Consider the following 114,495-nt stretch of genomic DNA (forward strand, 5'->3'; position numbering starts at 1 on the left):
TCCGCTATCTCACGCGCCAGCACCCGCGCCGCTTCCATCAATTCGGTCGGCGCATGGACAGAGCGGACGAGGCCGCCATTCAACGCCTCGACGGCATCGAACACCCGGCCTGTCATGCACCATTCCAACGCCTGTTGCATGCCAACCAAGCGCGGCAGGAACCAGCTAGAGGCCGCCTCCGGCACAATCCCGCGCCGCGCAAAGACAAAGCCGAAGCGCGCAGTGTCGCTCGCCAAACGGAAATCCATCGGCAATTGCATCGTTGCGCCAATGCCCACCGCCGCGCCGTTGATTGCGCCAATGACCGGCTTTTTGCACTGGAATATCCGCAACGTTAGCCGACCGCCGGAATCGCGCACGCGTTCGTCCGAAAGCGATTCGACCTGTGATCGGCTGGCGAACACATCGCCGCCCGCGTCCGGTGTAAGGTCCGCGCCCGCACAAAAGGCACGTTCACCTGCCCCCGTTACAATGACCGCACGCACAGCATCATCAGCGTCCACCAAATCAAACGCCGCGCACATCTCGCGCATCATCACATTGGTGAATGCATTCATCTTTTCGGGACGATTCATGGCGATGGTCGCGATGCCGTCGGCGACAGCATATTGGATTTGGGTGAATTCGGTCATGGCAATTGGCCTCGCAACAAAAACGAAGCCCTGAGCAGCGGTCGCATAGCGGATGCGCCCGTCAAAAGGCATTGCGCTAACAACTCAGGGCTTGGGGTTATTTTTCATCGATAGGTTGCGTTTAGCGGGGCGCCATGCGGATCGCACCATCAACGCGCACATCTTCGCCGTTGAAATAGCCACATTCAATCATCGTCATCGCAACTTGCGCAAATTCATGCGGGTGGCCAAGGCGCTTGGGAAACGGCACCGATGCAGCAAGGGCGTCTTTGACGGTTTGCGGAGCACCATTCATCAACGGCGTGTTGAAAATACCCGGCAGGATGGTGTTGACGCGGATGCCTTCGCTCATCAAATCGCGCGCGATTGGCAAGGTCATGCCGACAACACCGCCCTTGGATGCGGAATAGGCCGCTTGCCCCATCTGGCCGTCCTCAGCCGCCACCGACGCGGTGTTGACCATCGCGCCACGTTCACCGTCTTCCATCGGCTCCAGTGTCAACATGCCCGCTGCCGACTTGGCGATGCAGCGGAACGTGCCAACAAGGTTGATCTGAATGATGCGGTCAAAAGCATCGAGCGGGAAATGCTTGATCGATCCGTCTTCCTTCGAACGGCTGGCGGTCTTAACCGCGTTGCCCGTTCCAGCGCAATTTACCAGGATACGTTCCTGACCATGCGCCGCGCGTGCCTTAGCAAAGCCAGCATCAACGCTTTCGTCGCTGGTGACATTTACGTTGCAAAACACGCCGCCAATTTCAGCGGCAAGCGCTTCGCCCTTGTCGGCTTGCAAGTCGAAAATCGCGACCCGCACACCCTTTGCCGCGAGCGCCCGTGCGGTTGCTTCGCCAAGTCCCGATGCGCCGCCAGTGACGACGGCTGCGACTGTTGAATCCAATTTCATGTAAATTCCTTTTCCAAATACCGTAGTGCTGAGCTGCGTCGAAGCGCGTTTAACCGATAAGCGCCCTTCGACAGGCTCAGGGCTACGGTGAAGTTTATCTGGTCGCGAGTTAAACCCGTTCAATAATCGTGACATTGGCCTGACCGCCGCCTTCGCACATCGTTTGCAGGCCATAGCGCCCGCCACGTGCTTCCAGCGCATTCAGTAATGTTGCCATCAACTTCGTTCCCGATGCACCAAGCGGATGGCCAAGTGCAATTGCGCCGCCATGAACATTTATCTTCGAACGATCGCCGCCTATGTGCTTGAGCCAAGCCAAAGGCACCGGTGCAAAGGCTTCATTGACCTCATATAAGTCAATGTCGGATATTTTCATGCCCGAACGCTGAAACGCGCGGTCGGTTGCGAACAATGGTTCTTCCAACATGATCACCGGGTCACCCGCCGTCACCGTCAGGTTGACGATCCGCGCGCGCGGGGTCAGGCCATGTTCTTTCAACGCCTTTTCCGATACGATCAGAACCGCAGATGCGCCGTCGCAGATCTGGCTGGCGTTGGCGGCGGTAATACTCCCGCCTTCCTGCAGCAGTTTTACGCCCGACAGGCTTTCAAAGGTCGCGTCATAGCGGATGCCTTCGTCGCTATTGTGGACGAACTTGCCCTCTGGCGTCTCGACTTCCACGCCGACGATTTCATTGGCAAATGCACCGCTTTGCGAGGCCGCAATCGCCTTTTGATGCGATTCCAACGCGAACTGGTCGAGGTCTTCGCGGGTAAAGCCATATTTTTTGACCAGCATTTCAGCGCCCATGAACTGGCTGAACATGATGCCGGGATAGGCTTCTTCCAAACGTGGGCTTTTGTAGGTGCCCATGCCTTCTTTTTTGAACAGCATAGATGTCGAACCCATTGGCACGCGCGTCATGCTTTCTATACCAGCGGCAAGCACAATGTCCTGCGTGCCTGACATGACGCCTTGGGCGGCAAACATCATCGACTGCTGTGATGATCCGCACTGGCGGTCAATGCTAACCGAAGGGATAGAATTTGGCAGGCGCGACGCAAGCACGATGTTGCGACCAACGTCGCCCGCTTGCTCGCCACCCTGCATGACGCATCCCATGATAACGTCTTCAATCGCCGCAGGGTCAAAATCATTCCGGTCTGCAATAGAATCAAGAACCGCAGCGCCCAAATCCACCGGATGCACACCGGCAAGCTTGCCGCCACGACGGCCACCTGCGGTTCGAACCGCATCCACAATATAGGCGTCTGCCATAGTCACTCTCCTGTTGTTCGAAATTTAATCAGACGATTAAACTTTGAAAGGGGAGAGTCAAGTTCGGATTATTCTCCCCATCGACTTGCGATGGGGAGGTGGCGCACTTACGCAAAGCCGAAGTTTGACGGAGGGGACTTTGGCGTTAACGGCCCCTCCACCACCCTTCGGGTGGTCCCCCTCCCCATCGCAAGTCGATGGAGAGGATTTGGGTTTAAGCCGCCTCGCGCGCTATCGTGATCACTTGTGGATAGGTGAACTCAAGCAAGCCTTCCTCACCCAATTCCGCACCAAAGCCTGACTGCTTATGCCCGGCGAAGGGCGCGTTGGGGGCGAGATGCATGGATTCGTTAATCCAGACAGTTCCTGTCTCCAATTGTTCGGCAACTTCGACCGCAGCCTCCGGGTTACTGGTCCAGATGGAACCGGCAAGTCCATAATCCGAGGCGTTGGCGCGGCTGATGACTTCATTAATCGTTGAAAATTTCATCAACGGCATCACGGGGCCGAATTGTTCCTCGGCCACAATCCGCGCATCTTCGGGCGGGTTATCAAGCACGGTGACAGGCACAAAATAGCCAGGGATAGATGGGTCATGATCGCCGCCGGCGAGGAATTTATAGCCCTTGTCCTTCGCGTCCTGAATAAGCTCCAAAACGCGCTTATATTGTGGCTTGTTCTGAATGGGGCCAATGGCGGTGCCCTGTTCGGCGCCATCGCCAACCTTGACTGCCTTGGCATAGGCCGCAATCGCGCCCGATAACTCGTCATAGATATCTTCATGAATGTAGATACGCTTGGCTGCGATGCAGACTTGGCCCGCATTGTAGAAGCTCGCCCAAAACAGCTTTTCCGCTACCTTGCCCACATCGGCATCAGGCAGAACGATTGCGGCGTCATTACCGCCCAATTCAAGCGTGATGCGCTTCAGATCCTTCGATGCCGATTCCATGACGCGTTTGCCCGTGGCGGTCGAGCCGGTGAAGGTGATCTTGTCAATGTCCGGGTGCGACGTCAGCAATGGTCCAAGCGCATCACCGCCCGTGATGATGTTGAGCACGCCCGGCGGGAATATGCCCGCCACCAGTTCCGCCAAACGCAAAGTCGCCAGCGGCGTGAAAGGCGATGGTTTTAGCACCATCGTGCAGCCCGACAATAACGCAGGCACAATCTTTTGAATCGCCATCAACACCGGGAAATTCCACGGCACGATGCCGCCAACCACGCCAACCGGAACGCGGCGGGTGCGACTGAGGCGCTTGTCGCTGTCTTCGGTAATTTTCTCTTCCAAATTCAGCATTGGCAAAGCGCGCGTCATGCCAACGCAGCCAGCGATTTCACTGCCCGCCTGCATATGCGGCTTGCCCTGTTCGGCGGTGAGCAGACGCATCAGCTCGTCGCTGTTCGTCTTGATCACGTCGGCCATTTTGGCGAACAAGGCGCGGCGCTCTTCTACGCTCGTTTTCTTCCAAGTCTGAAACGCAGCGCGCGCAGCGGCAACGGCCTTGTCGAGATCGGCCTGTCCGCAATCGGGCACTTGGCCAATAACCTGCTCCGTCGCTGGGTTTACAACATCAATCCACTGGCCATTATCCACCAGTTCGCCGTTGATCAGATTTTTATATTGGGTGGTCATTGTCTATCTCCTGATGAGTCTTTGGCGTTATAGCCTTAATCTGACGCTTTGTCCTGCTTCGCCCAATATTCATCGCGCAGCAGGCGTTTGTATAATTTTCCGGTATCATGGCGGGGAAGCTCTTCGCGAAAATCAATGCGGCGCGGGATCTTGATACCCGACAATTTTTCACGTGCGTAGGCGGTGAGTTCGTCGCGCAAATCATCTCCCGCGTCGGCCATATCGAGCGGCTGCACCACAGCAATCACCTCTTCCCCCATTTCGTCATGCGGGCCACCGATGACGGCGACGTCGCGCACGCGGGGATGCGTGACCAAATGGTTTTCGATCTCTTGCGGATAGATGTTCACCCCGCCCGAAATGATCATGAAGCTTTTGCGGTCGGTGAGGTATAAATAACCTTCCTCATCCAACCTGCCGACATCACCAAGCGTGGTCCAGCCATGTTTATTGGTCGCGCCCTTGGTTTTATCAGGATCATTATGGTAGCTGAACGACGCCGCGCTTTCGAAGAACACGGTTCCTTCCTGGCCCACGGGCACATCATCCCCGTCTTCGTCGCATATATGCATGACCGCGTTCAATGGCCGTCCAACCGAGCCCTTGTGTGTCAGCCACTCCTCGCTGGAGATGAAGGTTATTCCCTGCCCCTCGGTCCCGGCATAATATTCGCGCAATACCGGACCCCACCAGTCAATCATCGCCTCCTTAATGGGGATGGGGCATGGCGCGGCGGCATGGACCGCTGTTTCCAAGCTGGAAACATCATATTTGGCGCGCAGTTCTGCGGGTAGCTTCAGCATACGCGCAAAATGCGTTGGCACCCATTGGCTGGCGGTTATCTTGTATGTCTCGATGGCCGCGAGCGCCGCTTCGGGGTCGAATTTCTCCATCACCACCACTGTGCCGCCAAGGCGATGCACCGCCGTACACCAGCGCAACGGCGCAGCGTGGTAAAGCGGCGCTGGCGACAAATAGATGCTGTCGCCCGAAAATTTGAACGCCATCATGGCAAGGCCCGCCAACACATTGGGGGCCGCAATATCGGCGTTTTCGGGCAGCGGAAATCTAATACCCTTCGGTTGCCCCGTCGTGCCCGAACTGTACAACATGTCGGTGCCAGCGCGCTCATCGGCCACGGGCGTGATGGGCATCTTGGCTACCGCATCGGCGTAATTTTCCCAGCCGGCATGTGCGCCGCCCAGGATGAAACGCGTCACCGGGCTTTCAATCTGTTCCAGCACCGCGCCCAAATAAGGCGAGGCAAAAAGCGCCTTCGACCCGCTGTCCTTCAGGATATAATCGATTTCGGGGGCCGTAAGCCGACAACTAATGGCGACATAGATCAGCCCCGCCCGTTGCGCGCCCCAGACAAGATCGAAAAATTCGGCACGGTTTTCGAGGCAAAATGCCACCGTATCGCCATGCTGAAGCCCAAGCGACCGAAACAAATGGGCGCACTGGTTGGAACGTTCATCCAATTGCTTGTATGTAATGGTCTCGCCCGACCCCGCCATGATGACGGCTGGCTTGTCGGGGTTAGCTAAAGCGTGGACGACAGGATGGCCCATGTTATTCCCCCTGCCAATTTGGTTTACGTTTCTCGGCAAAGGCCAACGCGCCTTCGCGTGAATCTTTCGACGTAAAAACAGGCGCGCAAATCTCGTTCTGTTTCTTCCACATCTCCGTGGAGTTCCAGTCAGGTCGCTCATTGATGACACGCTTTGTCGCGATCAGTGCCAACGGTCCATTCGCGGCTACCTTAAAAGCAAGCTCAAGCGCGGCGTCAATGGCGGTGCCGTCGGTCACGCGGTTCACAAAGCCGACCTCATACGCCCGCTGCGCCGAGATAAAATCACCCGTCAGCGCAAGTTCCATCGCCATACGTTTACCGATAATCGACGGCAGCGTCAGCAAACCTCCTGCGGCCGCGACAAGGCTGCGCTTGACCTCGGGAATGCCGAACTGCGCCTTGTCATTGGCCACTAGCAAGTCGCAAGCAATCGCGATTTCCATGCCGCCTGCAAGGGCATAGCCCTCCACTGCGCCAATGAGCGGCTTGGCCGGTGGAGATTCGATAAAGCCCGCAAAACCCTTGCCCTTGATGCTGGGCAGCTCACCGCGCAGAAACGCCTTCAGGTCCATGCCAGAGCAGAAAGTCCCGCCCGCGCCATTGATAATGCCCGCGTTGAGGCTTTTGTCATTATCCAACTGCTCCATGGCCGCAGCGATACCTTGCGCGACCGCCTGGTTGACCGCGTTCTTCGCCTCGGGCCGGTTGATCGTGATGATCAGGACGCCATCTTGGGCTTGGGTAAGAACTTCAGACATAATCACTCCTTAACAACAACCGTAACCCTGATCCGTCAGCGCATAGCGCTGACGAAGGGTCGAAGGGCGCTTCACCGCATGTGCGGCGTTCGAACGACAGACACCCTTCGACGGACGCAGTGGCTTCGCAACTGCTGCTCAGGGTTTCGGTCCATAGTCACAGTCACCGTCCCTTGGGCAGGCCAAGCACATGTTCGCCGATGATATTCTTCTGAATCTGGCTCGTGCCGCCGCCAATCGTGGCGGAAAAGCTGTTCAAATAGGACCGGTGCCAATAGCCGTCATCGACCGCGTTTTCATCGCCAACATAATAGCCAGCGCGTGTGCCCTGAAACTGCAACGAGAACTCAGTCAATTCCCGCACCAATTCGGTCCGCGCCAGCTTGTTCATCAACGCAAGCCCCATCGGGCGATCACTGGTGAGCGGCGCCATGCGGCGGCGTTGGTTGTTCAGGTTCAGCGCCTGAATCTCGATCATATAATCGACCAGCCTGTCGCGCATGACGGGATCATCCAGCACTGGCTTGCCACCGCGCTTGGCCGAACGTGCCATATCGACGACGCCCATCACGTCCATTTCTTTGACGAAATAGCCGCCAACCGGATTAACCTTTGCACCACGTTCATATTCCAGCGTCTTCATCGCGACCATCCAGCCTTGTCCTTCTTCGCCGACAAGGCCCGATGCCGGAATGCGTGCATCGGTGAAAAAGCATTGGGTGAAGCCATATTCGCCAGTGAGTTTCTTCAACCGCCGCGTTTCAACACCAGGAATTTTCATAGGTGCAAGGAAGAAGGAAAGCCCGGCATATTTGCTTGGTCCGTCATTCGATGTCCGCGCGAGCAAGATCATATAATCTGCGCGATCACCCAAGGATGTCCAGATTTTGGAACCATTGATGACATATTCGTCGCCATCCCTGACCGCCTTCGTCTGCGCGCTGCCGAGGTCCGAACCATGCTCCGGCTCGGAAAAGCCCTGACACCAGATTTCTTCTGCGGACAGCATGGGCTTGATGAAGCGGCTTTTGTCCTCCTCACGGCCAATGTCGAGTAACAAGGGACCCGTCCAGCCATTGGCAATCGCGTTGATCATGATCGGCGCGTCATGGCTTTTCATGATCCGTGTGGCGATCCGCTGATATTCGGGATGCATGCCATAGCCGCCATATTCTGTGGGCCAAGACATGCCGAAATAGCCCGCCTCATACACCTTGCGCTGCCAATTGCGTAGGAAATCAAACTGCTGATCCGTCGACACTTCCATAAAGGTCAAAGGCAGCATGAAACCGGGGTCGCGCTCCGTGTTTTCGGCAAACCACGCATCACATTGCTTTTCGAAACGGCTCAGCTCTTCAGGGCTTGGTGTGCTCATGGGGCGATTCCTCTCTCCGCAATTAATTGCGCGATTAAATGGCGGATTGCAAGAGCCGTTTGACTGGCCTCAGCCCTTCTTAAATGGCACCATTTCGCTCAAAAATTCAATCTCGCGTTCCATGGCCGCTGTTTCGCGTTCCAGAAAATCGGCAACTGCGGCCCGGAACCCTGCATTGGCGATATAATGCGCCGAATAGGTCGGCACCGCTTCATAACCGCGCGCCAATTTATGTTCGCCTTGTGCGCCGGCCTCAACGCGGGCGAGGCGATGCGCTATGGCATAATCAATCGCCTGATAATAACATAGTTCAAAATGCAAAAATGGCACATCGCGGGTGCAACCCCAATAGCGGCCATAGAGGCAATCGGGTCCGATGAAATTCAGCGCGCCTGCAATCGGGCGGTCGTCGTCAAAAGCCACAAACAACACGATGCTGTCGCGCATGCTTGTCCCGATGATGTCGAAAAACGCGCGCGTCAAATATGGCGTCCCCCATTTGCGCGCGCCAGTATCCTGATAGAATATCCAGAACGCATCCCAATGTTCCGGCGTAATGTCCGCGCCCGAAATTTGTTGTATGCTCACCGCGTCTTGCGCGCCTGCACGTTCCTTGCGGATTGCCTTGCGCTTGCGTGAAGACAGCGCGCCCAGAAAGTCTTCAAAATCCGCATAATCGCGGTTCTGCCAATGAAATTGGGTGCCGACCCGCGTCAGCCATCCCGCCGCGCGAAATTGCGCCAGCTCGGCCTCCTCCACAAAGGTCGCGTGCGCGGAGGACAGGCCATTTTGGTCAACCACCGCTTCGGCGGCCCGCAATATGGGCAGCGCCATCGCTGGATCGCGCAATAACAATCGTGGTCCCGGCACGGGCGAGAATGGCGCGGCAATCTGCAACTTGGGATAATATTGCCCGCCCGCCCGATGAAATGCGTCGGCCCAATGATGGTCGAACACATATTCGCCTTGGCTATGTGTTTTGAGATAGGCCGGAAGCGCTGCCGCCGGAATATCATCCGCATCGCGCATGATGACGGGCGCAGGCGACCAACCTGTGCCCGGACCAACGCTCCCCGATTGTTCCAGCGCCGACAGGAACGCGTGGCCCACAAACGGATTGCCCCGAGGGTTCAGCGCATCCCATTGGTCCGCGGGAATGTCGCTGACCTTGGTTAGAAGTTCGGCGGTGACTTTAGTCATTGATATAGCCGTGAGCGGCTGCCGCATAGCCGCCACGTCCGTTGAAGAGCGGTTAAGGGTTTCGACTGCGACATCTTGCTAACTCCGATACACGATCCCAATCACCCCGTATTAACGCCTCTTTCTTCGCCCTGCTCCAGCCTTTAATCTGCTTTTCCGCAGCCTTTGCATCATCGCGGGTCTGGAACATGTCGCTCCATATCAACTCTACGGGTCGCCGTTTATAAGTGTAGCCGGGAAATACCCCCAACTGATGCTCCGCAAATCGCCTCTCCATGTTATCGGTATGGCCGACATAATAGGTTCCGTCAGCGCATTTGAGTATGTAACAATAAAACAACCAATCGCCCGTCATCGCTTCGGCCTCATCATTACCGTAGCCCTGAGCAGCGGTCGTGCAGCGACCGCGTCCGTCGAAGGGCGCTTATCCGCCCAATACGGCGCTATGACGAGAAGCGTCCTTCGACTTTCGTCAGCGCTTTTGCGCTGACGGCTCAGGACTACGGTTATTTTTCCACATCAGTGCTTAACTTCGAATTTTCACAACGCAGTCAATCTCCACCGTTGCATTGCGCGGCAAGACTGGGACCGACACCGCAGCGCGTGCATGCTTGCCTGCGTCGCCGAACACTGCTTCCATCAGGTCGGATGCGCCGTTGGCGGCTTCGGGTTGATCCGTGAAATCAGCGGTCGAGGCGACGAATACGCCAAGCTTTACGATCCGTTCGACGCGGTCAAGGTCTCCGCCCAACGCTGCCTTCATCTGCGCGATGAGCATGACTGCGCACGCTTTGGCCGCAGCCTTTCCGTCTTCAAGACTGCGGGTGTCGCCGACTTTGCCGGTGACAACCTTGCTATCGACAAAGGGCAACTGCCCCGAAATGAACAGCATGCCATTCGCTTCGACAGCGGGCACATAGGATGCGACCGGCGCAGCAGGTGCCGGAAGAGTAATGCCCAGTTCGGCCAATTTTGCTTCTATCATCATACTACCTTTTCCAACGCGGGCGCTGGTACGTTCGCCACCAGCTTATCCCTAATCCAAACTTCCGCATCCGCCCAGCGCTCCAAACGTGCATGCGCAGACTTCGACGGCTTTACGCTATCCCATAACATTGGTTCACCCACAAAATGCAGACGCCACACATCGGGATGTTGTTCGCCGACCGATTCATGCTGATGCCCCAGATCGTCGACGAAAACCGCTACACTCGGGCGATATTCTTCGAGAATCCGTCCAAGCGCCTCGCCCTTGCCGCCTTGATTGCAATAGACTGGCGCATCAATACCAACGGCCCGCAGTTGCTCTGTGCGCGGCCCCGCCCGGTGGTCGAGCAGGTTGGTCAGGATAACAACATCGGCATGTTCACGCAGGCGGTTGAGGCTGTCTACCGCGCCATGTATCGCCTGTTGCCGGTGCATTTCGGTATCGAAAAAGCCATTGAGCAAATCCCAAACCCGCCCGCGTTCAACGACCGTGCCGTCATGTTTGTGGCGCAGCGCCTCTCCCCAATCGCCATGGACAAGGTCGAAATGGATGTGGTGCGCCTCATCGAGCCAATCGCGAAAGGGCACAATCATATGAAGCAACACTTCGTCGCAATCTGAAATCAAAAGTGGCCGGGAACCGATGATACTCATGCTTCTAACGCCTGGCGCGCTTGCACCAATGAAGCGGGTGACACCCCGATGACCGCCGCACAGGCAATCAGGTCAGGCTCATAAGCCTCCAAAAACGAAAGGATAGCGGCCTGCGTGCTGCGTTCCATAACGCTGCTGCGCAAGCCCTCTGGCGTGAGACCAGTGAGCGACAATAATCGCTCCGCCCGTGATTCTTCCATCAACGCCCAAGCCAATGCCTGGAACGCCATAGCCGATGCGTCTAACTTGTCGTTTGTTTCATGCATGGCTTTCGCTTAAGCCATGCCCTGTGCGAACGCAAAGCGGGAAAAGGCCGGTATGAGTAAAAAGGTGATGATCGTTGAGGATAATGCACTCAACCTCAAGCTATTCACCGACCTTTTGCGCGCGCATCAGTTTACGGTTGAAGGCGTCCGCGATGGACGACTGGCGCTGGAACGCGCGCTAAGCTTTGCACCTGACCTTGTCATCATGGACATTCAATTGCCGCATGTCAGCGGCATCGACTTGATCGAAGCCATGCAAAAAGAAGCCGCGCTGTCGGCTATCCCCGTGCTAGCCGTCACCGCTTATGCAGGCAAAGGCGACGAAGAACGCATCATGGCCGCAGGTGCGCGCGGATATTTGTCGAAACCTGTATCGGTGATGAAGTTTTTGGAAGCGGTGCGGAGGATAATTGGGTAGTTATTGAATTTGCTCGCTATATTGCACCCAACAGCTTAACATTTATTATGGCGTTATCATATTATCCCAGTATCGGCGAAATCGTCCTGTGTGACTATCGCGGTTTTATTGAACCCGAAATGATCAAGACGCGATCCGTCGTCGTGGTCTCACCACGTCTTAGACGGCGCGGTAATTTAATCGGTGTTGTGCCATATAAGTACCACTGCCCCCAAGCACGCCGAAGCTTATCACTGCCTAATCCAATTGGACAATCCTCTTCCAGCGCCTTTCGACAACCCGATCATGTGGGCAAAATGCGACATGTACAGCGTTGTTGCTATGCAGCGGCTGGATAGCTTCAAGGAAGCAAAGCAGAGACATGGGGGCGCACGTCAGTGGCGTGTGGGCAAGGCCAATGCCCTGCAAATCGCCGCTTTGAAAAAGGGGATACTTTGTGGCCTAGGGTTTGATTCATTGACAATTCACCTTTAGTACCGTAATACATAAAAGTACCCGCTCTGCCTTGGCATCGGGCTTGGAGACTGCCGCAAGGCAGCCAGTTTCACAATGGCGATAACAAGCCGGGGCGATAACAAGCCGGTGAAACTGTAGCGTGTTCAGAAAAGCCGCCCAATGGGCGGCTTTTCTTGTTTAGACTACCAGACAAATCAAAAAGGGCGCCCGAAGCGCCCTGATCGATACCCTACTATTCAAGCAACCGCGTTGGCTTACTTGATTTTGGCTTCCTTGAACTCGACATGCTTGCGCACGACGGGGTCATATTTGCGGAACGTCATCTTTTCGGTGATGTTGCGCGGATTTTTCTTGGTCACGTAGAAAAAGCCAGTGTCAGCGGTGCTGAGCAGCTTGATCTTGATCGTGGCTGGCTTCGCCATGGCCCATTCCTTTTGTTCAAAAAATTTCGTAAAAAACTGCGCAGTAAAAAAGCCGCGCTGTTCACAGATGGGCGCCAATGCGGATTCGCGGGGCTAAAGTCAAGCCAATAAGCGGGCACTGGAGTCGCAGACCGACCAAATTTGCGCCAAAACGTGATGATTGCGCGCGATAGTTGCAACATTGCGGCATAGGGCACGCCCCACGCGCCCCTTAGGGTCAGGACCTAGGTTGGAAATCGGTCCCTTCGTTCCCATATCAAGCCTCCCCCCCAATAAAGGAGAACTGCAATGGCAGCTGGTGATAATAGCAAAAAGGCGTTGGCCGACGCGTTAAATGGCCTATTGGCCGATTATTACGCGTTATATTTGAAAACCAAGAATTTCCACTGGCATGTCACGGGTCCGCATTTCCGGGAATATCATCTGCTGTTTGACGAACAAGCAACAGAGCTGATCGCGACGACTGACCTTGTGGCCGAACGCGTGCGCAAATTGGGTCAGGATACGCTGACCTCAATCGGTTCTATCGCGGCAAAGCAGCGGATCACGGATCATGATTCGACGACAACCGATGCCGCCCAGATGCTGAAAGAGCTACACGCAGATAATGAGACGCTGATCACAGCGTTAAAGGACGCCAAGAACCTGGCCGACGAGGCGGGTGACAATGCGACCGACGGTTTGCTGGACGATTGGACCGACCAAGCCGAGCAACGCGCTTGGTTCTTAGCCGCGACCATCGGCAAGGCGTAAGGTCAGGATACAAAAAAGGCGGGCGAAGCCTATTGCTGCACCCGCCTTTTTGAACGTCAGAATCGCGCTTATTCGGAAAGCGTGCTCAGGTTTGTTGCCGAATATTTGCCGCGACGGTCGATTTCGATGTCGAAGGACAAACGGTCGCCTTGAGTCACTTGGCCCATGCCCGAACGCTCAAGCGCCGAAATGTGCACAAACACATCTTCGCCGCCATCATCACGCTGTACAAAACCAAAACCCTTCATGTCGTTGAAGAATTTCACGGTGCCATTGGCCCGTTCGCCAGTCGATTCGCGCTGCGGACCGCGTGGAGCCGAATCGCGATCGCCACCACGGAAGCCGCCACGATCATCGCCGCGCGGTGCACGGTCACGATCAAAAGCTGGACGGTCAGGACGCGGTGCGCGTTCACTGACGGCCATTGGCTCACCGTCGATCACGAGATCGGTTGCCGACACCTTGCCACCACGTTCCACAAGTTGAAACTCGAGCGGTTGGCCCTCGGCAAGGCCAGCCAGGCCAGCTTGCTCGACAGCGCTGATGTGAACGAAGACGTCGTCGGGACGACCATCTACCTGAATGAAGCCAAAACCTTTTTGGCCATTGAAAAATTTGACGATTCCTTTACCAGAGCCGATGACTTGAGCCGGCATTGGGGGGGCGCCGGGACCACGGCGCGGAGCACCAAAGCCACCTCCGCCGCCGCTGTTACTGCCGCCGCTATTACCGCCGCCGCCATATCCACCGCCGCCTGAACGACCGCCACCAAAGTCACTTTGATAGGGGGATGGCGCGCGATAGCCATCGTAGCTTTCATCACCGAAACCGTCTCTCTTGTCCCGGCCCTTGCCAGCACGCTTGCGATCAAAACCCATAACTTCTTGCTTGCCTTCTCATCGCCCCAAACCACTATGTTATGCAGTCGAGGGCGACTGTACTGCACGTCACAAGCGCAACCGTTGGTGATTACGCGACAAACATCTATATCGTAATAAAATGTGACGCGATAGCAAATATTGTGACAGAAATTCGCCATGCGATAGCCATACTTTCATTTGCCTTGGGCAGCACGGTCGGGCAAGGGGCAAGCATGAGCGTTTATTTGCATGAAGAAGACCTTCCCGCTGGCCTATTGGCCGAAGGTCCTGTCGCCGTTGACACCGAAACCATGGGGTTGATTACCGCACGTGACCGGCTCTGCCTGTTGCAGATTTCCGATGGTCGCGGGGACGAACATCTGGTTCGCTTTGGCCGGGACAGCGACTATACAGCGCCCAATTTGCGCGCCGTTCTTGCCGATCCTGCGCGCCTCAAGCTGTTTCATTATGCCCGATTCGATCTGGCCGCGATTTCGCATTATTTGAATGTTGTCGCGACACCATTATTCTGCACGAAAATCGCCTCACGCCTGACCCGGACATATACGGATCGCCATGGTTTGAAAGAATTGGTGAAGGAAATGCTGGCAACCGATATTTCGAAGCAGCAGCAATCCAGCGATTGGGGCGGCCCCATGTTGTCCGAAGCGCAAAAGGATTATGCCGCAAGCGACGTGCGCTATCTCCACCGCCTGCATGCCGAATTTGTTATCCGCCTTGAACGTGAAGGCCGCACCGCCTTGGCGCAGGCATGTTTTGACTTTCTGCCGCACCGTGCAGACCTCGATCTTGCAGGTTGGCTAGAAATCGACATATTCGGGCACAGTTAAGTTTCGATCTAGTTAGGCATCTATCATGTCAGCACAAGCCGATCTTGAACGCACACAAAGACAGCTTTGGGCAATGCCGGGCGGACGGCATGATCGCCTGATCCGCGCGCTGCGCGTTGTTTTGCCTATCATCATTGGCCTGTTGGTGGCTTTACTGGCATTCAGCCCCTTTACCGGCAAGCAGGAATTGAGCTTCGTGTTGAACAAGGACGAAGTAAGCCTATCGCGCGAGCGGTTGCGCGTTGTCGAGGCATTATACCGAGGCGATGACAGTAAAGGTCGGCCTTTTTCCTTGCGCGCAGGCAGCGCTGTGCAGAAAACATCCGCTGATCCTGTCTTGGACATGACATCCTTGTCGGGCCGGATAATGTTGGATGACGGGCCAGCGTCCATCGTCGCGCAGCGTGGTGTGTATGACCTTAACAAAGAAACGATGCGTGTGAACGGCCCCTTAGCTGTTGAATCGACCGGCTATGACATGGTCGCCAGCAATGTGGAGCTATCGTTGAAAGATCGTTCGATGCAAAGCTTTGGTCCTGTTAGCGGTCGGACGAAAGTTGGCACCTTCCACGCGGGGCGCCTGCGCGCTGACCTCGACACGCGTATTGTACGTCTGGATGGCGGCGTTCGTTTGCGTATCGACCAGAATGCGATTAAGTGAGCGCGCAATGACTATCCGTTCTCTCTCCTTTGGCTTGTGTGCAGCGATTGCTGGCATGAGTATGCTGTCCACGGCGTCGACGGCGCAAAGCATTCGTAATCATGATAGCAACGCCCCTATCAATGTTTCAGCGGCGAATTCGGAGTTGCAAGACCGCGCGGACCGCGTTGTTTTATCGGGTGGCGTGACCGTGATGCAAGCAGGGCTTACGCTGAAGGCAAATCGTCTTACCGCGGCTTACACGAGTGCGGGCGGCGTGGACGTAAACCGTCTCGATGCAACTGGCGGCGTGACCATCACCAAGGAAGACCTGCGCGCCACTAGCAATTCCGCCATTTACGATCTCGATTCGAGCCTGATCACGCTGATCGGAAACGTGACCCTCGTCCAAGGTAGCAACCGTCTCACCGGCGGCCGATTGGTCATTGACCTGAACTCAGGCCGCTCGACAATCAACGGCGGCGGGGCGCCCGGCGCAGCAAATTCTGGGGGCCGAGTCACTGGAACCTTCAGCGTACCAAAACGCAAAAATTAAGTGTTAACTGACGCGGCATCCAAAACGACGCATCATAAACCATGCCAATTGCAAAATGCTTCGCTATTCACTAGCTATCGTCCAGAATTTAAAAGCATCATGGCAGGCGACTATTGAATATGGAAAGCATGAAGGCCACCCGACCTGCTGCTGATGCAACTACCGATGCGGGTATGCAATCGGGGCTGGGTGTTGTGTCCATCGCCAAAAGCTATGACAAGCGCGCCGTTCTGACGGATGTTTCGCTGTCCGTGGCAAAGGGCGAAGTGGTTGGCCTGCTTGGACCCAATGGCGCGGGCAAGACGACCTGTTTTTACTCGATCATGGGACTTGTTAAACCCGATAGCGGTCGCATTACGCTCGACGGCGCGGATATTACCAAGCTGCCAATGTATCGCCGCGCCATTTTGGGGCTTGGCTATCTGCCGCAGGAAACCTCCATTTTTCGCGGGATGACGGTTGAACAGAATATCAGCGCGGTTCTCGAAATGTCGGAACCCGACGCAGAATCTCGCGGTGAGCGGCTGGAAAAACTGCTGGACGAATTTGGCCTTACCCGTTTGCGTAGCGCGCCTGCGATGGCCTTGTCCGGCGGAGAGCGTCGGCGGTGCGAGATCGCCCGCGCACTGGCCGCGAACCCCTCGATCATGCTGCTTGACGAACCTTTTGCCGGCATTGACCCGATTTCGATCTCTGACATTCGCGATCTTGTGAAGGAACTCAAGACACGAGGAATTGGCGTGCTCATCACTGACCATAATGTCCGTGAAACATTGGATATCGTGGACCGTGCCTGCATCATTTACGGCGGGCAGGTCCTGTTTGCAGGATCACCAGAGGCGCTGGTCGCTGATCCTAATGTCCGTCGCCTGTATCTGGGCGAAAGCTTTGCGATGTGATGTAGGGGAGATGGCGGAAAACTAACTTCATGGCATTAGCTCCGCGCCTCGACCTTCGCCAAAGCCAGTCGCTGGTCATGACGCCGCAGCTGCAGCAAGCGATCAAGCTGTTGGCGCTATCGTCGCTCGAAATCGAAGCCTTCATTGCCGAAGAGATCGAACGCAACCCGGTGCTTGATGCAGGCGGCGGCGATTCCAGTTCCGACACGCCGCTTAACGAATTGACGCAACCCACAATTGCCGAGAGCAACGAACGCGGCAGTGACGAGATATTAGGCAATGACAGCCACGCCGCCTCCGACGCGCTTGATGTCGATTTCGGTGCAGAGACCTTCCATCATGATGCGCCATCCGACAGCGTGGGGGGTGCGGACGGGATGCTTGGCCTGTCGGGTAGCGCGATGTCCAGTGGTAGTTTTGACGGCGACGGCCCTGATTTCGACAGCTTTGCCGCACGCGACGTTAATTTGCGCGAGCATTTAATGGCGCAGGCGGGTGCAAGCCTTTCGGGTCGTCCGCTTTTTCTGGTGCAGCAGATTATCGAGCACATTGAACCCACAGGTTATGTGGGTGAGGATTTGCTGGCAATGGCGCAAAGGCTTGGGGTGCCCCTTCCGCAAGTAGAAGCCGCGCTGACCGAGCTTCAACGCTTTGACCCGACGGGGGTTGGCGCACGCAATCTTGCCGAGTGCCTTGCGCTTCAGGCGAAGGATGCGGACCGATATGACCCATGCATGGCAAGGCTGATCGACAATCTCGATCTGGTGGCCAAGGGCGCGTTTGACCAATTGAAGCGCATGTGCCGAGTCGATGACGAAGATTTGAGCGATATGTTGATGGAACTGCGCGGCTATGATCCAAAGCCGGGGTGCCGTTTTGACAGCGAAGACGCCATGGCGGTGACGCCGGACATCTATGTGACACCACGTGGTGATGGTTGGTCGATTGAATTGAACAGCGCCAACTTACCGCGCTTGTTGATCAACCGAAGCTATGTGGCCGAGCTTGGCCAGGACAAAGCTACCAAGGCGTGGCTCAGCGATTGCATCGCGGATGCCAATTGGCTGATCAAGGCCATGGACCAACGGCAGCGCACGATCGTCAAAGTCGCGACCGAAATCGTGAAGCAGCAAGAAGGGTTTTTCCGGCGCGGTGTTGCGCATTTGCGGCCCTTGACGCTGCGCCAGGTCGCCGATGCTATTGAAATGCATGAATCTACCGTCAGCCGGGTGACGAGTAACAAATATCTGCACTGCGGACGCGGGCTGTTTGACCTCAAATATTTCTTTTCGTCAGGTGTTCAGTCGGCAGATGGCGAAGGCGCATCTGCCGAAGCGGTCAAAAGCCATATCAAATCGCTGATTGAGGCCGAAGGAGGTAAAATCCTATCGGACGATACGTTGGTCGAACTGCTGACGGCAAAGGGCTTTAACATTGCCCGCCGCACGGTCGCCAAATATCGTGAGGCCATGGGTATTGGTTCGTCGGTGCAGCGTCGTCGGCAAAAGAAAATGGGCCGTTAATCAGGCCGCATCGGTATCGCCGCGCCACGCTTCGCGTTCTGTCAGAATTTTTTCTGCAAGCATATGATCGCTCAGCTTATCGACATCGATGGCGGCAACGGGGTCGGACATGGGAACCAGCTTTGCGTCTAAACCAAGCCGCTTCCCAGCTCTCTCCATCGCCTGATGCAAGCCAATGGTGCGAGTCAGCGCACGCGTCGCCAAACGCAGGCCAAAATGCAAGAACAGCCGCCACGCCTTTTTGCGGTCCTGCTCGGCATCGGCCCATAAATCGAGCGCGAACGATGACTTCTGGGTCATCAGCGCAAACAGATTGGCCCCGGACCAAGCTCCGTCCGAAAAGCGAAGCCAGGTTCGCTGCGCATCCGGAAACTGCTTTAACATATTTTGGCGTTCAACCATCGCCACCGCAATATCCCCATCCGCATTGCGCACAAATTCGTCGATCATCTCCACAGTCAATAAGGGATGGTCCGCCGTGGTCACCAATAATGGCGCAGAAAACCCCAGAGTCTCGGCCTGCGCTTTAATGCTCCGTGAAATACTGTTCTGGCTTTCCACCAAAATGGCGCCGCCAGCCGCGTCAACGGCCGGGCGCAGATGCTCTATGTCTTGCGACAATATAACGATTTTGCCGATGTGCGGTGACAAATGCAGCGTGCGGACAACATGGCAAATCATCGGCTCGCCGCACACCGGAACTAAGGCCTTGCGTTCAAGGGCGAAATGCTGGGCAAGCATATCAGGGCCGGGCCGCTGTCCGGCAAGGACGATGCAGGTCCATTGCGCTTGCAAGTTGCTTCTCCTAAACGCGAAAAAATCAGAAGGTTTCGTCAGTCTGTCTGACAGCACCTTGCGGCGGGGCTTGGCCATCAAATATGAATATTGCAATATATGATCTCGACAAAACCATTACGCGCCGTCCGACCTTCACCCGTTTTCTGCTATATTACGCACGGCGGACAGTGCCCTTCCGGCTCGTCGGTCTACCCATATGGATCATGGCCTTAATAGGGTACCGCATTGGTCTATATGGCCGCAAGCCATTGAAGCAATTTGGCATAAGCATGTTCATGGGGCGAGAAATCTGCCCTGCGAGCTTGTCGGACATTACCGCCTCCTTTGCGGACGATGTAGTCAAAAATGGCCTTCAACCCGGGGCCATCGCGCGCCTGTGCGCCGATCGTGAGGACGGCGCCTTGCTTGTTTTGGCAACGGCCGCTCCGGGATTTTACGCCCAAATGATTGGCGACCTTGCGGGTTTTCACGCCGTCATTGCAACACGCCATATCCTGACAGCTGACGGCGCGCTCACGCACGAGATCATGGGCGAAAATTGCTACGCTGGCGAAAAATTACGCCGGATCGAAGATTGGCTTTCGCAGAAAGCTATTGACCGCAAGGACGCGCACATCGTCTTTTACTCCGACGATATCAGCGACAGCCCGACGCTGAACTTCGCGGATCAAGCCTATGCGGTAAACCCGTCGAAAAAATTTGCCAAAGCGGCATTAAAGGCGAAATGGGGCATATTGGATTTTCGCCTTGCAGACGGCGATCCCAAAAGGCCATAGGTTCCGTCCTACGCCGGAGTGATGGTGTTTAAGCCTTCGACAAAATGGCGAATGGCTTCAGCGCCCCGTTCCGACGCGGGTCGCGGGTCGCTTTGATCGGCGGTATAGGCCATTCTCTGTTCTTGAGCGGCGCGATATTGCGCTGCTACCGCCGCATATCCGGCGAGCATAGGTATCAATTCCTGCGCAGACGTGGCAACCGGACCATTATTCCAAAAATCATATTCTGCCGGGTCATCTGGTGCCGCTTTGCTGTGCGTGTCGATAAAGAAACAGGCGCGTGGGCGATGCAGGAACTCATAAACCTGGCTTGATACATCGCCAATATAGACGTCGGCTGACAGTGTGTAGCTCATGTCAAACAAGCGCGCGCTATCGACATCAATCCGGATATTGGGCGCACCATAATATTTCGGATCGATATCCGGCCTTTTGCGCGTCACGCGATATTCGGGCGAAATATGCACTTTTTTGAAGAATAACATGACATGCGGCGCAAAGATCAGGTTGAATCGGTCCGCGTTCTGGTAAAAATATTCCAATATGTCTGCGCCATAATCAAACCAGCTCGACATATGCGGGTCGAAATGCGGGTTATAGAGGAAAGTCGGATTATCGTTGGCAAAAAATGTTTCCGGCGTTCGCCCGCGCAAAATATCAAATTTGGCGTAACCGATGATTCGACATTGCTCGGGCTCGGCCAGCCCGGCTTCGACAAATTGGTCTTGCACTTTTTGGCCGCTCACCAACATCTGGTCAAAATCCTTGAGCGCGGGGTGAACAGTAACATTTCGATCACCCGAACCATGCGGAACAAAAACAAAAGCGGGGATGCGGTCCTTTGACGGGTATCGAGACCAATGTCGTTTGAGCGTTAGGCATGTACGTTCGGTCGAAACAATCGCCGCAGATTTCCGCAACTCTGCACGGTGATAATATAAGCGCAGAAGGCGCTGAATGGGCACTAGCTTGTTCAATCCTTGCGTCAGCAGCTTTAGCATTTTCGGAAGCGCCAACGACCGCCAATGCACTGCTGCAATTTGTTCCGCCGACAATAATTTCGCGACTTCTGCCCGCGTGGCTTCACTACCAAAAGCAACGACCACCTTGCGCGCGGTTTCCTGAAGCGCCAGTACCCCTGCAATCCCTGCCAGATGGGCGACTTGATGACCCGAATCATGGTTGAACAGAAAAACAATATCCGCCGCGACAGGCGTGTCGCATTGTTGAGGTTGTGCCTGCGTCATTGCGCCCGACCATTATCGCCTTCGGTCGATTTTTGCGATGCATTTGCGACATGCATCGCATATTTTAACAGGACATAGCGGACGAAACGCAACCGTTTCAGATATTCAATGGTCAGACGATCAAATGTGAACGGAGAGCATTTTTCGAAAAGATCCAAATAAAGTCGCAACGTTAATGATGGATCGACATCCGCAGCGCGCGCAAAGCGCAGTCCGATTTTGACAAATTCTTTCGCGCAAAAATCCGACACATAATAAGCATTGGACGGTTGCAATTGGCCAAGCTTCCCCTGCAATGCCTCCTTAAAACCGGTAAGCGCTTCGGCCAAATCGCGATTTTTTTGCGCGTTGAATGTTGCCGTTTCCTGCTTTAAACTATTCATGATGCTGCCTGCGCGTCGCCGGTAAAATATCCACGGCGATGGCACATAATAATAACTACGCGCCCTCAATAGTAACCAAGGGGTCGTGGCGATATCCTCAAAAATCCTGCCGACCGGAAACCGCAGCCCATCATCCCACATTGAACGGCGGCTAATTTTCATCGGGCTATACATTTTGCGGCTTTTAAACACACCGGTGACCAATTGGCCAATGTCGCAGGAAATTTGCCTGGTTGGTCCATAAAATGACCTCCGCTTCACAAAATGATTCCGGCGATAATCGCAAAGGATCAAATCCGGATTATGTTTCTCCAATATCGTGCGTAGCCCGCTTATCGCGCCCGGTAAGAGATAATCGTCAGAGTCGACAAACCAGATATATTCGCCCTCAGCCTCTGCAATCAGGCGGTTGCGCGCGGTACTTACGCCGTGATTTACGTCGAGGCCTATCAGCTTGACCCATTGCGGATATTGGTCACGTAATCGAGCGGCAACTGCCCATGAGCCATCACTAGAGGCATCATCCACAATGACAATCTGGACGCCTATATCATCCCCAACCTGCTGCATGATGGATGTGACACATTCGGCGAGATAGGCCTCGACATTGTAAACAGGTAATAAAATACTCAACCAGATGTGTGGGGACATGATAAGCATTGCCTAGCGTCGATGTGCACCCCGCTTAACGCGCGTCGATTTTTTTGCCAACACATAATCACGGTCCTTTGATTACGGGATAAAGTAGACTAGGCCCGCTTGTCTGGGGACATTAGCTGAATGGCAGAGCAAAAACAGGGGAGTGGGCGTCGCATATTGCGATCTGGCGCGTGGCTTTTTTTGCCAAAAACGGTGTCGGCTGTTCTCAGCCTCATTTACCTGGCCGTTTCCACGCAGACATTGGGTGCCGCAGATTTTGGCAAATTCATGCTGATCTTCAGCTTTGCCCAGCTAATCGCCGGTTTTACATCCTTCCAAACCTGGCAAATCCTTATCCGGTACGGCACAAATTTGGTGCATGACGGGGCGCATGAAAAATTGGCCGAATTGACGTGGTTTTGTATAATTCTTGATCTGATTGGTGCCGCACTGGCCCTACTCGTAGCTATGGTTGGCGCGTGGGTGCTTGCCGCCAATCAGGGCTGGGAAGATAAGGAGGCGGTCGCCGTTATCATTTTTACGACCTTGCTCGTGCTTTCGTCGCGTTCAACCCCAACGGGGCTATTGCGGATTAGCGACCGTTTCGGCGATGCGGCGGTGCCAGACATGCTTGTTCCTATCATCCGCCTTGTCGGTACCGGATTATTGGTGTTGACGCAGCCAACAGTGTGGGGGTTTTTGGCGATCTGGCTACTGTCGGAATTTGTTCCGACTATCTTCATTTGGATAAATGTATTGCGGCGGCTCAAACTGCCTTTGCGGCTGAACCATTTGCCTCGTTTGCGGAGTCTTCAGCAATGCTTCCCCGGCATCTTAAAATTCGCCTTATGGTCGAACGCCGGCTCGAGCTTTAAGCTGACCAGCCAGCAAATGGTTGCGGTCATTGTCGGCTTCTATGTCGGCGCCACCGCGGCAGGATTTTTCCGGCTGGGGTATCAATTGGGTCAGGTTTTTGCGCGTATTGGCGATGCCATTTCTCTGGCCTTATTTACCGAATATGCACGGGTCGCGCACATAGGCGGTTCAAAGGATGCAGGCATCCTGCTCAGCAAGATGATGAAGGTTTCCGGCTTAGCGGCAATGGTTGTGCTGGCTATTGTCGGCTTGGCCGGAAAGCCGCTCATCAGCTGGATATTTGGGTCGGAATTCGCTGCCGCTTATCCGTTGGTGATGATTTTGGGTGCCGCAGCGGCCATACAATTTGCGACATTGGGGTTGGAACCTGCGCTGCTCACCGCCGGAAAGGCAGGCCGTGTCATGTTGTGCAGCTTAGCCGGAGCCATCGTGGTTGCAATTCTTCTCGTCTGGCTACTGCCGATGTATGGCGAAGTTGGTGCGGCTTTTGCCATGCTTGGCGCGGCGTTGGTCAACGCGGCTTTGTTAATCATTTCCTATCGCCAAAAGATCCTTGGCCAAAAAACGAAGGTCGCGCCTTAACCTGGACTATGCGCGTTTATGAAGTTCACGACATCCTTCACAATGGGCGCCTTTTGACGGAACGGACGCGCGACGGCCATGATGATATCTGCGTGGCCCACATCAGGATAAATCCTTAACTGCTGCTGCCCGCCGAGCTTTTGTATCTTCTCGGATAGGATTTTGCTGTTCCGGGGCTTCACGACGGTGTCCTTATCACCTGTGAGCAAAAGCAGCGGTGGAGCATCCGCGCGCGCATAGGTAATGGGCTGCGTCTCGGTCAGGTCAGGCCACTGGCCCAACGCGATTTTCGACGAATCGCTCGTCAGCGGCAAAAAATCATAAGGCCCGGCAAGGCCAATGACGCCCTTGATGACATCAGGCGTGAGATTTTGCGCAGCAAGCCATTGCGGGTCAAGCGCCGTCATCATGGCGATGTGGGCACCAGCGCTATGCCCCATAACGAAGATGCGGTCGGCATCGCCATCATGCGTGGCAATATTGGCATTGACCCAAGCAATAGCCGCTGCCGTATCCTCGACAAATGCAGGAAACCGCACCTTCGGCGATTTGCGATAATCGGCAATGACCGTGACAAAGCCACGCGATGCAAAGGCACGCCCCAAAAAGCCATAGCCCTCCCGCTCGCCATCACGCCATGAGCCGCCGTGAAAGAAGATAAGCACGGGAAGTGGCGATTGGGCTTTTTTGGTTGGCGCGTAAATGTCGAGCTTCTGCCGTGCATCGACACCATATGCGATGCCCTTCACCGGCGGATCTGTAAACTCCGCAGCACCCGGCACCATCCAGTCTGCGAAATCCAGTTTCTGCGGGTCGGTTTTGTTCCAAAACCAAAAGCCGGAACAGATGAGAACGAGAAGCAACGCACTAAGGATATATTTGATCATACGGGTTGGGCCTTTTCATAGTGCGGCAGCCCGGTGCTGTGGTTGATGACCTTATTCGGTCCAATACGCAGCTTCATATACCACTCTGGCTTGCGATGAGACTTCACGTTGGGAACGGCAGTAGCAAGATTGCGTTGGTAGAGAATCAAATCTCCAGCCAGAAGCTCAACCTTGTTCTCGTAATATGCCAATTTTTCACTTATCTCTATTGTACCATAAAGCTATCAAGAAAGACGTTAATCCCACAAATAACAACAGTTTTTCTTCGCTTGATCGCCCTTGATCATCGCTAAACAATAAAATTAACAAAACCGTTACAAAGCCGATTGCTATACCTTTCTTCCACAATTTACTTTCTATATCCTTTTTTGCATCTGCCACGAGAATCGTAAAAACAATAGAGAGCAATGGTATACCGAAAAATATTGCGAGAAAAAAATCCACTCTCTTTCCTCCAAAGATGCCCTGACTGCTGCGATACTGCTATAACCGAGAACCCAGAACGTCAACGTTTCTGCGAACCTGCTACGATTCTGCTACAACAAAAAAGGGCTCGTGATTTCTCACAAGCCCTTTATTTTGTTCGGAAAAACCGAATTTTCGGTTTAGCGCTTCGAGAACTGGACGCCCAACTTTGTTCTAGTAGCACACCATCACCTAGACCCAGCTAACCTCTAACGACGAGCGACCGCCTCGAGAATCTTCTGCATTTCGTCCCAAAGTCGCTGTTGCCGCTCACGTAGTGATTCGAGCATGATCAAAACTCCTTCAGTCGGATTTGAGCCAGTGCCGTTTGCTACACGCATGAACGCCTTTGTCACCTCAGCTTGCAGCTTATCGCCTTCCGCCTTGCAGACATTCCAGAGATCGAGAAGTTCGAAATATTTTTCTTGTAGATTGTCGCTCATGCCTGAGTCCTTTCGTGTTTAGCTTCAAGATAGATCCTGTTATTAATAGAAGCCATCGAGCAACCCCAGAAATGCCCTGACTGCTACGATACTGCTATATCCGAGAACCCAGAACGTCAACATTTCTGCAAATCTGCTACGATTCTGCTACATAGAAAAAGGGGCTGCGATTTCTCGCAACCCCTTGATTTTGTTCGGAAAAACCGACTTTTCGGTTTAACGCTTCGAGAATTGGAAGCTCTTACGCGCCTTGGCCTTGCCGTATTTCTTACGCTCGACCACGCGGCTGTCGCGGGTCAGGAAGCCTTCCGACTTCACGGCGCTACGCAGCAACGGCTCATATTTCGACAGCGCTTGCGCGATGCCGTGCTTTACGGCACCGGCTTGACCGGAAAGACCGCCGCCTTTGACGGTTGCGATAACGTCATATTGGCCAGTACGCTCGGTAACACCAAATGGTTGGTTGATGACGAGACGCAGAGAAGGACGTGCGAAATAGATTTCCTGGTCGCGGCCATTGACGATAATCTTGCCAGTGCCAGGCTTCAACCATATGCGGGCGACCGCGTCCTTGCGGCGGCCAGTGGCATAAGCGCGGCCTTGCGCGTCGATTTCCTGTTCACGAATGACAGCAGCGATCTGTGCAGGTGCCTGAACGTCGGCACCCAAGGTTTCGAGATCAGCCAGCGAAGTTGCAGTATCGGACATTATGCACCCACCTTATTCTTGCGGTTCATGGAAGCGACGTCGAGCGTCGTTGGCTGTTGACCGGCATGCGGATGCTCGGTGCCATTGTACAAATGCAGCGCGCGCATTTGCGCGCGACCCAAAGGACCCCTTGGAACCATGCGCTCAACGGCCTTTTCAAGGACGCGCTCCGGGAATTTGCTGTCCAGCACCTTGCCAGCAGTGATGCCCTTGATACCGCCGATGTAACCGGTGTGACGATAATAGACCTTGTCGGTCAATTTCTTGCCCGTGAACTTCACCTTATCCGCATTGATGACAACAACATGGTCGCCGCAATCCACATGTGGGGTGTAGCTTGGCTTGGTCTTACCACGCAGGATGTTGGCGATGAGGCTGGCCACACGGCCAACAACCAAACCTTCTGCGTCAATGAGGATCCACGATTTCTCGACGTCCTGCGGACGGATCGATTTCGTAACTCTGGATAGCGTTTTCATCGCTAATCACACCTTTCGAAATTTTGTAGATATGCAGAATCATCACTGACCCACATGCGAAGCGGAGCCAATGGCGACGAAACCCCCGATAGTCAAGCAAAAGCGGGGGTTTTACGACGGGTATAATAATACCGTTTGGAAATTATGCCGTTTCACGTCCCAATATATGCGCGCCCCATATGGTGGATGCGACCAGCAGAGCGCCGACCGCCTGGTGCGATACCGCCAGAACGATGTTGACGCCGGTCATGACGGTAGCAATGCCTAAGATGATCTGAACGCCAAAGGTGCTGTGGATGGCAATGGAGGCGCTACGTCCACCCGCTTTTTTGACGCGGCGCGCCAGCAGGATCAAGGCGAACACTGCGACCCACGCCCACCAGCGATGGACGAAATGCGTGAGATAGGGGTCGTTCACCAACGCATAGAAAACGCCTTTGGCAGTATCTACGCCATCGGGGAACAGCCGGTCGTTCATCAACGGCCAACTGTTGGACACATAGCCTGCGTTCAACCCTGCGACCCAGGCCCCAAACAGCATCTGGATAAACAGGATCACAAAAACCGACGTCGTAAACAGAGTGAGCCTCGCGGGCTTCGCAGCGGGTTTTTTGACCAATGCCTTTAGGTCGAGCGCAGTCCAAACCAGTCCACCCAGAATGATAAAAGCGGTGAGCAAATGTACGGCAAGGCGGTAATGGCTGACATCGGTGCGCGCCGAAAGGCCCGATGACACCATCCACCAGCCAATGGTGCCCTGAAGCCCGCCCAAGGCCAGCAACGCAAGCAAACGCGGCTTATACCCGGCGGGAATGGCTTGCTTTATCCAAAACCATGCCAGCGGAAGTGCAAACGCCAGGCCAATGACGCGCCCAAGTAAACGGTGGACCCATTCCCAGAAATAGATGAATTTGAATTCCGCTATGGTCATGCCGGCGGGGCCATTAATCTGGGTATATTCCGGAATCTGCTTATATTTCTCAAATTCCGACATCCAGGCTGCCTCGCTGAGCGGAGGAAGCGCGCCGGTTATGGGTTTCCATTCGGTGATCGATAGTCCCGATTCGGTCAGACGCGTGATCCCGCCGACGACCACCATTGCAAAGACCAAGGCAGCGACGCCCATCAGCCAGTTGATCAAAGCAGCAGGTCGTGCGGATTGGGTTTCGGACGCGGGATGTGAGTTGAGCGGAGTATTCATGTGCGCCGATATGCCGCTTAATGCCGATGGTCGCAAGCAGATGAGGTTGCAAAAATTGCTAACCAAGCTGCAATTTAGCGATGTAATGTTGTAACGTGCATCGAATCAGTGTAGGGGCCAGTTCATGGCACAGGTATGGCAAAAATGGCGTTGGGACGGGCTTGGCCTCAGCATTGCCGGACTGTGCCTGTTGCATTGCCTTATAACCACGGTTTTGCTGACCATATTTGCAACAGCGGGGGGCTTACTGTTGAACCCCATGATCCATGAGGTTGGGCTGGGCCTCGCCATCCTTTTGGGAGTTTTGGCATTGGGCAAGGGCTTCCGTGCGCATGGCTTGTTCATGCCCGCCTTTATAGGCGCGCTGGGTATCGGCATGATGGGCGGCGCACTGACGCTGCCACATGGCACTATGGAAATCGCCTTGACGGTCATTGGCGTTGTCTTTTTGGGACTTGGCCATTTGCTCAACCATCGGGCCAGACGCTAAACCTTAATCGCGCAGTGATTGACCCGCCGCATGCCAACGCCTACATCGGCATCATGGCAGCACATCACCATCATGAGCATGCAGGCGCATCGCTTGCGCACGCCGCAGAAGCCGCGCTTGTCGAGGCGGGCGAACAATGGACCGATATGCGGTCAGATATTTTCGCGGTACTCGCAACTTTTGAAAAACCGGCGTCGGCTTATGATATTGCTGACCTCGTGTCGCAAAAGCGCGGCAAACGCGTTGCCCCCAACAGCGTCTACCGCATCTTGGACCTGTTTGTGACGACGAACCTTGCGCGCCGCGTGGAAAGCGCGAATGCCTATATTGCCAACTCGCACCCGGGGTGCTTGCATGATTGTATATTCCTGATTTGCGATAGCTGCGGCACCGCAACGCATATTGATAATGATGCGCTGACCATGAGCGTGCGGGCAGCGGCGGAACATGCTGGCTTTGCGCAAGTTCGCCCTGTCATCGAAGTACGCGGCAAATGTGCCGATTGTGATTGATATATCTGCAATTACTCGTTCGACAGCCAGATAAAACGCCGCTAAGCTCAAAGCATGACTCATTCGCCTGACACGCCGTTACTTGACACGGTTAAAGTGCCCTCGGACCTTCGCAATCTTGCCGCGTCCCAGCTTCGCCAGCTTGCTGACGAATTGCGCGCCGAAACCATTTCTGCCGTATCGGTCACAGGTGGTCATTTGGGCGCGGGGCTTGGCGTTGTTGAGCTGACCACCGCCATCCATTATGTGTTTAACACGCCTGATGACCGGTTGGTCTGGGATGTGGGCCATCAATGCTATCCGCACAAAATCCTCACTGGACGCCGCGACCGCATTCGCACCTTGCGCACTGGCGGGGGGCTTTCGGGCTTCACGAAGCGCAGCGAGAGCGAATATGACCCGTTCGGCGCGGCCCATAGCTCAACGTCGATTTCCGCAGCTTTGGGCTTTGCCGTAGCCAACAAGATCGCTGGCAAACCCGGCAAGGCAATTGCCGTCATTGGCGATGGCGCGATGTCCGCCGGCATGGCGTATGAGGCGATGAACAACGCGCAATCCGCAGGCAACCGTTTGGTCGTCATCCTGAACGACAATGACATGTCAATCGCGCCGCCGGTGGGTGGCCTGTCCGCCTATCTGTCGCGCTTGGTATCCTCAAGCGAATATCTGGGGCTGCGCAGCCTTGCGAGCAAGGTCGCAAAACGCCTGTCGCGGCGAATCTATACCGCCGCATCAAAGGCCGAGGAATTCGCCCGTGGCATGGCGATGGGCGGCACCTTGTTTGAAGAGCTTGGCTTTTATTATGTTGGTCCCATCGACGGCCATAATCTGGACCAGCTCATTCCGGTCCTCGAAAATGTCCGCGACAATGCCGAAGGTCCAGTCCTAATCCATGTCGTCACACAAAAGGGCAAGGGCTATGCCCCTGCCGAAGCGGCCGCCGACAAATATCATGGCGTGGTGAAATTCGACGTCATTACCGGCAAGCAGGAAAAAGGCCCCGGTGGCGGGCCGCCTGCCTATCAAAATGTGTTTGGCGAAACGCTGTCCAAGCTTGCGGAAACCGACCCCAAAATCTGCGCAATTACGGCCGCCATGCCCGGCGGGACGGGCGTTGACAAATTCTCCGCCACACACCCCGAACGCTCGTTCGATGTGGGCATCGCGGAACAGCATGCCGTGACCTTCGCCGCTGGCCTCGCCGCGCAAGGCATGCGTCCCTTCTGCGCGATTTATTCGACCTTCCTGCAACGCGCTTACGATCAAGTCGTCCATGATGTCGCGATCCAGAATCTGCCCGTACGTTTTGCCATCGACCGCGCTGGTTTGGTCGGTGCCGACGGCAGCACGCACGCCGGGTCTTTCGACATCACATATCTTGCGACCCTGCCAAATATGGTCGTCATGTCACCCGCCGATGAGGCGGAGTTGGTCCATATGACCTACACCGCCGTCTTGCACGACAGCGGCCCAATCGCCTTCCGCTATCCGCGCGGCAATGGCACGGGCGTTGCCTTACCCGAAGTGCCTCAACAGCTCGAAATCGGTAAGGGCCGAATCATGCGTGAAGGCAAGAAGGTCGCTATCCTGTCGCTCGGCACCCGTCTGGCCGAAGCGATGAAGGCCGCAGACACGCTGGACACAAAGGGCCTTAGCACGACCGTTGCAGACTTGCGCTTTGCCAAGCCACTTGACGAAAAAATGATTCGCCACCTCATCGCCACGCATGAAGTCGTCATAACCGTCGAAGAAGCCGCAGTTGGCGGCCTTGGCGCGCATGTGCTCACGCTGGCGAGCGACGCCGGCCTGATGGACACGGGCCTAAAAATCCGCACCATGCGCCTGCCCGATATCTTCCAAGAGCATGATAGCCCGCAAAAGCAATATGACCAAGCGGGCCTCAATGCGCCACAGATCGTCGAAACTGCGTTGAAAGCGCTGCGCCACAATAGCGCAGGCGTTGAGGAAGCGAGCGTGCGCGCTTGAAAGCGCGCCGCTTTTCCGCCATTAACCCGGAATGACTGCCTGCGCGGTTTGGCCGTCGCCTTCTGGGGCGGCGATGATATCGCGTGTGATGCTACCCTTGTTTACGGTCGTAGTCTGCGGATCACCGACCGATGAACGAATGCCCAATTCGGCCGTGCCCGACGTCGTCGAAATCGCGCGTTCAGCAGCGGAGCGCGTTGCGATACCGCCAAACAAAGTCTCCAGCATCTGCTCCTGACCAGCCTGGGCAGGGCGCATGACCGATACCGCCGTTGGCTCAAGCGCAAAATCGGGCGGAACCACCAAGGGCGCAGCGCGGCCAACCGACGGCGCAGCCGCTTGATTGCCGCCTAATATGCTTCCCATTGACCCACATCCCGACAGCACAGGAAGCGTGATCAGGGCAACGGCAAAAAGGACAGGTTTTGTGTTCATAAATATATCCATTTTCAGGCCGGGTTACGGGCGAGGAGGCGTTGCAGGCGCAGTGCCGCCAAACATGGCGTCCAAAACCTGCTCCTTCGTGTCGCCATCCTGCGGACGCGGCGCGTTAGGGGTCGGCGTTGGCAAAGTGAAGGTCTTGGGGACCTCGATTGGCTTTGACCGGCTCACCGCAAATTCATCAGGGCGTTCGCGGTCATAGATGCTGGTCGTTCCGCAGCCCGAAAGCGCAAGAATAGCAACTGACGCCGCCGCTAAGATAGATATCCGCTTCATGACTTCTCCACTATGTCGGCATTACTTGCAGTTTCCTGAACATCAGGGCCGCGACCGGCGTCCTTGTCACCTATCAGGAACGCGCGGGCAAGCAATATCAATACGCCAATGCTGATGCAGGCGTCGGCCAGGTTGAATATGTAAAATGGTCGGAACGCACCAAAATGCAGATCGGCATAATCCACAACATAGCCGTAACGAACGCGGTCAACGATGTTCCCCAGCGCGCCGCCCAAGACCAATGACAAAGCCAGCACGTCGCCGCGCAGTTTCTCGCGCCACATCCACACGCCTACGCCCGCCGCAATCACCGTAGTCAGCGCAACCAGTGCCCAGCGTTCGCCATCACTATCCGCGGTGAGGAAACTCATCGAAACGCCGCGATTTTCGGCGTAGCGCAGATCGAAGAACGACACGATGTGAATGACACCACGCTCTTTCAACTGCAACGGCCCAAGCATCGCATATTTCACCATTTGATCCGCGATAAACACGAGGCTGGCGAGCATGAGGCCCTGCAGGCGGAATTTAGGGTTCGGGTTCGGATTCATGGTTATGTCCTAACCCACCAAAACCGCATCGTCACTATCAAACCCCAAAGCGTCACCCTGAACTTGTTTCAGGGTCCATTTATCATCCGCAACCGGCGGTTTGTTGGGCACGATGGATCCTGAAACAAGTTCAGGATGACAGAAGTGCGTGGAGGAAGTTTTACCCACCAACAACATCCGCACACCGACCGCACAAAGCGCCGTCCTCTGTAACCTCAGGCAGATGCCGCCAGCAGCGACCGCATTTGTGGTTGGTGGTTTTGGTGACGATCACAGAATCTGTTCCGGAAGCGATGTGGCACGATGAAGTAATTGCAATCTCCGCCATTTCCTCGGAGCTACAATGGCTTCTTGCCGTATCATCTGAGATTGACAGAACAACCTCAGCTTGAAGGCTTGATCCGATAGTTTTGTCACGCCGGAATGGCTCGATCGCTTCCGTGACCAATGATCGCGCTGATCTTATGTCCGCCCACTTTGCTTTCAACTTGAACGCGTCACCCTCGCGAAGGCGGGGGTCCAACTCCTGCCCTGTCCAAACATCACCACCAGGTGATGGATTCCCGCCTTCGCGGGAATGACGAAGTGTGGGCACTTCCGGCCAATCCGAAAAATGCACGCTGTCCGCATCCGCTCCAAATCGCGTCTGCCATACCTCTTCGCTGGTGAACACCAACACGGGCGCGGCGTAGCGGACGAGGGCGTGGAACAGCGTGTCCAGCACCGTGCGGTACGCCATGCGCTTTGGATCGGTCGCGGCATCGCAATAGAGGCAATCTTTACGGATATCGAAGAAAAAGGCCGACAGGTCTTCGTTGCAAAACTCGGTCAGCAAACGGACATAAGTGTTGAAGTCGAAGTCATTGACCGCCGTCTTCAACTTTGCATCCATGTCCGCCAGCAGATGGAGCATGTACCGCTCCAGTTCCGGCATGTCCGCCACCGCAACCTTCTCGACATCCGAAAACCCATCGAGCGCGCCCAGCAGATAGCGGAAGGTGTTGCGCAATTTGCGATATTGGTCGGACACGCCAGCAAGGATTTCCTTGCCAATGCGATGGTCCTCGGTGAAGTCCACGGTCAGCGCCCAAAGCCGCAAGATATCCGCGCCGCTGTCACGCATCAGGTCCAACGGGTTGATCGTATTGCCCAAGGACTTGGACATTTTCATGCCCTTTTGGTCCATGGTAAAACCATGCGTCAGCACGGCATTATAGGGCGCACGGCCCCTTGTGCCGCAGCTTTGCAAAAGGCTTGACTGGAACCAGCCACGATGTTGGTCGCTGCCTTCGAGATACAAATCCGCAGGCCATGACAGATCAGGCCAGCGCCCGCTTTCAAGCACAAAGGCATGGGTGCAGCCCGAATCGAACCACACATCCAATATGTCGGTTACGCGCTCATAATCAGCGAGAGCATAATCGCTGCCCAGATATTCTTGCGCGCGTTCGTCGGACCAACCATCGACGCCATTTTCGCGGATGCCGGCGATGATGCGCGCATTGACGCCCGCGTCGTCGAGATATTGGTTGGTTCCCTTTTTCACAAAAAGCGTAATCGGGACGCCCCATGCGCGTTGACGCGATAGCACCCAGTCGGGGCGGCCTTCGACCATCGACGACAGGCGATTGCGCCCCTTTTCAGGGATGAAGCGCGTTGCAGCGATGGCCTGCATCGCACGAGCGCGCAACCTATCCCCCTCTCCCCTTGCGGGAGAGGGTCGGGGAGAGGGGTTTAACGCCTTATCCATCGGCACAAACCATTGTGGGGTGCAGCGGTAGATCACCTTAGCCTTCGACCGCCAGCTATGCGGGTAACTGTGCTTGTAATCCGCCGACGCCGCAAGCAACCCGCCTGCTTCGCGCAGTGCCGTGCAGATAGGTCCATCCGGTGCGTTAAATTTAGGGTTGATGACCGACCCCTCACCGCCCAGCCAAGCCCAATCCGCACGATATTTGCCATCGGCTTCGACCGCAAAGACCGGATCAATGCCGTTCGCCTTGCACAGGTCGAAATCATCCTCGCCGTGGTCAGGTGCCATATGGACGAGGCCAGTACCGCTGTCGGTGGTAACAAAGTCGCCCGCGAGCATGGGGCGGGGTTTGGCAAAAAAGGCGATGCGGCGCTCAAACACTTCATCACTTAATTCGTCACCCCCGCGTAGGCGGGGGTCCAACACCTGATCTGTCGATTGTGCGGAGGTGTCAGGCGTTGGATTCCCGCCTGCGCGGGAATGACGAAGATAGTTGTAAATCGGATGGCGGACCATGGTTCCGGCTAGTTCGGAGCCTTTGAACTTCGCGCTCATTTCAACGAAACGATCAACACCAATTTCGCCCTCGGACTCCATGCGGATGTAATGAAGTCGCTTCTGGACTTCACCTCGGAGCTCTTCGGCAATCAGTATAGTGCGCTCGTCCTTATTGGTGTGCTTGTACCGGATGAGACGATAATCAACATCCGGCCCATAAGCGATCGCCTGATTGACAGGAATCGTCCAAGGCGTCGTTGTCCAGATCACTGCATGCGCGCCGACCAACTCCGCAATCGGGCTTTCGACAATCTCAAACGCCACATCGATCTGCGTCGAGACGATATCCTCATATTCAATCTCGGCCTCAGCCAACGCAGTCTTTTCAACCGGCGACCACATCACAGGTTTCGCCCCGCGATAGAGCTGGCCGCTTTCGGCAAATTTCAGCAGCTCGGCAACAATCGTTGCTTCGGCCTGAAAATCCATCGTCAGATAGGGATTGTCCCAATCGGCATTGATGCCCAGCCGCTTCAATTGCTCGCGCTGCGTATCGACCCAATGCTGTGCATAAGCGCGGCATTCGGCGCGGAACTCTTGCTGCGGCACTTCGTCCTTGTTCAACTTCTTCTTGCGATATTGCTCTTCGACCTTCCACTCAATGGGCAGGCCGTGACAATCCCAACCGGGCACATAAGGCGCGTCCTTGCCCAACAATGTCTGCGTGCGGACGACCATGTCTTTCAGAATATGGTTCAGGGCATGGCCGATATGCATGTCACCATTGGCGTAAGGCGGGCCGTCATGCAGGATGAACTTCTCGCGCCCACGGCGGCGGTTGCGCAGGTTCGCGTAGAAAGCCTGCTCTTGCCAGCGCGCCAATATCCCCGGCTCCTTCTGCGGAAGGCCAGCCTTCATCGGAAAGTCTGTCTTGGGCAAGAAGACGCTGTCGCGATAGTCTTGTTTCGGTGAGTCAGCAGGTTCGGTCATATCGTGCGGGTGCCTAAAGGATATGGCGCTGCAAATAAAGCCTGTATCCTTCCCATCGACTTGCGATGGGGAGGTGGCGCGCTGAAACCTAGTGGAAGCGTGACGGAGGAGCGTTCGCAATTACAGGCACCTCCACCCCTCGGCTCAAGCCGAGCGGTTCCCCTCCCCATCGCAAGTCGATGGAGAGGATTGGCATAGTCATCGCCGCAACGCTGGCCCGATGGCCCAAATGTCCTCAACCCAGATATACCCATTGTAGCTCGCCGGGATCTTGCCAAGATCATGGACATCGGAAAGCCCCTCGTTCGACTTGCCGCTTTCATGCGGCCCCACGACGATGATTTTCGCGCCGACGCCTTCCATGCGGGCGATCAGGCGGTTGGGCCAGCCCCACATTGGCCATTGATAATTGATGGGAATAACCAACACGCCGTTGCGGCAGCTTTCGGGAACAATGCCGGTCCAACCATAAAGGACATAGTCCTTGGTGCAGGACTTTGCCTCGTTTTTCATGTTAAAGGCCCAGTTTTTGGTCGCGAGCTGTCGTATGCGGTCCACTGGGCGCTGCGCGCCGTAAAAGGCATCACCAAGCTTTTCATAATCCCGGCCCGACGCTTTCAATATGGCGAACAACTGGTCCGCCTCATCGGAGTTTTTTGACTTGAAGTTGAACAGCAATGGCCGCGCGGGCATGGCCGCAAGGGCCTCTTCAACCGTCGGAATTTGGCCGATGCCCTTGCCACGCAGCGGGAATGACTTGCCGCCGTCGGCCGTATAGCCATAGCCAATGTCGAGTGCCTTTAGCTCCGATAGTGTCAGGTCGCGGGTTTCGCCTTTGCCATTGGTACGACAATCGACCGTCCAATCATGGAACAGAACCATTTTGCCGTCCTTGGTCGGCGCGACGTCAATTTCGACCATATCGCCCCCCAGCCCCGCCGCCATTTGGATCGAGGCAATAGTGTTTTCGAACACTTCATGATCGGGTGGGCGGATGAACCGCGCGGTGCAGGTGTCACGGCCAAATGCAGCACGTTTGTCATAGAGATGATACACGCCACGGTGCGCGATAAGCTTCGGCTTGCCCGCTGGCGTCGGCGCAAGCCAAGTAGCATTGAGCAGGGTCAGGCCGAGGAGAATGACCACAACGACTGACAAAGCTTGTTTTTTACGACGAGATAGATTCATAAAAGCTCCACACCAACGCTCTTGTCATTCCCGCGAAGGCGGGAATACATGGCCGAATGGCTGGATTATGAATAACCAATCAAGTCGTTGATAACAAGATGCTTTTTGCCAATGCACAATCCTTTGCCATTTGCTGTATCAACGCATCGAGGCTGTCAAACTTCGCCTCCCCACGAATGAAGGCGTGGAATTCGATTTCGATATTCTGGCCATATAAATCTTCGGCAAAGTCGAAGAAATGTGGCTCAAGCAATTCTTTGGGCGGGTCAAAGGTTGGGCGGATGCCCAGATTTGCCGCGCCGTTTAGCACGCGACCATCGGGCAAACGGCCCTTCACCGCATAAATGCCGTAACGCGGGCGCAGATAATGGCCCATGTCGATATTGGCGGTGGGAAAGCCCAGAAGACGACCGTTTTTGTCGCCATGTTGCACAATGCCTTGGACAGTAAAGGGTCGCGTGAGCAAGGCTGTCGCGGTTGCGCAGTTGCCGTCTTGCAACGCAGTGCGGACGCGGCTTGACGAGATGATGCCTGCATGATCGACCACTGGCCCCATCGCGGTGGAGGAAAGCCCGTGCGCGCTGCCAATTTGCCGCAGCACATCGATATTGCCGCCCCGTGCTTTGCCAAAGGTGAAGTCTTCGCCCGTGACAACGGCTGAAACCCCAAGCCGTTCGACAAGCAATTTGGCGATAAAATCTTCGGCACTGGTTGCCGCCAGTTCAGCATCAAAATCAAACACCAACATGGCGTCCGCGCCCGCGTCTTCGAAAAGCCGCCGCCGTTGGTCGATCGTCGTCAGCCGGAACCAGGGCGATTGCGGCGCGAAAAAGCGCACCGGATGCGGGTCAAAGGTGGCGATGACGGCTGGACGGCCAGCCGCCTTCGCCTGCGCAATGGCTTCGCCTGCGACCGCCTGATGCCCCAGATGAAAGCCGTCAAAATTGCCCAAAGCCATCACGCCGCCGCGCAGCGCGTCAGGCATCCGGTCTTTGGCGGAAAGGCGGGGGATCATCATATCGCGAAAAACCGCAGCCCTGAGCAGCAATCGTTTTGCGATTGCGTCCGTCGAAGGGTGGCTCTCGATCTTGCAACGCCCTTCGACTTTTCGTCGACGCTTCGCATCGACGGCTCAGGGCTACGGTTTTGCTTATTGGTCATTTTGCAACATTCGCCCTCGGCACCAAGCCAGCGCGGATAACACGCAGCGCGGATAGTGCGGCAATCAATATCGCCGGTATCCAGATTTTTTTACGCATAATCCCCCCTATGACCCCCGGCGTTTACGTCGCAGCGCGCCGCAACAACGTTACAAAATCATAGGCAGGAGCGCCGCCTTGGGCTGTATGGCTATCCCGGGCAATTTCTTGCCAGACCGACATGTCAAACGCAGGGACGGTCACATCACCATCGGGACTGGCCGCGATTTCGGTGAGCTCAACGCGGTCCGCCAGCGGCAGGAACAGGCCATAGATTTCGGCCCCACCGATGACGCAGACATGTGGCCCATTGGCGCGCTTCAATGCTTCCTCGACCGAATGCACAACTTCAGCGCCCTCCTCTTCCCAATCATGGTCGCGGGTCAGCACAATATGGCGGCGGCCCTCCAGCAAGCCCGGCAGGCTGTCAAAGGTCTTGCGACCCATGATCATGGGCCGCCCCTTGGTCACTTGCTTGAAATGGCGCAGGTCGGCCGGGATATGCCATGGCATGCCGCCATCCTTCCCGATTGTTCCATTAAAGGCGCGGGCGAGGACAAGAACGATTTCGGGATGATTCATATCCTTCGTCTTGCCGACTTTTTCTTACCTATACAAGCGGGTGACGTGGCCTATTTTTCGGCCGGGTCTTGCTTCTGCCTTGCCATATAGATGCAGATGCGCCGCCGGATCAGCCAGAATTTGTTCATAGCGCTCGCCGCCGTCGCCAATCAGGTTTTCCATTTCAACCCGCGCAGCGATCGTTTCCGTGGCACCTAAGGGCAATCCGCAAATGGCACGAATATGGTTTTCAAACTGGCTCGTGACTGCGCCCTCGATGGTCCAATGTCCGCTATTGTGCACGCGGGGGGCGATTTCGTTGAACAAGGGGCCTATCGCGCTGGCGAAGAATTCAGCGGTAAAGACGCCGACATAATCCAGCGCCGATGCGACCGCCGATGCCATATCACGCGCCGCTTGTTGCTGGCTTTCGACCAATGGCCCGGCTGGCAGTGTCGATTTTGCAAGGATGCCACCGATATGCAGATTTTGCGAACTATCCCAAAAATGGATTTCACCATCTTGGCCGCGGACCAATATGACCGAGAATTCCGCCTCAAACGACACCATGGCTTCGGCAATGAGCGGCTGTCCGCCTGTGCGTTCCCACGCACCCTTTATGTCACCCTCGTCCATGATCCGCGACTGGCCTTTGCCGTCATAGCCGAAGCGAATGGTTTTCAAGACGCACGGGATGCCCACAGCCGCAATCGCAGCGGGTAAGGCGCTTTCGTCCTGCGCAGTCGCAAACTCCGCGGTTTTCCCGCCAAGTGCACGGACAAACTGCTTTTCGACGGCGCGATCCTGCGCCACTTCAAGCGCCTTAAGCGGCGGGTATACCGGAACAAGGCCAGTGATCGATTCGAGCGGCGTCACGGGCACATTTTCAAATTCGAATGTCACCACGTCGCAAGCTATTGCAAACGCCTTCAACGCGACCAGATCATCATATTCGGCGACCGTATAAGCGGCGGTGACATCGCAGGCGACATTGTCCCCGGGCGGCGCATAAATATGGCAGCGATAACCCAATTGCGCAGCCGCAGTCGCCAGCATACGGCCAAGCTGACCACCGCCCAATATGCCAATCGTCGATCCGGGAGGTAATGCCGCCATAAATGCGCCTTATTCGGGCGTTTCGGCGACCGAAGCCGTCTGCGCCGCACGCCAAGCGTCCAAGCGTTCGGCCAGCGCAGTATCTTCATTCGCCAGCATTGCCGCCGCCAAAAGCGCCGCGTTGGTTGCGCCTGCCTTACCAATGGCCAATGTACCAACCGGAATGCCTGCCGGCATTTGCACGATGGACAAAAGGCTGTCCATGCCGTCCAGCGCCTTGGATTGCACAGGCACGCCCAACACCGGCAGCCGCGTCATGGATGCCGCCATGCCGGGCAAATGCGCCGCGCCCCCTGCGCCCGCAATGATGCATTTCAAGCCTCGCCCGACTGCGCTTTTTGCATAATCATAAAGACGTTCGGGCGTGCGATGCGCAGACACCACTTTGCATTCATGGGGAATATGCAGTGCAGCAAGCGTCGCAGAAGCCTCTCGCATTGTCTCCCAGTCCGAACGGCTTCCCATGATGATGCCAATGATCGGCGCTGCGTCGGTCATATGTCACTCCCCTGACAAGTTCGATGGCCATGGCCTTAGCCTTGTGGTGCCAAAGGCGCAATCCAGCAACGCGGCGTTAACCGCCCGAATGCTTAAAGTGAACTTAATGCTCGGACAGATAGTAATATTCACCGTTCAGATGGTCGTCCAATTCATAGATGATTGGCTGACCCGTCGGGATTTCCAAGCCGTTAATGTCGGCATCGGAGATACCCGACAGATGCTTGACGAGCGCGCGCAGGCTATTGCCATGCGCCGAAATCAATACGGTTTTTCCGGCCTGTAATTCAGGCACTATCGCGCTGTCCCAATAAGGCAGCACACGGTTAATGGTGTCTTTGAGGCTTTCTGACGCCGGAATATTGATGCCGGCATAACGCGGGTCATTGGACAGGTCATAAGGCGATCCTGCCGCAAGCGGCGGCGGCGGAATATCGAAACTGCGGCGCCAGATCTTCACCTGATCCGCGCCATGCTTTGCCGCTGTCTCTGCTTTATCCAGGCCCGTTAGCCCGCCATAATGCCGTTCGTTCAACTGCCAATTCTTCGTCACCGGAACCCACAGGCGCCCCATGGCCTCCAGCGCCAGATTCAGCGTCTTGATTGCCCGTGTCTGCACGCTGGTAAAGGCGGTGTCGGGCGCGATGCCCTTTTCCTTCATAAGCTCGCCTGCCGCCCAAGCCTCAGCCGCACCTTTTTCGGTGACATCGACATCCCACCAACCAGTGAAGCGGTTTTCAAGGTTCCACTGCGATTGGCCGTGACGGATGAGGATAAGTTTTGGCATGAGAGGCTCCTGAATCATATGCCCGCGCCCTAACGCAAGTTGGTTAAATCGCCAAGGTCGCGAGGCATTCGCGGGAGTGAAGCCATTGCGCGCATTCCGAATCCTTGTCCTGGCAAGTTGTCCAACCTTGCGACCGCGCACCAGCATCCGGGCTCAGCGCATAAATTGTAGGCATCAATCGACTGAAACCGACGCCTACACGAAGGACATTAACCCGTCACATCCACCACATTGTCATCCGAATTTTTGTCGATGTAAAAATTATACGGATCGACCCCGGCAAATTTCGGTTTAATTTTTGAGGTGATGACAATTGTCTGCACGCCGTTCTTTACTGGCTTGCGTTCGATAGAGACCACGTCATTCTTACCGAACGCGCCGATGCCCGGGCGACCGCCAAATAGACCGATTTCGATTGATTCCGCCAGCGGTGCGGACTTTTCATTGCCCTTGGCGTCGGCATAATATTTGGCTGCTTCGATGCTAATCGACGTCTGCCACAAGCCGTTCGCCAACTTTGCGGTCTTAGCCTCTTTCGCCTTCAAATCGTAAATCGTAATCTTCTCGAACAGGTCGGTAATCAGCGCTTGTTGTTCGGGCGTGGTCGCTTCCTTGCGCAATTCGGTAATCAGATCGACCGAGCGGTGGAAAGGAGCGCCCTTGAACTTCCATGTCTGAATGAAGCGAGCCAGCGCTCGGTTGACTGCGGCTTCGCCCAGCCGTTCCTGCAACAGGTACATGACCAATGAACCTTTGCGGTAATGGACATAGCCCTGATTTTCGACGCGGTAGAGGGGTTGTTCGCCAATGGCATCGCCCTTGCGTCCGCTCAGATAATTGTCGAGTTCGTATTTCAGGAAACGGCGGATCTTGTCCTTGCCATACAGCTTTTTCATCACCATCAGCGCCGAGTATTGCGCCAGCGTTTCGGACGTTACCGTCACCCCTTGCATGTCGGCACCGACCACCTGATGCGCCCAATATTGGTGCGCGAGTTCGTGCGCGGTAACGTAGGTCACGTAATCAATCGAGTCCTTGTCAGTCACGTCGGCGGCAAAGCCGATGCTTTCCGAATAAGGCATAGTCCCGGCAAAAGCCTGCGCGAACGACTGGTAGCCTGGGAATTCGATGATGCGGGCATGGTCGAACTGATAGGGTCCGAAATTGGTCCGGAAATAATCCAAGCCCGCCTCAAGTGCGCCAAGCATCGCCGGCACGTTCCATTCGTGGCGCGGGTCGTGATAGATTGACAGCTTGATGCCGTCATGCGTGCGCTCGGTAAGCTTATATCGCGCCGACTGCACCGACAGGAAATTTTGAATGGGGGCGCTGGAGACGAAATGCGCGGTGCGGCGACCATTTTTGTTGGTGTCCGCCAGCTTGCGTCCCGGTGCAATCGGTGTCTGGTCGGCATCGGTCGTAACGGTGATATCGGACATCACCCAATCGGTGCGAATGTAGTTCTCGCGGGTAGCGCTCATGTCTTCGAGCTTGGCCATGCGAAGTTCCGCGGGAAGGCCTTGACGCCTCCGGACGGTGCGGTCCTGCAGTAAGGCTGACCGGTTCATTCCGATTATCGGCGCAAACACGAAATTGTTGACGAAAGTACCGTTGAGGTTAACTTCAGTGGCTGGGGCACCGTTTCGGAAGCCCTTGTGGTGGAGGCGCGACGCGAAATCGAGTGATGCCTCACCGCCTGGCTGCAAGGGTTGGTCGAAACGGAAAATGCGGTATCCAAATTTTTTGTCATCCGTCGCTAGCTTTGCGCCAGAAAGTACAAGCTTGGTATATTCCACATCACGGCTGTCTTGGCGCACATGCACCTCGTATATCGGCGCTGCGGTTTCGTTGCGCATCTGGTAGCTGCCAATCACTTCCATGCGGCGATCTTTAGGGAATATCTGCACATCCAGTTCGACCGATTTGACCACCGGACGCGGCAGATTTTCATATTTCAGATATTTCTTTTCATAATCGGCGAGGAATTTTTCGGCCTCGTCGCTGGTTTCATAGCGGTTGAGGATTTTGAAATTATAATAAGCGTAGCTGCCCGTCCCGATCATCGCCACGACCGCCGCGCCGATCAATCCGAGCGGTGCGCCGCGAAGGCCGGGGCGGATGCGCTTTAGGCGGCTGCGCCAGCGTGTGTCCGTGCCACGCGGCCAGACGAGATGCGCAATCACCAACAGGATGACTCCAAAGGCCAGCCAATAAACGCGCAGTACCCAGGCGCCGAAACTGAACCCGCCGCTTCCGTTCATGTCGCTCAGCGGTTCGGCGGGGGTAGCGCCATAATCGTAAAGCGCGTTCGAATAGCCCAAATTGGAGAGAAAAATGCCTACGATGAAATAGACGAGGAACAGGCCCCAGCCGACATATTTATTCGGACTCAATGCTTGGAAAAATACCGCGAGGACAGCAGTCATCAGCATCTCGACCGTCACCGGTATGATGAACCAGCCAAAATAGCTGGCAATGCCAAAATCGGCCGCGCCTTTTATCAGTTGGAAGATAAGGCCGGTTGCCATTGCGACCAAGTTGATGAGCAACAGGACGACAAGGATCGCGAAGACCTTGGGAATGGTGATGATCCAATTCGCCGCAGGCGTCGAATCGATGATCTCGCTGATTTTTACATCGCGCTCGCGCCAGACGAGTTCGCCGCCGTAAAAAACCGCGATGATCAAAAGGAAAAGCGAGAAGCCCGAGATGATGTTTGTGATGATATCTGCGGTGAGCGGGTGCGACGGCGTGCCGTAGAGCGTCTCCGTCAGCCAAAGTCCTGCTGCAGCATAGATGACCCCAAGCAACAACAGCACAATCAAGCCTGGACTGCGCAAGACCTGCATGATCTCAGTCTTCAGTCGCACCATGAACTGCGCGCGCGTCGTCGCTCCATCGAAGCGCTGTGTCGCCTTTGTCAACGCAATCTGCGTCGGTGCAGCTTCAACTTCGGACGCCCGCTGCCGCGCCAGTTTCTTCAAAAGGCGTTTTGACGGTGCACGTTCTTCCATCGAAAAGCGCCAATAGGTCAGCGCCAGCAGCACCGCCGAAATTGCCAGAACCAGCCCGCGGTTAAACAGCACGTTGTCGTCCAGCGGCAACAGTTTCGAATTCATGTCGGCTGCGGTCCAGTAGCGCGTTGCTTCCGCCAGCGCGCCGAAACCGAGCGGCTCATACTGCGCCATCAATTGCTGATATTCGACCTTTGATCCGAGTATCGAGGTAGCGATCAGATACCCCATCACGAACACTACAACGCCGATATAGCTCCACAACATTGAGCGCGTGACCGTCGCCAGCCCGAACAATAGGCTGCTGGCAAGGATGATGTTGGGGATCGCAAGGATAAGATACGGCCAGAGATAAAAGGCCGGATTTTGCGGACCGACAGTCTCTGCATCGACCCAAGGCATCACCGACCCAAAAAACATGCCCACGGGAATGGCGAGATAACCGATCAGCGCGATGGCCAAACCGCCAAGAAAGCGCCCCATCACATAATTGGTTTTGCCGATTGAGGTCGACTTGATGATTGGACCAAAACCGCTGCTGTCATCGCGGACGATTGCGTTGGCGACGAAGGAGGTGATGACGAACAGATAAAACAGCGAGGACACCGCGAGCATCGAAGCAATCGCAAAGGGCGCATTTTCATGCACTGTACCCGGCGTGCCGATGCTGACATTCTCGCTCGCGGTTACGCCGAAGCCGAGCAGGAAAAACAGGAAGAGCGACACCCAGAAAACCGGGTTGCGCAACTGGTAACGCAATTCGAAACGCGCGACGCCTATCAACATGACCAGATCCCCCGCTTAAGCCGCGCGACGCAGGTCGGCGAGCGTGGTGAAGTAGACATCCTCCAACCCCGCCTCGACATCGTCGAAACCTTTTGGCTTACTGTCCGCAAGGATGTGGATGATGGTGCGTCCGGCGAACAGCCGGGTCGAAATCACCTGATATTGTTCTTGATACGCCTCCAGATCCTCGCGCGCGATGGTCTTTTTCCAAACGCGGCCATTTGTCGCGGCGATGAGGTCGAGCGGCGCGCCTTCAAGTTGCACCTTGCCGCCCGCCAGCACCGCCATGCGCGGGCAAAGGTCGGCAACATCGTCTACGATATGCGTGGACAGGATGATGACGACATTGTCGCTGATGCCGGCGAGCAGGTTAAGGAAACGGTTGCGTTCTTCAGGGTCAAGTCCGGCGGTCGGTTCATCTACGATGATCAGTTCGGGGTTGCCGATCAGCGCCTGCGCTATCCCGAACCGTTGCCGCATCCCACCCGAAAAACCGGCAATGAAGTTTCTGCGATGGTTCCACAAATTGGTCTGGTGCAGCAGCGTTTCGACAACTGCCTTGCGCTCGCTTTTGACGGATATGCCCTTCAGCACCGCCATATGGTCGAGCATGTCGAAGGCGGTCACACGAGGATAAACGCCGAAATCCTGCGGCAGATAGCCGAGTTTCCGCCGCAATTGATCAGGACTTGCCAATATATCGAGATCACCAAAGCGGATCGCGCCCTCGGTGGGCGTCTGCAGCGTCGCAATGGTTCGCATCAGTGTAGATTTGCCCGCGCCATTGGGCCCGAGTAGACCATACATACCACGCGGTATCGACAGGCTAACATTATCGAGCGCCCGTGTTCCGTTTGCATACACATGGCTTACACCACTGATTTCGAGCATTAATTCCTCCTGTATTACCTGCCTACTACAGTGAATGGATCAATGTCAAAATAAATTCGTTTTCGACAAACGACATTCGGTGCTCGACGAGTAACATTTCCCTGATCGCGCAGTGAAACTGTCGCGCCGACAATCCTGCCCCTATTTGTCGGTATAATAGAATTTGAAATCGGCGGTTTCGTCCTGCCTCCGGCACGACGGTATATCCGCTGATGGATAGAGCAGCAATCAAGCTGGACTTTCCGCCGCCTGAAAACCCTGTGATGGGGTATCGGCAAGGTGCTACTCAAACCATCTCCGCCAAGGTCGCGAGGCATTCGCGGGCGAGTAATCGGCAGCGTTCGGGGGACCAGCCTTGGTCGGGGTCGTTGCCGTGGACGGTGTCCTTATAAGGCATTTCCAACGTCATGGAGACACATTGATGCGACGGGCCAAAGCGTTCGGCCAATTGGTTCGTCGACATCGACAGATTGGCTTTGCCGGGACCAGCTTTGGTATAACCCAGCGCGGTCTGAAAATCGGGGGTGCGGGCCGAAAGGCGGTTGATGAAAGCATTATAGCGATCACCCTGATCATCGGTCCATGACGGAATGCCTTCAAACCCCGCCATAAATGCCGCTGGAATCGCTTCATCGCCATGAATGTCCATGGCCCAATGCACGCCTGATTCATCCATCGCGTTGCGGATAGCCAACACTTCGGGGCTACGCTGCGCCGACGGTTCGGCCCATTCACGGTTCAAGTTAACGCCCAGATAATTGGTCCGCAAATGCCCACGGCAGCTTCCATCCGGATTGCAATTGGGCACAATGTGAAAGCGGCATTGATCGAGCAGTCGACGCGTATGCGGGTCGCTTAGGTCCGTCAGCATGTCGATGGCGCCTTCCATCCAATATTCGGCCTGAGTCTCGCCCGGATGCTGCCGCGCATAGAGCCAGACCTGCGTATCGCCATGGCCCATTTCGAGGCAATCAATAGGCTGGCCTTCGATGCTGTGGCCAAGGCAGCGATAGGTCACGCCTTCCAGCGATGCCGTCTCGGCAATCAAATCATGGTGGCGTTCCATGCCATAGGGAGCGAAATAAGCAAACCATGCAAGATCGCTTGCAGGGGTGTAACGGATGGTCAACGTCCCGCCATCTTTTGCCTTGTCATAGGTCGTATCGGCGCGGCCCCAATAATCGCGGTCTTCGGAGACGCAAGCCCGGTAATCGGGCCAGCCACCGGGATAGGCGCTGCCTTCGAGTCCGGTAATCCGCAACACGAGTTCTTCGCCCGCGGTGCATGCAACGCGGAAGTGAAACCACTGCGCGAATTCCGAATCCTTGTCCTTGCGGATGCCCAGCGTGGCGACATTGTCGTCGATGGCGTGAACGATGATGTTGCCGCTGTCGAAGGCGGCATTGATGTCAGTAATCGGCATAAAATCTTACTTCCCCACTTTGTCATTCCCGCGAAAGCGGGAATCCATGGACTGACCGCGCAGCAAGCTGCGCCGGTGTGTTGATACGAGAGCTCAGCTAATGGATTCCCGCTTTCGCGGGAATGACAATGTCTGGCTGTTCATGGCACGCGGATAGTCTCACCCGACACGCCGGGGAAGTCCTTAAACAAGGCTTCGGCCAATTTTGATGCGGCGATGCCGGGTTGCGCGGCGGGTGAGCCAACCTTGGCAGCTTGCACCGCCGTGCCCTCCCAAATCACCAATTGGTCGCTGCGTCTGATAATGCGCACCGCCAATGTCGTCTGCAATTGCGTTGCCGAACCACCACCAAGATTGATACCGAGGCCCAAGCCGACGCCCGACCCATAAGTGCCCGTAGAACCGCCTACGCCAACTGAAACTGGCGAACGGCGGTCCGGACGGATCATTGTCGCGCCAAAGCGTATCTCGGCAACAACATCGCTTTTCCCGGCTTGATTACGATAGCCGACACGCTGCATTTCGCGCGCAACCGCCGCAAGATAAGGCGAGGCCGATAGAGCGCGATCAGACGCCGACTCGCCAGCAACCTCAACAATGAAACTGCCATTGCCATAGAACACGCCTTCGGCCGCGCGGTTAAAGCGCGTAACCTCAACAGGGCCAGTGGGGACAACACAAGCCGTCAGCAGCGAAAGGGCGAGAAGTGGCAATATTCGGGCGGCTTTCATCATGGTCCTATTCTTAGGCGCGTCATATATCATGGCAAGCTATGTATGGAGGCTGAATCGGATAAAACCGCCAATCACGCTTGACTTTCCAGTGCCCGACCCATAGGAGCGCGCCTTCAATTCAAGCTTCTTGCATTTATTAGACGGGTAAATCCGATGAAAGTCGTTAATTCTCTGAAGTCGCTCAAGGGCCGCCATCGCGATAACCGCGTGATTCGTCGCCGGGGCCGCACCTATGTCATCAACAAGACCCAACCACGCTTCAAGGCGCGCCAGGGTTAATTTGGTCCTGCCTGCGCAATGCGGGCAGTTGGATGAGGCAAAATGCCGCTCCGAATCTGATTCGCGGGCGGTTTTTTTGCGCCTTAGCCTTGGCTAAGTCCTTCCTGCGAAGAGGTGCAATGCATGGCCAAGATAACTACCGCCGTCTTTGATGTCGGCAAAGTGCTGTTCGAATGGGATCTGAGACATCTTTTTGCAAAGCTGATTACGGACAAGAACGAACTGGAATATTTCATCTCAGCAATTGTGACGCCCGAATGGCATTTTCAGCATGATGCGGGTCGCGCTTTGGACGATATGGTTGCCGAGCGGATTGCTGAATTTCCAGAATATGCCGCGTTGATTGCGGCCTACGCCACCCGTTTCAATGAGACCATTCCCGGACCCGTCACAGGGTCACTGGAGATCGTGCAGGAACTCGCCGAACGCGGCGTGCCGTTGTTTGCGATAACCAATTTCGGCGCTGAGTTTTGGGATATGTTTCGCCCCACCCAGCCGATATTCGACCGTTTTCAGGACATAATCGTGTCGGGAGTCGAAAAATTGGTGAAGCCTGACCCCGCCATTTACGCGCTGGCGTTGCAGCGTTTCGGACTAAAGTCGGGCGAGGCGATTTTTATCGACGATAATCATGACAATGTCATCAGCGCGCGCGAAAACGGTTTTGCGGCGCATCATTTTACGGATGCCGAGTCCCTTCGTCGTGAATTGGTTGCCTTGGATTTATTACTTTAGTTTTTTCACGCAGATGCGCGGAGGGCGAAGAGATTGGGACATATTCTGCGCGCCCTCTGCGCCTCTGCGTGAACCAAAAAACATCGGCGCAAGCCCTTCCATTCATGGCGCGTCTGTGCTTAAGCATCCGCCGAAGCTCTCTTTTTCAGGACGCCATCTCCTATGAATATCCATGAATATCAGGCCAAAGAATTGCTCGCAAAGTTCGGTGTGGCTGTGCCCGCCGGTATCGCGGCATTGAGCGTGGAAGATGCGGTTGCCGCCGCTAAGCAGCTTCCCGGCCCGCTTTACGTCGTGAAGTCGCAGATTCATGCTGGTGGACGCGGCAAGGGCAAGTTCAAGGAATTGGGACCTGATGCAAAGGGCGGCGTTCGCTTGGCCTTCAACCTCGACGAAGTGGAATCGCATGCAAAGGAAATGCTGGGTAACACGCTGGTGACCATCCAGACGGGTCCAGAAGGCAAGCAGGTCAACCGCCTATACATCACCGATGGCGCCGACATTAAGCAGGAATTCTACCTCGCTTTGCTCGTCGACCGAGCAACAAGCCGTATCGCGGTTGTTGCCTCGACCGAAGGCGGCATGAACATCGAAGACGTGGCGCATGACAGCCCCGAGAAAATCCACACCATATTGATTGATCCCGCCACTGGCCTTCAACCCCATCATGGGCGCAGCGTTGCCAAGGCACTTGGCCTGACGGGCGACTTGGCCAAGCAGGCGCAAACTGTGCTTGCCGGTCTCTACAGCGCGTTCATCGGCACCGATGCCGAACAGATCGAAATCAACCCGCTTGCGGTGTGCGAAGGCAAGAATGGCGACGCGCTTCTTGTGCTTGATGCCAAGGTCAGTTTTGACGGCAATGCGATGTTCCGTCACAAGGACCTCGCCGAACTGCGCGATTTGACCGAAGAAGACCCTGCCGAAGTCGAAGCGTCGGAATATGATCTGGCTTACATTAAACTCGACGGCAATATCGGCTGCATGGTCAATGGCGCTGGCCTTGCCATGGCGACGATGGACATTATCAAGTTGAATGGCGAATTTCCTGCCAATTTCCTCGACGTCGGCGGCGGCGCTTCGAAGGAAAAGGTTACCGCCGCGTTCAAGATCATTTTGAAGGACCCTGCCGTAAAGGGTATTTTGGTCAATATATTCGGCGGCATCATGAAATGCGACATCATCGCCGATGGTATCGTTGCTGCGGCCAAGGAAGTGAACCTGTCAGTGCCGCTCGTTGTCCGCCTTGAAGGCACCAATGTGCAGCAGGGTAAGGACATCTTGGCCAATAGCGGCCTGCCCATCGTATCGGCTAACGACCTTGGCGATGCGGCGGAGAAAATTGTCGCGGAAGTCCGCAAAGCGGCGTAGGATAACATTATGTCGGAAAAAGTCGACAATCTGATGCTCAAACATCTCAAGCGCTTTCAAGCGACCCTTGAGCGTATCGAAAACAAAATCAGTGAACTGACCATGCGGCAGAATGAAACCCACTCAGCGGTAATTGGCCTTCGGCGGGATCAAGCTCAAGACGCAGAAGTGTCAGCGCATCTGCAAGTGCAGCTTGACGCCGTTCGTGATCGATTGGACCGGATTGAACGTCGTATAGAAATCACAAATTAGGGACCGAGATCGGTTAAGCAGCGATATAGGATTATGTGGCAGGCGCACTTGACGTTCACGTAAACGTTAAGCATAGGCGCAACAGATTAAGCGGGCATCCAATTGCCTTATTGAGTCGGTATGGAAGGATGAGCACATGAAGATCATCGTCCCCGTTAAGCGGGTCATCGATTATAACGTAAAGCCGCGGGTTAAGCCCGATGGTTCGGGTGTTGATTTGGCAAATGTCAAAATGAGCATGAACCCGTTTGACGAAATTGCGGTCGAAGAAGCGTTGCGTTTGCGGGAAAAGGGCGTTGCGACGGAAGTGATCGCGGTGTCGATTGGACCGGACAAGGCGCAAGAAACACTGCGGACTGCACTCGCCATGGGCGCTGACCGTGCGATCCTCGTTGTCGCTGAAGATGTCGAGCCTTTGGCCGTTGCCAAGATCCTCGCCAAGATTATGGACGAAGAACAGCCCGGCCTTGTCATTCTTGGCAAGCAAGCCATTGACGATGATAGCAACCAGACCGGGCAGATGCTCGCTGCGTTGACGGGTCGTCCGCAAGGCACCTTTGCCAATACGGTAAACGTATCTGGCGATGCAGTGCATGTTGCGCGCGAAGTCGATGGTGGTTTGCAGACCGTGGCGCTGAAGATGCCCGCGATCATTACGACTGACTTGCGCTTGAACGAGCCGCGTTATGCGTCGCTGCCCAACATCATGAAGGCAAAGTCAAAGCCGCTCGCGCAGAAAACGCCTGCCGATTATGGCGTTGACGTTAGCCCACGGTTGAAGACGCTGAAAGTGACCGAGCCGCCTGTGCGTAGCGCCGGTATCAAGGTTGCCGACGTTGATGCGTTGGTTGCAAAGCTTAAGGAAATGGGAGTGGCCGCATGAAGACCCTCGTTTATGCCGAACATGACAATGCATCACTGAAAGATGCCACGCTCGCCGTTGTAACTGCTGCATCGCAGCTTGGCGAAGTCCATGTCCTCGTTGCTGGCTCGGGCTGCGGTGCGGTTGCCGAACAGGCTGCAAAAATCGCTGGCGTGACCTCCGTGCATGTTGCCGATGACGCAGCCTATGCGCAGCAATTGGCCGAAAATGTCGCGCCATTGGTTGCGTCATTGATGGCAACACATGATGCGTTCTTGGCGCCAGCCACATCGAACGGCAAGAATATCGCGCCACGCGTGGCGGCCTTGCTGGATGTCATGCAAATCTCCGACATCCTTTCGGTTGAAAGCGCGGACACGTTCACGCGCCCGATCTATGCCGGTAACGCGATTGCGACTGTGCAATCTTCGGATTCCAAGAAGGTCATCACCGTGCGCGGCACGGCCTTTGCCAAGGCACAAGAAAGCGGCGGTTCGGCTGCAATCGAAGCGGTCTCGGGCAGCGGCGATGCAGGAACATCGACGTTCATCTCGGCAGAGATCGCCAAGCAAGAACGCCCTGAACTCACCTCTGCCAAGATCATCGTATCGGGCGGTCGTGCGTTGAAGGATGCGGACACTTTTGCCGCAACCATCTTGCCCTTGGCTGATAAGCTTGGCGCTGGCGTTGGCGCAAGCCGCGCCGCAGTGGACGCAGGCTTTGTGCCCAATGACTATCAGGTCGGCCAGACCGGCAAGATCGTCGCCCCAGAAGTATATGTCGCCGTCGGCATCTCCGGCGCGATTCAGCATTTGGCCGGCATGAAGGACTCCAAGGTCATCATCGCGATCAACAAGGACGAAGACGCGCCGATATTCCAAGTTGCGGATATTGGCCTTGTTGGTGACCTGTTTACGGTTGTGCCGGAGCTTGTTGGTAAGCTGTAGTAGTTTGCACCCAAATGTAAATTTTTAAGGGCGGGCAGAAATGTCCGCCCCTTTTGCTTGTGGCGACAACGCTGTAATGCCTAACTTGCTGGTTATGGCAAAATCATTCGTCGCATGGCTTACCCTGATCGCCTTCGCTATGCCCGCACTCGCGGCCGCCGCAGCTCCTGCACCGTTGATTTTGAAACCTACATCGGCATGGCAAGTGGATTATGCTGACGAACGATGCCGACTCGGCCGTCAGTTTGGCGAAGGCAAGCAAACCGTTTTGTTGCTCATGGACCGCTTTGCCCCGGGCGAATATTTCCGTCTAACGATTGCCGGGCAGCTAGTTAAAACATTCGTCGAAAAAGGGGATGCCGATATTCAGTTCGGACCCAGAGAGGAAGAACAGCAGCTTGCCTTTTTAAAGGGTAGTGTCTCAGTTTGAATTTTGACGGATAGCCTATCGCAATCCAGCCGCCGTTCCTATATGCTTAGCGGTATGCAAAGGAGACCATGATGCAGGTTCACGTATTTAAAGGCAAAGGGAAGGTTTACGGTTTCACTCTTGATGCGACGGGTGCAAATCTTCCAGCATCACACGGCCCTTGGACGCCAAGTAAATCAATCGACATGCAGCGCGGCGAAACACCCCGCATAGCGGTAAATACTGACGCGGCGCTAGATAACATCGAAAAACATGGATTCCACTTGCAAGGTGTTAGCATCGTTTCCACAGAAGGAATCGCAGGTGCCTAAAGGCCCAAACGGACAAAAGCGCCCAGCCGACGCTATAGGCAGAGCTATAATGGTTGCTCAAATAGCGACTGGCGAGATCGCCGACGAAACGATTGCAAAGACTAAGCTAGGCCGTGATACTGGCAAAGCAGGTGGCCTTGCCCGCGCAATTACGCTGACTGCCGAACAGCGACGTGAAATTGCACGAACAGCCGCCGATGCGCGTTGGAAAAAAAGCTAGGCTGCTTTCTTATCGTCATCCATTGCATTTTTACGCCACTCAATATCGAGTCCCAAATCCATTGGTAGCGTAATGTGCTCGTCGTCGGGCCTGATGCTGTTCCAGTGGTCAAGATCAAGCGACAACTGGACGCCATCGTCAACCATCTGCTCCCTGCGGCGCACCATGGATTTGCGCATATTGCCAAATGTCGTTTCGGGATCGTCGATGTCGATCCAGTAAAACGTCCCCTGCGAATCCGATGGAACCGCGTGGTAGCCGCGATATGGCCTGCCGCTTTCTTTATCCGTGCGAACAACTTGACGTGCAGCATCTCGCAAAAGCGATGCCAGCATGTCTGCCGGACTTTTCGGCACGGGGAAAGGCCATCCTTTTGAGAAACAGAACAATGCAACCTCGTGCATATCGAGCTCTGATTTGCCAGTTTCTTCTCGATATAGACGGATTAGCTTCTGTAATTCTTGAATTTTTGACATATATAATATCTCCTATTCGCCAACCGGCGCAACGTCGCCCCACCCATCCACATAGGATGTTGGGAGAATGTAAGACCGCACCTTTGCTAAGTGCTGGCGAAACCGTTCGTAACGGCCTGTTTTGTGTTGAAGCTGTCCCGCGACGATACCAGGATGAACACTCAAGCTACGAGCAAAGCCAATCATATCCCGCTCTGAGAACAGCGGAGCCTTACGATCAATGAAGGCTTGCATCTGCGCTTGCGGAATCGCAAAGTTTGACGCGGCTTCGTTTGCTAGACGTTCTTCTTCTGGAACATCGGGCCCCGTGCCAGCACGTTCGCCATCCAATTCAGCATCAAGTATCATTGCGTCTTTACCGTGACCAAGGCGGACATGCTCAAGTTCGTGGCGCAGAACAAACCAGAAGTTGTCGTTTCTGTCATGGCGCAGCGACATTCCAACTACCGGCGAGTGATCGTTGAGCCAAAAACAGACCCCATCAATCTTTGCAGTCGGAAGCGTTTCGACAACGACAAAGCGAATACCAGCTTTCGTCAAAATACGCGGCACTTTCCGCACATTTTCAGCGGACACCAAAAGAGATTTTAGCTCGCGTAATGCAAAATCTAGCGCGTGTGGCGTGTAACGCGGAACGATCATTTCGGACGCCATAGACCTAACCCGATAAAGCCATGCAAGCTGTGCAGGCGATGGATCAGTATTAACCAGTGTTTTCTTGGCAGCATGCGGTAGGATTTCTATTTCGTTCAAACTGTCCGCACCGAAAAACTTTGTTAAAGCGCCTTCCACTTGTTCAACACTGCGTGGATTAACGTCTCCTAGCCACCCGCGCTTGGCCATTTCGGCAATAGGAAGACCGCCAAAAAGATGAGCCCTGTTCGATCTGGCAGGGTCTGGCCGAGCCGTTGCTTTCGCTACAGCAAGATCATATTCTTTTTGCAATTCTAAAAAACGTGATGCCGGAGTGCCAAAAACCTCTTCGAGAAGCAAAGCGGTGTCCGCATCAAGGGATTGTTTTCCGGCAATAATTTTGTTTATCGTAGCGTCGCCCTTACCAATTACCATGGCAAGCGTCCGCTGGCTCCAACCGAGTTCTGCCAAAAGGGCCTCGATAAGTTGCCCCGGTGTTTTGTAATCCGACATTCTTTCCCCCTATCACAAGCATTTTGCGTTTGGAATAGCAAAATTGAGCTATTTAGAAAGTTTCTATTTTATGCTTGCGTATTTCTACAAAAGTTCATATTGAAAATGAATGAACAAGCTTTCTCACGCTAAACGCACTCAAATTCTTGCAATGCTATGCGAGGGTTCATCAATGCGGTCAATCAGTCGCATTGTGGACGTGTCGATCAACACGGTTTCCAAAATCCTTGTTGAAGCTGGCGAAGCTTGCCTCATCCTGCATGACGAAACAGTTCACAACGTCAAAGCTAGCCGCGTCCAGTGCGATGAAATCTGGTCGTTTTGCTATGCCAAAGACAAGAACGTCCCCGCCGCTAAGGATGCACCGGAAGGCGCTGGCGACGTGTGGACATGGACCGCTATCGACGCTGACACGAAACTGATTGTTTCGTATTTCGTAGGTGACCGTTCAGGACAGTCAGCAATAGCCCTGATGGACGATCTGCGCAGCCGCCTTAGTAATCGCGTCCAGATCACCACAGACGGCCATCGCGCCTATCTGGAGGCCGTCGAGGGTGCTTTTGGTGCAGACGTTGACTATGCGCAGCTTGTGAAAATGTATGGCGCTGTCGGCGGTGGCAAGAGCGCCGAGGTTCGCTATTCACCCGCTGAATGCACTGGCATCAAGAAAGTCCGCGTCGAAGGCAATCCAGACGTGAAGCATGTATCGACTAGCTACGTTGAACGCCAGAACCTCACAATGCGTATGTCGATGCGGCGCGTCACTCGCTTAACCAACGCCTTTTCAAAGAAGTTGGATAATCACATACATGCGCTTGCATTGTATTTCGTGTTCTACAATTTTACCCGTCTTCATAAGACGCTGCGCGTGTCGCCAGCCATGGCCGCTGGCATTACTGACCGCCTCTGGTCGCTTGATGATGTTATTGCTAAGATTGATGAACTGGCACCCGCACCTAAAGCGCGTGGTCCTTATAAAAAAAGAAATTCAAACTGAGGCACTACCTTTTAAAGGGAAATCTTGACAAGGAACCCGCCTTGATCTTTTCTGGTAGCGCGCGCATCGCACCGCCAAGCGCGGCGGAACTGTTGGCGATCAAAAATCGGGAAAAAAGAGAAGGGGTCGTCGTTGAGCCCATAAGTGAAGACCGTCAAAAGGCAGTTCGCCATTTGCGCGTTGGGAAACCGTTGCGAAAACCAGTCATGCTGGAAACAGGTTCAATGCGAGCGCCATTGGCGGCGCTCGATACCTGCATCGACAATCTTCTTATAAGCTGGGGTGTCGACGTAGAAAAACATAAGGCGCTAAGCCGCACGGTCACGCCGTTGAAATCTCCTGATAAGTGGATTATGTCGTCTGACTATCCCAACGAAATGCTATCTGCTGGTCAGCCCGCATTGGTGAGCTTTCGGCTCAGCATTGGGCCTGACGGTGTGCCCACGGCATGCCATATTCAGGCGACAACGCGTCCCAAAGAATTTGACAATGCGGTCTGCAAATCGGTCATGCGGCGTGCGCGTTTTTCCCCCGCGCTTGATGCACAGGGCCAGCCGCTGGCGTCTTATTATCAAAACAATGTTTATTTTGCCCTCCCCTAAAAGTTCCAAACCCGCTTAAAAAACTGGCCAGATTGTCGCCCAATTCATCGACAGCATCGCAGCCTTCAGTCAGGATGACCGCTGGCAATCCGGCGGCGGACACCTAACCGAAGACGAACTCACTGCCTGGTTCCGCGAACATCTTGGCTAAGGTAGCAGGTCCGCTGGCACGGTGGGTTCTCCCAATATTTTCTCCATCCGACGCCACCGCTCGGCCGTATCTGGATTTCCGCGTTCGATATAATCGCGGACCAAATCCTTGCCCCAGCCATAGTTGATCACATAGCTGCGATAATGGTCGGTAAACTTCACCGATTGTTCCGCGCGGGCGGGCGAAAGCAACAGATATTTCTGCGTTAACTCGAGCGCCTGCGCCCGCGTAACCGCACCATCGAGATACATTTTCGCAATAGTCAATCGCGCACCCGAGAGCGCTTCGGTCATTTGCTGCATTTCCCAAAAGGCTTGCGCAGATTTGGGATTAAGGCCAGCTATCGGGTACAGAATATCGCGTTCAAATGCCAAGCGTTCCGCGGCAGGAAAGGCGAGATCAATACCGTAATTGGCGCTGCCTTCGGACAAAACGCTGGTCGGGCTGTAGAGTGGATTAACTTCATATTCCTTCCACCCATTTTTGCGTGCGAGCCGTTCTTCAACCATCAGGTTCAGCACATGGTGGCCCGGATAGCCTTCGTGACAGCCCAGATCGACGGCACGGCTGATACGGATCGGCAGGTCGGTATTGATCTGGATCAGGCTTTTATAATTGCCCTTATAATAATTATAGCCTGACCACGGCTTGCCCGTGACAAACTCCATCACGAACGTCTCGCCCGCTGGCAAACGGATATATTGCATTGTGCGGCGCTTACATTCGGCAATGGCGGCGTCAAACACCGGCTGCAACCGGTCTTTGGGAATGACATAACGCTCATTAAAGGCATCGACGCGTGCGGCGAGCGGACCATCGCCGGGAATCAGCGTTTCAAGATTGGCCAATATGGCGTCATAATGCGCCAGAGGTTTCAAGTCCGGCACCGTCGCAAACTGACCTTGTGCTTCATCATTGAAGGAAAACTTGCGCCCCTGAAGCATTTGCAACCGTGTGTCGGCAGCCACCAGCATTCCGCGTAACGCAACCGCGCGACGGCGGTCTGATTCGGTGCGTAAGGATGGCAACGCGGCATCAATAGCCGCCGTCAGCGCGCGGGCTTCGGCGATCAATTGTGCCAGTGATCGCGGATTTGCCTTCGCTACGTCTTGCAGCGCGGGCGGGCCATAATACGCATCGACATATTCCGCTTCATGCGTGCCCGCCTCAAGCGTCAACCGGATATAGGCATCGGAGATAGCGGCAATCGACATCGCCGGTGCGGCGACATTTGCAGGGGTTGAAGTCGCTGGCGCAACGGTGGCGCAAGCCGACGCAAGCAAAGCGAGCGGAAGGATGATGTAGCGAAGATTCATATGGTGCCTCCAGACATAATTTTTTGCGGCGCAGCAAAGCGCAGGATTAAATACCCAATTATCGCCGACAGGATAGAGCCCATCAGAACCCCAATTTTGACATCATCCGCCTGATCCGGGCCAGTGAAGGCAAGACCACCGATAAACAAGCTCATCGTAAAGCCGATACCGCATAGCAACGCGACGCCATAGACTTGCAGCCAGCTTGCATGTGAAGGACGCGCAGCAATGCCAAGTTTGACCGCGATCCAGACGCTGGTAAAGATTCCAATTTGTTTGCCCAAAAACAGGCCCATCGCGATACCAAGGGGCAGCGGCGCAGCCAGCGCAGCAAAGCTGGTGCCGGCCAACGAGACACCCGCATTGGCGAACCCAAAAATCGGTACAATGAAAAATGCAACTGGCTTAACCAGAGCGTGTTCCAGCCGGTGGAGTGCCGAATCTTCTGCGTCAGGTGCAGCCAGCGTTCGGCGAAAGGGAATGGCAAATGCTGCCATTACGCCCGCAATGGTGGCGTGCACGCCGGATAACAATGTCGCATACCATAACAGAGCCGCGAGGATGAGATATGGCCAAAGGGCATTTACCCGAAAACGGTTCAGCATCATCATAGCGAACCAAATGCCGCCAGCAGCGGCCAAAGCGGGGATGTTCAACTCGGCCGTATAGAATACAGCTATGATCGCTACCGCGCCCATGTCATCAACAATAGCAACGGTCGTCAGGAACAGTTTCAGGGAAGCAGGCGCCCGACTGCCCAAAAGCGCGAGCACGCCAATGGCAAATGCAATATCCGTAGCCGCCGGTATAGCCCAGCCACGATGCAAGGCAGGGTCGCCGCCTGCGACCGCGAGATATATAATCGCCGGAACAATCATCCCCGCCGCAGCGGCAACCATGGGAAGCGTGCGGTCGGCCCAAGTCGACAAATGTCCGTCCACAAATTCGCGCTTAATCTCCAGCCCGACGAGCAAGAAGAAAATCGCCATCAGACCGTCATTTATCCAAAGGTGAATGGTCATCGGGCCAAGCTTTGGCGTCAACTCCGGCCCGATCACCAAGCGTAAGAAATCATTATATTTTTCAGTAATTGGCGAATTGGCAATAATCATGGCCAATGCGGCGGCAGCCATTAACAAAATACCGCCCGCTGCTTCACTAGACAAAAATGCACGCAAAGCGGACGTTTTGGCGTGTTTTTTTACAGTTCCGATCATCACCATTCCTTATGGCGAATCGACCAAAAGATGGCAAGCAAAGGCGGAAAATAGCGCATTTGCCTTGCCTTAGCAGATTATATGGGTTTATATCCTTAGTTAAGGGGCGAAGAGCATGGCCGACCTAATGTCCAAAAAATCTTTTGTCGGAAAAAACATTTCGATGAGCGCACAGTCACATCTTCACCTGACCGAGGGTCAAAAAGCATGCCTCCGGCTGGTGGTGCAGCATAACACTTCTAAGGAAATCGCCCGGACATTGGGCATATCACCATTCACTGTGGACCAACGGCTTGATGCGGCACGGCGCAAGCTGAATGCCGGCAGTCGCATAGACGCCGCCAAGATATTCGACGCAATGGAACGCAACGATATATACGAACCATTCGTATACGAAGCGTCAGGCCTTGAGCCGATCGATCGTTCCGTTAGTCAGGACCTACTTCCTGACAGGTTACGTCAGTGGTTTGCGAAAATAACTTCGTTAATCGCTGTACCGCCCATCGGGGGGGAAAGGCATGAATTATCTAATAAAGAAATTCTTGTTCTTGCGTTAAATTTAGCATTTTTCAGTACGGTAATATTGACATTGGCTGTGGTCGTACTCACGGGAGTGTTTCGACTATTTCAATAGCTCCTCCGTTGCTGGCTGAAAAATGCTCAGAAGATGAGGAGACTTTGACATGGTACATATCGAGCACGAGACAGCCAGGCAATTGGCATTGGACATTACCTCCACACATCTGGCCATTGATAAAGCTCTGGCGGACCTAGCCACCCTTACATATTCGGTTATTGACGCTTGTCGCCATTCCGATGCATCCTTGGCGCAATCGCAGGCGGCCATTGAAGGCGTAGCGGATGGCCTCACAAAAATGGTCGATGCGCGGAAAGGGTTTATGCATGCCCACCGCAAGATTGCGGTCGCGCAACGGGATAGCAACTTGCAAGAAATCAACTTCGGATGCCAGCCAGGTCCGCTAACCCGGCCAGCCGCCCTTCGGGTTGTCAACGGTTAAGCGGGGGCATTCTTGCCCGTTCGGGGGTAGCAGAACGAGGACAGACAAGGCCATGGATACGATATTGCTGGCATTTTACTCCGCGCTTTTGTTGTGCGTAGCGTATGCTAGCGTCAATGGTGGCCGCACAGGCAAGGCGGGATCAGCCATTTTCATCTTGGCAACAGTGTTGAGTGAGGTGGCAGTGCGGATGAACCCCAACTGGGCCGGATCATCGCTGGAACTATTTGCGGTCGATGGCGGATGTTTGTTGGCATTGGTCATACTGGCCCTAATCAGCAACCGGTTCTGGCCTATTTGGGCTTTAGGGTTTCAAACAGCAGCGGTGGCGACTCACCTCGCCACCCTGTCCATTCCGGATGTCGTTCCAAAATCATTTCACGCGATGCTCTCGTTTTGGGCCATTCCAATACTCTGGGTGATGGTCGTTGGCACGCATAAAGACCTGCAAAATAAGCTTGGATTGGAACGGCGGAGCCGCGCCTAAAAACCTATAAATCACTTGAAGATCGGCCCGCCTTTAGTTGCGGCCGAAAAGGGCGCGGCGACTTTGATGGATTGGATTTTGCCTTTTCTGGAAACGGGTCAGCGTGAACTATTTCTGTTCAGCGCCGTCTGGATATTGATTAGCGCTATAGATGATCTGTGCGTCGATATCATCTGGATCGCTCGTCATGTCTATCGGCGGCTGACCTTTTACCGGCACGCGTTACCGCGCGAAGTGGGCCAACTTGCCGACCCCGTTGACCATAAACGGCTGGCCGTTTTTGTGCCCGCTTGGGGGGAAGCAGGCGTCATTGGCGATATGCTACAAAATTGCACGCGCAAATGGGCTGAGCGCGCGGGCCGGTATCGGATCTTTGTCGGTTGCTATCCGAACGATCCGCACACGGCAGCTGCGATTGTCAATGCATCCCGGACCAATCCCGACATCCGCCTCGTCGAGGTCGAACATGATGGTCCCACGACAAAAGCCGATTGTCTTAACCGATTATGGCGTGCACTGCTCGCAGACGAAATTGCGGACGGATATATCGCAAAGGCCGTTGTTCTGCATGATGCAGAGGATTTTGTCCACGCCGACGAATTACGCGTTTTCGACTGTCTAGTGACCAACGGGGGCGCTGTGCAATTACCCGTGATCCCGGAGCGTACCGCCAACTCCCGATGGATTAGCGGCCATTATTGCGACGAATTTGCAGAGGCGCATAGCAAGAATATGGTGGTCCGCGAAGCGTTAGGTGCACCCTTGCCTCTCGCCGGCGTGGCATGTGCCATTGAACGCAGCCTCATGGGGCGTCTTGCGCAGATAAACGGCGGCAAGCCCTTTGATACACACAGCCTGACAGAAGATTATGAACTCGGCATCCGCATGGGTGCCGCGGGCGGGCGAACGATCATGGCGCGGATATTGGACAGCCAAGGCAAGTTGGTCGGCACCAGAGCCTGTTTCCCCGACACGCTGCAGACGTCAGTGCGTCAGAAAACCCGTTGGCTGACGGGTATTGCGCTGGCGGGGTGGGACCGGCTCGGTTGGGGGGGCAATATCGCGCAGAAATGGATGCTGTTCCAAGACCGGAAATCAATTTTCGGCACGATTGTCGTCATGGCTGGCTATATCTGCCTTCTGCTCACCGCCATCTTGGCCGCTGCGTCCGCACAGGGACTATATCAACCGCCAGCACTGCGTGCCGACGTGATCCTATTATTGTGGCTGAATTCGGCATTTTTGCTTTGGCGGCTTGGGGTGCGTGCCGGCTTTGTGGCGGCACTATACGGTCCGGCAGAGGCCCTGCTGTCCATACCCCGCAGCATCGTCAGCAACGTCATTGCCATCATGGCCATGCGGCGGGCCTGCACCAATTATCTGAGGCATTGCTTGGGCGCGCCGCTGACATGGGACAAGACAGCTCATCACTTCATGCCCGATAAGCTGGCACATAGCGACTGATGCGTGGCCGGGCCTTCGGATTTGTGGCCATGTTATGCGCGACCTGGGTCACGGCGCGGATTGGATTTGCCCTCATCGCCGACGGGGATAGGCAAGTCGCTCGACATCGCAAGGATTCGGCCGGCGCAATTGTGCAACCTGTCACGCATATTGGGCAGGAACGACCGCTTAGTCATGTGGCAGCAAAGACCCGTAGCGCCGCGAATCGGACGACCGGTCGCGTTTTTGCAAAGGTTCCAAGTTCCCTTGAATCTATGACAGTCGGTTCAAGCCTTAAAATGTCCGCAATATGGGACAATACGGGCGATTGGATTCCCGATGACAAGGCTCCACGCGATGTATCATCCGAAGCTATCGCATCCTCCTTACCCGACGCCCAGAAAAAGGACCGCTCCATTCGCCCAATCCAGATATATGCGTATAGCTTCTGGCGGCCGGGCGATTCGGCGCAGGGGGTGCTTGGCAACGGACAATATGGAGGTAGTCAAAGCGCGCTGTTGATGACGATCCCGCTGCTGCGACATAAGCGTGAACGCAGCGTTTCGCGTTTTTCACTTATCGGGCGGGCGTCGGTTTCCCACGATGACCTGCGCGATCGCGAATGGGCAGCGGGGCTCAGCTGGCGTCCATTAGCCGCGTTTCCAGCGCAATTGTTCCTAGAACGACGTTTTCGGCCAGACCGCCCCGATGCCGTTGCGGCGTTTGTATCTGGCGGACATGACGGCACATCATTGCCCTTGGGCTTTGCGCTCGACGGCTATGGACAGGCAGGATTTGTGACCGGCAAATCTGGCGGTGGCTTTGCCGACGCCCAATTGCATATATTGAAAAACATCGCCAGCGACGGACAATCTAAGCTGGCGGCCGGCGCAGGCGCATGGGCGGGCGGTCAAAACGACATCATGCGCGTTGATATCGGGCCATCTGTCCGCGCGAACCTGCAGGCTGGTGCAACGTCGCTCCGGCTAGACGCAAGCTGGCGCTTTCGCATTGTGGGCAACGCACGGCCCGGCGATGGTCCGGCGGTCACCTTGTCCACCAGTTTCTAAGTCCTAGCCTTTATCCTGCCGTCAAATGCCGTTAGGGTCAGATTGTCGATCATGGATATTTATCTTCCCATAGCCAATCTGTCGGTCAACGCGCTGGTGATCATCCTTTTGGGTGGCGGCGTCGGCGTGCTGTCGGGCATGTTCGGCGTTGGAGGAGGATTCCTGACCACGCCTTTGCTCATATTCTACGGTATCCCGCCAGCGGTAGCCGCGGCGTCCGCATCCACGCAGGTGACAGGGGCCAGCGTTTCGGGCGTATTTGCACATATGAAACGCGGCGGGGTCGATTTCCAGATGGGCGGCGTCCTCGTGGTCGGTGGCATATTCGGCACTGGCGCGGGCGCAGCGATATTTGAAATATTGGAGGCGATTGGCCAGATAGATACCGTCATCAACATCCTCTATGTACTGATGTTGGGCAGCATCGGTGGCTTAATGGCCAAGGAAAGCTTGACCAGCGTCCTTGCCGTGCGCGCGGGAAAGCCGGTCGCTGCGGCCAAACGCCGGCATCACCCGTTGGTGGCCAATTTGCCGATGCGCTGGCGTTTCTATCGTTCTGGTCTGTATATTTCGCCTATCGCACCGCTGATATTGGGCTTTATCACGGGCATCATGACCATGCTGCTTGGTGTGGGCGGCGGCTTCATCATGGTGCCCGCCATGCTCTATCTGTTGGGCATGGGCGCGCAGGTGGTGGTGGGGACATCCTTGTTCCAGATTTTGTTCGTAACGATGGCGTCAACGATGATGCACAGCCTGACCACCAAAGCGGTTGATATCGTGCTTGCCGTATTCTTGCTCATTGGCAGTGTGACAGGGGCGCAAATCGGCGCGCGTCTGGCGCAACGGATGCGGCCGGAATATCTGCGCCTCTTTCTCGCCGCGATCGTTCTGCTTGTCGCAATCCGCATGGCGCTTGGTCTGGGCTGGCGTCCCGACGAAATCTACACGTTGCAAGCGTTATGATCCGTTTATTCGCCCTGATATTGTTTTTGCTGCCGATCAGCGCCAGCGCGCAAAATGTGCCCAAGCTGGTGCCGGATGTCTCGCAACGGCAAATCAATATCCAGTCGGGATTCACGGGTGCCGAAATGCTGTTATTCGGAGCCATCATCTACCCACGCGGTGTGGCGCCAGAGGGGCAAGTGGATGTTGCGGTTGTTCTGCGCGGGCCAACCCGGTCGGTAACGTTACGGGAAAAGCAGAAAATTGCCGGTATCTGGGTCAACGTCGACAGCACCGATTTCCGGTCCGTCCCCGCATATTACGCTATCGCGTCGTCACGCCCGCTTGACCAAATCATCAACAGCAAAACAGCAGCGATTTACGAGCTTGGCCTCAACCGCCTGCAATTGTCACCCAGCGGCGAGGTCAATGCCACCGAGCAGCGCCGCTTTGTCGATGGACTGGTGGACTTAAATCGCCGCAACGGTCTTTTCCGGCAAGATGCGGGCACGGTCGAAATAACCGATCAGGTGCTGTATCGTGCGCGCCTCAACATTCCGTCCAGCGTACCGGTCGGTGTCTACACTGCGGAAACTTTGCTCATTCGCGATGGCCGGGTGATTGTGGCCGATGACAATGTCGAAGTCCGCATCCGCAAAACCGGGTTCGAACAATTGGTCACCATATTGGCTCAGGACTATGCCTTTTTTTACGGCGCAATGGCGGTGCTGGTCTCGTTACTGCTTGGCTGGTTTGCCGGATTTGTCTTCAACCGCCTGTAAATTGTAAAGTAACGTAAAAAATTATAATTTCCTGCGATTTATCCGGTTGCGATCGTAAGTATATTTTTACCTTCTCGTCCTATTGCCTGACGCTTCTTTATGAAAGAGGCGGACAGTTTATGGACATTTCGGCACGTCGGCCGACCGATCGGGCAGGCCACCCAGATCAGTCGGCACCTATACCCATAGCCGTGCCAGACGCAGCGGCACCGACGGGCGTGCCGGTCGTTAACGCGACGCTGCACCATATTGGCTTTGTCATGGAAATTTCGGGTTCAGAATCACAAGTGACGCTCGATGCCTCTTTGTTAACTAGCCTTGATTCGCACAGTGACTCAAGCATCGCGATGTCGGGACAAGTCGGCAGTCAGATTAAAATCCGCGTCGGTAGTAGCTGGCTTCTTGCCAACATCCGTACCCAAAAAATGTACGAACGCGACCATAAAATCATCACCGCGCAAGTCGATTTCCTAGGCGAAGGCGATGAGGACATAGTGACTGGCAAGATTTGCAATTTCCGCCGTGGTGTGACGCGCTACCCAGTGCCCGGCAGCGAAGTATATGCGGTTTCCAGCTCCGACCTCAAACAAGTCTATGCCACCGACGCGCGGGCGAATGTCGAAATCGGCACGGTGTTTCCAACGACAGGATATTCGCGGCGCGCTGTATGTTGACGCCATGCTTGGCAAGCATTTTGCGCTGCTGGGTTCAACCGGTACGGGTAAGTCGACCAGCGCGGCTCTGATTTTGCACAAGATCTGCGACATTGCGCCCGAAGGGCATATCGTAATGATTGACCCGCATGGGGAATATAGCGCCGCGTTTAAAAATAATGGCGCGCTGTTCGACGTCAACAACCTGGCCATACCCTATTGGATGATGAATTTCGCCGAGCATTGCGAAATTTTCGTCACTTCCAATGGCGACGACAGGCAAATAGATTCCGATATTCTCGCCAAATGCCTTCTCCAAGCGCGGTCAAAAAACCGGATTGCCGAGACGATTGGCAAGCTGACTGTGGACGCCCCCATTCCCTATCTCCTGTCCGATTTGACCACCATCATTCAAAATGAAATGGGGCGGCTCGACAAGGCGACATCGTCCGTTCCATTCATGCGGTTGAAGAACAAAATTGACGAGTTAAAGGCAGACCCACGTTATAATTTCATGTTCTCAGGTATGCTTGTTGGCGATACGATGGCGGAGTTTGTGGGCAAGATTTTCCGTATGCCGTCGAATGGCAAGCCCATTTCCATCATCGACGTTTCTGGTGTGCCGTCGGACATCACCTCGACAGTAGTCGCCGTGCTCTCGCGCCTTGTATTTGACTATGCGATCTGGTCACGCAACGAACCGCAGCGGCCCATATTGCTCGTTTGTGAAGAGGCGCACAGATATATCCCGTCGGAACATGTGTCGAAAGACAGCGCCGTGCGCTCCATCCTTGAAAGAATTGCCAAGGAAGGCCGTAAATATGGCGTATCGCTGGGCCTGATTACGCAGCGGCCCTTAGACTTGGCCGAAGGCGTGCTGTCGCAATGCGGCACGATCATTTCGATGCGTTTGAACAACGACCGTGACCAAGCCTTTGTGCGTGCCGCAATGCCTGAAGGCGCGCGCGGGTTCCTCGACGCTATCCCGGCGCTGCGGAACCGCGAATGCATCATCTGCGGCGAAGGTGTCAGCATTCCCATCCGCGTTGCGCTCGATAATCTTGAAGAAGAAAAGCGCCCTGCTTCGGACGATCCCCTGTTTAGCCAATTGTGGCAAGAAACGGGCGGGGAAGCCGAAATACTGGAACGGGTTGTCAGACGATGGCGCGCGCAAGGCCGGTAAGGCTATTTCTCAATGTCGAGATTGTCGAGAAGCCTCCAGTTGGATAGGCGCATCCAACAGCCGAAAAGCAGAATTGGGCAACCATTAGCGTCTTTCAAAGGGTTTTAGGCCGCTGCCAAGTCGGTTCCCGCCCAATGCCAACCGGTCGCCCGACCAGTCAGCGACGAACACAGCCCGTCGGTCCACGCCCGCTGCAATGTGCGCCTCATTTGCATTAACCGACAGGCCAAAGCTGCTTTGCCCTCGGCCTTCGGACGCGACGGTGATCAAGGCGCTGTCATTTGCCTTGGACGCAGCTTGCACGAATATATTGCGCGCGATGCTGCCGCTTGCGCCAATGGGTAGGTCAATCATCCTATCGGTGCTGCGGCCTCGGCTATCGTCAAAGGCGTTGTCCGTGATCGTTATGCGCGATGCGCGGCTTTGAATGTAATGCCCGCCATTGCCACGTTCGAAACGGCTGTTCGTCACCGAAAGCGGACCCTTGCCGCCGATAGACAGACTATGCGCGCACGGCTGGCGACGAACGCAGCGACCAAGGCCAATGAAGCTCGATTGTTTAATGCTGATTGCGCCAGTCCCTTTGTCGGCAGTTGTGATGCCCTGCACGCTGTTGCGAAAGACGCTGTGAGTGACAGTCAAATTGCCTTTTTCAAGGCGAATGCCTGCGCCATGGGAATCGGCCACGCGCATATTTTGAAAAACAATACCGTCGACCCGCGCCCCTTGCCCGCGCAGCACCAACGCGGCTTTGCCTTCGCAAGTTTTCGTGTCGAATATGCTCTGCCCAGGAATGACAGCGCGAAAGGCAATGATGCCCGATGTCTGCACGGCGCATTGGCGGAAACTTCCTGGTGCGATAAGGATTGTGCCTTGCGCATCGCCAATTGAATCAACCGCCGCTTGCAGCCTCGCGTAAGTTCTTCCTGTTTCGGCGTTTCGAAAGGGCGCGGCATTTTGTGCTGATGCAGCAGCGGCGCACAACATAACGGCAAGGACGAGTGACGTTTTCTTCATGCGCTTTGGTCCTTAAGTGGTCCTGACCCTAGGACTAGGACCATCCTTATTCGTTGAGATTGGGCCGCAGATATTGCCGCGCACGATCAAGGTCCAGCCCACGGCGCGCCGCATAATCCGACACTTGGTCATCGCCAATGCGCGCGACGCCAAAATATTCGGATTGCGGGTGGCCGAAATACAGACCGCTTACCGCAGCGGTCGGCAACATGGCAAAGCTTTCTGTCATGGTGATGCCGGTTGTATGCGTGGCATCGAGCAGGGCGAACAATGTCGGTTTCAGGCTGTGATCCGGACAGGCGGGATAGCCTGGGGCTGGCCGGATACCGCGATATTCTTCGCGGTTCAGAGCCTCGGGCGTGAATTGTTCATCGGGGGCATAGCCCCACAAATCCTTGCGGACATGTTCGTGCATCCGCTCGGCAAAGGCCTCCGCCAAGCGGTCAGCCAGCGCTTTCAACATAATGTCCGAATAATCGTCGATATTGGCTTTGAACTGCGCCAAATGCGTCTCGATGCCGTGGCCAGTGGTCACTGCAAATCCGCCAATCCAGTCGCCATCGCGGCTGATGAAATCGGCCAAGCACATGTTCGCTTTGCCTTCGCGCTTGGCGATTTGCTGGCGCAAGAACGGCAGGCGGACATGCGCCTCGGTCTGTTCGCAATAGACAACCACATCATCGCCATCGCGCCAACAGGGCCACAGACCCGCAACGCCCTTGGCGCGAAGCCATTTTTCGTTGATGATCTTGTCGAGCATCGCATTGGCATCGGCAAACAGGCTGGTTGCGCTTTCGCCGACAATGTCATCGGTCAATATCGCCGGGTAATTGCCATGCAATTCCCAAGCACGGAAAAACGGGGTCCAATCGATATAGTTGCGCAAGTCGGCCAAATCCCAGTCATCATAGACGTGGACACCGGGCTTTTGCGGCGCGGCTGGTTTTATGCTTTCGTCGATTTCAAAGGCATTGGCGCGCGCTTCTTCCAGCGTGGCGAGCGGCTTTGCCGTCTTGCCCGCGCGGGCGTCACGAATATGGCTATATTCGGCGCGGGTGTCGGCAACAAACTTGTCGGCCATGGTGTCGCTAACCAATGTTCCTGCCACCCCGACGGCGCGCGAGGCGTCGAGCACATGGATGACGGGACCAGAATAGACAGGCTCAATACGCAAGGCCGTGTGCGTTTTCGACGTGGTTGCGCCGCCGATCATCAACGGCATCGACATGCCCGCTTTTTCCATTTCCTCGGCAACGGTCACCATTTCGTCGAGCGAAGGGGTGATAAGGCCCGACAGCCCGATCATATCGGCATCATGTTCGACCGCCGCTTGCAAGATTGCCGGCCATGGAACCATCACGCCTAGGTCAACAATCTCGAAACCATTGCATTGCAGGACAACACCAACGATGTTCTTACCAATATCATGCACGTCGCCCTTCACGGTCGCCATGATGATCTTGCCCTTGCCCTTGGCGCCCGCCTCTTTTTCCGCCTCAATATACGGGAAGAGATGCGCGACTGCTTTCTTCATCACGCGCGCCGATTTTACAACTTGCGGCAGGAACATGCGGCCTGATCCGAACAGATCGCCCACAACGTTCATGCCGTCCATCAACGGCCCTTCGATGACCTCTATGGGGCGACCGCCAGCCGCTTTGATGGCAAGCCGCGCTTCTTCGGTGTCATCGACGATATGCGCGTCAATGCCCTTAACCAAAGCATGCTCCAACCGTTTGGTTACGGGCCAGCCGCGCCATTCGGCCTCCGCCTTTTCCTGCGCCACATCGGTCCCGCGATATCTTTCGGCAAGCGTGATCAGGCGCTCGGTCGCATCCGGGTCGCGGTTGAGGATGACATCTTCGCACGCGACGCGCAGTTCCGCGTCAATGTCGTCATAAATATCAAGCTGCCCCGCATTGACGATAGCCATATCAAGTCCTGCCGGGATGGCGTGATAGAGAAAGATGGAGTGCATCGCGCGGCGCACGGGTTCATTGCCACGGAAGCTGAACGACAGGTTGGAAAGCCCGCCCGAATAATGCGCATGCGGGCACAAGACGCGCAGTTCCTTTATCGCCTCGATAAAGTCGACGCCGTAATTATTATGCTCCTCAATGCCCGTGGCCACCGCAAAGATGTTGGGATCGAAAATAATGTCTTCGGGCGGAAAACCGATGCCGATCAGCAAGTCATACGCCCGTTTGCAAATCTGGACCTTGCGTGCTTGCGTGTCGGCTTGGCCAGTTTCATCGAACGCCATGACAACGACAGCCGCGCCATAAGCCATGCACAAGCGCGCATGGTGCAGGAACGCCTCTTCGCCTTCTTTCATCGAGATCGAATTCACGATGGGCTTACCCGAAACGCATTTCAGCCCAGCCTCAATCACGCTCCATTTGGAACTGTCGATCATTAAAGGCACGCGGGCGATGTCTGGCTCTGCCGCGATGCGCTTGATGAAGGTGGTCATCGCTTCATGCGCGTCCAGCAGGCCTTCATCCATGTTGATGTCGATAATCTGCGCGCCATTTTCGACCTGGTCGCGCGCCACCTCTACTGCGGCTTCATAATCGCCTGCGAGGATCAGCTTTTTGAACTTGGCGCTGCCCGTGACATTGGTGCGCTCGCCGATATTGACGAAGCGAGAAGAGGAGGTGGAGGAGGACATTTTTGTTCTACTTTATACAGGTTCAGGCGGCCATGATGAAGGGTTCAAGCCCCGCCAGTCGGGTCACGACATCCGCCTTAGGAATGGCGCGTGGCGCGCGGTCCGCAACCGCCTTGGCAATCGCGGCGATATGCGCAGGCGTCGTGCCGCAACAGCCGCCGACGATGTTCACCAGCCCATCGTCGAGCCATTGGCCAATCAATTGCGCCGTGGTTTCGGGCAGTTCATCATATTCGGCCAAATCATTAGGTAGGCCTGCATTCGGATATGCCATCACAAGCGCATCGGCTTGCTTGGACAATGCGGCCAAATGCGGACGCAACAAATCCGCGCCGAACGAACAATTCAACCCGATGGTCAGTGGTTTGACATGCCGGATCGCAGCCCAGAATGCTTCTACCGTATGGCCTGACAGATTACGGCCGGCCATGTCGGTGATGGTCATCGATATCATCAACGGCACATCGCGCCCACAGGCCGCAGCAGCCTCTTGCGCAGCCATCGCAGCACATTTGGCGTTGAGCGTGTCGAATATGGTTTCAATCAACAGGAAATCGACGCCACCTTTAATCAGGGCGTCGCATTGTTCGCGATAGACATTTTTCAGATAGTCAAAGTCTATTTCACGATAGCCAGGGTCGTTGACGTCGGGTGACAAGGACAAGGTTTTGTTGGTGGGGCCAATCGACCCGGCAACGAACCGCTTTATGCCGTCTTTTGCCTCGGCAGCGTCGCAACAGGCGCGGGCCAGCTTCGCCGACTCCATGTTCAATCGCCGCACCAAATGCTCACATCCATAATCGGCCATGCTGATTTTGGTCGCGCTGAAGGTGTTGGTCTCGATCATATCGGCACCCGCCTCCAGATAGGCGCTATGGATTGCCCCAACGACGTCGGGACGGGTGATAGACAATAGGTCGTTATTGCCCTTTTGATCGTGCGTCAGTTCAAGGTCGCCACGATAATCAGCCTCAGACAATTTATAGTCTTGGATCGCGGTGCCATAGCCACCGTCGAAAACCAGTATCTGTTGTGCCGCGCGCGCGACAAAGGTTTCACGCGCGCTCATGCTGCTGCTTTTTGCGCTAAAGCGGCAGGCCGCTTGCCCAGCAAATGGCAAATCGCGTAGGATAATTCCGCGCGGTTCAGCGTGTAGAAGTGAAATTCCCGAACGCCGCCTGCATATAATTTCCGGCACATTTCTGCCGAGACAGTGGCAGCCACCAATTGCCGTGCGGACGGATGGTCATCCAATCCGTTGAACACATCGCCCATCCAGCTGGGGATAGCTGTGCCCGTCAACTGCGACATGCGGGTGATCGCGGCAAAGTTCGACACTGGCATGATGCCCGGCACGATCTCCGCATCAATGCCAGCCGCGGCAACCGCATCGCGGAAACGGAAGAAAGTTTCGGGTTCAAAAAAGAATTGCGTAATTGCGCGGCTTGCACCGGAGTCCAGCTTGCGCTTTAGAAAATCGATGTCTGACGCCGCAGACAAGGCCTCTGGATGGGTTTCGGGATAGGCGCTGACCGATATTTCAAACGGGTGCAGTTTGCGCAAACCCTCGACCAGTTCCGCAGCGCTGGCATAACCATCGGGATGCGGCACAAATTGTCCGTCGGAGCTTGGTGCATCCCCGCGCAGCGCGACGATATGACGGACCCCTGCTTCCCAATAGGCGTTGGCGACATCGGCAATTTCGCCCTTGGATGCTTCAACGCAGGTTAAATGCGCGGCCGCCGGAATATCGGTCTCGCGGGCAATGCGCGCAACGGTGTTATGTGTGCGTTCGCGGGTTGTGCCGCCTGCACCATAAGTGACCGAAACAAAGCGCGGACCCAGCGGCGAGAGGGTCACGACCGAATCCCATAATTGCTCTTCCATCTTTTCCGTTTTGGGCGGGAAGAATTCGAAACTGATCTCGCAATCACCGGGAAGCCCAGCAAAAAGCGGGGCGGCAACAGCCCGGCTGGCCTCCTGCATCTGTGCAAGTGGGAGAATCATACGACAATCCTTAAATTGTTTTTTGGGCTGAGATGATCTGCGGGACGCGGCTGCAAGGCCGAGAGCTTTTCACCCATCCAGACTTTGATCACCAGTTCGCCAGCCTCAAGCGCAGTTTGGTGCACCATCTGCAGGCCGTGACTATTAAATGCTTTTCTCATGAACTCATCGGAAAAGCCAAGCCGGGCGTGGGCATGTACCGTGCGCAACTCTTCCAGATCATGCGCCGCAAAATCAACGATGACGACCCGGCCACCCGGCGCAAGCGTGCGGATCGCTTCGGCGATAACGGCTTCAGGATGTTGCGCGTAATGCAGGACCTGGTGGAAGATGACGGTGTCGAATTCGCCATCACCCACGGGCAGCATGTTGAAGTCGCCCAGCTTTATATCGATTTTACTAGCGATTTCGGGGCTTAAGTTGGCAATTTTCGCGCGCGCAAGCCGCAGCATTTCGGGACTGTTATCTATTGCCACAAATCGGCTGGATTCAGCCGCAAACAATTCGACAATGCGCCCGGTGCCCGTGCCCACATCAAGGACCCGGCCTAATGGTGCGCTGTGTAGAACTTGCGCCAAACGCGCCTCAACTTCCGAATCGGCAATGTGCAATGATCTGAGCGAATCCCACGCATCAGCATGCGCCGCAAAATAATGTGCCGCCATGTTGGTGCGCGCATTGCGGACTTCATCCAGCCGAAGCAGGTCCCGCTGGAACGCCTTTGCCTGCGACACATCCGCCTCTGCCAATAATGATGACAGCGGGCCGTTCGTTAGCATCTCGCTTGGCCTTAAGAATACCCAGCTTCCCTCCTTGCGACGCTCCAAAAGCCCGGATTCATCCAGAATGCGGATATGTCGGGAAACGCGCGGCTGGCTTTGGTCGAGTATCTGGACCAATTCGCCCACCGATAGCTCCAGCCGAAGCACCAGAAACACGATTCGTAACCGCGTAGGGTCGGCTAAAGCCCGCATGATATTTAACAAACTGATCATTTGAGAAAGATATAAAGAATTCTTTATATAAAGTCAATCCGCACAAATTAGCCATATTTTCTACTGTTATAGTAGACATAAGCCCAAAACAGCTATGTAACATTTTGTCGGAATGAAAAAGCGCATTGCCAGCGAATTATGAACGGGCTAGAGGGCTTTTCGCAGGCAAGCTGCAATACTTGCAACGTGCCTGTCAGGTTTTCATAAGTTTTGCTAGGGGGTTTCCCATATGAAGAAAATTGCTGTATCTCTCGTTCTTGCCGCTTCGCTCGGTTTGGCCGCTTGTTCAGGTGCTGAAGAAGCAACCACAGAAGCAACCACAGAAGCAACCACAGAAGCTGCTGACGCCGCTGTTGAAGGCGCTGAAGTAGCTACCGATGCTGCTGCTGCAACTGAAGCCGCTGCAACTGACGCTGCTGCAACTGCAACTGACGCCGCTGCAACTGCAACCGGCGCCGCTGCAGAAGCTGGTGCCGCTGCAGACGCTGCGAAAGAAGCTGCGAAGTAATATTCGCGCTTTCTAAGCGAAAGCATTTTGATAAGGGCTGTCCTGTTTACGGGACGGCCCTTTTCTTTGTCTGCGGCAATTTCTGTGTCGGCGGCAAGCGGCTGGGCCATGTCTTTGGCCACCCGAATTCGCGGCGATGATTATTGTCCGTGATATGTGGCGATAGTGCGCGACACGAACTGCATGAATGACATGCGTTGCGGAATAGGCGCGGTCGTACTGCCCATCATAACGGCCACCGCATAACGCGTGCCGTCAGGCGCAGTCATGATGCCGATATCATTATAGCCTGTTGAAACCGGCGGCAGAATTTGCCCCGTACCCGTCTTGTGCACAAAGCGCCAACCTGCCGGCACACCAGCCCTCAACCGGTTTGGACCGCTTGATGTACGGGACATTATTCCCAAAATCAGACGCGTCGATGCAGGAGAGAGCAACTCGCCCTTAGCCAATTTCGCCAACGCACGGACTATCGCCTCAGGACTTGCCCCGTCGACGGGATCGGCAAGATAGCGATCTAACGCTGCTTTGCGTGTCGCCAGTGGAACCTCTGCACGCGCAGCGTAAAAGCGGCGTCCAATGGCATATTCTTGGCGCCACTCCAGCCCGGCTATCGCGCTTTGCATCAAACGCTCACCCGGGCCAAAGCGGATGGCACCCAGTTTTTTGCGCAGCAGGAAATTCTGCACAGCCTGCGGACCACCCGCTGTGCGCAGCAGCGAATCATTGGCGGTGTTATCGCTGCCGATGATCGCTTGTTCGAGCAACGAGAGCACCGTTACTTCGATCTCGCCATTGGCGATAACGGAATCGCGAATGGGCTGATGAAAGACCGCAAGGTCATCGCGCGTAATACGTATTTTTTGGTCCAGCCGGACCTTATTTTGGTCGACCAAGTCCAAAATCGTCAGCGCCACCCATGTTTTGGATACGCTTTGCTGCGGGAATAGCGCGTCAACGCGTTTGCCGGTTATCCATTCGCCACCATCGATACGCATAATAGCAACGCCCGTGCGACCCGGAAAAATACGCCATTGTTCATTCAACAGATTTTCAAGTCCTACAGGTGCGCGGACAACCGCTGGGTGAATTTGAGCTGCCGGCGTCGGTGGCTTTTGCGACGGCAGTGGCCGATTCACGACGGGCGCAGGCAGTGTTCGTGACGGTGCGCGCTCTGCAGCGACACATGCCGACAGCACGGACAGTATCGCCAAAGAGGCGATGCCTTTGCGACGCGCGTCTTGAGCGCCTATTTGCCAAGCTTTTGCTATTTGGACCATGACGTCAGGATAGAACATACCCTCATTGGATAACAGCCCCTACGCATTTTTTGCGACGAACGATTCTTGAACATCGACGAGATGAGAAAGTAGCGGCGGTAGGGTTGACCTCGCCGCCACGGCCCTGGGTTTGCGTGGCAAACCTTTGAGGCGCGGATATTGGGCGAGCCGTTAATAGCTTAGCCGCGACCGCGATAGGGCCGAACACCCTGATCGGGTAACCACAGACCCTTGGGTGGCTCCCCCGATTGCCAGAACACATCAATCGGTATGCCGCCGCGCGGATACCAATAGCCGCCGATACGCAGCCAATGCGGTTTCATCTCCGAGAAAAGACGCTGGCCGATGCCAACGGTGCAGTCTTCATGAAAGGCGGCGTGATTGCGGAATGAACCCAAAAACAGCTTCAACGATTTCGATTCGACGATTGTCGCATCTGGCGCATAATCGATGACCAAATGCGCGAAATCAGGCTGCGCCGTGACTGGGCAAAGCGAGGTAAATTCAGGCACCGCAAAGCGCGCGAGATACAGCGTATCCGGGCGCGGATTGGGAACATAATCGAGTTGCGCCTCTTCAGGTGTTTGGGGAAGCGCGCTTTGCGCCCCAAGAAATTTGGGCTTTAGTGTGTCAGTCATGATCGCGCATTTAGCGGTTTCGCCGCGCGAAGCAAACGGGTGATGGCAAATATCGCCAACGGTTCGGGAATACATAGGTCCTGACCCGAACCCCCCGTCTTTCTTGAATCCCTGTATCGCCCTTGAATGCGCGCCGCGCTATGGCGCAGACATGACAATTTTGATTCCCATATTTGGCGACCAGCTAAGCCACGGCCTGTCTTCTTTGGCGGAGCAGGACAAAAAAGCATGCGTCATCTTGATGGCGGAGGTGAACGAAGAAACCGAATATGTGCCGCATCATAAATCCAAAATGGCGTATATTCTGTCCGCCATGCGCCACCATGCAGAGGATCTGCGCAGCGCAGGTTGGACCGTCGATTACGTAAAACTGACCGAGGCCAAAAACAGCGGTAGCTTCACCGGCGAAGTCGCGCGCGCAATCGAGCGGCACAAAGTCTCCGCACTGCGCGTGACTGAGGCGGGCGAGTGGCGCGTAAAGGCGATGCTCGATAGCTGGCCCGACCGTTTTGATATGCCGGTGACAATCCTACCCGACGACAGGTTTTTGTGCACCCATGCCGAATTTGAAAACTGGGCAAAGGACCGCAAGCGGTTGCGCATGGAGTATTTTTATCGCGATATGCGTCGTAAGTCCGGCCTGCTCATGAACGGCGATGCGCCCGAAGGTGGGCAATGGAATTTCGACGCAGAAAACCGCAAACCCGCCAAGCGCGATCTGACGATGCCAAAGCCCCTGCATTTTGCGCCTAATGCGGTGACGCAAGATGTCATCCAGTTGGTTGAGAGCCGTTATGGTGACAATATCGGACAGACGGCCAAATTCGGCTTTGCCGTGACCCGTGCAGATGCGTTGCAGCAGCAAAAGCATTTCCTGGTGCATGCTTTGCCCAATTTTGGCGATTATCAGGACGCGATGCTGACCGGCGAACCGTTTTTATGGCACGCGATCCTCTCGCCCTATATCAATGCCGGCTTACTTGACCCGCTTGAGCTGTGTCGCGCGGTTGAGGTGCAATATCGGGCGGGCAAGGTTCCGATTAACGCCGCGGAAGGCTTTATCCGGCAAGTCATTGGCTGGCGCGAATATGTACGCGGCATTTACTGGCATGCTGGCCCCGAATATGTGGAGAGCAACGCGCTGGCCGCGACCCGGCCCCTGCCTGCATTTTACTGGACGGGCAAAACCGACATGCTTTGCCTGTCGCAGGCGATTGGCCAGACAATCGCGCATAGCTACGCGCATCATATCCAGCGGCTAATGATCACGGGCAATTTTGCCTTGCTGGCAGGGGTCGACCCGAAGCAAGTGCATTTATGGTATCTGGCCGTTTATGCCGATGCCTATGAATGGGTGGAATTGCCCAACAGCCTCGGCATGAGCCAGTTTGCCGACGGCGGCATGCTTGCGTCAAAACCCTATGCGGCGAGCGGTGCCTATATTAACCGCATGTCCGATTATTGCACACATTGCCGTTATGACGTCAAACAACGCGTTGGACCAAAAGCATGTCCTTTCAACGCGTTATATTGGGAATTCATTGCCCGGAACGAAGGCAAGCTGCGCAAAAACCCGCGCATGGCGATGCCGTATAAAAATTGGGAGCGGATGACGGACGCAGATAAAACAGCGCTTCGCAGCCATGCGCAGCAGTTTCTGGAAACACTTGGATAGTTTGAAAAAGCAGCTTATCCTGCAGGGAACAAGAATCATATATGCGGGCAAGGACGAAATCATGGAATTGTTAGTAAGCACCGATTGGTTAGCGAACGAGATCGGCGCGTCCGACCTTCGCGTGGTCGATGCAACATGGTTCATGCCCGATGCGGGCCGCAATGCGCAGGCAGAATATGAAGGCGGGCATATTCCATCGGCCGTGTTCATGGATTTGGAAGAACTTGCCGACGCCAATAGCAGCTTGCCGAACACATTGCCGCCGCCCGAAAAATTCGCGAGCCGTATGCAATCGCTCGGACTTGGGGACGGCAGCCGCATCGTGGTGTATGATGACAGCCCGTTCAAGTCTGCCGCCCGCGCCTGGTGGATGCTGACTTTGTTTGGCGCACATGATGTGGCAATCCTTGATGGCGGCATCGCCAAATGGAAAGCCGAAGGTCGCCCGCTTGAAACCGGCAAACCCACCTTGCGCCATCGCCACTTTACCGTGTGGAAAGATGACAAGGCCGTGCGTAGCAAGGCAGACATGCTCGCCAATTTACATAGCAAAGACGCAAGTATCGTCGATGCACGCGGTGCTGGCCGTTTTACCGGCGAAGAAGCCGAGCCGCGGCCTGAAATGGCGTCAGGCCATATTCCCGGCAGCCGCAACTTGCCATTTAGCCAGCTTTTCAACGCAGATGGAACGTGGAAGCGCGGCGCGGAATTGACACAAGCCTTTACCGACGCGGGCGTGGATTTGAACACACCCATGATCACCTCCTGCGGGTCGGGCATGACTGCTGCGGTCGTCCTTTTTGGGGCGCGGTTGACTGGCAAGACCGATGTAGCATTATATGATGGTAGCTGGTCCGAATGGGGCCTCGATGCGGACACCCCCAAAGCGCAGGGTGCGGCTTGAGTTCTGACAAGCCCCAAAAGCCCTCCACTAAAATAGTCACTGCGGGACGAAGGGCTTCATTAACCGGCCCGGTCGTCAATGTGCCCATTTGGCGCGCGAGCACGCATTTATACCCGGATGTCGCCGCGCTCGAAGCTGGCAAGGCATCGAACGAAGATGGCCGCTTTTTCTACGGCCGCCGAGGCTCGCCAACACAATGGTCGCTGGCCGAGGCGCTCACCGAGATGGAGCCCGGCGCGCATGGAACGATGCTATATCCGTCGGGTGTAGCCGCTATTGCTTGCGCGTTGCTGTCGGTCCTTGCGCCCGGCGATGTGCTGTTGATGACCGACAATGCTTATGACCCAAGTCGTTCATTCGCAGAAGGCTTCCTGAAGCGCTTTGGCGTTGAGACGCGTTATTTTGACCCGCATACGGCCGACTATGATTCGGTATTCTGTGACCACAGCAAAGCGATCTTGTTGGAGTCACCCGGAAGCCTGACCTTTGAGGTTCAAGACATTCCCGCCATTTGCGCAGCGGCCAAAAAACATAATGTCGTCACTTTGCTCGATAACACGTGGGCGACATCTTATTTCCATACGGCGCTCGACAAAGGCATCGATATGGCGATCTTATCGTGCACCAAATATATTGTGGGCCATAGTGACGTCATGATGGGCAGCGTCACCACGCATGCGAAATTTTGGGCGAAATTGCGCCAAACCGCGCAGCAGCTTGGTCAGACAGTGTCACCCGACGATGCCTATCTCGCCAGTCGCGGCTTGCGGACATTATCTGTGCGGATGAAGGCACATGAGACCTCCGCGCTGCAGATCGCCAAATGGTTGCAGACCCAAGCAGATGTTGCAGCGGTATTCCATCCCGCGCTGCCGGAATGCCCAGGGCATGACATTTGGAAGCGTGACTTTACGGGCGCGTCGGGCCTGTTCTCGTTCATCCATAAAGGTGACGCCGCAACCGCCGCCGCCTTTGTGGACACGTTGGAATTGTTCGGCATTGGCTATAGCTGGGGCGGCTTTGAGAGCCTTGCTTTGCCCGTCCACCCCGAAAAATATCGGTCAGCAGTGCCTTGGGACAAGCAAGGCACCCTCATCCGCCTGCAAATCGGGCTGGAAGATACCGACGATTTGATCGCAGATCTTGAGGCAGCCTTTATCACGGCGCGCCTTACGTAAGCCTCAGCGTGTTGGCACGGGCACGTCCCCGGAATAATCGTAAAATCCGCGCTTTACCTTGCGGCCATACCATCCGGCCTCAACATATTTTTGCAGCAAGGGCGCAGGGCGGAACTTTGGATCGCCCGTCGATTGAAACAGTATATTGGTGATTTCAAGACAGGTATCTAGCCCGATAAAATCTGCCAAGGTCAGCGGCCCCATGGGGTGATTGAGGCCAAGCTGGCAGGCGGTATCGATATCGCGCATGTTGGCAACGCCTTCGCCAAGCGCAAAGATTGCTTCGTTGATCATGGGCATCAACACGCGGTTGACGATGAAGCCCGGTGCGTCATTGGCAAAGACCAATTGCTTGCCAAGCTTTTCGCCATATTGGCGCACGACGTCGACGGTGGCGTCGGTCGTCGCAAGCCCACGAATGATTTCAATCAGGCCCATGACGGGCACCGGATTGAAGAAATGGACGCCAATAAATCTTTTTGGGTCGGACGACGCCTGCGCCAAACGGGTTATCGGGATGGACGATGTGTTCGATGCCAGCACCGCCTGATGGCCAAGGATTTTGCCCACAGCCTCAAATATCTTGCGCTTGATATCCTCGCGCTCGGTCGCCGCTTCGATGATCAGCCCGGCATCAGCCATCGGTTCATAGCTGGCGGCGGGCTCAATGCGCGCCAACACTGTGTCGGCTTCTACCTGCCCCATTTTCTCTTTGGCGACCAAGCGGGCCAAGGCTTTGGCAATGCTGGCTTTGCCTGCTTCGGCCTTGGCCAGATCAAGGTCGGATAGATAGACATGATAGCCAGCAGCAGCGCTCACTTGCGATATGCCTGCACCCATTTGACCTGCCCCGATAACACCAATTGCACGCATTTTTTCACTCCGATTTCGCATATCTCCGGACTCTAGCGAACCCCATGCCCAAGCGCCAGCCTTGCGCTTGTCTTATGCCTTTGGCGCGCACACCCGCAAGGGTATCGCAAGCTTGGGCTAGCGTTTCCATCAATTTCCACTTAAGCGCGGCATAAATGCTCCAGATTCAAGGCAGAAAGTCATTTAGCCATGTCCACACCCGTTCGTCATGCACCCCTTAAAGTGGGCCTCGCTGGACTTGGAACCGTGGGCAGTGGTGTCATTCGCCTGATTCAGGAAAATGCAGCGCTTATTGCGCGCAGAGCCGGCCGCGAGATCAAGATTGTGGCTATTACGGCGCGTGACCGGACGAAAAATCGCGGCGTTGATCTGTCGCCTTATCGCTGGGTCGACGACATGGGGCAGCTTGCTACGGCGGACGATGTTGACGTTGTGGTTGAACTCGTCGGAGGATCCGATGGTCCCGCCCTGACCTTGGCTCGCGAGACTTTGTCCAACGGGCGCGCTTTGGTGACCGCCAACAAGGCGATGATCGCGCATCATGGTTTCGAGCTTGCGGCTTTGGCGGAGAGCAAGCAGGCCGCGCTCAAATTTGAAGCGGCTGTTGCCGGAGGTATTCCTGTCATTCAAGGTCTGCGCGATGGTGCCGCCGCCAACCGCATTGACCGAGTCTATGGCATTCTCAATGGCACATGCAATTTCATCCTGTCCACTATGGAACGCGACGGGCTGGATTTTGCGCAGGTTCTTTCCGATGCGCAGGCAAAGGGCTTTGCCGAAGCCGATCCGTCGTTCGACATTGACGGGATCGATGCGGCACATAAGCTTTCGATTCTTGCTTCCTTAAGCTTTGGCTCTGTCATCGACTTTGGCGGAGTTGAGGCGCGCGGTGTGCGTAAAATCTTGGCGGCGGACATCGCGCAGGCCAAAACCTTGGGCTATCGTATCCGGCTGATTGGCCTTGCTGAAATTGACGGCGACAATGGATCGTCGACTATTTTTCAGCGCGTTGAGCCGTGCCTCGTGCCGCTGAGCCACCCGCTCGCAGTTGTCACAGGCGCAACCAACGCCGTCGTCGCCGAGGGCAATTTCTCGGGCCGCCTGCTGTTCCAAGGCGCAGGCGCAGGCGACAAGCCAACAGCGTCAGCGGTCGTCGCCGATTTGGTCGATATTGCGCGCAAGGAAACCGGCCCTGCATTCTCTATGCCGTCGGCTGAACTTGAAAAGCTGCCGCGCGCAGCCTCGGCGCACCGGATCAGCAAAACTTATTTGCGCATGTTGGTGGCCGACCGGGTCGGTGTGCTCGCGGAAATCACCGCAGCGATGCGCGATGCGGGGCTGTCGATTGAAAGCCTCATCCAAACCGAGGCAGGTGACGATGGTTCGGCATTGATTGCCATGGTTACACATGCCGGGCCGGAGCAAGCCATCAACGACACCATAAATGCGCTTTCAACATCCGATAGCTTGCTTGGCGAGCCGATGGTGATGCACATTTTGGGCGAATGATCAGGGCGGTGCGTTCTCGCCGTCGGTGACAATCATATCCGGTTCAGGCAGCCCTTTGAGCACTTCTTCCAAGGGGATTGCCGGCGGCGGAACATAGCCGAACGAAGATGTCCAAAATGGCGGAATTTTAGGGATTGGCGAGCAGCAGGCCGCGCGCAGTTGCGAGACCGCCTCGCCCGGGCGGATACGGTTTTCATCAGGAGGACCTCGATCCGTAAACATGCGCTGGCTTTTGTTGTCGGGATTTTCGCCGCACACGACAATTTCGTCGGTTGCAGGATATTTAACGCAGCCATCTTCATCGACCGCAATTATCCGCCGGGCTTTTTCGATCTGTTTCGCAATTTCGTCATCGCTCAATGGCTGCGCAGAAACGACGGAAGCAGAAAGTGCCATGGCGGCGACAAGTAATCTCGACATTTAGCCACGCCTTCCCTATCGGAACCGCAGTGCCGACGTTAACGCCCCAGATGCCGAAATTTCTTTCCCCAGAAACCCGATATTTCAAATGACTAGGAAAAAACAATGACTGCAGCAAGCCAAATCCTCGACCGCGTCCTTGTTTTGGAAATGGTGCGGGTGACGGAAGCTGCAGCCATCGCAGCGGCGAAGCTTATTGGTCGCGGCGATGAGAAGGCAGCGGATGCCGCCGCCGTCGAAGCGATGCGCGCTGCCTTGAACGAATTATATATGGATGGAACGGTGGTCATCGGTGAAGGCGAGCGGGACGAAGCGCCGATGCTGTTCATTGGTGAAAAGGTCGGATCGGCGATTGGCACTGGTCCCAAAATCGACATCGCGCTAGATCCGTTGGAGGGCACTACCATCACCGCAAAGGCCGGCCCGAACGCACTGGCCGTTCTGGCCGTGGCCGAAGAAGGCAATTTACTCAACGCGCCCGATGTCTACATGGACAAGATCGCAGTTGGCCCCGGCTATTCACCCAACATCGTCAATCTCGACAAATCGGTGGCTGAAAATGTTGCTGCTGTTGCCGCCGAAAAAGGCGTGCCGCCGCATGAGCTGATTGTGTGCGTGCTTGACCGTCCCCGCCATGAAAAGATGATCGGCGAACTGCGCGAAATTGGCTGCGGCGTTATGCTTATCCCCGATGGCGACGTCGCCGGTGTGATAGCAACCACGAACCCCGACACGACCGTTGACATCTATATGGGTAGCGGCGGCGCGCCAGAGGGCGTGCTGGCAGCCGCTGCTTTGCGTTGCGTCGGTGGCCAGTTCAAGGGCCGCTTGCTGTTCCGCAATGACGATGAGCGGCTGCGCGCCCGCAAATGGGGTATCGAGGATCTCGACAAAATCTATGATCTTGAAGAACTGGCCAAAGGCGACTGTATCTTTGCCGCTACGGGCGTTACGCATGGTTCCTTGCTTGAGGGCGTAAAGACCCTTCGTGATGGCCGCGTGACCACCGAAAGTGTGGTGATGCGCGCCTCATCGGGTACCGTCCGCTGGGTCAAGAGCGAGCATCGGAAAGCCGCCAATATCGGCTGATATTCAGTAAATACCCATGTGCAGACCCGTCGCGATCTGCCCGCCAATTTCCGCTGCCGCTGATAGCTGCGCACCATCAATAGTTTTGGCCGCCAATATCGCCGCTTGTGTCTGCGCATGCGTGCACACAATCACCGTTGGCAGTATTTGTCGCAGCCGCCAGCCCGTCGCGATCCGCTCGGCCTGCGCAACCGCATTGCGTCCATCCGAGCCAGCGCAAACGATCATCGCATAAGGCCGCCCGTTCAATGCGCCAAGGCACGGATAATAGCATCGGTCGAAAAAGCTTTTCATGCCCCCGCTGATCGCCGCCAGATTTTCAGGAAAGATGAACAGATAGCCATCCGCCGCCAACATATGTTCAGGGTCGGCCTCTGCTGCGTTCAGCATCAGCACATGCACGCTTTGCACCCGCACCGCGCCGTCATGGGCCGCCTGCGCCAGAGCCTTCGACCCGCCGGTCATGCTGTGCCAGATTATTGCCAGTTGCTTCATCCCCCCTTGCTAGCACCAGCAGCGCGCCATAGGGAAGTATGATGAAGCCAGTCCTCGACATACATCACTCCATCCTTGAACAAGCCTGGCATTGGCGGGGCAGCGGCACCGATGGCCGCGACCCAGATTTTCAGCCTGACGATCTTGTAACCCAGTTGCTCATGGCGCGCGGTGTCCCGCGCGACGATATCGAGCGGCACCGCAACCCGACCATCCGCAACTTCATGCCCGACCCGGCGATCTTTCAGGATATGGAAAATGCGGCACTTCGACTGGCACAGGCAGTTGAGGATGGGGAGCAGATCACCGTCTATGGCGATTACGACGTCGATGGCGCGACCAGCGCAGCTTTGCTCATCCGCTTGCTGCGCAATTTGGGGCTGGACGCAGGCTATTATATCCCGGACCGCTTGATGGAGGGCTATGGCCCCTCTGGCGAAGCCTTGGTCCGTATTGGCGATGGCGGCAGCCGCTTGATCGTCACCGTTGATTGCGGAGCCATGGCCTATGACGCCTTGTCGCAAGCCAAGGCCGCTGGGCTCGAGGTCATCGTTGTCGACCATCATAAATGCGCCACAGAGCTTCCTGAGGCCTTTGCCTTGGTCAACCCCAACCGACTGGACGAAACCGACGCGGCGGCGTCCCACGGGCATCTGGCGGCGGTTGGCGTGGCGTTCCTTTTGGGGGCGGCGTTGATCCGCACGCTGCGCACCCGTGGTTATTTCGCCGCCCGGCCCGAACCCAAAATCATGGAGCTACTCGATATCGTGGCCTTGGGCACCGTGGCCGATGTGGCGCAGCTGCGCGGGCTGAACCGCGCGTTCGTTGCACAAGGGCTGAAGGTCATGGCCGCGCGCCGCAACATAGGTCTGTCTGCGCTCATTCAGGCGAGCCGCCTGACCCGCGCACCGATATGCTCCGACCTTGGCTTTGCCTTGGGCCCACGTATCAACGCCGGCGGCCGCGTCGGCAAATCTGACCTTGGCGTGCGCTTGCTGATCACCGAAGACCCCATCGAAGCACAAGACATCGCGATGGAGCTTGACCGCCTGAATGAAGAACGCCGCGCGATTGAATCTGTGGTGCAGGAACAGGCCGAGGCCATGTTGGCCGGACAACATAACCGCGCAGTGGCGTTGTTATCGGGCGAAGGCTGGCATCCGGGTGTCATTGGTATTGTCGCTGGCCGCATCAAAGAAAAAACCGGCAAGCCATCCATCGTCATTGCCGTCGACGAAAATGGCGTCGGCAAAGGATCGGGCCGGTCCATCGCGGGTGTTGACCTGGGCGCGGCAATCATTTCGGCACGCGAGTCTGGATTGCTGGTCGCAGGCGGTGGCCATGCCATGGCAGCCGGCCTGACCGTCGCGCGCGATAAAATTGATGCCTTGGCCGATTGGCTCGACGCACGACTGGCAACAGATGTCGCCAACGCATCGGGGGCCAAGGCGTTGCTGATCGACGCCATAGTCGCGCCGCGCGGCCTGAACCCCATTTTTGTCGACGCCATGGAGTCCGCTGGACCTTATGGCATGGGCTGGCCCGGGCCGCGGGTAGTCACAGGGCCATTGCGAATCATCAAATGCGATATTGTCGGCAAGGACCATGTCCGCGCGATTGTTGCGGGCGATGATGGCCAGTCGTTCAAAGCCATGGCATTTCGGCAGGGCGAGACCGTTCTTGGTCAGACCATGCTCCACGCCGATCGCGGTCGCCGCTATTGGTTTGCAGGCCGCGCCAAGACCGATGACTGGGGCGCAACGCCAAAAGCCGAGTTGCATGTCGACGACATTGCCTTTGCCGACTGAATTTGCGCCAACTTGGCCTTGACGGGGGCAGAACGAATCCGTAAAGGCGCGGCTCGCCAAGCGATTGGCCCCTTCGTCTAGCGGTTAGGACGCGGCCCTTTCACGGCTGAAACACGGGTTCGATTCCCGTAGGGGTCACCACCTACATATTAATTGTAGGTCATCTGCCGAAATAACGCAATACGTGGACTTGTTAGCCGCCAGGTGATACAAAATGGTGGTCCATAATGCGATATCGAGTCATGAAACCCTTTAAGCATCATAAAAGTAAAAATCCTTGGTTTCGCCAAGTCGTTCCGGCCGACTTGCGAGGTGTTGTTGGCAAAAGTGAGATCAGGCTTTCGCTGGGAAATGTCAGCCACGCCGAGGCCACTGCAAAAATAACTGCTCTTAGCGCTAAATGGGCTGCCGAGTTTGCTCGCTTGCGGAACGAACGCATTGTTGACTCAGGTAAGCTTGCGATCGAATACAGCGAGGCTTTTTTTGAAAGTTTAAGAGCCAAAGGAGTTGAATACGCTGATAGAGCCGTGCTCATCATGTTGCGCGTTATATCCGACGCAATCGTTTCGTCGTGGGGCAGACGATCGCTAGCAGAGAATGATGCCCAAGAAATTGTGGGCTATGCAATCGGGGACGATCACCCAGAAAACGACGAACTGAGCGAATTGGAACTGATACCAGAGGCAGATCGAGCTATGCTGATTGGGCGCCTGCGGATAGCTTCCAAGGATTCCGAGTTGTTCGGTTCAGCATTTCGCGAGGTTATAGCATATGCTCTCGCAAAGGAGCGGTGGGATTGGTTCGCCTTTCCGGTTGCAATGACGGAAGACGCTGCAAAAGTCACAATCCATCCTAACGGCGCGATGTTTGCACTCGTAGCACGGGAGATGGGCACGCGATTAATCGATTATCGCTCGCCGCGGTGGAATGAGAAGCTATTGCGCTCAATGGGTTACCTTGGCAGCTTAAACGAGATAGCCACTCCACAACTGGATAACGCGGGTACCCAATCGGCTAATCCAACTGTTGCGACCCATTCGATCAGTTCTGCGACAGTCATGGATAAGCACCTATCTGAAGCATTTGCGTTGTGGGAGAAGATGGCAACACCCGGAGAAAGCGCAAAGGTTGAGGCGAGACGCTGTCAGCTTCGCTTTACCGATTTATACGGCGACTTGCTTCTGTCGTCTATTACACCGAATGTCGTTCGCGATTACCGGAATAACCTTTTAGATATCCCAAAAGGTATTGATGTTAAGAAGCTTTTGTCATCCGGGGAAAAGCTGGCAGATGTCATCGCTGACGCCTTAAAGAAAGAGGCTGTGGACCAAAAGAAGCAGGGACTAAGCCCGACCGATAAGATCTACGAACGTCTACATGCCACAAGTGTAAAAAAAGAAGTTGGCATTCTATCAGCTGTCTTCGGTATTGCCATCGGCGAAGGTTGGATGAGCACTAACCCAGCGCAAAATATAAAAATTCCAGGCTTCACAAAGAGTCGACGAGGTCAATCCGTTCGGCGCAAGCCATTTACAAAGAACCAAATTGCAACTCTGTTTGCTTCAGCAGTCTTCACTGGATGTGGTGGTTCTTCTGGTGCGAAGCGCCACGATCCGGGTCTGATGATTGTGCAAGATCCAATGTATTGGGTATTTCTTTTCGGAGCGACAAACGGGTGTCGGCTTGAAGAAATAGGTCAAGTCAATCTTGCGGATATCGGCACCGGCCTTGATGATCATAAAAATCCGTTTACGTTCATTCAAATTACGGATGAAGGCGAAGGCCAGACCGTCAAGTCGGACGATTCCATCCGCTGTATCATCGTTCACCCGCAGCTTATCAGATTAGGTTTCAACGATTATGTTGCACGCCGCCGCGCTTTAGGTGCCACGACACTTTTCGACCTTGAACGCAAGGGTAAGCGTAAAATGATGACGGGCGCGTTAAGCCAGAAGGTCAACAGATATATTGATCGTCACGTTACAACTGACAAACGCTACGTATGGTATTCCACGCGGCATGCCTTCTCTGATCGGGCATTAAAAATACCAAGAGAAATTGCTAGGCAAATGATTGGCCACAGCCACGGTGGACTTTATGGCTCTGGATTGCCCGCCGAAGAGTTAGCTTCGGTATTTGGGGATTTGGACGTAAGTTTTATAGACTGGGACGTGATGGTGCGGGCCGTAGAGCGCGCAAAACGGGAAAACCTCCTGCTTTGACTTTCGAAGCGACGTTCGCCTTCCTGACGTTGCAAAGAACATCGAGTCGGATTGCCGGCACAAGGGCGGGACCATTCAATTGATCCCGCCCGTTTGCTTGTTAACGGCCCGTCTGATGGCGGTTATGCCGCAAGCCTCTCCGCCGCTCTCGCTTGCCGCCGACGGTGCAGGTCCCACCCGCGGCTTCGCAAGTTTAGCCACTTACTCCACGGACAGGCGGCCGCAAGCTCTGCGAAAATCGTGGCATCGCTCGCGTGAACATCACTGCTGACCCGTGCGACCGAGATCAAGTGCCGATTGGCAATGATGGCTGTCGTGAACACATCAGCCAATACCTGCTCGCGCACGTCGTCCCATTGGCCATGCTCAACAGCCTTGCCGATTGCTTTCGAAGCCATGGGCTTAGCTGGAATACCAACAGCATGCGCATATTCCGGCATGTGGACATAATGCCCTTGGCCACGAAGAACGTTAGACAGATCGATGCGGTCACGGCTGTGCGGGTGGCTGTCGCGAAGCATTTTGGGCAGGACCAGCCCATGCGTTGCAGCTGTTCGCCGCAATGTCGGCATTTCTTTGCACTCGGTTCCCCAACCTACTGGCACCGCACCGGGATGGCGGTCGAGCAGGCCGAAGAACGCTTTGACCATTTCCACCTCATCATGTGTGCGCGCATCAAGCACGCTCACATTGTGAACAAGAGGCTGACTGGCTCCAGGAGGGTAAGTGATCAACGCCCAGGCTCCGGCGACCACATGATGATAGGGCCACTTGCATTTAAACTTGCCGTCTGGATCTTCAGTCTGGCGGTAGGCAACGTAGCTGCGCAGGTCATATGCATATTCAAAATCGAATATGCAGAAGGTCTGAGGCGTCAGCCGCTCGAGAGATTTTTGCCGGGTAAAGGCGATGGCGTCTTGGCCAAATGTGGTGTCGCCATCGTTGGCGGCGGTGTTGTAGATACTCATAAGATTGTATTCCTTGGATAGATACACGAAAGCCCGCCAATGGCGGGCTTTCGTGGGTGTGATTGTGAAAATATGGAGTAGTGATGTATTGAGAGTTATTGCTCGGCTAGCGCCTCCTTTGGTTGTGGTGATGTTCAGACAATCGAACTAAGCGTGCGCCAATGGTCATAGTCAGCCATGGCCCGCCTAAGGTCCTCAGCACTAAGCCACTCATGGGCAATCAAGAGCCAGACGCTCTGCGCCTTTGCCGACAGCGCGCGTTCCAGAACGCACGGATTCAACTGACGGTTAAGGTCGTGCCAGTCTGCCGGAAGGGCATAGTCGCTCGCCAACTGCTCCAAGCTATGAGAGCCAACACGGTCATACCATTCGGCGTCTCTGACATCATTTGCCAAAGCGGCCCGCAGCCGCAGCAAAGACGGCTTGGCACTTTCATCGCGGGGCTCGCCATCCGGGACCCTAACGAGCGCCGCAACGATGCGGTCGAGCCGGTAACCTGCTAAGCTGTCGTCAGGGTCAAGATGGCTGGTGAGCGCGTCCAGCACCCCGACGCTGTCGGTCTGGACTTGCAAATCACTGACGTGCCGGGCTTCACTAAACCGGAAACCTCTGCCCTGACGTTCGACCTTCAACACCGCAAAGGCGTCGATATAGACGAAATAAGGCATATGGGTTGCGCAAGCGTTAGCATCGGCAATGACGAAATTGGGGACAATTATTGCCATTTTGGCAGGGTATTCAGACATAGAATTTATCCTTTTTGTAAGCGTAGAAAATCACTCGCCAGTCATGGTCGCTGGCGGCGGGAAGCAGTTCTTGTTGATTGGTGTTTACAGTTAAGCCCGGCGGCTCAACTTAGGAGTTTAAAAGGCGAGCGTCTTCTCGGTGAAATATGCCGTGGTCGCACGGTCTTCCAGTGCGCGAATACCCTCATCCACCCGGTGCAGAAGGCGAAGGCGTGCTCGCTCTGTATTCCACGACAGGCAGCTAAAAGAGTTTAAATGCGCAAGACCGCTATTAGATATCCAGGTGGCAAGGTCGCCGATGAGGCTGGAGGCATAAGCAGGATCGTTGCTGCGCAGACCCTGCACGAGTGCAAACAGCGCAAGCGTCGAGGTGACATCTTCTTCGCAATACCGCATGACCGCTTCTATGCCTTCGTCGTGCAGCATGTCAGCGACGTCGCCGCCACTTCCGTTGCTCTTCACCGGGATCCCGGCACTTTCACACAGCATCTCAAGGCTTGTTCGAGGTGCCGATCCAAAGTTGGTAATCAAATCTGCAACGTCAATGTGCGATCCGCTATTACGGTTTGCTACCCATGCATTGGTCAGGTTGTCACAATCAAAGACCGATGCGCGCATGGCTGTCATGGTCAGCACAGGCAAATCAAACCCTTTCCCATTGAATGTTACGCAGCGCCGTCCAGCAAGCAGTTCATCGATGCGCATGATAGCGGCTCGCTCGTCATCAAATGTGATGCTTTCAAGTCCGAACGTCCACTCGCCATAGGCCGCCTGATCGGCCGTTAGCACGCTTGCCACAATGGGCCGGTGCGTTGGCCATTGCGGAAATTTATCATCTAGCGCTGGCGGTGCCAGCGTCTCGATATCGAGCGAGGCAACGCGGCTCGGTGCTTTTGTATAGGTTGATCTGAAATGCATTATGGTCTCCTTATCAAGACCCGGCTGGAGCATTAGCGACATGCCAATTTTTCCAACTCCTTCCGGATCTCAAACCGGAAATCTTTTTTACTGCCTTCTCTTTTGTTTTTTGTGTTCTGCACTGGTTGTGGCGTGTGCATGCGCGTTGTGCGCGTTTTCCAATAATGCGTTCAGCGGTGATGCTGCGAATGCAGGATCAAAACTGATGCAATGTGATCATGCACCTGGGCTGCCTGCGGCAATCACGCCGTCAACGACGAGACAGCCACATCCGGCGCCCGCGTCATCCAAAATCCGGGGACGAGCGACGCAAAGCGCATTCTTTGCTCTGTCGATGCGCCCAATGTCAGCAGCATGAGCGAGAATGGTGTCGGCTGCCCCTTCCCCTCACTATCAAGAAATCGGACGCGCCCCTGTAGCAGATAGATATCAGCAACGGGGCTTAGCGTTTCGTGGAACCAGGCGGAATCTGAGCGGACTGGCACAAGGCAGACTACCGTCTGGACATTGCCAGCTTGCCATTGGGCAAACGCTCGCTTCAACCAAATGAGCAATGCCGAAAATGGCGGGTTCATGAACGCCAGTCGCCCCGACCAGTCATCAACCAGGCCGTCGCCCCCTTCACTAAGTATAATGCGTCGGCGCGCAATGACCGGACTTAAAAGATGGGCGCAAGGGTCCAGGTCGATCTCGCCAAAGGCAGCATAGATGTGTTCCATAAAGTCCGGTGGCGTAAACCGGCTGTCCCGGTCAAATTTGTCGCCCGCACCCCAATAGGCCCGTTCCGGCGCGCGCCTACCTGCCTTTGGGGCAATCACGGTCAATAGACACAGCAAGCTGCGGACAGAGCCACGTCCGCACTCGAGGCTAGCAATGGTCGCCCGCGAGAGCCCGGTTCGTTTTGCCACCGTTTCCAAAGAAAGCCCCTTTTTTTGACGGCAGCCTCGCAGTTGCTCGCTTAGGGTCCCTCCCGGACCCATACCAATCAACTGGAAGTCCAGCGCTGCCATTGCTTCCACCAGCATGGGGACTGACCCGACGCCAGCCTCCAACCGTTTGATCATCTGCGGCTTAACGCCGAGCTTTGCGGCAAGTGATGCCTGAGACTGGCCACATGACCGGCGCGCTGCACGCAATTCAGTGAGTAATATATGATCCATCATGGTATCATATATTAGACGGTCTTGTATGAAAAGGTTTGGGCTGTTCTGCGCAACCAAGCACACCAAGAATTTGCGTTCGCCATTATCAGAGCAGCAATTCAGCTGGCGCACATCGCGAGCTTTCGAAGCTCTGCCGGATACCTGCTGAAAGCGGACGTTGTTAGTTCTTGACCGGTTGGGCCATTGTTCCCCGTCAGCACCAATGGCACAGATTTGATGTGGTCATTCAGGGCCTCCCAATTGTGCATTGGGATGTGGTGTCATAAATATTATATCTATTTTACATATGTTTATGGTGACTTCGGGATGATTATCCTAAAATTTTAGGATAACTTGCATCACCTGCACCAGTTTGCTTACCCGGGTAAGCAAGCGCTCGATTGCAATGCTTGAAGCCTTATCATTGCATAAGCCCACTGGTTACCTGCACCAATCTTCCAACTGAAGTAGCCAATCTTGACCGCTGCAATTCTGTTACCTTAATCGATTAAGGTAGCAGCTCATCCCACCACCCCTATCGATCTGGAACCTTATAGATTGAATGCTTCCGAAATACTGAATCGGACATATGGTGATATTTTTGATAAAATTGGCCAAACCTTGACATTAAGACGTCGTCTGGTTAATATCGTCCCATCGATGCAGTGTTGCACTGCACGATAATCCCAAACATTTTTAATATAATCCGGACAGGAGAGTTCATATGGCTCGCTCTTTTGACACTTGTAGTGCGACCTATTTAAATAATTCAATTATTTTTAAAAAATCACATGAATATTTTTCAAATAAAAATATTTATACATATCATTCATTATGTCGTTCGAAGCAGCGCTGCATTCCTGAATTCGCCATTGATTTGGTTTTGGATTATGGAAAAGCTTCCTCTGCTGGGAAAGGTGCGGAGAGCTATTCGTTTGATAATCGCTCCTGGCGCAAAGTCTGTAAGCTTCTGGGAGCAGACGTCCGCCGGTATGAGAAATACCGAAATATCTACGTTATTGTAGTAGGTGGAACTATTGTTACGGTCGCTTGGCGGCATTGAAGCCCATCTAGTTCGGGTATTCTGCAACTGGCTTATTGCAGCCCCCTGTTAACTATGGACTTGTAACGGTTTCGTGCCGGTCACTTGAGAGTTAAACACTCATACAAGGAGACCGAAGAGATGATGAAGCATACAGAAGATTTCAAACAAGAGGCCGTCCGGATTGCTTTGACCAGCGGATTGTCACGGCGGCGTGTTGCTGCTGACCTGGGCGTTGGATTGTCGACGCTGGGCAAGTGGATATCGCAGTATCGGCCAACCGATCTGGTATCAGCGCCGCAAGCGGATTTAGCCCGCGAGAATGAACGCCTGCGCTTAGAGAACCGTATCCTCAAGGAGGAGAGGGAGATACTAAAAAAGGCTACCCAGTTCTTCGCGAGCCTCGGCAAGTGAGGTTCGCATTCGTGCACAACTGGCGGCATGTCTGGCCAGTGGAGATGCTTTGCCGCGTGATGCAGGTATCGACGCGCGGTTACCGGTCCTGGCACGCACGGCCGACAAGCCGACGGTCACGCGGTGACATGAAAGTGCTGGCCCACATCCGTGAACAATATGGCCTCAGTCTCGGCAGCTATGGCCGTCCTCGCATGACTATGGAGTTGGGCCGAAGGCAACGCCCGTAGGGCGGTAACGAGGTAGGGCTCGTTGTAGGCGAGCGCCGTGTTGGCCGTTTAATGCGGATCAACGGGAGCGCAGGTAACTTATGATCCGGGGGATCATAAAGCCAAGCCCGGTTCGCACCCGCAAGCATAAGGTCACCACCAACAGTAATCATCGTCTTGGCATCGCTGCGAACTGGCTGGACGGCGATTTTGTTGCCGCTGCTCCTAACCAAAAATGGGCAGGCGACATTACCTACATATGGACTGCCGAGGGTTGGCTCTACCTCGCTGTTGTTCTTGATCTACACAGCCGCCGTGTCGTTGGCTGGGCGGTCAGCGACAGAATGACCCGAAGGGCGGCGTAGCCAACAAGGATCTGGCAATCAGGGCGCTGGATATGGCGGTAAACCTGCGGCAACCCGCCGAAGGCTGCATCTTCCATTCTGATCGCGGCAGCCAATACTGTGCGTATGATTATCAAAAGAAATTGCAGGCCTACGGCCTGCGGCCATCGATGAGCGGCAAAGGTAATTGTTACGACAATGCATCCGTTGAGACGTTCTTCAAATCGCTGAAGGCGGAGCTGATCTGGCGTCAGAAATGGTCAACACGAAGGCAGGCAGAGGCAGCAGTCTTCCAATACATCAACGGGTTCTACAACACCCGTCGCCGCCACTCGTATCTGGGTGGCATCAGCCCGCTGGCGTTCGAAGCAAAGGTGGCATAATGACATAAGTGACCGGCGCAAAACTGTTACAAGTCCATTCAAACCGAATCCATTTGCGTAATGCTGTTGGAGTGCTAGTGACTCACGTTAGTTATGCATTCTCGCCAATCCTGCACGTTTCTTTCGTATCGCAAAGCCGTTTATCCCAGCATTACTCTGGCCGGGACTTTTGTTTACGCTTGCTGCATGCATCCGGGGGCATTTCTCACACCGACTAAACGGCTGATGAACTTCGGGAGCGGTCATGAAGGCTACACGTCAGCGTTTAGTATTGACCGTCGTTGCGGAAGTCGCGCTGGTTGGTGCTGGCCTGATCGCCGCATCAGCCTTGCGCGAAGATGCGTCCTATTTTTATACCCCGACAACCTTGGCATCTGCTAATGTTGCTCTGGGAAAAGCCATCAGACGAGGCGGTATGACTCAAAAAGGATCCATTGTGCCTGGCGGAGATGGGGAGTCGATAACCTTCACGGTTCAAGACCAAGGACGCAGCCAGAAGCTCGCGTATCGCGGGATAACCCCTGACCTTTTTGTCGAAAGCTCAGGCGTCGTTGCAGACCGTCGACTTGGACCTGCCCGCGTGTTCGTGGCCGATAGCTTGCTCGCCAAGCATTACGAAAACTACGTACCCAAAGAATTGGCTGACATCGATATGAATAAAGCCGGACAGACGAAAGACACGTTTGTACTATGACGAAGTTATCGAGATGAGGACTTATACATGATTGCAGAAGCCGGATTGGTGGCTCTTTGGCTTGCTGCGTCAATGGCGCTTCTTCAGCTGATTGCCGGGTTGACTTTGTTGCGTTCTGGGGCGGGGCAGTTCGTGGCGATCATCAAACCAGCCGCTTATGTGCAGGGCGCGCTGTGTACGTTTGCGTTCTTCGCTCTCATGTGGCTGTTTTACGTTACTGATCTGTCCGTACTTTTGGTGGCAAACAACAGTCACATTGATAAGCCACTGATATTCAAACTCGCTGGCACTTGGGGTAATCATGAAGGCTCGATGCTTTTATGGGTTACCATATTGTCTGTGTCAGGCGCTGCGATAGCATTTCTGGAAAAGCGTATTGAGGCAAAGACACTGTCCGCCACGTTGGCCGTGCAAGGTTTTCTTGCACTTGGGTTTTTTGCGTTTTTGCTGCTTTCCTCAAACCCCTTTGAACGCCTTGTTCCCGCGCCGATAGAGGGTGCTGGCCTCAACCCGTTACTTCAGGACGTTGGCCTCGCGTTCCACCCGCCAACATTATATTTCGGCTATGTCGGCCTTTCGATCGCATTCTCTTTCGCAGTTGGCGCGTTGCTAACCAATCAGGTCGGGCCAGCCTTCGCACGCGCTATGCGGCCATGGGTGTTAGGCGCATGGATTTTCCTGACTATTGGTATCGCTGCAGGCAGCTACTGGGCGTATTATGAGTTGGGCTGGGGTGGCTGGTGGTTTTGGGACCCAGTTGAAAACGCGTCGCTGATGCCTTGGCTCGCGGCGACTGCTCTGCTGCATTCGGTCAGTATTCTTGCCTCGCGTAATGCGTTACGTGCGTGGACCATCATGCTTGCTCTGGTCGCCTTTGCGATGTCGATGGCAGGTACGTTCCTTGTGCGCTCTGGCATATTAACCAGCGTTCACGCCTTTGCCGTCGACCCGGAACGTGGATCGTTCATTCTAGCGCTGATGCTTCTTTACACCGGCCTTGCGTTTGTCATTTTTGCCTTGCGTATCGGGACAGTCAAGCAGGGTGAGCCCTTCCAACTGCTCAGCCGTGAAGGTGGGATTGTCGCAAATAATATATTCCTAAGTGTCATTTTGGCGGTTGTTTTGATCGGAACACTCTACCCACTTGCGGCAGAGGCAGTCGGCGAGAAGATATCCGTCGGTCCGCCATATTTTAACAAGGCGACGGTTCCGATCGCCGTCCTTTTGATGCTGGCTTTGTTGGTGGGGCCTCTGTTGCGGTGGCGCCGCGATGATCTGGGTCGTCTAAAATATTGGTTCATTGGTGCGGCCGCGATCCTATTGATGAGTTGTCTTGCTCTATGGAAATTTGCTCCAGAAATCGGGGTATTCCCTCTGTTGGGTATCGCATTGTCCATTGCCCTCGCGGTAGCGGCATGGATGCCCCTTAGGGGCCGCAAGCTGCTGCGCACGCCTGCCCCGGTATTTGGCATGGTCATCGCGCATTTTGGTTTAGCTGTCAGCGTCTTTGGCATGGCGGCGGAATCAGGCTTTTCGTCTGAAACCCTCACGGCGCTTGTACCCGGTGAAAGCGCAAAGGTTGCCGGTTGGGAGGTTAAGCTTAACGACGTGAACCCCGTCGCCGGTGACAATTGGGTTGCTGTAGAAGGCGAAATGATAGTTGCGAAAAATGGCAATGAATTCGTGCTTCATCCGCAATCACGGCAATTCTTTACGCCTCCAATGCAGACGAGCGAGGCGGCTTTGCTGACCCGATGGAATGGCCAATTATATGCCGTTATTGCCCAGCCCGACCAAGAGGGTGATGGCCGCTGGCAAGTGCGTTTATGGTGGAAACCCTTCGTGACGTTCATTTGGTTCGGCGCATTACTGGTTGCTCTCGGCGGCGCTATTGCGCTTTTGGGTCGCATGTTCCGTCGGACGAAGAAACCAGCTAAAAGCGCGTGGCAATCCGAATGAAACGGTCATGGCTTTTATGGACACCGCTTGCGGTCACGGCATGCATTGGCGGGCTGGCGGCTTACGGTCTGGTCGTGCCGAAAGACGATCAAGTCCGTTCGGCAATGATTGGGCAAAAGCTTCCTGAATTTGCTTTACCCCCCGCGACACAGGGCGTTTTGCCATTATCAAACACAGATATGGGTGATGGGAAGCCACGGCTGCTCAACATTTTTGCCAGCTGGTGCATCCCTTGCAAGGCCGAAGCGCCTCAGCTTGAGGCCTTAAAAGCCGCGGGCGTCGAAATTGACGGGATCGCTATTCGCGATCGTCCACAAGATGTCGCTGCTTTTTTGGACGAATTTGGCAATCCGTATCGCCGCATTGGAGGCGATAGCGAAATGGCGGTCCAGCTTAAACTGGGGTCGTCAGGGGTGCCTGAAACTTATGTAATCGCCGCCGATGGCACGATACTATTTCAGCATATCGGAGACATCCGCACAGAGCATGTTCCAATGCTCATCGAAAAATTGAAGGCGACTAAATGAGAGTATTCGTCCCTGTTTTGCTGATGTTAGCGACACCCGCTTTTGCCCAAGGCAGCGGGCCAACGCCTGCCTTGGCAAATCGTCAGCTTCCCGATCCCGAGAAAGAGGCGGAGGCCACGCGCCTGATGCATAGTTTGCGCTGTATCCAGTGCCAAGGCCAGTCCATCGCCGACAGCGATGCATCTATGGCTGCAACGATGCGTGCCGAAGTGCGCCAACAAATTCTTGCCGGACAAAAGCCCGAGGCTATCCGCGTCTGGATGATCGAACGTTATGGCGAGTGGGTTAGCTTTGAACCCGATTTCAAGGGTGCTGGACTGCTGCTCTGGCTTACGCCACTTATCTTGCTCTTTGTATCGTTTTGGCTGGCGCGCGGGCTGTTTAGGAGGCGTACATGAACGGTTGGATTGTACTTGGCCTTTTGTCGGTCCTCAGCCTGTTAGTGCTGACCTGGTTTGTGCGTTCGTCAAAGGGGCTTTGGCAAATTGCTGCTGCCGCCGTGTTATTAGGAATGACTGGCTACGCTCTGCAGGGGCGCCCATCAGCACCATCTTCACCCGCCAAGTCCCTGGCGGCTAATGAGATTGGTGCAACGCAGCTTATCGATATTCGCGCTGACATGGACCAAAGTTTCGGTGGCGCAAAACGCTGGCTCGTCACCGCTGATTCATTTGCCAAGCAAGGGGATTATGCATCAGCCGCATCATATATTCAGTCAGGACTGCGCAGTGACCCGAAAAATTCGGATCTTTGGTCTGCGCTGGGGCTACAACTTATGCTGGCGAGTGAGGGTCAGATGTCCCCTCCGGCGCAGTTGGCCTTCGACAAAGCGCGGGCTATCCGGCCCAATAACCCCGCGCCATATTATTTCGCCGGCCTTGCCCGCATCATTAGCGGTGACCTAAATGGTGGTGTCTTCTTGTGGGAAAAAACCCTTTCGCTCGCGACACCAAATGCGAAGTGGAAAGTTAGCATTGAGACGCAAATTCAAGCTGCCAAAGCATTGCAGGCTGAAACCGCGCAAACGCAACAAATAACTCAATAACTAACCGAAAAAATTATATTTTTAGCTATTCGACGTAACCTTGCTTTGTGGTGAAGCGGGTGAGGTAATACCAAGCTGCGGTGAGGCTGACTCAGATTTGGGATTCCCAAACGGTGGAAAGTCTGATTCTATGTTGTTCTTCATTTGGAGGACGTGACATGGGTGTCGATGGCGGAGTAAACTGCCCCAGTTATGACATTTGAATATTCCCCACTTCTTTTAGTTTCATGCTGTCCGGGGCGAGCCCCGGACAGCATGAAAATGGAAAAATTCGGGCATGTATCTCCATCGAGGAGGTGCAGCCGCGATGAAGACATTTGGGGATTTATTTATGATTATGGATTTGCATCGTCAGGGACTGAAAGTCGCTGTGATTGCCCGCCAACTGGGTATGGACCGCAAGACCGTCCGAAAATATCTTGCAAAGGATGTTGGTCTTCCAACGTACGGGCCGAGACAGCCCAAGAAGCGTTTGATCGACGGCCATGTCGATTATCTGAAGCAACGACTTGAGGCCTATCCCGGCCTTACCGCACAACGCCTGATGCGAGAAATCACCGACCGTGGTTATAAAGGCGGCTACAGTATCGTGCGTGATGTTGTGCGAGAGCTGCGACCACCGGGCAGCGGGCGTGGGTTCGCAGTACGCTTCGAGACGGCGCCTGGCCATCAGGCACAGGTTGATTTTGCGCAGTTCCAGGTACGCTTCAGCGACAATCCCGACAAGGTCGAGATCGTGTGGCTGTTCTCGATGGTGCTTGGCTATTCGCGGTTCATCTGGGGCCGCTTTGCCTATCGTCAGACCTTGCAGACGGTCCTTGCGTGTCACAGGGCAGCGTTTGAAGCGATTGGCGGGGTCCCGCGTGAAATCCTCTACGACCGGATGAAGACTGCGGTCATTGGCGATGATGAGGAAGGTCGCGTTGTTTATAATCGGGGGCTTGGCGACCTGGCGAGCCATTATGGCTTTTTGCCCAAGGCTTGTCGGCCGTATCGGCCAGAGACCAAAGGCAAGGTCGAACGACCGTTCCGTTATGTCCGTGAGGACTTCTTTCTGGGAAGCGTATTCCGCGATATTGACGACCTGAACGCGCAGCTGGCCCGCTGGCTTGGTGATGTCGCCAATGTGCGTGTCCACGCAACGACCGGACGGGTCGTCAACGAAGCCTTCGCTGAAGAACGTCCAACATTGGGCAGCTTGCCGCTGATCCCGTTCGGGTCGGTTCTGAAGCTTGAGCGGCGGATCAGCCATGATGGGATGGTGAGCATTGCGGGGAATTACTACTCGGTCCCTGATGCCACCCAGAGACGTATGGTCGAGGTTCACAGCCTGGCAGACGAGATCCATATCTTTGAAGGAGAACGGTTAATCGCTCGCCATCCGGTGCTTGAAGGGCGACGGCAGCGCTCGGTGCTGAGCGGGCACAGAAGGTCTGTTCGCACATGCGACAAATCAACGTCACCTATAGTTTATGGTGACCGCGTCACCTGCCGGCCGCTTGATATCTACGACGCGGTTGGCAAGCGTCTTGCAGCATCGGGAGGGGTGGCATGAACAGCTTGCTTCCAGAACGCACTGCACCGCTACTTGACCGGATAAAGACGTGCATGGTTGGTCTCAAGATGCCGCGTGCGATTGAGGTGGTTGATGCGTGCGCGGCACAGCTTGATCGCGGTGAAATCACTGCGATGGAGCCGATCGAACAGTTGCTCGTCGAGGAACTGACGTTCCGCGAGAACCGCCGGATCAAGACCGCGCTCATGATGGGACGGCTCACCACGTTCAAGACGCTTGCCGGGTTCGACTTCAGCTTCCAACCCTCGCTCGACAAAGCCAGGATCCTGGCGCTCGCCGATCTGTCCTTTGTAGGGCGCGCAGAGGTCGTCCATCTTCTTGGCCCGCCGGGGACGGGCAAGAGCCATCTGGCTACCGCTATTGGTATAGAAGCAGTGAAGGCCGGGAAAAGCGTCTACTTCATTGCGTTGGCCGACTTGCTGGGAGCCTTGGCCAAGGCAGAGCGTGAAGGAACGCTTCGTGAAAAGAGGCCCTGTCATTAATTTCGTGTGTGGGCGGGCGGTTGAACATTATGCCGCCATGGCTTTGATGAACCGTTCGCCGAATATTACGGCGAACTGGGCCTTTGCCATGGTCCACTCACGTGGTGGCATCTTCCACTCTTTTTCCGATCGGTTCAAGATCAGATAAAGCAGTTTGGTTGCAGCCTCGTCGCTGGGGAAGTGCCCTCTGGCTCTGACCGCCCGCCGCAGCTTTGAGTTCAGCGCTTCGATGGCATTGGTGGTGTAGATGATCCGGCGCACTTCCTCGGGGAAGGCGAAGAACGGAATGACCTCAGCCCATGCCCGCCGCCAACTTTGGCCGATGGCGGGGTAACGCATGCCCCATTCGCTGGTCTCGAAGGCGGTGAGTGCCTCTTCGGCGGCTTTGGCATCGACGGCGCGGTAAATGCTCTTCAGTGCGGTTGCCAGCGGCTTTCGGTCTTTCCAGGACACAAAGTCCATAGAGTTGCGCAGCAGATGCACGATACAGGTCTGAACCACAGCTTCGGGGAACACGGCGGTGATGGCGTCGGGGAAGCCTTTGAGGCCGTCGACCACGGCCAGCATGATATCATCGACGCCCCGGTTCTTGAGTTCGTTCATGACGCGAAGCCAGAACTTGGCCCCTTCATTCTGCTCGATCCACAGCCCCAGAACCTCCTTGCGACCGTCAGCGCGGACGCCAAGGGCAATGTGGATCGCCTTGCTGCGGACCATGCCTTCGTCGCGGATTTTGACACGGATGGCGTCGAAGAACACCAGCGGATAGGCCGGATCAAGCGGGCGCTGCTGCCAGGCGGCAACCTCATCCAATATCGCGTCGGTGACGGTCGATATCAGGTCAGGCGATACGTCTATGGCATAAAGCTCGCGCAGATGCCCGGTGATCTCGCGCGTGCTCATGCCGCGCGCATACATTGAGATAATCTTATCGTCAAAGCCGGGAAAGCGGCGCTGATACTTGGCGATCAGCTGCGGATCGAAGCTGCCGGAACGGTCCCGCGGCACGTCGATATCGATCTTGCCGGTATCGGTAATCACGGTCTTGCGGCCATAGCCATTGCGGCTGTTGCCTGCCTGATCGTCGCTGCCCAGATGATAATCCATCTCAGCACCCAGCGCACGTTCGGCCAACGCCTTCTTCAAAGAATCAAGCAATCCGCCCTGATCCAATGCAGAAGCAGCATCCGTGCCAGCCAAAAGACGATCCAATAACTCAGCCGGGATCACAGGCTCTTTGCGTCGTGACATAGTAGGTCTCCTTCTTACCCATTATGCCCGCCCACACACGAAATTAATGACAGGGCCTGAAAAGATCCGGTTCTACTGCAGGCCTTCGCTGCTCATAGTCGACGAAATCGGTTACCTCCCGGTCATTCCCGGCGGCGGCAATCTGTTCTTCCAACTCGTCAACGCACGTTACGAAAAGACCTCGATGATCCTCACCTCCAATCGCGGCTTTGCAGAGTGGGGCGAAATCTTCGGTAGCCCGGTTGTCGCCACAGCGCTGCTTGATCGGCTGTTGCATCACGCCATCGTCATCCAGATCGACGGCTCAAGCTACCGCCTGCGCCGCCACGCCGACCTTCTGCCCGAGCATGTTCGCTCCACCGCAAACCTATCGCCGCCTGCGCCCGAGGTGCCGAAACGGCGCGGGCGGCCACCTAAAGACGGAGGCGCCATGCATCAGACAACATGAAAACGCGCTAACGCAAAAGTGGGGAATTTTACTTTGCCAATAGTGGGGATTTTTACAGTGTCATTGACAACATGGGATCAGCGATTAGCTTGCGGGATGATTTTGACGGCACTGCCTTGAGGCGACTGGCGCGGAAGTGGAAAAGTGCGAACCAGGCCCGCCGGCTTTTGGCATTGGCCGAGATCTACGACGGTGGCAGCCGGACAAGGGCGGCGCGGATCGGCGGGGTGGGCTTACAGATCGTGCGTGACTGGGTGGTGAGGTTCAACGCCCGAGGCCCCGATGGGCTGCTCGATGGCAAGGCCCCGGGAAGACAGCCGCTGCTCAATGATGCCCAGCGCCGCGCGCTTGTCGAAATGGTCGAGTGCGGCCCGATCCCGGCGATCCATGGCGTTGTTCGCTGGCGACTGATTGATTTGACCCGGTGGCTGTATGACGAATTTGCGGTCTCGCTTGATACAACGACCGTCGGGCGTGAACTGAAGAGACTGGGTTATGTCAAACTAACGGCACGGCCTCGCCACCACGCGCAAAACGAGCTTGCGATGGAGGCCTTTAGAGCGTTTGTCGATCATTCTGGGTCATATCCGCATGAGCTGAAGTAATTGGCGCATTCGTGGGGCTGGAAGATATCGACGAGGTTGCCGATCCGGGTCCAAAGGCCACTCACGGTTCGTTCTTCTGCCTTTCGCAGCATTGCTTTGAGTTTGGAAAAGGCCTTTTCGATTGGATTGAAGTCGGGGCTGTATGGCGGCAAGAACCGTAGTATTGCGCCCGCGGCCTCGATCCGTTCGCGCACTGATACCCGTTTGTGGCTGGACAGGTTGTCCATGACGACGACGTCACCGGGCCTCAGTTCCGGTACGAGCACCTGGGTGACATAGGCTTCGAACCAGTCTCCGTTGATCGGACCATCCAGCACCATCGGCGCGACCATGCCGGTCATGCGAAGGCCCGCCACCAGTGTGGTCGTTTTGCGGTGGCCATGCGGCAAGCCCATGCGCAGGCGTTCGCCTTTGGGGCAGCGGCCATGGCTGCGGGTCATGTTGGTCGCAGTCCATGTTTCGTCGATGAAGACGAGGCGCTCCGGGTCCAGATCGATCTGGCCGTCGAACCAGTCGTGCCGTTGCTTCAGGACATCGGGCCGGTCCTGCTCGATGGCATGGCCAGTCTTTTTTTACGCGTCATGCCACGGCGCACAAAGAAGCGGTGAAGCCCGGCCACAGAGACGGTCAGGCCCATCTCGGCCAAGCCCGTGCGTAACTCTTCAAGGGTGATATCCTTTCGTGCCGCCCAAAGAGCCAAAATATCGTCACTGCGCTCTTCAACCCGCCGCGAACGCATATCACCACCTTGAGGCCTCGGTGCAAAGCTGCCGGTCTCGCGCCGCTGCGCGTGCCAGCGGATCGCCGTCGATGGCGCAACGCCAAAGCGGGCAGCTGCCCCGCGACAACTCATACCATCATCAACCGCCGCCAAAAGCCGCGAACGCAAATCCATCGATAGTGGTTGACCCATCCATGCCAGCCTCCTTCACCGGCACCGATACTGAATCAGAAATCACGGCCGATGGGAATCCCCTTTCGATTCAGACGGCTCGAAAAACGCTCTAAAAAGGGGGCTTTGCAGCCGAGTTGGCAAAGGTCAAAGCAACTCTCCCGGCAGACACACCTGTAGAGATCTGGTTCCAGGACGAGGCGCGGATCGGGCAGAAGAACAAGATAACGCGGCGCTGGGCCAGACGCGGGACGCGGCCTTGCGCGCCCAAAGACCAGCGGACGAAATCAGCCTATATCTTCGGCGCGATCTGCCCGGAGCACGGCAAGGGTGCAGGGCTGGTGCTGCCCTTGTGCAATACCGAAGCCATGACGCTCCATCTGGCAGAAATTGCGATCGCCATCGCCCCTGGCGCTCATGCTGTTGTGCTGATGGATCAGGCCGGTTGGCATATGACAGGCAAGTTGAATGTGCCTGACAATATCAGCATCATCGCGCTCCCGGCCAAATGCCCTGAACTCAACCCTGTCGAGAATATCTGGCAGTTCATGCGCGACAACTGGTTATCCAACCGGGTGTTTACCTCCCACGACAACATCGTTGACCACTGCTGTGAGGCTTGGAACAAGCTTATAGATCAGCCTTGGCGCATTATGACCATCGGGCACCGCAAATGGGCCAGTGGGTTATGATCATTGCAGGTTGGTATAATTCCCGTTGACCTCGACCAGACCTCCTTTAGAGCGTTTGTCGATCATTCTGGGTCATATCCGCATGAGCTGAAGTAATTGGCGCATTCGTGGGGCTGGAAGATATCGACGAGGTTGCCGATCCGGGTCCAAAGGCCACTCACGGTTCGTTCTTCTGCCTTTCGCAGCATTGCTTTGAGTTTGGAAAAGGCCTTTTCGATTGGATTGAAGTCGGGGCTGTATGGCGGCAAGAACCTTAGTATTGCGCCCGCGGCCTCGATCCGTTCGCGCACTGATACCCGTTTGTGGCTGGACAGGTTGTCCATGACGACGACGTCACCGGGCCTCAGTTCCGGTACGAGCACCTGGGTGACATAGGCTTCGAACCAGTCTCCGTTGATCGGACCATCCAGCACCATCGGCGCGACCATGCCGGTCATGCGAAGGCCCGCCACCAGTGTGGTCGTTTTGCGGTGGCCATGCGGCAAGCCCATGCGCAGGCGTTCGCCTTTGGGGCAGCGGCCATGGCTGCGGGTCATGTTGGTCGCAGTCCATGTTTCGTCGATGAAGACGAGGCGCTCCGGGTCCAGATCGATCTGGCCGTCGAACCAGTCGTGCCGTTGCTTCAGGACATCGGGCCGGTCCTGCTCGATGGCATGGCCAGTCTTTTTTTACGCGTCATGCCACGGCGCACAAAGAAGCGGTGAAGCCCGGCCACAGAGACGGTCAGGCCCATCTCGGCCAAGCCCGTGCGTAACTCTTCAAGGGTGATATCCTTTCGTGCCGCCCAAAGAGCCAAAATATCGTCACTGCGCTCTTCAACCCGCCGCGAACGCATATCACCACCTTGAGGCCTCGGTGCAAAGCTGCCGGTCTCGCGCCGCTGCGCGTGCCAGCGGATCGCCGTCGATGGCGCAACGCCAAAGCGGGCAGCTGCCCCGCGACAACTCATACCATCATCAACCGCCGCCAAAAGCCGCGAACGCAAATCCATCGATAGTGGTTGACCCATCCATGCCAGCCTCCTTCACCGGCACCGATACTGAATCAGAAATCACGGCCGATGGGAATCCCCTTTCGATTCAGACGGCTCGAAAAACGCTCTAATTTTGCAGTTGGGGTTAAGGCCGGGGAGCCTAAATGGTGGGGCTGCAAGCAGGCGATTTTGGCGATAGCCACCGAAATCATAATGGCAACCTCACATTCTTTGCATTGACATATCTTCGAACCGCTTGAGCGAATTGGACTGCGCCTTTCGATCAGCGGGTGCGAACCCTACATCGAAAGTCCGAGCATCGAATAGCGCGGAGTGCCTATGCTCTTAAGAGCAGGTTTTGGTGTCACACGCGTTGTCATGAAAATTTCAGGACTTAGCTGTTGAAGGGCGCCTTTCGTTTGCGAAACGGCTGCAGTTATCTCCGTTGGCCCAGACGCTAACTGCAGGACGGGATCGCTTTTATCCGCAGGGTCGGCCGGTGTAGGATCTGGCTGTGTAGCGACCGGGGAAGGTGGGCTGCTCTCGACCCGTTGGGCTGCAACCGCCACGACGGCCACTGGGGGCGGGGCGCTGGCGATAGCGACCGGGGCTTCTGCTGTTGGAGGGGCAGGCTGACTGGACGCAGGAGGTGAAGCGGCGGGGGGAGCTGACGCAGGCGGCGACGATGGAGCTGGGGCGGCCCGTGCTGTGGCTGGCGCCGGCGCTGGTGCTGCAACTGGCGTGGGCGCCTTTGGCGTTGGTGCTGCAGTTGGCGTAACGGGCGTGGGCGCCTTTGGCGTTGGTGCTGCAGTTGGCGTAACGGGCGCAGGCGCCTTTGGCACGGTAATGTTTCTGGTCACGGAGGCTACAACTGAGGCGACCGATGGGTTTATGACGAGATCTGCGCCGGTGAAATTGATGTTATAGTTTCTGCCGGCTGAGAGCGTGCCCAGACTTATGGCATAACGCCCCGCATCGAGACCGGGCGCGCGACTGAGATTGCCGGTGAGCAAGCTGGCGCTGTCAGTGCCGACAAAGCCGCGGCTGGTAAAGGTCAACGCTGGGACTGCGGTGCCATACACGATGCTCAACGCATCGGCGATGATCGCCAGCGTTGCAGGCGTGATGCTGCCGATGTTGCCGGTCGCGGTTGTTGGTAGGACATAGTTGGACAGGCGTGTCGCGCCATTGGCGGTTAAATCACCTGGCTGAAGTGAGACAGTGACCGTTTTGCCTGTGCCGACATCCTTGCTGTCATAGAGGCCTTGCGTGCGGGTGACGCTCGCACCTTCGCCGTTGGCAAAGCCGGTGAGAACGTAGTTGTTCGCGGCCAGTGTGGTAAAAGCGGTGCCGTCATAAATGCGGGTGATACTGCCCGCAAGCGCCGCAGAAAGTGCCCGCTGGTTGATGACGAGATCTGCGCCGGTGAAATTGATGTTATAGTTTCTGCCGGCTGAGAGCGTGCCCAGACTTATGGCATAACGCCCCGCATCGAGACCGGGCGCGCGACTGAGATTGCCGGTGAGCAAGCTGGCGCTGTCAGTGCCGACAAAGCCGCGGCTGGTAAAGGTCAACGCTGGGACTGCGGTGCCATACACGATGCTCAACGCATCGGCGATGATCGCCAGCGTTGCAGGCGTGATGCTGCCGATGTTGCCGGTCGCGGTTGTTGGTAGGACATAGTTGGACAGGCGTGTCGCGCCATTGGCGGTTAAATCACCTGGCTGAAGTGAGACAGTGACCGTTTTGCCTGTGCCGACATCCTTGCTGTCATAGAGGCCTTGCGTGCGGGTGACGCTCGCACCTTCGCCGTTGGCAAAGCCGGTGAGAACGTAGTTGTTCGCGGCCAGTGTGGTAAAAGCGGTGCCGTCATAAATGCGGGTGATACTGCCCGCAAGCGCCGCAGAAAGTGCCCGCTGGTTGATGACGAGATCTGCGCCGGTGAAATTGATGTTATAGTTTCTGCCGGCTGAGAGCGTGCCCAGACTTATGGCATAACGCCCCGCATCGAGACCGGGCGCGCGACTGAGATTGCCGGTGAGCAAGCTGGCGCTGTCAGTGCCGACAAAGCCGCGGCTGGTAAAGGTCAACGCTGGGACTGCGGTGCCATACACGATGCTCAACGCATCGGCGATGATCGCCAGCGTTGCAGGCGTGATGCTGCCGGTAATCCGGCTTGCGTCTAGTCGGTATCCGAAAACGGGCTTACCGCTGCTATCTGTCGTCGTAATGACGAGATCGGGGAATGAGATTGCATGGGTTCCAGCATCTGCACGGGCGAAGCTTCCGCTGACGTTGCTGACCGTGAACCGATCGTTGGCAAGAAGCCCATTGCCAACGAATGCAATAGGGCCGGTCGGAATTGCGGTCGTGCCGTCATAGGTTTTTGTAATGCTTCCGGTGACCGATAAGGACAGCGAAGGCTGAAGACTATAAGTGAGCCCATTGCCGCTTGACAGCGACGGCAGCGGGGCGCTTCCCAGCACCTGCGCCTGACTTACGCCATATGCGCGGAAATCGTGCAGCAACCCACCTATGACATCGGGGGTGTTACCGCCGAAAGGATTAGTGTTGCCACTTCCGATCAACCAGCGTGTTCCAGGTTTTAGCGGTGAAACATCGGTGGCAGAATTAACGATCCGTCGCGCACCGGCAATCTTTATGTCTCCGACGGTCGCAATTGTGGCGAGGGGTCCGAGTGTCAAAGTGTTGGCCGAATAGCTTTTGAATGTCGCCAGTCTCGATGATCCTCCGATCGCGGCGTTGAGGGTTATATCGCCATCACCTGTTATGGTGAGGCTGTGGTTGCCGTTGATCGCTCCACGTATCGTCAGGCGGCCTAGTGCTTCGATCCGAGAATTTCCAGCCAGGGAAATTGGCTGCAAGATTTCGACGTCTTGTGGTGCGGCCAAGCGCAAAATTGTTTCAGCATTGCCGTTGCTATCGCCCAGCGTCAGGAGGCCGTTTCCGAGGTTGCCGGTAGGGGCGACCATCAACGTCCCATTCCGAAAGGTGATTGCGCCCAGACCAACATTATCGCCAAACAAGCCAAGTTGACCAATGCCTGACTTGGTCAGCGATGCCGCGGCTATGGCGCCATTGATTTTGCTTTCCCTCCCGAGGGTCTCGGCCAGAGTTAGATCAAGTTGTCCTGTTTGGCCAAGATTGATGGATCCGGCGTTCAGATCTGAAGCGTTGATCCTCAGATTTGCGGGGGTGGTAACGCCCGCACCGAGGCTTATGCCGCCTGTTACGACGACGGAGCCATTTGAAATGAGCGCACTATTGCCACCCAGTTTGACATTACCGTCAATAAAGATGGATTCAGCGCTTCCAGACAAGGCCGTTGCGCCGGTGTCGATTGTCCCGGCAAGTTTGACGATGCCAGAGCCATTAAGATTGCTGTCCGATTGCAGCGCGACGGACAGTCCCGATTGGGCCGTAATATTAACTCCGCTTGCGATCACCACATCGCCTCTGGCGCTTAGCGACAACTTTGTAACAGAACCCGCGGTTTTGTTGTTGAACGCATTTATCGTCACATTTCCATCAACCGCCGAGGTCGCACGAGCAGTGCCGGACGTTTGGGTTTGCGCGCGTAGCGTCACATTGGCTCCGCTATTGAGCCATGATTGAACTTGGGATGCCAGAATTTGTGTGTTTGAGTTCAGCAACTGAAACGCGCCATTTTTATATTCGAATGACTTGTTGGCAAAACCGTCGAGTAGGCCTGTAGTCTCGTTTGAGATGCCTTGAAACAGTGTTGTGGACTGCGTGAAGGCAGCCCCCGTGACACCGGCTGTTACATCGCGATCCAAAATTTTGAGATCACCGTAGTTAAGCTGAATTCTACCATTTTCATCGAGAACAATTTCAAAGCTATTGCTGTTATTACGGTTATTATTGATACCATTGTCAAATTCTTCAATCCCATAATATCCTAGGATAAATCGTTTACTGCCGTCGGGGAGGATTATGGTTTTGTAATAGGGATCCGTTGAATCGATAATGTCGGTCCACAATGCAAATACCGAGTTACGCGGCGTTCCAGCGTTATCAAGCGGCAATCCTTCGCAGCAATAGCTTTCTCCATTCAGGCTACCAAATGTCAGAAAGCCGTTCGATGAAACATCGACGTTGGTATAGTTTTGATCATTATAGTTGAAACTGAAGCCGAGAGGTACGCCAGCCGCAACTGTAGAGTCGCCGAGTGACAATGCAGTCATGGAGGTGGGATCGCCTAGCAAGCCTCCGGTTGCGATGCTCTCGACAACATCGATCGATGCAGAGGCGATATTGATGTTGCCAGCTAGACCGCTGGCGGCTTTGGCGCGGGCGGATGCCGCCATTGTTTGCTCGAGCTTGTAAGCCTGAATATCAATTGTCCCGCCGTTGCCGCCACTTGTTCCGCCATCGGCCTGCAAGATACCCGATATCTGCATTAAGGATTGCGAATTGCCGAGATCACCCCGCAGATTTACATTACCTCCTGCGCCTGTTGTCCCGGCATTTGCAAGCAACTGTGCGCCGGACGCTATACTTATTTTTTGCCCTCTGACAGTTTGGCCGGACTGAGCGTCGTTAACAGGTAACACCAAATTTATAGTGCCACCGCTTTCGCCGCTAACATCTAGCTTACTGGCTGCATTTATATCGATAGCGGCAGCGGTAAGGCTAATAAGACCGCCATTCCCACCGCCAGCACCGGTAGCATCGATAACGCCGCCGACGGAAGTGCGGCCGGCGGACGAGCTGCCGACGGATATTTGTCCATTTGGGCCTGCGTCGAGAGTTATCACACCTCCATTGTTGTTGACGGTCTGCGCCTGCACGATGCCCGTGTTATTGATGACGTTTCCGATAATGTCGACCGCGTTGCGTACCGTCATTAGAATCGTGCCGCCATCGGTTACAATTTTGCCGGTATTTGAGACACTGTTTGAAAAGTTATTACCAGTGGCGGCCGACGGATCGTCCACAAGGAACGATAAAAGGCCATTACCGGCAAAATCAACGGTAAAGACTCGGCCTCCACCCAAGGCGACCTTGCCCAAACGGGCGCTGATGAGCGCTTCGTTGATGTCGCTGGGACTTATGTTTGCGACATTTCTTCCAGCAAGCACGGCATATCCCGACGGCACGTTAATTTGGCCATAATTGGCGATAGCCGCTTCGGTTGCGCCGGAAAAAACAAAACGCTCGGTGCTGTCCATGAAGGCGTCTGCATCTATGTTGGCGGTGGTGGCAAGGAAGCCGCCGGAATTGACGCGGCCTGTGGCGCCTATAACCGTGCCATTGGGGTTGAGAAGCCAGACCTGGCCATTCGCATTGATAGTGCCATCAATTTGGAACGCCGCGGAACCGCTGCTTCGGTTAAGCGTGATCGACTGGCTATCAGGTTGGACAAAGTTTAACGTCTCGCCGGCTTGCAAAAGGATGCGTGGCCAGTCGAGTACTGCTCGGCGGGTGGTCTGGGTAACCGTTCCACTGTTCCCGCTGCTGGCGTACGTGGCGCTTCCCTTTGCGACCGTGAACGGCACCTCCTGCGCATTGGAGGTTGCCGGCGACACCTGCGCATTGGCGGCGGCGAGGGCAGGCATGCCAGCCGCTAAGGCCAGTGTCGCCCGAAAAGACAGGCGGCGAATAGTCCGACGGCATGTTTGACCATGATTGGCGGATCGAATTTTTGCGCTGGTCATGACATCGTCTTTCAAAACTGCAAAATTGCGCCGAGCGTGAAGCGGCCGCCACTTTTGATGCCGTCCGTTAGCGCGCGGCGTGCTGACGCGAACTGTGTTTCGACCGACAACTGGCGTAGGAACGTGAACCGCGCTCCAACCCCGAGCGAGGAAATAGTCGCACTTTGTTTGGGCGTTTCCTCATAGGCGAGCGCCGTGGTTTGCGCCCAGTCGGCGAATGCGTAGACTTGGACCGCCCCAATGAGGTTGGGCACCTGCGCGTCCGGAAGCGATGCATGCAGTTCACCAATCACTCCAACGCCACGCTCGCCGGTCACCGATGATGAATCATAGCCGCGTCCGATGCCGCTTCCGCCAAAAGAGATTTGCTCTCCCGAGAGTAGACGGCTGGTCGAATATTGGCCTTGCAATGTCATGCGCGCGCCGATTGGGCCGCGGATCGGCTGATTGCGCTGGAATTGATAGGTCAACCGCAGAAAATGCGGATCGAACCCAAGAACCGACGGCAGTGGTGCATTGGCACCGTTTGCACCGAACAGGTCAAGACCATGGAGCACGTTAACGCCAAATGTCATGTCGCCAGCCAGCCAGCCTATCTGTCGCCATTGCAGCCCAAGGCTGGCAACTGTGCTCCGGTCGTCGTTAATCTCTGTGCCCAACGCTTTGACGAAGCTGCGGTTCAGCGTTATCCCAGCATCAAGATAGATGGAATTGGCTCGGGATCGAAGCAACGGCACGCGCAAACTTGCGCTCAGCGAACCTGATTTACTTTGCACATCAAGATCACGAATTGGTCCGCCTGGGGCTGCGTGCGCGACGAGCGCGCCGATGCTGCCCACTGCACCATTATCGCCGAGCGGAGTTGCATATCGACCGCTTAATGCTTGCAGTTCTCTAAAACCTTCCCCGGACATTGCCAGCGACAGGTCAAGCGCCCCGGGCCCGCCAAAGGGCTGGAAGATTGTTGTGCCAATCGAGTAGTTAATAGGACCCACGACGTCGGAACCCGAGTTATCGACTGCGGCAAAGGCAGTTCTTGGCGGTTTGATGGTTGTTAGCAAGATATCGCTGCTCCCCAATGTGCCCCCGGGACGCAGCACGCTTGTCACGGCTATGCCAGGAGTATCATTTAGGAGGAGCAGTCTTTGTTCAAGATCAAGGAAGCGCACCGGGCGCTGACCCAGCACCGGGGTGATCAATGCTTGGGTACGCTTCCTGCTGGGATCATTAGGTGCTTGAACAAAAGCGTTGGCTAAGTATCCCTCGACTACCTGTACCTCAAGAGTGCCGTCGCGCACCTCTTGCGGTGCGATGAAAACCCGCGTCAGAAAAAAGCCTTCGGCGCGATAGAGATCTTCAAGTTTACTGGCAGCGTCGCGCAGGTCGCTCAAAACGATTTTCTGGCCTTCAAGCGGGGCAAAAATTGCGCGCCAGCGCTCTTCTGGGAAATGCGTCGCACCAGTTACCTTGATGCGGTTAATCGAAAAAACAATCTCATCGACCGCTTTGGGAACGCTCGCCTTTTCCGGGTTCTGAATGCGTAATTGCAATGGCGTGTCCGGGAGTGGCAGCGGCTGGATCCGCTGGCGCGAAATGTCCGCCTGTGGCGGTGGTTGGAAAATTTGTGCAGAGACAGGCGAGGCGCACATGGCGACCACCGACGGTACAACGTAAAATATAGGCGCAACATACGCCCAAACGCCAAGTTTATTTGTCATCCATCACCACACGTGATGAGAGCAACCCGTGTGCAACCCGTTCCTGATGGAAGCGGATCACGGGATCTTCTGGATACTCCTTGGAAAGGCGCGCCAGACATTCGACAGCGCCTGGATCACTGGCTTCAAGCAAGGCATAGGCCCGGCGATAATCCGCAATCAGTTCAGGCGCATCGGTAGCAGCGATAGGGGTATAAAGGCGCGTCGCCTCCTCCTTACCTTTAAGCACAATGTCGCCAATCGGTCGAAAGTCGAGATCGGAGCATTGGTCGACAACCTGCTGCGTACAACAGATTCGCGTGCCGAAATATTTGTTGACGCCTTCCGTCCGCGCGGCAGTGTTCACGGTGTCGCCTAGCGCCGTGAAATCCATGCGCGATTGAGAGCCAAAGTTCCCGATAATCGATAGACCGCTATGAATGCCTATGCGGGTGACGCCAAGCGGGATATCTCGGGCGTTGCAATCCTTTCGGAAGGCTTCGGCATAAGCGTCGAGTTCAAGCGCGCAACGAATTCCTCGCGCAGCATGATCGGGCTGCGGTATCGGCGCATTGAAGATCGCCATAATGGCGTCGCCGATGAATTTGTCGATCGTGCCGGCATGCTTTAGGATGATCTCGCACGCGCCGTCGAGATAGTTGTTTAAGACTTCAGAGAGTTCTTCAGCCTTCAATTTTTCAGACAATGTGGTAAAGCCGGCGATATCGGTGAAGATGAATGTCGCATCTAGCTTGGAACCGGACACTTGCACCGCGCTCGGATCGGCAATCAATTGATCAACGACTGCCGGCGAGACGTATCGCGAAAACGTGCTCTGAATAAATTTGCGCTGCTTGCGTTCGCCGCGTCCAATAATGAGGTCCATCATCCACAAAGCGAGGAATAGCGACAGCGTCGGCCCGAACAGCGGCAACATGGGCAAGCCTTTGCCAAAGCCCACGATTGAGCCGACCCAATATAGAAACGTGATTACGACGCTGATACCGACATTGAAGACAATGCCCATTCGCAACAGGCTTAGTCCAGTGCCTATTATGGCGAAAAGCGACAACATGCCAATGGTCCATGACAGAGGTACAGTGGGCGGACGCCGTCCTTCCAGAATCTGTGTGATGCCGTGGGCTTGAACCATCACGCCCGGCATGTTGCCCCGATCGCCATCGTCAATGATGGATAGCGGGGTACGGTGGCGATCTGTAATCGACAACACTGCGCCGATTAACACGATCTTGCCCTTGATCATCTCAGGCGGCAGAAACTGCAGATAAGTTGCCGAAAACGTTGGAAAAGGCGTGTTTTCGGCATCTGGTTGTGCACGCCACGCGATGTCGACTGGAAACAGAGGCGCTTCTACACCGCGCATTCCGGCCAATTTTCGCACAAATCCAGCCGGATGCCGCGCGGTGTCAACGCGCTGTCCATTAATGACAGTGCCGCCGGGGTTAATGCGGCGGACCAACCCGTCAAACGGATCGGTCAGCAGATTTGCCTCTGCGCGCATGCTTTCCGGAATAAACGCCTCCATATAGGCAAGCTGTTCGGCATTAACGACATTGGGGGCCGAACTGAAGCTGAAGGCTAGAGGCGTGCTGGTTGAGCGGATGACCTTTCGAAGTCGCTCATCTTTTGCGGCTTCGGTTGGTTGATCGACAATGATGTCTACGCCGATGGCGGCGGCGCCCTTGTCTTCAAGCTGCTCGATCAAATCGGCAACAAGCCCCCTATCAACGGGCGACCTATACGAAAATGCGGCCAGCGTTGCCTC

Annotated in this window: 109 protein-coding genes, 1 tRNA gene and 3 pseudogenes (2 of these 113 cut by a window edge); 52 read left to right on the forward strand and 61 right to left on the reverse strand. The window is 55.4% G+C overall.

All coding sequences use genetic code 11. The annotated features are described in order from the left end of the window. The 12 genes from HEQ18_RS08480 to HEQ18_RS08535 all read right to left on the reverse strand — a co-directional run. Positions 1–632 carry the 5' portion of a crotonase/enoyl-CoA hydratase family protein gene (locus HEQ18_RS08480; RefSeq protein ID WP_432814363.1) on the reverse strand. 241 nt of this gene lie to the left of the window's left edge, so the window shows 632 of its 873 coding nt (coding positions 1–632); it begins with the start codon at positions 630–632; the stop codon falls past the left edge of the window. 121 nt (positions 633–753) lie between these two features. Beyond that, on the reverse strand, positions 754–1,536 hold the full coding sequence (locus tag HEQ18_RS08485; protein ID WP_432814364.1) for an SDR family NAD(P)-dependent oxidoreductase: 783 nt from the start codon (positions 1,534–1,536) through the stop codon (positions 754–756). A gap of 109 nt (positions 1,537–1,645) precedes the next feature. Beyond that, positions 1,646–2,815 carry an acetyl-CoA C-acetyltransferase gene (locus HEQ18_RS08490; protein ID WP_432814365.1) on the reverse strand — a complete coding sequence of 390 codons (1,170 nt, stop codon included), beginning with the start codon at positions 2,813–2,815 and terminating at the stop codon, positions 1,646–1,648. Positions 2,816–3,029: 214 nt separating this feature from the next. After that, positions 3,030–4,451, reverse strand: a complete 1,422-nt coding sequence (locus HEQ18_RS08495) for an aldehyde dehydrogenase family protein (RefSeq protein WP_432814366.1) — start codon at positions 4,449–4,451, stop codon at positions 3,030–3,032. 35 nt (positions 4,452–4,486) lie between these two features. Beyond that, the gene (locus HEQ18_RS08500) at positions 4,487–6,022 is read right to left on the reverse strand and encodes an acyl-CoA synthetase (RefSeq protein WP_397606163.1); all 1,536 of its coding nucleotides are present in this window, start codon (positions 6,020–6,022) and stop codon (positions 4,487–4,489) included. A gap of 1 nt (position 6,023) precedes the next feature. Then, on the reverse strand, positions 6,024–6,782 hold the full coding sequence (locus HEQ18_RS08505) for a crotonase/enoyl-CoA hydratase family protein (protein ID WP_432814367.1): 759 nt from the start codon (positions 6,780–6,782) through the stop codon (positions 6,024–6,026). A 163-nt stretch (positions 6,783–6,945) separates the two neighbouring features. Continuing rightward, entirely contained in the window at positions 6,946–8,157 is a 1,212-nt protein-coding gene (locus HEQ18_RS08510; protein ID WP_397606165.1) for an acyl-CoA dehydrogenase family protein, read from the reverse strand. A gap of 69 nt (positions 8,158–8,226) precedes the next feature. Beyond that, positions 8,227–9,357, reverse strand: a complete 1,131-nt coding sequence (locus HEQ18_RS08515) for a GNAT family N-acetyltransferase (RefSeq protein WP_432814368.1) — start codon at positions 9,355–9,357, stop codon at positions 8,227–8,229. A 52-nt stretch (positions 9,358–9,409) separates the two neighbouring features. Continuing rightward, positions 9,410–9,712 (reverse strand): GIY-YIG nuclease family protein, encoded by a 303-nt coding sequence (locus tag HEQ18_RS08520; RefSeq protein WP_432814369.1) that lies wholly within the window; start codon positions 9,710–9,712, stop codon positions 9,410–9,412. 171 nt (positions 9,713–9,883) lie between these two features. Then, the gene (locus HEQ18_RS08525; RefSeq protein WP_432814370.1) at positions 9,884–10,345 is read right to left on the reverse strand and encodes a RidA family protein; all 462 of its coding nucleotides are present in this window, start codon (positions 10,343–10,345) and stop codon (positions 9,884–9,886) included. Beyond that, positions 10,342–10,998: an HAD family hydrolase gene (locus HEQ18_RS08530; protein WP_432814371.1), complete on the reverse strand. Its 657-nt coding sequence runs from the start codon at positions 10,996–10,998 to the stop codon at positions 10,342–10,344. Before HEQ18_RS08530 ends, HEQ18_RS08525 begins: the two co-directional genes overlap by 4 nt. Then, positions 10,995–11,264, reverse strand: a complete 270-nt coding sequence (locus HEQ18_RS08535) for a DUF3572 family protein (RefSeq protein ID WP_432814372.1) — start codon at positions 11,262–11,264, stop codon at positions 10,995–10,997. Before HEQ18_RS08535 ends, HEQ18_RS08530 begins: the two co-directional genes overlap by 4 nt. 52 nt (positions 11,265–11,316) lie before the next feature. Between HEQ18_RS08535 and HEQ18_RS08540 the strand changes: the two genes are divergently transcribed. Continuing rightward, a complete protein-coding gene (locus HEQ18_RS08540; protein ID WP_432814373.1) occupies positions 11,317–11,682 on the forward strand; it encodes a response regulator in 366 nt (121 codons plus the stop codon). Between the two features lie 710 nt (positions 11,683–12,392). Here the strand turns inward: HEQ18_RS08540 and rpmG are convergent. Further along, the gene (rpmG, locus tag HEQ18_RS08545; protein ID WP_125229418.1) at positions 12,393–12,560 is read right to left on the reverse strand and encodes a 50S ribosomal protein L33; all 168 of its coding nucleotides are present in this window, start codon (positions 12,558–12,560) and stop codon (positions 12,393–12,395) included. Between the two features lie 288 nt (positions 12,561–12,848). Here rpmG and HEQ18_RS08550 point away from each other — a divergent pair, with 288 nt between their 5' ends. Continuing rightward, on the forward strand, positions 12,849–13,313 hold the full coding sequence (locus HEQ18_RS08550) for a Dps family protein (protein ID WP_432814374.1): 465 nt from the start codon (positions 12,849–12,851) through the stop codon (positions 13,311–13,313). Between the two features lie 68 nt (positions 13,314–13,381). Here the strand turns inward: HEQ18_RS08550 and HEQ18_RS08555 are convergent, their stop codons facing one another. After that, positions 13,382–14,191 carry a cold-shock protein gene (locus HEQ18_RS08555; protein ID WP_432814375.1) on the reverse strand — a complete coding sequence of 270 codons (810 nt, stop codon included), beginning with the start codon at positions 14,189–14,191 and terminating at the stop codon, positions 13,382–13,384. 215 nt (positions 14,192–14,406) lie between these two features. On the opposite strand from HEQ18_RS08555, the gene HEQ18_RS08560 reads away from it, so the two are divergent. The 5 genes from HEQ18_RS08560 to rpoN all read left to right on the forward strand — a co-directional run bounded on the left by HEQ18_RS08560 (position 14,407) and on the right by rpoN (position 18,642). After that, on the forward strand, positions 14,407–15,024 hold the full coding sequence (locus HEQ18_RS08560; protein WP_432814376.1) for a ribonuclease D: 618 nt from the start codon (positions 14,407–14,409) through the stop codon (positions 15,022–15,024). A 25-nt stretch (positions 15,025–15,049) separates the two neighbouring features. After that, positions 15,050–15,685 carry an LPS export ABC transporter periplasmic protein LptC gene (lptC, locus tag HEQ18_RS08565; protein WP_432814377.1) on the forward strand — a complete coding sequence of 212 codons (636 nt, stop codon included), beginning with the start codon at positions 15,050–15,052 and terminating at the stop codon, positions 15,683–15,685. 7 nt (positions 15,686–15,692) lie between these two features. Beyond that, positions 15,693–16,220 (forward strand): LptA/OstA family protein, encoded by a 528-nt coding sequence (locus HEQ18_RS08570; RefSeq protein ID WP_432814378.1) that lies wholly within the window; start codon positions 15,693–15,695, stop codon positions 16,218–16,220. Between the two features lie 128 nt (positions 16,221–16,348). Beyond that, positions 16,349–17,119, forward strand: a complete 771-nt coding sequence (gene lptB / locus HEQ18_RS08575; protein ID WP_296200111.1) for an LPS export ABC transporter ATP-binding protein — start codon at positions 16,349–16,351, stop codon at positions 17,117–17,119. Positions 17,120–17,148: 29 nt separating this feature from the next. Next, complete coding sequence (gene rpoN / locus HEQ18_RS08580) at positions 17,149–18,642, forward strand: RNA polymerase factor sigma-54 (protein WP_432814379.1); 1,494 nt, start codon at positions 17,149–17,151, stop codon at positions 18,640–18,642. Here rpoN and HEQ18_RS08585 read toward each other — a convergent pair whose 3' ends face one another. Beyond that, positions 18,643–19,437: a nucleotidyltransferase family protein gene (locus HEQ18_RS08585; protein WP_432814380.1), complete on the reverse strand. Its 795-nt coding sequence runs from the start codon at positions 19,435–19,437 to the stop codon at positions 18,643–18,645. A gap of 83 nt (positions 19,438–19,520) precedes the next feature. Here HEQ18_RS08585 and HEQ18_RS08590 point away from each other — a divergent pair, with 83 nt between their 5' ends. Beyond that, the gene (locus HEQ18_RS08590; protein WP_432814381.1) at positions 19,521–20,216 is read left to right on the forward strand and encodes an HAD-IB family phosphatase; all 696 of its coding nucleotides are present in this window, start codon (positions 19,521–19,523) and stop codon (positions 20,214–20,216) included. A gap of 8 nt (positions 20,217–20,224) precedes the next feature. Here the strand turns inward: HEQ18_RS08590 and HEQ18_RS08595 are convergent, their stop codons facing one another. After that, entirely contained in the window at positions 20,225–21,463 is a 1,239-nt protein-coding gene (locus HEQ18_RS08595; protein WP_432814382.1) for a hypothetical protein, read from the reverse strand. After that, positions 21,460–22,497, reverse strand: coding sequence for a glycosyltransferase family 2 protein (locus HEQ18_RS08600; RefSeq protein ID WP_432814383.1), 1,038 nt, complete (start codon positions 22,495–22,497; stop codon positions 21,460–21,462). Before HEQ18_RS08600 ends, HEQ18_RS08595 begins: the two co-directional genes overlap by 4 nt. 129 nt (positions 22,498–22,626) lie before the next feature. On the opposite strand from HEQ18_RS08600, the gene HEQ18_RS08605 reads away from it, so the two are divergent. Beyond that, complete coding sequence (locus HEQ18_RS08605; RefSeq protein ID WP_432814384.1) at positions 22,627–23,943, forward strand: lipopolysaccharide biosynthesis protein; 1,317 nt, start codon at positions 22,627–22,629, stop codon at positions 23,941–23,943. On the opposite strand, the gene HEQ18_RS08610 is transcribed toward HEQ18_RS08605, so the two are convergent. The 6 genes from HEQ18_RS08610 to HEQ18_RS08635 all read right to left on the reverse strand — a co-directional run bounded on the left by HEQ18_RS08610 (position 23,940) and on the right by HEQ18_RS08635 (position 28,126). Then, the gene (locus HEQ18_RS08610) at positions 23,940–24,830 is read right to left on the reverse strand and encodes an alpha/beta hydrolase (RefSeq protein WP_432814385.1); all 891 of its coding nucleotides are present in this window, start codon (positions 24,828–24,830) and stop codon (positions 23,940–23,942) included. The two genes, HEQ18_RS08605 and HEQ18_RS08610, sit on opposite strands and share 4 nt — an antisense overlap. A gap of 195 nt (positions 24,831–25,025) precedes the next feature. Next, positions 25,026–25,274: a hypothetical protein gene (locus tag HEQ18_RS08615; protein WP_432814386.1), complete on the reverse strand. Its 249-nt coding sequence runs from the start codon at positions 25,272–25,274 to the stop codon at positions 25,026–25,028. A 230-nt stretch (positions 25,275–25,504) separates the two neighbouring features. Further along, the gene (locus HEQ18_RS08620) at positions 25,505–25,738 is read right to left on the reverse strand and encodes a hypothetical protein (RefSeq protein WP_432814387.1); all 234 of its coding nucleotides are present in this window, start codon (positions 25,736–25,738) and stop codon (positions 25,505–25,507) included. 216 nt (positions 25,739–25,954) lie between these two features. Further along, positions 25,955–26,446 (reverse strand): 30S ribosomal protein S9, encoded by a 492-nt coding sequence (gene rpsI, locus HEQ18_RS08625; protein WP_397606411.1) that lies wholly within the window; start codon positions 26,444–26,446, stop codon positions 25,955–25,957. Then, entirely contained in the window at positions 26,446–26,925 is a 480-nt protein-coding gene (gene rplM, locus HEQ18_RS08630) for a 50S ribosomal protein L13 (RefSeq protein WP_183938967.1), read from the reverse strand. The genes rpsI and rplM overlap by 1 nt, the downstream gene beginning before the upstream one ends. 142 nt (positions 26,926–27,067) lie before the next feature. Continuing rightward, positions 27,068–28,126, reverse strand: a complete 1,059-nt coding sequence (locus tag HEQ18_RS08635) for a COX15/CtaA family protein (protein ID WP_432814388.1) — start codon at positions 28,124–28,126, stop codon at positions 27,068–27,070. Between the two features lie 124 nt (positions 28,127–28,250). Here HEQ18_RS08635 and HEQ18_RS08640 point away from each other — a divergent pair, with 124 nt between their 5' ends. From HEQ18_RS08640 to dxs, 3 genes are read left to right on the forward strand one after another with little or no spacing between them, the layout of a single operon-like run. Beyond that, positions 28,251–28,616: a MerC domain-containing protein gene (locus HEQ18_RS08640; RefSeq protein WP_397606409.1), complete on the forward strand. Its 366-nt coding sequence runs from the start codon at positions 28,251–28,253 to the stop codon at positions 28,614–28,616. A 53-nt stretch (positions 28,617–28,669) separates the two neighbouring features. Further along, positions 28,670–29,128 carry a Fur family transcriptional regulator gene (locus tag HEQ18_RS08645; protein WP_432815979.1) on the forward strand — a complete coding sequence of 153 codons (459 nt, stop codon included), beginning with the start codon at positions 28,670–28,672 and terminating at the stop codon, positions 29,126–29,128. Positions 29,129–29,182: 54 nt separating this feature from the next. Then, positions 29,183–31,114, forward strand: a complete 1,932-nt coding sequence (gene dxs, locus HEQ18_RS08650) for a 1-deoxy-D-xylulose-5-phosphate synthase (RefSeq protein WP_432814389.1) — start codon at positions 29,183–29,185, stop codon at positions 31,112–31,114. Between the two features lie 21 nt (positions 31,115–31,135). Here the strand turns inward: dxs and HEQ18_RS08655 are convergent, their stop codons facing one another. The 14 genes from HEQ18_RS08655 to HEQ18_RS08720 all read right to left on the reverse strand — a co-directional run bounded on the left by HEQ18_RS08655 (position 31,136) and on the right by HEQ18_RS08720 (position 47,820). Beyond that, positions 31,136–31,549: a DUF3035 domain-containing protein gene (locus HEQ18_RS08655; protein WP_397602310.1), complete on the reverse strand. Its 414-nt coding sequence runs from the start codon at positions 31,547–31,549 to the stop codon at positions 31,136–31,138. Positions 31,550–31,573: 24 nt separating this feature from the next. After that, positions 31,574–31,831: a DUF3035 domain-containing protein gene (locus HEQ18_RS08660; RefSeq protein ID WP_296200125.1), complete on the reverse strand. Its 258-nt coding sequence runs from the start codon at positions 31,829–31,831 to the stop codon at positions 31,574–31,576. Continuing rightward, the gene (gene lspA / locus HEQ18_RS08665; protein ID WP_432814390.1) at positions 31,828–32,382 is read right to left on the reverse strand and encodes a signal peptidase II; all 555 of its coding nucleotides are present in this window, start codon (positions 32,380–32,382) and stop codon (positions 31,828–31,830) included. Before lspA ends, HEQ18_RS08660 begins: the two co-directional genes overlap by 4 nt. Before the next feature lie 160 nt (positions 32,383–32,542). After that, a complete protein-coding gene (gene ileS / locus HEQ18_RS08670) occupies positions 32,543–35,623 on the reverse strand; it encodes an isoleucine--tRNA ligase (protein ID WP_432814391.1) in 3,081 nt (1,026 codons plus the stop codon). A gap of 198 nt (positions 35,624–35,821) precedes the next feature. Next, a complete protein-coding gene (locus HEQ18_RS08675; RefSeq protein ID WP_432814392.1) occupies positions 35,822–36,811 on the reverse strand; it encodes a glycerophosphodiester phosphodiesterase family protein in 990 nt (329 codons plus the stop codon). Between the two features lie 79 nt (positions 36,812–36,890). Further along, positions 36,891–37,823, reverse strand: a complete 933-nt coding sequence (locus HEQ18_RS08680; protein WP_432815980.1) for a bifunctional riboflavin kinase/FAD synthetase — start codon at positions 37,821–37,823, stop codon at positions 36,891–36,893. Between the two features lie 271 nt (positions 37,824–38,094). Further along, positions 38,095–38,592 (reverse strand): dihydrofolate reductase, encoded by a 498-nt coding sequence (locus tag HEQ18_RS08685; RefSeq protein WP_432814393.1) that lies wholly within the window; start codon positions 38,590–38,592, stop codon positions 38,095–38,097. A gap of 24 nt (positions 38,593–38,616) precedes the next feature. Then, a complete protein-coding gene (locus tag HEQ18_RS08690; RefSeq protein WP_432814394.1) occupies positions 38,617–39,687 on the reverse strand; it encodes a 5-(carboxyamino)imidazole ribonucleotide synthase in 1,071 nt (356 codons plus the stop codon). A 9-nt stretch (positions 39,688–39,696) separates the two neighbouring features. Next, complete coding sequence (purE, locus tag HEQ18_RS08695) at positions 39,697–40,185, reverse strand: 5-(carboxyamino)imidazole ribonucleotide mutase (protein ID WP_432814395.1); 489 nt, start codon at positions 40,183–40,185, stop codon at positions 39,697–39,699. Between the two features lie 103 nt (positions 40,186–40,288). Then, complete coding sequence (gpmA, locus tag HEQ18_RS08700; protein WP_397605911.1) at positions 40,289–40,972, reverse strand: 2,3-diphosphoglycerate-dependent phosphoglycerate mutase; 684 nt, start codon at positions 40,970–40,972, stop codon at positions 40,289–40,291. A 209-nt stretch (positions 40,973–41,181) separates the two neighbouring features. Beyond that, positions 41,182–44,772 (reverse strand): ABC transporter permease/M1 family aminopeptidase, encoded by a 3,591-nt coding sequence (locus HEQ18_RS08705; protein ID WP_432814396.1) that lies wholly within the window; start codon positions 44,770–44,772, stop codon positions 41,182–41,184. A gap of 15 nt (positions 44,773–44,787) precedes the next feature. Beyond that, on the reverse strand, positions 44,788–45,663 hold the full coding sequence (locus HEQ18_RS08710; protein ID WP_432814397.1) for an ABC transporter ATP-binding protein: 876 nt from the start codon (positions 45,661–45,663) through the stop codon (positions 44,788–44,790). A gap of 286 nt (positions 45,664–45,949) precedes the next feature. Continuing rightward, entirely contained in the window at positions 45,950–47,086 is a 1,137-nt protein-coding gene (locus HEQ18_RS08715) for a M14 family metallopeptidase (protein ID WP_432814398.1), read from the reverse strand. Positions 47,087–47,226: 140 nt separating this feature from the next. Beyond that, positions 47,227–47,820, reverse strand: coding sequence for a DUF4136 domain-containing protein (locus HEQ18_RS08720; protein ID WP_432814399.1), 594 nt, complete (start codon positions 47,818–47,820; stop codon positions 47,227–47,229). A 153-nt stretch (positions 47,821–47,973) separates the two neighbouring features. Between HEQ18_RS08720 and ykgO the strand changes: the two genes are divergently transcribed. The 9 genes from ykgO (at position 47,974) to HEQ18_RS08765 (ending at position 53,227) form a co-directional block, all read left to right on the forward strand. After that, positions 47,974–48,099, forward strand: a complete 126-nt coding sequence (ykgO, locus tag HEQ18_RS08725) for a type B 50S ribosomal protein L36 (RefSeq protein ID WP_125229386.1) — start codon at positions 47,974–47,976, stop codon at positions 48,097–48,099. A gap of 123 nt (positions 48,100–48,222) precedes the next feature. Continuing rightward, positions 48,223–48,834: an HAD family hydrolase gene (locus HEQ18_RS08730; RefSeq protein WP_432814400.1), complete on the forward strand. Its 612-nt coding sequence runs from the start codon at positions 48,223–48,225 to the stop codon at positions 48,832–48,834. A gap of 162 nt (positions 48,835–48,996) precedes the next feature. Further along, on the forward strand, positions 48,997–50,205 hold the full coding sequence (gene sucC, locus HEQ18_RS08735; protein ID WP_432814401.1) for an ADP-forming succinate--CoA ligase subunit beta: 1,209 nt from the start codon (positions 48,997–48,999) through the stop codon (positions 50,203–50,205). A gap of 9 nt (positions 50,206–50,214) precedes the next feature. Further along, on the forward strand, positions 50,215–50,457 hold the full coding sequence (locus HEQ18_RS08740) for a hypothetical protein (protein ID WP_397605919.1): 243 nt from the start codon (positions 50,215–50,217) through the stop codon (positions 50,455–50,457). 136 nt (positions 50,458–50,593) lie between these two features. Beyond that, a complete protein-coding gene (locus HEQ18_RS08745) occupies positions 50,594–51,340 on the forward strand; it encodes an electron transfer flavoprotein subunit beta/FixA family protein (protein ID WP_432814402.1) in 747 nt (248 codons plus the stop codon). Then, positions 51,337–52,266, forward strand: a complete 930-nt coding sequence (locus tag HEQ18_RS08750; RefSeq protein WP_397605921.1) for an electron transfer flavoprotein subunit alpha/FixB family protein — start codon at positions 51,337–51,339, stop codon at positions 52,264–52,266. Before HEQ18_RS08745 ends, HEQ18_RS08750 begins: the two co-directional genes overlap by 4 nt. A gap of 40 nt (positions 52,267–52,306) precedes the next feature. Then, positions 52,307–52,696, forward strand: a complete 390-nt coding sequence (locus HEQ18_RS08755; protein ID WP_432814403.1) for a hypothetical protein — start codon at positions 52,307–52,309, stop codon at positions 52,694–52,696. Positions 52,697–52,764: 68 nt separating this feature from the next. Further along, positions 52,765–53,007, forward strand: a complete 243-nt coding sequence (locus tag HEQ18_RS08760; protein WP_432814404.1) for a hypothetical protein — start codon at positions 52,765–52,767, stop codon at positions 53,005–53,007. Positions 53,008–53,056: 49 nt separating this feature from the next. Then, positions 53,057–53,227: a hypothetical protein gene (locus tag HEQ18_RS08765; RefSeq protein WP_432814405.1), complete on the forward strand. Its 171-nt coding sequence runs from the start codon at positions 53,057–53,059 to the stop codon at positions 53,225–53,227. Here the strand turns inward: HEQ18_RS08765 and HEQ18_RS08770 are convergent. Further along, positions 53,224–53,703, reverse strand: coding sequence for a hypothetical protein (locus HEQ18_RS08770; protein WP_432814406.1), 480 nt, complete (start codon positions 53,701–53,703; stop codon positions 53,224–53,226). The two genes, HEQ18_RS08765 and HEQ18_RS08770, sit on opposite strands and share 4 nt — an antisense overlap. 12 nt (positions 53,704–53,715) lie before the next feature. After that, positions 53,716–54,849 carry a HigA family addiction module antitoxin gene (locus HEQ18_RS08775; RefSeq protein WP_432814407.1) on the reverse strand — a complete coding sequence of 378 codons (1,134 nt, stop codon included), beginning with the start codon at positions 54,847–54,849 and terminating at the stop codon, positions 53,716–53,718. A 109-nt stretch (positions 54,850–54,958) separates the two neighbouring features. On the opposite strand from HEQ18_RS08775, the gene HEQ18_RS08780 reads away from it, so the two are divergent. Together HEQ18_RS08780 and HEQ18_RS08785 are read left to right on the forward strand one after the other, a co-directional pair. After that, a complete protein-coding gene (locus HEQ18_RS08780; RefSeq protein WP_432814408.1) occupies positions 54,959–55,846 on the forward strand; it encodes an IS1 family transposase in 888 nt (295 codons plus the stop codon). Positions 55,847–55,887: 41 nt separating this feature from the next. After that, positions 55,888–56,448 carry an energy transducer TonB gene (locus tag HEQ18_RS08785; RefSeq protein WP_432814409.1) on the forward strand — a complete coding sequence of 187 codons (561 nt, stop codon included), beginning with the start codon at positions 55,888–55,890 and terminating at the stop codon, positions 56,446–56,448. Positions 56,449–56,595: 147 nt separating this feature from the next. Here the strand turns inward: HEQ18_RS08785 and HEQ18_RS08790 are convergent, their stop codons facing one another. After that, positions 56,596–57,915, reverse strand: a complete 1,320-nt coding sequence (locus tag HEQ18_RS08790) for a hypothetical protein (protein WP_432814410.1) — start codon at positions 57,913–57,915, stop codon at positions 56,596–56,598. After that, complete coding sequence (nhaA, locus tag HEQ18_RS08795; RefSeq protein WP_432814411.1) at positions 57,912–59,132, reverse strand: Na+/H+ antiporter NhaA; 1,221 nt, start codon at positions 59,130–59,132, stop codon at positions 57,912–57,914. Before nhaA ends, HEQ18_RS08790 begins: the two co-directional genes overlap by 4 nt. A gap of 115 nt (positions 59,133–59,247) precedes the next feature. Between nhaA and HEQ18_RS08800 the strand changes: the two genes are divergently transcribed. The 8 genes and pseudogenes from HEQ18_RS08800 to HEQ18_RS08835 all read left to right on the forward strand — a co-directional run bounded on the left by HEQ18_RS08800 (position 59,248) and on the right by HEQ18_RS08835 (position 66,714). Continuing rightward, a complete protein-coding gene (locus HEQ18_RS08800) occupies positions 59,248–59,766 on the forward strand; it encodes a response regulator transcription factor (protein WP_432814412.1) in 519 nt (172 codons plus the stop codon). 49 nt (positions 59,767–59,815) lie between these two features. Beyond that, positions 59,816–60,151 (forward strand): hypothetical protein, encoded by a 336-nt coding sequence (locus HEQ18_RS08805; RefSeq protein ID WP_432814413.1) that lies wholly within the window; start codon positions 59,816–59,818, stop codon positions 60,149–60,151. 52 nt (positions 60,152–60,203) lie between these two features. Next, entirely contained in the window at positions 60,204–60,638 is a 435-nt protein-coding gene (locus HEQ18_RS08810) for a hypothetical protein (RefSeq protein ID WP_432814414.1), read from the forward strand. A 66-nt stretch (positions 60,639–60,704) separates the two neighbouring features. Beyond that, positions 60,705–62,102 carry a glycosyl transferase family protein gene (locus HEQ18_RS08815; RefSeq protein ID WP_432815981.1) on the forward strand — a complete coding sequence of 466 codons (1,398 nt, stop codon included), beginning with the start codon at positions 60,705–60,707 and terminating at the stop codon, positions 62,100–62,102. Between the two features lie 278 nt (positions 62,103–62,380). After that, entirely contained in the window at positions 62,381–63,151 is a 771-nt protein-coding gene (locus HEQ18_RS08820; RefSeq protein ID WP_432814415.1) for a hypothetical protein, read from the forward strand. A 51-nt stretch (positions 63,152–63,202) separates the two neighbouring features. Then, a complete protein-coding gene (locus tag HEQ18_RS08825; protein WP_397602337.1) occupies positions 63,203–64,117 on the forward strand; it encodes a sulfite exporter TauE/SafE family protein in 915 nt (304 codons plus the stop codon). Next, on the forward strand, positions 64,114–64,878 hold the full coding sequence (locus HEQ18_RS08830; RefSeq protein WP_432814416.1) for a TIGR02186 family protein: 765 nt from the start codon (positions 64,114–64,116) through the stop codon (positions 64,876–64,878). The genes HEQ18_RS08825 and HEQ18_RS08830 overlap by 4 nt, the downstream gene beginning before the upstream one ends. A 260-nt stretch (positions 64,879–65,138) precedes the next feature. Beyond that, positions 65,139–66,714 (forward strand): annotated as a pseudogene (locus HEQ18_RS08835) (ATP-binding protein). Positions 66,715–66,798: 84 nt separating this feature from the next. On the opposite strand, the gene HEQ18_RS08840 reads toward HEQ18_RS08835, so the two are convergent. From HEQ18_RS08840 to HEQ18_RS08860, 5 genes are read right to left on the reverse strand one after another with little or no spacing between them, the layout of a single operon-like run. Continuing rightward, positions 66,799–67,731: a right-handed parallel beta-helix repeat-containing protein gene (locus tag HEQ18_RS08840; RefSeq protein ID WP_432814417.1), complete on the reverse strand. Its 933-nt coding sequence runs from the start codon at positions 67,729–67,731 to the stop codon at positions 66,799–66,801. A 46-nt stretch (positions 67,732–67,777) separates the two neighbouring features. Beyond that, positions 67,778–70,402 (reverse strand): methionine synthase, encoded by a 2,625-nt coding sequence (gene metH, locus HEQ18_RS08845; protein WP_432814418.1) that lies wholly within the window; start codon positions 70,400–70,402, stop codon positions 67,778–67,780. Between the two features lie 22 nt (positions 70,403–70,424). Next, positions 70,425–71,471, reverse strand: coding sequence for a homocysteine S-methyltransferase family protein (locus tag HEQ18_RS08850; RefSeq protein WP_432814419.1), 1,047 nt, complete (start codon positions 71,469–71,471; stop codon positions 70,425–70,427). Beyond that, positions 71,468–72,409, reverse strand: coding sequence for a methylenetetrahydrofolate reductase [NAD(P)H] (gene metF, locus HEQ18_RS08855; RefSeq protein WP_432814420.1), 942 nt, complete (start codon positions 72,407–72,409; stop codon positions 71,468–71,470). The genes HEQ18_RS08850 and metF overlap by 4 nt, the downstream gene beginning before the upstream one ends. Next, positions 72,406–73,404, reverse strand: a complete 999-nt coding sequence (locus HEQ18_RS08860) for an ArsR/SmtB family transcription factor (protein ID WP_432814421.1) — start codon at positions 73,402–73,404, stop codon at positions 72,406–72,408. The genes metF and HEQ18_RS08860 overlap by 4 nt, the downstream gene beginning before the upstream one ends. A gap of 229 nt (positions 73,405–73,633) precedes the next feature. On the opposite strand from HEQ18_RS08860, the gene HEQ18_RS08865 reads away from it, so the two are divergent. Then, on the forward strand, positions 73,634–73,912 hold the full coding sequence (locus HEQ18_RS08865; RefSeq protein WP_432814422.1) for a hypothetical protein: 279 nt from the start codon (positions 73,634–73,636) through the stop codon (positions 73,910–73,912). A 140-nt stretch (positions 73,913–74,052) separates the two neighbouring features. On the opposite strand, the gene HEQ18_RS08870 is transcribed toward HEQ18_RS08865, so the two are convergent. Next, positions 74,053–75,126 carry a serine hydrolase gene (locus HEQ18_RS08870; RefSeq protein ID WP_432814423.1) on the reverse strand — a complete coding sequence of 358 codons (1,074 nt, stop codon included), beginning with the start codon at positions 75,124–75,126 and terminating at the stop codon, positions 74,053–74,055. 245 nt (positions 75,127–75,371) lie between these two features. After that, on the reverse strand, positions 75,372–75,830 hold the full coding sequence (gene queF / locus HEQ18_RS08875; protein WP_397606290.1) for a preQ(1) synthase: 459 nt from the start codon (positions 75,828–75,830) through the stop codon (positions 75,372–75,374). A 151-nt stretch (positions 75,831–75,981) separates the two neighbouring features. Between queF and HEQ18_RS08880 the strand changes: the two genes are divergently transcribed. The 3 genes from HEQ18_RS08880 to metC all read left to right on the forward strand — a co-directional run bounded on the left by HEQ18_RS08880 (position 75,982) and on the right by metC (position 79,587). After that, the gene (locus tag HEQ18_RS08880; protein WP_432814424.1) at positions 75,982–77,505 is read left to right on the forward strand and encodes a cryptochrome/photolyase family protein; all 1,524 of its coding nucleotides are present in this window, start codon (positions 75,982–75,984) and stop codon (positions 77,503–77,505) included. 61 nt (positions 77,506–77,566) lie between these two features. Continuing rightward, on the forward strand, positions 77,567–78,409 hold the full coding sequence (gene sseA, locus HEQ18_RS08885; protein WP_432814425.1) for a 3-mercaptopyruvate sulfurtransferase: 843 nt from the start codon (positions 77,567–77,569) through the stop codon (positions 78,407–78,409). Then, complete coding sequence (metC, locus tag HEQ18_RS08890; protein WP_432814426.1) at positions 78,364–79,587, forward strand: cystathionine beta-lyase; 1,224 nt, start codon at positions 78,364–78,366, stop codon at positions 79,585–79,587. Before sseA ends, metC begins: the two co-directional genes overlap by 46 nt. A 3-nt stretch (positions 79,588–79,590) precedes the next feature. On the opposite strand, the gene HEQ18_RS08895 is transcribed toward metC, so the two are convergent. Continuing rightward, positions 79,591–80,460 (reverse strand): 3-hydroxyacyl-CoA dehydrogenase NAD-binding domain-containing protein, encoded by an 870-nt coding sequence (locus HEQ18_RS08895; protein ID WP_432814427.1) that lies wholly within the window; start codon positions 80,458–80,460, stop codon positions 79,591–79,593. Positions 80,461–80,649: 189 nt separating this feature from the next. Here HEQ18_RS08895 and HEQ18_RS08900 point away from each other — a divergent pair, with 189 nt between their 5' ends. Beyond that, positions 80,650–81,969, forward strand: coding sequence for a homoserine dehydrogenase (locus HEQ18_RS08900; protein WP_432814428.1), 1,320 nt, complete (start codon positions 80,650–80,652; stop codon positions 81,967–81,969). On the opposite strand, the gene HEQ18_RS08905 is transcribed toward HEQ18_RS08900, so the two are convergent. Further along, a complete protein-coding gene (locus HEQ18_RS08905; RefSeq protein WP_432814429.1) occupies positions 81,970–82,389 on the reverse strand; it encodes a hypothetical protein in 420 nt (139 codons plus the stop codon). 105 nt (positions 82,390–82,494) lie between these two features. On the opposite strand from HEQ18_RS08905, the gene glpX reads away from it, so the two are divergent. After that, positions 82,495–83,478, forward strand: a complete 984-nt coding sequence (glpX, locus tag HEQ18_RS08910) for a class II fructose-bisphosphatase (RefSeq protein ID WP_432814430.1) — start codon at positions 82,495–82,497, stop codon at positions 83,476–83,478. 3 nt (positions 83,479–83,481) lie between these two features. Here glpX and HEQ18_RS08915 read toward each other — a convergent pair whose 3' ends face one another. Continuing rightward, positions 83,482–83,973, reverse strand: a complete 492-nt coding sequence (locus HEQ18_RS08915; protein ID WP_432814431.1) for a flavodoxin family protein — start codon at positions 83,971–83,973, stop codon at positions 83,482–83,484. Between the two features lie 41 nt (positions 83,974–84,014). On the opposite strand from HEQ18_RS08915, the gene recJ reads away from it, so the two are divergent. From recJ to HEQ18_RS08930, 3 genes are all read left to right on the forward strand, one after another. Next, a complete protein-coding gene (recJ, locus tag HEQ18_RS08920; protein ID WP_432815982.1) occupies positions 84,015–85,781 on the forward strand; it encodes a single-stranded-DNA-specific exonuclease RecJ in 1,767 nt (588 codons plus the stop codon). Between the two features lie 66 nt (positions 85,782–85,847). After that, positions 85,848–85,922 (forward strand) — tRNA-Glu (locus tag HEQ18_RS08925). A 101-nt stretch (positions 85,923–86,023) separates the two neighbouring features. Further along, positions 86,024–88,003 carry a DUF6538 domain-containing protein gene (locus tag HEQ18_RS08930; protein ID WP_432814432.1) on the forward strand — a complete coding sequence of 660 codons (1,980 nt, stop codon included), beginning with the start codon at positions 86,024–86,026 and terminating at the stop codon, positions 88,001–88,003. Positions 88,004–88,125: 122 nt separating this feature from the next. Here the strand turns inward: HEQ18_RS08930 and HEQ18_RS08935 are convergent, their stop codons facing one another. The 4 genes from HEQ18_RS08935 to HEQ18_RS08950 all read right to left on the reverse strand — a co-directional run bounded on the left by HEQ18_RS08935 (position 88,126) and on the right by HEQ18_RS08950 (position 91,798). Next, the gene (locus HEQ18_RS08935) at positions 88,126–88,998 is read right to left on the reverse strand and encodes a hypothetical protein (RefSeq protein ID WP_432814433.1); all 873 of its coding nucleotides are present in this window, start codon (positions 88,996–88,998) and stop codon (positions 88,126–88,128) included. A gap of 107 nt (positions 88,999–89,105) precedes the next feature. After that, positions 89,106–89,717, reverse strand: a complete 612-nt coding sequence (locus HEQ18_RS08940; protein ID WP_432814434.1) for a hypothetical protein — start codon at positions 89,715–89,717, stop codon at positions 89,106–89,108. 117 nt (positions 89,718–89,834) lie between these two features. Then, on the reverse strand, positions 89,835–90,635 hold the full coding sequence (locus HEQ18_RS08945) for a hypothetical protein (RefSeq protein ID WP_432814435.1): 801 nt from the start codon (positions 90,633–90,635) through the stop codon (positions 89,835–89,837). 242 nt (positions 90,636–90,877) lie between these two features. After that, complete coding sequence (locus HEQ18_RS08950; RefSeq protein ID WP_432814436.1) at positions 90,878–91,798, reverse strand: DNA N-6-adenine-methyltransferase; 921 nt, start codon at positions 91,796–91,798, stop codon at positions 90,878–90,880. Positions 91,799–92,501: 703 nt separating this feature from the next. On the opposite strand from HEQ18_RS08950, the gene HEQ18_RS08955 reads away from it, so the two are divergent. From HEQ18_RS08955 to HEQ18_RS08995, 9 genes and pseudogenes are all read left to right on the forward strand, one after another. Next, positions 92,502–92,840 carry a hypothetical protein gene (locus HEQ18_RS08955; RefSeq protein WP_432814437.1) on the forward strand — a complete coding sequence of 113 codons (339 nt, stop codon included), beginning with the start codon at positions 92,502–92,504 and terminating at the stop codon, positions 92,838–92,840. A gap of 120 nt (positions 92,841–92,960) precedes the next feature. Further along, positions 92,961–94,169 (forward strand): annotated as a pseudogene (locus HEQ18_RS08960) (IS3 family transposase). A 244-nt stretch (positions 94,170–94,413) separates the two neighbouring features. Beyond that, positions 94,414–94,863: a cytochrome c maturation protein CcmE gene (locus HEQ18_RS08965; RefSeq protein ID WP_432814438.1), complete on the forward strand. Its 450-nt coding sequence runs from the start codon at positions 94,414–94,416 to the stop codon at positions 94,861–94,863. Between the two features lie 27 nt (positions 94,864–94,890). Next, positions 94,891–96,822 carry a heme lyase CcmF/NrfE family subunit gene (locus tag HEQ18_RS08970; protein ID WP_432814439.1) on the forward strand — a complete coding sequence of 644 codons (1,932 nt, stop codon included), beginning with the start codon at positions 94,891–94,893 and terminating at the stop codon, positions 96,820–96,822. After that, positions 96,819–97,349, forward strand: coding sequence for a redoxin family protein (locus tag HEQ18_RS08975; RefSeq protein ID WP_432814440.1), 531 nt, complete (start codon positions 96,819–96,821; stop codon positions 97,347–97,349). Before HEQ18_RS08970 ends, HEQ18_RS08975 begins: the two co-directional genes overlap by 4 nt. After that, positions 97,346–97,747 carry a cytochrome c-type biogenesis protein gene (locus HEQ18_RS08980; RefSeq protein ID WP_432814441.1) on the forward strand — a complete coding sequence of 134 codons (402 nt, stop codon included), beginning with the start codon at positions 97,346–97,348 and terminating at the stop codon, positions 97,745–97,747. Before HEQ18_RS08975 ends, HEQ18_RS08980 begins: the two co-directional genes overlap by 4 nt. After that, positions 97,744–98,394 carry a tetratricopeptide repeat protein gene (locus HEQ18_RS08985; RefSeq protein ID WP_432814442.1) on the forward strand — a complete coding sequence of 217 codons (651 nt, stop codon included), beginning with the start codon at positions 97,744–97,746 and terminating at the stop codon, positions 98,392–98,394. Before HEQ18_RS08980 ends, HEQ18_RS08985 begins: the two co-directional genes overlap by 4 nt. A 307-nt stretch (positions 98,395–98,701) precedes the next feature. Continuing rightward, a complete protein-coding gene (gene istA / locus HEQ18_RS08990) occupies positions 98,702–99,949 on the forward strand; it encodes an IS21 family transposase (RefSeq protein WP_432814443.1) in 1,248 nt (415 codons plus the stop codon). Next, the gene (locus tag HEQ18_RS08995; protein WP_432814444.1) at positions 99,946–100,452 is read left to right on the forward strand and encodes an ATP-binding protein; all 507 of its coding nucleotides are present in this window, start codon (positions 99,946–99,948) and stop codon (positions 100,450–100,452) included. Before istA ends, HEQ18_RS08995 begins: the two co-directional genes overlap by 4 nt. A gap of 27 nt (positions 100,453–100,479) precedes the next feature. Here HEQ18_RS08995 and HEQ18_RS09000 read toward each other — a convergent pair whose 3' ends face one another. Further along, the gene (locus tag HEQ18_RS09000) at positions 100,480–101,703 is read right to left on the reverse strand and encodes an IS256 family transposase (protein ID WP_432814241.1); all 1,224 of its coding nucleotides are present in this window, start codon (positions 101,701–101,703) and stop codon (positions 100,480–100,482) included. 58 nt (positions 101,704–101,761) lie between these two features. Between HEQ18_RS09000 and HEQ18_RS09005 the strand changes: the two are divergent. Together HEQ18_RS09005 and HEQ18_RS09010 are read left to right on the forward strand one after the other, a co-directional pair. Next, positions 101,762–102,151, forward strand: a pseudogene (locus tag HEQ18_RS09005) (ATP-binding protein); the annotation flags it as partial. Between the two features lie 71 nt (positions 102,152–102,222). Continuing rightward, positions 102,223–102,756 carry a helix-turn-helix domain-containing protein gene (locus HEQ18_RS09010; protein ID WP_432814445.1) on the forward strand — a complete coding sequence of 178 codons (534 nt, stop codon included), beginning with the start codon at positions 102,223–102,225 and terminating at the stop codon, positions 102,754–102,756. Here the strand turns inward: HEQ18_RS09010 and HEQ18_RS09015 are convergent. Then, a protein-coding gene (locus tag HEQ18_RS09015) for an IS630 family transposase (protein ID WP_432814446.1) occupies positions 102,723–103,669 on the reverse strand; the annotation gives its coding sequence in 2 pieces (ribosomal slippage) (positions 102,723–103,330 and positions 103,330–103,669; 948 coding nt in all). The genes HEQ18_RS09010 and HEQ18_RS09015 overlap by 34 nt on opposite strands. A 116-nt stretch (positions 103,670–103,785) precedes the next feature. Between HEQ18_RS09015 and HEQ18_RS09020 the strand changes: the two genes are divergently transcribed. After that, positions 103,786–104,340: an IS630 family transposase gene (locus HEQ18_RS09020; RefSeq protein WP_432814447.1), complete on the forward strand. Its 555-nt coding sequence runs from the start codon at positions 103,786–103,788 to the stop codon at positions 104,338–104,340. Positions 104,341–104,402: 62 nt separating this feature from the next. Here HEQ18_RS09020 and HEQ18_RS09025 read toward each other — a convergent pair. The 4 genes from HEQ18_RS09025 to HEQ18_RS09040 form a co-directional block, all read right to left on the reverse strand. Next, positions 104,403–105,349, reverse strand: a protein-coding gene (locus HEQ18_RS09025; RefSeq protein WP_432814446.1) for an IS630 family transposase whose coding sequence is annotated in 2 segments (ribosomal slippage) — positions 104,403–105,010 and positions 105,010–105,349 — 948 coding nt in all. Because the reading frame shifts where the segments join, the coding sequence is not laid out codon by codon here. Positions 105,350–105,612: 263 nt separating this feature from the next. Next, positions 105,613–110,913: a beta strand repeat-containing protein gene (locus HEQ18_RS09030; RefSeq protein ID WP_432814448.1), complete on the reverse strand. Its 5,301-nt coding sequence runs from the start codon at positions 110,911–110,913 to the stop codon at positions 105,613–105,615. A 110-nt stretch (positions 110,914–111,023) separates the two neighbouring features. Further along, positions 111,024–112,730: a ShlB/FhaC/HecB family hemolysin secretion/activation protein gene (locus HEQ18_RS09035; protein ID WP_432814449.1), complete on the reverse strand. Its 1,707-nt coding sequence runs from the start codon at positions 112,728–112,730 to the stop codon at positions 111,024–111,026. Next, positions 112,720–114,495: the 3' portion of a CHASE2 domain-containing protein gene (locus HEQ18_RS09040; protein ID WP_432814450.1), read on the reverse strand. Its footprint extends 189 nt past the window's final position; only the last 1,776 of its 1,965 coding nucleotides appear in the window; its start codon lies off the right edge, out of view; the stop codon is at positions 112,720–112,722. Before HEQ18_RS09040 ends, HEQ18_RS09035 begins: the two co-directional genes overlap by 11 nt.

Source organism: Sphingorhabdus sp., from assembly GCF_050921905.1.
Lineage (GTDB): Bacteria > Pseudomonadota > Alphaproteobacteria > Sphingomonadales > Sphingomonadaceae > Sphingorhabdus_B.

Bases quoted from the DNA above. Each gene is read 5' to 3' on its own strand.
- rpoN (WP_432814379.1), top strand. From the start codon at position 17,149: ATGGCATTAGCTCCGCGCCTCGACCTTCGCCAAAGCCAGTCGCTGGTC.
- HEQ18_RS08880 (WP_432814424.1), top strand. From the start codon at position 75,982: ATGACAATTTTGATTCCCATATTTGGCGACCAGCTAAGCCACGGCCTG.
- HEQ18_RS08825 (WP_397602337.1), top strand. From the start codon at position 63,203: ATGGATATTTATCTTCCCATAGCCAATCTGTCGGTCAACGCGCTGGTG.
- HEQ18_RS08690 (WP_432814394.1), bottom strand. From the start codon at position 39,687: ATGGCGGCATTACCTCCCGGATCGACGATTGGCATATTGGGCGGTGGT.
- queF (WP_397606290.1), bottom strand. From the start codon at position 75,830: ATGACTGACACACTAAAGCCCAAATTTCTTGGGGCGCAAAGCGCGCTT.
- HEQ18_RS08985 (WP_432814442.1), top strand. From the start codon at position 97,744: ATGAACGGTTGGATTGTACTTGGCCTTTTGTCGGTCCTCAGCCTGTTA.
- lptC (WP_432814377.1), top strand. From the start codon at position 15,050: ATGTCAGCACAAGCCGATCTTGAACGCACACAAAGACAGCTTTGGGCA.
- HEQ18_RS08715 (WP_432814398.1), bottom strand. From the start codon at position 47,086: ATGCCGATTACTGACATCAATGCCGCCTTCGACAGCGGCAACATCATC.
- HEQ18_RS08865 (WP_432814422.1), top strand. From the start codon at position 73,634: ATGAAGAAAATTGCTGTATCTCTCGTTCTTGCCGCTTCGCTCGGTTTG.
- HEQ18_RS08770 (WP_432814406.1), bottom strand. From the start codon at position 53,703: ATGTCAAAAATTCAAGAATTACAGAAGCTAATCCGTCTATATCGAGAA.
- HEQ18_RS08590 (WP_432814381.1), top strand. From the start codon at position 19,521: ATGAATATTGCAATATATGATCTCGACAAAACCATTACGCGCCGTCCG.
- HEQ18_RS08860 (WP_432814421.1), bottom strand. From the start codon at position 73,404: ATGATCAGTTTGTTAAATATCATGCGGGCTTTAGCCGACCCTACGCGG.
- HEQ18_RS08975 (WP_432814440.1), top strand. From the start codon at position 96,819: ATGAAACGGTCATGGCTTTTATGGACACCGCTTGCGGTCACGGCATGC.
- HEQ18_RS08620 (WP_432814387.1), bottom strand. From the start codon at position 25,738: ATGAGCGACAATCTACAAGAAAAATATTTCGAACTTCTCGATCTCTGG.
- HEQ18_RS08520 (WP_432814369.1), bottom strand. From the start codon at position 9,712: ATGACGGGCGATTGGTTGTTTTATTGTTACATACTCAAATGCGCTGAC.
- HEQ18_RS08830 (WP_432814416.1), top strand. From the start codon at position 64,114: ATGATCCGTTTATTCGCCCTGATATTGTTTTTGCTGCCGATCAGCGCC.
- rplM (WP_183938967.1), bottom strand. From the start codon at position 26,925: ATGAAAACGCTATCCAGAGTTACGAAATCGATCCGTCCGCAGGACGTC.
- HEQ18_RS08495 (WP_432814366.1), bottom strand. From the start codon at position 4,451: ATGACCACCCAATATAAAAATCTGATCAACGGCGAACTGGTGGATAAT.
- HEQ18_RS08940 (WP_432814434.1), bottom strand. From the start codon at position 89,717: ATGTCTGAATACCCTGCCAAAATGGCAATAATTGTCCCCAATTTCGTC.
- HEQ18_RS08500 (WP_397606163.1), bottom strand. From the start codon at position 6,022: ATGGGCCATCCTGTCGTCCACGCTTTAGCTAACCCCGACAAGCCAGCC.
- HEQ18_RS08895 (WP_432814427.1), bottom strand. From the start codon at position 80,460: ATGCGTGCAATTGGTGTTATCGGGGCAGGTCAAATGGGTGCAGGCATA.
- HEQ18_RS08530 (WP_432814371.1), bottom strand. From the start codon at position 10,998: ATGAGTATCATCGGTTCCCGGCCACTTTTGATTTCAGATTGCGACGAA.
- glpX (WP_432814430.1), top strand. From the start codon at position 82,495: ATGACTGCAGCAAGCCAAATCCTCGACCGCGTCCTTGTTTTGGAAATG.
- HEQ18_RS08840 (WP_432814417.1), bottom strand. From the start codon at position 67,731: ATGAAGAAAACGTCACTCGTCCTTGCCGTTATGTTGTGCGCCGCTGCT.
- metH (WP_432814418.1), bottom strand. From the start codon at position 70,402: ATGTCCTCCTCCACCTCCTCTTCTCGCTTCGTCAATATCGGCGAGCGC.
- HEQ18_RS08640 (WP_397606409.1), top strand. From the start codon at position 28,251: ATGGCACAGGTATGGCAAAAATGGCGTTGGGACGGGCTTGGCCTCAGC.
- rpsI (WP_397606411.1), bottom strand. From the start codon at position 26,446: ATGTCCGATACTGCAACTTCGCTGGCTGATCTCGAAACCTTGGGTGCC.
- HEQ18_RS08675 (WP_432814392.1), bottom strand. From the start codon at position 36,811: ATGAATCTATCTCGTCGTAAAAAACAAGCTTTGTCAGTCGTTGTGGTC.
- recJ (WP_432815982.1), top strand. From the start codon at position 84,015: ATGAAGCCAGTCCTCGACATACATCACTCCATCCTTGAACAAGCCTGG.
- HEQ18_RS08745 (WP_432814402.1), top strand. From the start codon at position 50,594: ATGAAGATCATCGTCCCCGTTAAGCGGGTCATCGATTATAACGTAAAG.
- HEQ18_RS08720 (WP_432814399.1), bottom strand. From the start codon at position 47,820: ATGATGAAAGCCGCCCGAATATTGCCACTTCTCGCCCTTTCGCTGCTG.
- HEQ18_RS08775 (WP_432814407.1), bottom strand. From the start codon at position 54,849: ATGTCGGATTACAAAACACCGGGGCAACTTATCGAGGCCCTTTTGGCA.
- HEQ18_RS08540 (WP_432814373.1), top strand. From the start codon at position 11,317: ATGAGTAAAAAGGTGATGATCGTTGAGGATAATGCACTCAACCTCAAG.
- HEQ18_RS08930 (WP_432814432.1), top strand. From the start codon at position 86,024: ATGAAACCCTTTAAGCATCATAAAAGTAAAAATCCTTGGTTTCGCCAA.
- nhaA (WP_432814411.1), bottom strand. From the start codon at position 59,132: ATGATCGGAACTGTAAAAAAACACGCCAAAACGTCCGCTTTGCGTGCA.
- HEQ18_RS08905 (WP_432814429.1), bottom strand. From the start codon at position 82,389: ATGTCGAGATTACTTGTCGCCGCCATGGCACTTTCTGCTTCCGTCGTT.
- HEQ18_RS08755 (WP_432814403.1), top strand. From the start codon at position 52,307: ATGTCCGCCCCTTTTGCTTGTGGCGACAACGCTGTAATGCCTAACTTG.
- HEQ18_RS08810 (WP_432814414.1), top strand. From the start codon at position 60,204: ATGGATACGATATTGCTGGCATTTTACTCCGCGCTTTTGTTGTGCGTA.
- HEQ18_RS08685 (WP_432814393.1), bottom strand. From the start codon at position 38,592: ATGAATCATCCCGAAATCGTTCTTGTCCTCGCCCGCGCCTTTAATGGA.
- HEQ18_RS08750 (WP_397605921.1), top strand. From the start codon at position 51,337: ATGAAGACCCTCGTTTATGCCGAACATGACAATGCATCACTGAAAGAT.
- HEQ18_RS08820 (WP_432814415.1), top strand. From the start codon at position 62,381: ATGTCCGCAATATGGGACAATACGGGCGATTGGATTCCCGATGACAAG.
- HEQ18_RS08595 (WP_432814382.1), bottom strand. From the start codon at position 21,463: ATGACGCAGGCACAACCTCAACAATGCGACACGCCTGTCGCGGCGGAT.
- sseA (WP_432814425.1), top strand. From the start codon at position 77,567: ATGGAATTGTTAGTAAGCACCGATTGGTTAGCGAACGAGATCGGCGCG.
- sucC (WP_432814401.1), top strand. From the start codon at position 48,997: ATGAATATCCATGAATATCAGGCCAAAGAATTGCTCGCAAAGTTCGGT.
- HEQ18_RS08915 (WP_432814431.1), bottom strand. From the start codon at position 83,973: ATGAAGCAACTGGCAATAATCTGGCACAGCATGACCGGCGGGTCGAAG.
- HEQ18_RS08730 (WP_432814400.1), top strand. From the start codon at position 48,223: ATGGCCAAGATAACTACCGCCGTCTTTGATGTCGGCAAAGTGCTGTTC.
- metF (WP_432814420.1), bottom strand. From the start codon at position 72,409: ATGATTCTCCCACTTGCACAGATGCAGGAGGCCAGCCGGGCTGTTGCC.
- HEQ18_RS09030 (WP_432814448.1), bottom strand. From the start codon at position 110,913: ATGCCTGCCCTCGCCGCCGCCAATGCGCAGGTGTCGCCGGCAACCTCC.
- HEQ18_RS08510 (WP_397606165.1), bottom strand. From the start codon at position 8,157: ATGAGCACACCAAGCCCTGAAGAGCTGAGCCGTTTCGAAAAGCAATGT.
- HEQ18_RS08955 (WP_432814437.1), top strand. From the start codon at position 92,502: ATGGCTCGCTCTTTTGACACTTGTAGTGCGACCTATTTAAATAATTCA.
- HEQ18_RS08780 (WP_432814408.1), top strand. From the start codon at position 54,959: ATGAACAAGCTTTCTCACGCTAAACGCACTCAAATTCTTGCAATGCTA.
- HEQ18_RS08740 (WP_397605919.1), top strand. From the start codon at position 50,215: ATGTCGGAAAAAGTCGACAATCTGATGCTCAAACATCTCAAGCGCTTT.
- HEQ18_RS08525 (WP_432814370.1), bottom strand. From the start codon at position 10,345: ATGATGATAGAAGCAAAATTGGCCGAACTGGGCATTACTCTTCCGGCA.
- HEQ18_RS09035 (WP_432814449.1), bottom strand. From the start codon at position 112,730: ATGACAAATAAACTTGGCGTTTGGGCGTATGTTGCGCCTATATTTTAC.
- HEQ18_RS08705 (WP_432814396.1), bottom strand. From the start codon at position 44,772: ATGTTGATAGGCGTCGCGCGTTTCGAATTGCGTTACCAGTTGCGCAAC.
- HEQ18_RS09000 (WP_432814241.1), bottom strand. From the start codon at position 101,703: ATGTCACGACGCAAAGAGCCTGTGATCCCGGCTGAGTTATTGGATCGT.
- HEQ18_RS08605 (WP_432814384.1), top strand. From the start codon at position 22,627: ATGGCAGAGCAAAAACAGGGGAGTGGGCGTCGCATATTGCGATCTGGC.
- HEQ18_RS08800 (WP_432814412.1), top strand. From the start codon at position 59,248: ATGGCCGACCTAATGTCCAAAAAATCTTTTGTCGGAAAAAACATTTCG.
- HEQ18_RS08610 (WP_432814385.1), bottom strand. From the start codon at position 24,830: ATGATCAAATATATCCTTAGTGCGTTGCTTCTCGTTCTCATCTGTTCC.
- HEQ18_RS08635 (WP_432814388.1), bottom strand. From the start codon at position 28,126: ATGAATACTCCGCTCAACTCACATCCCGCGTCCGAAACCCAATCCGCA.
- HEQ18_RS08550 (WP_432814374.1), top strand. From the start codon at position 12,849: ATGGCAGCTGGTGATAATAGCAAAAAGGCGTTGGCCGACGCGTTAAAT.
- HEQ18_RS08805 (WP_432814413.1), top strand. From the start codon at position 59,816: ATGGTACATATCGAGCACGAGACAGCCAGGCAATTGGCATTGGACATT.
- HEQ18_RS08900 (WP_432814428.1), top strand. From the start codon at position 80,650: ATGTCCACACCCGTTCGTCATGCACCCCTTAAAGTGGGCCTCGCTGGA.
- rpmG (WP_125229418.1), bottom strand. From the start codon at position 12,560: ATGGCGAAGCCAGCCACGATCAAGATCAAGCTGCTCAGCACCGCTGAC.
- dxs (WP_432814389.1), top strand. From the start codon at position 29,183: ATGACTCATTCGCCTGACACGCCGTTACTTGACACGGTTAAAGTGCCC.
- HEQ18_RS08765 (WP_432814405.1), top strand. From the start codon at position 53,057: ATGGTTGCTCAAATAGCGACTGGCGAGATCGCCGACGAAACGATTGCA.
- HEQ18_RS08760 (WP_432814404.1), top strand. From the start codon at position 52,765: ATGATGCAGGTTCACGTATTTAAAGGCAAAGGGAAGGTTTACGGTTTC.
- lspA (WP_432814390.1), bottom strand. From the start codon at position 32,382: ATGAATCCGAACCCGAACCCTAAATTCCGCCTGCAGGGCCTCATGCTC.
- HEQ18_RS08555 (WP_432814375.1), bottom strand. From the start codon at position 14,191: ATGGGTTTTGATCGCAAGCGTGCTGGCAAGGGCCGGGACAAGAGAGAC.
- HEQ18_RS08970 (WP_432814439.1), top strand. From the start codon at position 94,891: ATGATTGCAGAAGCCGGATTGGTGGCTCTTTGGCTTGCTGCGTCAATG.
- HEQ18_RS08485 (WP_432814364.1), bottom strand. From the start codon at position 1,536: ATGAAATTGGATTCAACAGTCGCAGCCGTCGTCACTGGCGGCGCATCG.
- HEQ18_RS08655 (WP_397602310.1), bottom strand. From the start codon at position 31,549: ATGAACACAAAACCTGTCCTTTTTGCCGTTGCCCTGATCACGCTTCCT.
- HEQ18_RS08560 (WP_432814376.1), top strand. From the start codon at position 14,407: ATGAGCGTTTATTTGCATGAAGAAGACCTTCCCGCTGGCCTATTGGCC.
- gpmA (WP_397605911.1), bottom strand. From the start codon at position 40,972: ATGCCAAAACTTATCCTCATCCGTCACGGCCAATCGCAGTGGAACCTT.
- istA (WP_432814443.1), top strand. From the start codon at position 98,702: ATGAAGACATTTGGGGATTTATTTATGATTATGGATTTGCATCGTCAG.
- HEQ18_RS08850 (WP_432814419.1), bottom strand. From the start codon at position 71,471: ATGAGCGCGCGTGAAACCTTTGTCGCGCGCGCGGCACAACAGATACTG.
- ileS (WP_432814391.1), bottom strand. From the start codon at position 35,623: ATGACCGAACCTGCTGACTCACCGAAACAAGACTATCGCGACAGCGTC.
- HEQ18_RS08980 (WP_432814441.1), top strand. From the start codon at position 97,346: ATGAGAGTATTCGTCCCTGTTTTGCTGATGTTAGCGACACCCGCTTTT.
- HEQ18_RS08645 (WP_432815979.1), top strand. From the start codon at position 28,670: ATGGCAGCACATCACCATCATGAGCATGCAGGCGCATCGCTTGCGCAC.
- HEQ18_RS08505 (WP_432814367.1), bottom strand. From the start codon at position 6,782: ATGTCTGAAGTTCTTACCCAAGCCCAAGATGGCGTCCTGATCATCACG.
- HEQ18_RS08660 (WP_296200125.1), bottom strand. From the start codon at position 31,831: ATGAAGCGGATATCTATCTTAGCGGCGGCGTCAGTTGCTATTCTTGCG.
- HEQ18_RS08995 (WP_432814444.1), top strand. From the start codon at position 99,946: ATGAACAGCTTGCTTCCAGAACGCACTGCACCGCTACTTGACCGGATA.
- metC (WP_432814426.1), top strand. From the start codon at position 78,364: ATGGGGCCTCGATGCGGACACCCCCAAAGCGCAGGGTGCGGCTTGAGT.
- HEQ18_RS08945 (WP_432814435.1), bottom strand. From the start codon at position 90,635: ATGCATTTCAGATCAACCTATACAAAAGCACCGAGCCGCGTTGCCTCG.
- HEQ18_RS08965 (WP_432814438.1), top strand. From the start codon at position 94,414: ATGAAGGCTACACGTCAGCGTTTAGTATTGACCGTCGTTGCGGAAGTC.
- HEQ18_RS08710 (WP_432814397.1), bottom strand. From the start codon at position 45,663: ATGCTCGAAATCAGTGGTGTAAGCCATGTGTATGCAAACGGAACACGG.
- ykgO (WP_125229386.1), top strand. From the start codon at position 47,974: ATGAAAGTCGTTAATTCTCTGAAGTCGCTCAAGGGCCGCCATCGCGAT.
- HEQ18_RS08600 (WP_432814383.1), bottom strand. From the start codon at position 22,497: ATGTCCCCACACATCTGGTTGAGTATTTTATTACCTGTTTACAATGTC.
- HEQ18_RS08570 (WP_432814378.1), top strand. From the start codon at position 15,693: ATGACTATCCGTTCTCTCTCCTTTGGCTTGTGTGCAGCGATTGCTGGC.
- HEQ18_RS08490 (WP_432814365.1), bottom strand. From the start codon at position 2,815: ATGGCAGACGCCTATATTGTGGATGCGGTTCGAACCGCAGGTGGCCGT.
- lptB (WP_296200111.1), top strand. From the start codon at position 16,349: ATGAAGGCCACCCGACCTGCTGCTGATGCAACTACCGATGCGGGTATG.
- HEQ18_RS08790 (WP_432814410.1), bottom strand. From the start codon at position 57,915: ATGAATCTTCGCTACATCATCCTTCCGCTCGCTTTGCTTGCGTCGGCT.
- purE (WP_432814395.1), bottom strand. From the start codon at position 40,185: ATGACCGACGCAGCGCCGATCATTGGCATCATCATGGGAAGCCGTTCG.
- HEQ18_RS08950 (WP_432814436.1), bottom strand. From the start codon at position 91,798: ATGATGGATCATATATTACTCACTGAATTGCGTGCAGCGCGCCGGTCA.
- HEQ18_RS09010 (WP_432814445.1), top strand. From the start codon at position 102,223: ATGGGATCAGCGATTAGCTTGCGGGATGATTTTGACGGCACTGCCTTG.
- HEQ18_RS08815 (WP_432815981.1), top strand. From the start codon at position 60,705: ATGGATTGGATTTTGCCTTTTCTGGAAACGGGTCAGCGTGAACTATTT.
- HEQ18_RS08535 (WP_432814372.1), bottom strand. From the start codon at position 11,264: ATGCATGAAACAAACGACAAGTTAGACGCATCGGCTATGGCGTTCCAG.
- HEQ18_RS08515 (WP_432814368.1), bottom strand. From the start codon at position 9,357: ATGACTAAAGTCACCGCCGAACTTCTAACCAAGGTCAGCGACATTCCC.